The sequence below is a fragment of the Acutalibacter intestini genome, from assembly GCF_034334985.1.
In the GTDB taxonomy this organism is placed as follows: Bacteria; Bacillota; Clostridia; order Oscillospirales; family Acutalibacteraceae; genus Acutalibacter; species Acutalibacter intestini.
Genome location: NZ_JAWXXL010000006.1, coordinates 1 through 112,765 on the forward strand (window position 1 = coordinate 1; position 112,765 = coordinate 112,765).

Annotated in this window: 115 protein-coding genes and 2 pseudogenes (1 of these 117 cut by a window edge); 96 read left to right on the forward strand and 21 right to left on the reverse strand. The window is 55.4% G+C overall.

The genetic code is table 11. The features are described 5' to 3' along the window. The 9 genes from U8U68_RS06470 to U8U68_RS06510 form a co-directional block, all read left to right on the forward strand. Window positions 1–264: glutamate synthase-related protein (locus U8U68_RS06470; RefSeq protein WP_322200020.1), on the forward strand; the 264-nt coding region annotated here is incomplete at its 5' end. Between the two features lies 1 nt (window position 265). Next, window positions 266–979, forward strand: a complete 714-nt coding sequence (locus U8U68_RS06475) for a GltB/FmdC/FwdC-like GXGXG domain-containing protein (protein ID WP_322200021.1) — start codon at window positions 266–268, stop codon at window positions 977–979. A 14-nt stretch (window positions 980–993) separates the two neighbouring features. Further along, a complete protein-coding gene (locus U8U68_RS06480) occupies window positions 994–1,470 on the forward strand; it encodes a glutamine synthetase beta-grasp domain-containing protein (protein ID WP_367575799.1) in 477 nt (158 codons plus the stop codon). Beyond that, window positions 1,461–1,883: an ANTAR domain-containing response regulator gene (locus U8U68_RS06485; RefSeq protein ID WP_322200022.1), complete on the forward strand. Its 423-nt coding sequence runs from the start codon at window positions 1,461–1,463 to the stop codon at window positions 1,881–1,883. The genes U8U68_RS06480 and U8U68_RS06485 overlap by 10 nt, the downstream gene beginning before the upstream one ends. 291 nt (window positions 1,884–2,174) lie before the next feature. Further along, window positions 2,175–2,837 carry a TetR/AcrR family transcriptional regulator gene (locus U8U68_RS06490; protein WP_322200023.1) on the forward strand — a complete coding sequence of 221 codons (663 nt, stop codon included), beginning with the start codon at window positions 2,175–2,177 and terminating at the stop codon, window positions 2,835–2,837. A 643-nt stretch (window positions 2,838–3,480) separates the two neighbouring features. Then, the gene (locus tag U8U68_RS06495) at window positions 3,481–4,401 is read left to right on the forward strand and encodes a diguanylate cyclase (RefSeq protein WP_322200024.1); all 921 of its coding nucleotides are present in this window, start codon (window positions 3,481–3,483) and stop codon (window positions 4,399–4,401) included. Window positions 4,402–4,443: 42 nt separating this feature from the next. Then, a complete protein-coding gene (locus U8U68_RS06500; protein WP_322200025.1) occupies window positions 4,444–5,133 on the forward strand; it encodes a PilZ domain-containing protein in 690 nt (229 codons plus the stop codon). A 1,172-nt stretch (window positions 5,134–6,305) separates the two neighbouring features. Then, on the forward strand, window positions 6,306–7,733 hold the full coding sequence (locus U8U68_RS06505; RefSeq protein WP_322200026.1) for a DNA primase family protein: 1,428 nt from the start codon (window positions 6,306–6,308) through the stop codon (window positions 7,731–7,733). A gap of 265 nt (window positions 7,734–7,998) precedes the next feature. Continuing rightward, window positions 7,999–8,205 carry a hypothetical protein gene (locus tag U8U68_RS06510; RefSeq protein WP_322200027.1) on the forward strand — a complete coding sequence of 69 codons (207 nt, stop codon included), beginning with the start codon at window positions 7,999–8,001 and terminating at the stop codon, window positions 8,203–8,205. Between the two features lie 258 nt (window positions 8,206–8,463). Here U8U68_RS06510 and U8U68_RS06515 read toward each other — a convergent pair whose 3' ends face one another. From U8U68_RS06515 to U8U68_RS06535, 5 genes and pseudogenes are all read right to left on the reverse strand, one after another. After that, window positions 8,464–8,613 carry a hypothetical protein gene (locus tag U8U68_RS06515; protein WP_322200028.1) on the reverse strand — a complete coding sequence of 50 codons (150 nt, stop codon included), beginning with the start codon at window positions 8,611–8,613 and terminating at the stop codon, window positions 8,464–8,466. A 592-nt stretch (window positions 8,614–9,205) separates the two neighbouring features. Continuing rightward, window positions 9,206–10,489: an ABC transporter permease gene (locus U8U68_RS06520; protein ID WP_322200029.1), complete on the reverse strand. Its 1,284-nt coding sequence runs from the start codon at window positions 10,487–10,489 to the stop codon at window positions 9,206–9,208. Continuing rightward, window positions 10,482–12,773, reverse strand: coding sequence for an efflux RND transporter periplasmic adaptor subunit (locus U8U68_RS06525; RefSeq protein ID WP_322200030.1), 2,292 nt, complete (start codon window positions 12,771–12,773; stop codon window positions 10,482–10,484). Before U8U68_RS06525 ends, U8U68_RS06520 begins: the two co-directional genes overlap by 8 nt. Before the next feature lie 703 nt (window positions 12,774–13,476). Continuing rightward, window positions 13,477–14,133: pseudogene (locus tag U8U68_RS22615) on the reverse strand (ABC transporter ATP-binding protein); the annotation flags it as partial. Beyond that, window positions 14,133–15,545 carry an efflux RND transporter periplasmic adaptor subunit gene (locus U8U68_RS06535; RefSeq protein WP_322200031.1) on the reverse strand — a complete coding sequence of 471 codons (1,413 nt, stop codon included), beginning with the start codon at window positions 15,543–15,545 and terminating at the stop codon, window positions 14,133–14,135. The gene U8U68_RS06535 and the pseudogene U8U68_RS22615, both read right to left, overlap by 1 nt. Window positions 15,546–15,974: 429 nt before the next feature. Here U8U68_RS06535 and U8U68_RS06540 point away from each other — a divergent pair, with 429 nt between their 5' ends. Further along, the gene (locus U8U68_RS06540) at window positions 15,975–16,613 is read left to right on the forward strand and encodes a ribonuclease H1 domain-containing protein (protein WP_322200032.1); all 639 of its coding nucleotides are present in this window, start codon (window positions 15,975–15,977) and stop codon (window positions 16,611–16,613) included. A gap of 18 nt (window positions 16,614–16,631) precedes the next feature. Here U8U68_RS06540 and U8U68_RS06545 read toward each other — a convergent pair whose 3' ends face one another. From U8U68_RS06545 to U8U68_RS06555, 3 genes are all read right to left on the reverse strand, one after another. After that, window positions 16,632–17,810 (reverse strand): MalY/PatB family protein, encoded by a 1,179-nt coding sequence (locus tag U8U68_RS06545; protein ID WP_322200033.1) that lies wholly within the window; start codon window positions 17,808–17,810, stop codon window positions 16,632–16,634. A gap of 743 nt (window positions 17,811–18,553) precedes the next feature. Beyond that, window positions 18,554–19,183 (reverse strand): endonuclease III, encoded by a 630-nt coding sequence (nth, locus tag U8U68_RS06550; protein WP_322200034.1) that lies wholly within the window; start codon window positions 19,181–19,183, stop codon window positions 18,554–18,556. A gap of 528 nt (window positions 19,184–19,711) precedes the next feature. Next, the gene (locus U8U68_RS06555) at window positions 19,712–21,280 is read right to left on the reverse strand and encodes a carboxylesterase/lipase family protein (RefSeq protein WP_322200035.1); all 1,569 of its coding nucleotides are present in this window, start codon (window positions 21,278–21,280) and stop codon (window positions 19,712–19,714) included. Between the two features lie 309 nt (window positions 21,281–21,589). Here U8U68_RS06555 and U8U68_RS06560 point away from each other — a divergent pair, with 309 nt between their 5' ends. The 6 genes from U8U68_RS06560 to U8U68_RS06585 all read left to right on the forward strand — a co-directional run bounded on the left by U8U68_RS06560 (window position 21,590) and on the right by U8U68_RS06585 (window position 28,360). Further along, the gene (locus tag U8U68_RS06560) at window positions 21,590–22,978 is read left to right on the forward strand and encodes an MATE family efflux transporter (RefSeq protein ID WP_322200036.1); all 1,389 of its coding nucleotides are present in this window, start codon (window positions 21,590–21,592) and stop codon (window positions 22,976–22,978) included. Window positions 22,979–23,273: 295 nt separating this feature from the next. Further along, window positions 23,274–23,513, forward strand: a complete 240-nt coding sequence (locus U8U68_RS06565) for a (2Fe-2S) ferredoxin domain-containing protein (protein ID WP_322200037.1) — start codon at window positions 23,274–23,276, stop codon at window positions 23,511–23,513. Between the two features lie 43 nt (window positions 23,514–23,556). Beyond that, entirely contained in the window at window positions 23,557–25,227 is a 1,671-nt protein-coding gene (locus tag U8U68_RS06570; RefSeq protein ID WP_322200038.1) for a [Fe-Fe] hydrogenase large subunit C-terminal domain-containing protein, read from the forward strand. Further along, the gene (locus U8U68_RS06575; RefSeq protein ID WP_322200039.1) at window positions 25,220–26,392 is read left to right on the forward strand and encodes a SpoIIE family protein phosphatase; all 1,173 of its coding nucleotides are present in this window, start codon (window positions 25,220–25,222) and stop codon (window positions 26,390–26,392) included. Before U8U68_RS06570 ends, U8U68_RS06575 begins: the two co-directional genes overlap by 8 nt. Window positions 26,393–26,535: 143 nt before the next feature. Further along, window positions 26,536–27,960: a 4Fe-4S dicluster domain-containing protein gene (locus U8U68_RS06580; protein ID WP_322200201.1), complete on the forward strand. Its 1,425-nt coding sequence runs from the start codon at window positions 26,536–26,538 to the stop codon at window positions 27,958–27,960. Window positions 27,961–28,099: 139 nt separating this feature from the next. Then, on the forward strand, window positions 28,100–28,360 hold the full coding sequence (locus U8U68_RS06585; RefSeq protein ID WP_322200040.1) for an AraC family transcriptional regulator: 261 nt from the start codon (window positions 28,100–28,102) through the stop codon (window positions 28,358–28,360). Here U8U68_RS06585 and U8U68_RS06590 read toward each other — a convergent pair. Next, window positions 28,294–29,070: a Cof-type HAD-IIB family hydrolase gene (locus U8U68_RS06590; RefSeq protein ID WP_322200041.1), complete on the reverse strand. Its 777-nt coding sequence runs from the start codon at window positions 29,068–29,070 to the stop codon at window positions 28,294–28,296. The genes U8U68_RS06585 and U8U68_RS06590 overlap by 67 nt on opposite strands. A 56-nt stretch (window positions 29,071–29,126) precedes the next feature. Continuing rightward, window positions 29,127–30,509: a UDP-N-acetylmuramate--L-alanine ligase gene (gene murC / locus U8U68_RS06595; protein ID WP_322200042.1), complete on the reverse strand. Its 1,383-nt coding sequence runs from the start codon at window positions 30,507–30,509 to the stop codon at window positions 29,127–29,129. Between the two features lie 263 nt (window positions 30,510–30,772). On the opposite strand from murC, the gene U8U68_RS06600 reads away from it, so the two are divergent. The 9 genes from U8U68_RS06600 to U8U68_RS06640 all read left to right on the forward strand — a co-directional run bounded on the left by U8U68_RS06600 (window position 30,773) and on the right by U8U68_RS06640 (window position 40,942). Further along, entirely contained in the window at window positions 30,773–31,411 is a 639-nt protein-coding gene (locus U8U68_RS06600; RefSeq protein ID WP_322200043.1) for a redox-sensing transcriptional repressor Rex, read from the forward strand. 22 nt (window positions 31,412–31,433) lie between these two features. Next, entirely contained in the window at window positions 31,434–34,034 is a 2,601-nt protein-coding gene (gene adhE / locus U8U68_RS06605; protein WP_322200044.1) for a bifunctional acetaldehyde-CoA/alcohol dehydrogenase, read from the forward strand. A gap of 20 nt (window positions 34,035–34,054) precedes the next feature. Beyond that, the gene (locus U8U68_RS06610; RefSeq protein WP_322200045.1) at window positions 34,055–34,810 is read left to right on the forward strand and encodes a phosphotransferase family protein; all 756 of its coding nucleotides are present in this window, start codon (window positions 34,055–34,057) and stop codon (window positions 34,808–34,810) included. 346 nt (window positions 34,811–35,156) lie between these two features. After that, window positions 35,157–36,176: a zinc-dependent alcohol dehydrogenase family protein gene (locus U8U68_RS06615; protein ID WP_322200046.1), complete on the forward strand. Its 1,020-nt coding sequence runs from the start codon at window positions 35,157–35,159 to the stop codon at window positions 36,174–36,176. A gap of 404 nt (window positions 36,177–36,580) precedes the next feature. Beyond that, entirely contained in the window at window positions 36,581–37,417 is an 837-nt protein-coding gene (locus tag U8U68_RS06620; protein WP_322200047.1) for a DegV family protein, read from the forward strand. Then, on the forward strand, window positions 37,414–37,800 hold the full coding sequence (locus tag U8U68_RS06625) for a DUF2752 domain-containing protein (protein WP_322200048.1): 387 nt from the start codon (window positions 37,414–37,416) through the stop codon (window positions 37,798–37,800). Before U8U68_RS06620 ends, U8U68_RS06625 begins: the two co-directional genes overlap by 4 nt. A gap of 399 nt (window positions 37,801–38,199) precedes the next feature. Continuing rightward, the gene (murQ, locus tag U8U68_RS06630) at window positions 38,200–39,144 is read left to right on the forward strand and encodes an N-acetylmuramic acid 6-phosphate etherase (protein ID WP_322200049.1); all 945 of its coding nucleotides are present in this window, start codon (window positions 38,200–38,202) and stop codon (window positions 39,142–39,144) included. A 7-nt stretch (window positions 39,145–39,151) separates the two neighbouring features. Further along, complete coding sequence (locus U8U68_RS06635) at window positions 39,152–40,084, forward strand: BadF/BadG/BcrA/BcrD ATPase family protein (RefSeq protein WP_322200050.1); 933 nt, start codon at window positions 39,152–39,154, stop codon at window positions 40,082–40,084. Between the two features lie 24 nt (window positions 40,085–40,108). Beyond that, window positions 40,109–40,942, forward strand: coding sequence for a MurR/RpiR family transcriptional regulator (locus tag U8U68_RS06640; protein WP_322200051.1), 834 nt, complete (start codon window positions 40,109–40,111; stop codon window positions 40,940–40,942). A 97-nt stretch (window positions 40,943–41,039) separates the two neighbouring features. Here the strand turns inward: U8U68_RS06640 and U8U68_RS06645 are convergent, their stop codons facing one another. Then, entirely contained in the window at window positions 41,040–42,416 is a 1,377-nt protein-coding gene (locus U8U68_RS06645; protein ID WP_322200052.1) for a Sapep family Mn(2+)-dependent dipeptidase, read from the reverse strand. Between the two features lie 142 nt (window positions 42,417–42,558). Here U8U68_RS06645 and U8U68_RS06650 point away from each other — a divergent pair, with 142 nt between their 5' ends. The 13 genes from U8U68_RS06650 (at window position 42,559) to U8U68_RS06710 (ending at window position 52,571) form a co-directional block, all read left to right on the forward strand. Beyond that, complete coding sequence (locus U8U68_RS06650; protein WP_322200053.1) at window positions 42,559–43,158, forward strand: nucleoside recognition domain-containing protein; 600 nt, start codon at window positions 42,559–42,561, stop codon at window positions 43,156–43,158. Beyond that, on the forward strand, window positions 43,146–43,670 hold the full coding sequence (locus tag U8U68_RS06655) for a spore maturation protein (RefSeq protein ID WP_322200054.1): 525 nt from the start codon (window positions 43,146–43,148) through the stop codon (window positions 43,668–43,670). The genes U8U68_RS06650 and U8U68_RS06655 overlap by 13 nt, the downstream gene beginning before the upstream one ends. A 52-nt stretch (window positions 43,671–43,722) precedes the next feature. Then, window positions 43,723–44,235 (forward strand): SLOG family protein, encoded by a 513-nt coding sequence (locus U8U68_RS06660; protein WP_322200055.1) that lies wholly within the window; start codon window positions 43,723–43,725, stop codon window positions 44,233–44,235. Window positions 44,236–44,482: 247 nt separating this feature from the next. Then, entirely contained in the window at window positions 44,483–44,740 is a 258-nt protein-coding gene (locus U8U68_RS06665) for a TM1266 family iron-only hydrogenase system putative regulator (RefSeq protein WP_322200056.1), read from the forward strand. Next, complete coding sequence (gene hydE, locus U8U68_RS06670; RefSeq protein ID WP_322200057.1) at window positions 44,733–45,794, forward strand: [FeFe] hydrogenase H-cluster radical SAM maturase HydE; 1,062 nt, start codon at window positions 44,733–44,735, stop codon at window positions 45,792–45,794. Before U8U68_RS06665 ends, hydE begins: the two co-directional genes overlap by 8 nt. Next, entirely contained in the window at window positions 45,791–46,330 is a 540-nt protein-coding gene (locus tag U8U68_RS06675) for a hypothetical protein (RefSeq protein ID WP_322200058.1), read from the forward strand. The genes hydE and U8U68_RS06675 overlap by 4 nt, the downstream gene beginning before the upstream one ends. Before the next feature lie 106 nt (window positions 46,331–46,436). Next, window positions 46,437–47,885, forward strand: coding sequence for a [FeFe] hydrogenase H-cluster radical SAM maturase HydG (gene hydG / locus U8U68_RS06680; RefSeq protein WP_322200059.1), 1,449 nt, complete (start codon window positions 46,437–46,439; stop codon window positions 47,883–47,885). A 34-nt stretch (window positions 47,886–47,919) separates the two neighbouring features. After that, a complete protein-coding gene (locus U8U68_RS06685) occupies window positions 47,920–48,333 on the forward strand; it encodes an EamA family transporter (protein WP_322200202.1) in 414 nt (137 codons plus the stop codon). A 17-nt stretch (window positions 48,334–48,350) separates the two neighbouring features. Beyond that, complete coding sequence (locus U8U68_RS06690; protein ID WP_322200060.1) at window positions 48,351–48,548, forward strand: hypothetical protein; 198 nt, start codon at window positions 48,351–48,353, stop codon at window positions 48,546–48,548. Window positions 48,549–48,572: 24 nt separating this feature from the next. After that, entirely contained in the window at window positions 48,573–49,058 is a 486-nt protein-coding gene (locus U8U68_RS06695) for an NUDIX hydrolase (protein WP_322200061.1), read from the forward strand. A gap of 19 nt (window positions 49,059–49,077) precedes the next feature. After that, entirely contained in the window at window positions 49,078–50,283 is a 1,206-nt protein-coding gene (hydF, locus tag U8U68_RS06700) for a [FeFe] hydrogenase H-cluster maturation GTPase HydF (protein ID WP_322200062.1), read from the forward strand. A 230-nt stretch (window positions 50,284–50,513) separates the two neighbouring features. Further along, complete coding sequence (locus tag U8U68_RS06705) at window positions 50,514–51,512, forward strand: DnaD domain protein (protein ID WP_322200063.1); 999 nt, start codon at window positions 50,514–50,516, stop codon at window positions 51,510–51,512. 78 nt (window positions 51,513–51,590) lie between these two features. Beyond that, window positions 51,591–52,571, forward strand: a complete 981-nt coding sequence (locus U8U68_RS06710; RefSeq protein ID WP_322200064.1) for an ATP-binding protein — start codon at window positions 51,591–51,593, stop codon at window positions 52,569–52,571. A 12-nt stretch (window positions 52,572–52,583) separates the two neighbouring features. Here the strand turns inward: U8U68_RS06710 and U8U68_RS06715 are convergent, their stop codons facing one another. After that, a complete protein-coding gene (locus U8U68_RS06715; RefSeq protein WP_322200065.1) occupies window positions 52,584–52,997 on the reverse strand; it encodes an ASCH domain-containing protein in 414 nt (137 codons plus the stop codon). A gap of 166 nt (window positions 52,998–53,163) precedes the next feature. Here U8U68_RS06715 and ylxM point away from each other — a divergent pair, with 166 nt between their 5' ends. The 14 genes from ylxM (at window position 53,164) to mraZ (ending at window position 63,231) form a co-directional block, all read left to right on the forward strand. Further along, window positions 53,164–53,538 carry a YlxM family DNA-binding protein gene (gene ylxM / locus U8U68_RS06720; RefSeq protein WP_322200066.1) on the forward strand — a complete coding sequence of 125 codons (375 nt, stop codon included), beginning with the start codon at window positions 53,164–53,166 and terminating at the stop codon, window positions 53,536–53,538. Between the two features lie 134 nt (window positions 53,539–53,672). After that, window positions 53,673–55,007 carry a signal recognition particle protein gene (gene ffh / locus U8U68_RS06725; protein WP_322200067.1) on the forward strand — a complete coding sequence of 445 codons (1,335 nt, stop codon included), beginning with the start codon at window positions 53,673–53,675 and terminating at the stop codon, window positions 55,005–55,007. Window positions 55,008–55,016: 9 nt separating this feature from the next. Continuing rightward, on the forward strand, window positions 55,017–55,361 hold the full coding sequence (locus tag U8U68_RS06730; protein WP_322200068.1) for a VOC family protein: 345 nt from the start codon (window positions 55,017–55,019) through the stop codon (window positions 55,359–55,361). Between the two features lie 75 nt (window positions 55,362–55,436). Further along, window positions 55,437–55,679 carry a 30S ribosomal protein S16 gene (gene rpsP / locus U8U68_RS06735; RefSeq protein ID WP_322200069.1) on the forward strand — a complete coding sequence of 81 codons (243 nt, stop codon included), beginning with the start codon at window positions 55,437–55,439 and terminating at the stop codon, window positions 55,677–55,679. A 36-nt stretch (window positions 55,680–55,715) separates the two neighbouring features. Then, window positions 55,716–55,946 (forward strand): KH domain-containing protein, encoded by a 231-nt coding sequence (locus U8U68_RS06740; RefSeq protein WP_322200070.1) that lies wholly within the window; start codon window positions 55,716–55,718, stop codon window positions 55,944–55,946. Window positions 55,947–56,181: 235 nt separating this feature from the next. After that, entirely contained in the window at window positions 56,182–56,706 is a 525-nt protein-coding gene (gene rimM, locus U8U68_RS06745) for a ribosome maturation factor RimM (RefSeq protein WP_322200071.1), read from the forward strand. After that, a complete protein-coding gene (trmD, locus tag U8U68_RS06750; protein WP_322200072.1) occupies window positions 56,706–57,407 on the forward strand; it encodes a tRNA (guanosine(37)-N1)-methyltransferase TrmD in 702 nt (233 codons plus the stop codon). The genes rimM and trmD overlap by 1 nt, the downstream gene beginning before the upstream one ends. A 325-nt stretch (window positions 57,408–57,732) precedes the next feature. Next, window positions 57,733–57,996, forward strand: a complete 264-nt coding sequence (locus U8U68_RS06755) for an HPr family phosphocarrier protein (RefSeq protein WP_120425953.1) — start codon at window positions 57,733–57,735, stop codon at window positions 57,994–57,996. Between the two features lie 242 nt (window positions 57,997–58,238). Beyond that, window positions 58,239–60,128 carry an excinuclease ABC subunit UvrC gene (gene uvrC / locus U8U68_RS06760; RefSeq protein ID WP_322200073.1) on the forward strand — a complete coding sequence of 630 codons (1,890 nt, stop codon included), beginning with the start codon at window positions 58,239–58,241 and terminating at the stop codon, window positions 60,126–60,128. A 112-nt stretch (window positions 60,129–60,240) separates the two neighbouring features. Beyond that, entirely contained in the window at window positions 60,241–60,792 is a 552-nt protein-coding gene (rsmD, locus tag U8U68_RS06765; protein ID WP_322200074.1) for a 16S rRNA (guanine(966)-N(2))-methyltransferase RsmD, read from the forward strand. Then, window positions 60,789–61,451 (forward strand): class I SAM-dependent methyltransferase, encoded by a 663-nt coding sequence (locus U8U68_RS06770; protein WP_322200075.1) that lies wholly within the window; start codon window positions 60,789–60,791, stop codon window positions 61,449–61,451. Before rsmD ends, U8U68_RS06770 begins: the two co-directional genes overlap by 4 nt. A 47-nt stretch (window positions 61,452–61,498) precedes the next feature. Then, a complete protein-coding gene (gene coaD / locus U8U68_RS06775) occupies window positions 61,499–61,993 on the forward strand; it encodes a pantetheine-phosphate adenylyltransferase (protein WP_322200203.1) in 495 nt (164 codons plus the stop codon). Between the two features lie 31 nt (window positions 61,994–62,024). Beyond that, complete coding sequence (locus tag U8U68_RS06780; RefSeq protein ID WP_322200076.1) at window positions 62,025–62,504, forward strand: ATP synthase subunit B family protein; 480 nt, start codon at window positions 62,025–62,027, stop codon at window positions 62,502–62,504. Window positions 62,505–62,811: 307 nt separating this feature from the next. Next, window positions 62,812–63,231, forward strand: a complete 420-nt coding sequence (mraZ, locus tag U8U68_RS06785; protein WP_322200077.1) for a division/cell wall cluster transcriptional repressor MraZ — start codon at window positions 62,812–62,814, stop codon at window positions 63,229–63,231. Here mraZ and U8U68_RS06790 read toward each other — a convergent pair. After that, the gene (locus U8U68_RS06790; RefSeq protein WP_322200078.1) at window positions 63,228–63,512 is read right to left on the reverse strand and encodes a hypothetical protein; all 285 of its coding nucleotides are present in this window, start codon (window positions 63,510–63,512) and stop codon (window positions 63,228–63,230) included. The genes mraZ and U8U68_RS06790 overlap by 4 nt on opposite strands. A gap of 54 nt (window positions 63,513–63,566) precedes the next feature. Here U8U68_RS06790 and rsmH point away from each other — a divergent pair, with 54 nt between their 5' ends. From rsmH to U8U68_RS06870, 16 genes and pseudogenes are all read left to right on the forward strand, one after another. Further along, entirely contained in the window at window positions 63,567–64,493 is a 927-nt protein-coding gene (gene rsmH, locus U8U68_RS06795; RefSeq protein ID WP_322200079.1) for a 16S rRNA (cytosine(1402)-N(4))-methyltransferase RsmH, read from the forward strand. Between the two features lie 95 nt (window positions 64,494–64,588). Next, the gene (locus U8U68_RS06800; RefSeq protein WP_322200080.1) at window positions 64,589–65,113 is read left to right on the forward strand and encodes a hypothetical protein; all 525 of its coding nucleotides are present in this window, start codon (window positions 64,589–64,591) and stop codon (window positions 65,111–65,113) included. Between the two features lie 122 nt (window positions 65,114–65,235). Continuing rightward, the gene (locus U8U68_RS06805) at window positions 65,236–67,536 is read left to right on the forward strand and encodes a penicillin-binding transpeptidase domain-containing protein (protein ID WP_322200081.1); all 2,301 of its coding nucleotides are present in this window, start codon (window positions 65,236–65,238) and stop codon (window positions 67,534–67,536) included. Between the two features lie 92 nt (window positions 67,537–67,628). Continuing rightward, window positions 67,629–68,633 (forward strand): phospho-N-acetylmuramoyl-pentapeptide-transferase, encoded by a 1,005-nt coding sequence (gene mraY, locus U8U68_RS06810; protein ID WP_322200082.1) that lies wholly within the window; start codon window positions 67,629–67,631, stop codon window positions 68,631–68,633. Between the two features lie 95 nt (window positions 68,634–68,728). Then, on the forward strand, window positions 68,729–70,000 hold the full coding sequence (locus tag U8U68_RS06815) for an FtsW/RodA/SpoVE family cell cycle protein (RefSeq protein ID WP_322200083.1): 1,272 nt from the start codon (window positions 68,729–68,731) through the stop codon (window positions 69,998–70,000). 377 nt (window positions 70,001–70,377) lie between these two features. Continuing rightward, window positions 70,378–71,502, forward strand: coding sequence for an undecaprenyldiphospho-muramoylpentapeptide beta-N-acetylglucosaminyltransferase (murG, locus tag U8U68_RS06820; protein ID WP_322200084.1), 1,125 nt, complete (start codon window positions 70,378–70,380; stop codon window positions 71,500–71,502). Window positions 71,503–71,505: 3 nt separating this feature from the next. Further along, on the forward strand, window positions 71,506–72,354 hold the full coding sequence (locus U8U68_RS06825) for a GNAT family N-acetyltransferase (protein WP_322200085.1): 849 nt from the start codon (window positions 71,506–71,508) through the stop codon (window positions 72,352–72,354). 154 nt (window positions 72,355–72,508) lie between these two features. Further along, entirely contained in the window at window positions 72,509–73,771 is a 1,263-nt protein-coding gene (murA, locus tag U8U68_RS06830) for a UDP-N-acetylglucosamine 1-carboxyvinyltransferase (RefSeq protein WP_322200086.1), read from the forward strand. A 558-nt stretch (window positions 73,772–74,329) separates the two neighbouring features. Further along, window positions 74,330–75,184: a cell division protein FtsQ/DivIB gene (locus tag U8U68_RS06835; protein WP_322200087.1), complete on the forward strand. Its 855-nt coding sequence runs from the start codon at window positions 74,330–74,332 to the stop codon at window positions 75,182–75,184. Between the two features lie 475 nt (window positions 75,185–75,659). Next, window positions 75,660–76,856 (forward strand): cell division protein FtsZ, encoded by a 1,197-nt coding sequence (gene ftsZ, locus U8U68_RS06840; protein ID WP_322200088.1) that lies wholly within the window; start codon window positions 75,660–75,662, stop codon window positions 76,854–76,856. A gap of 26 nt (window positions 76,857–76,882) precedes the next feature. After that, window positions 76,883–77,275 carry a VOC family protein gene (locus tag U8U68_RS06845; RefSeq protein WP_322200089.1) on the forward strand — a complete coding sequence of 131 codons (393 nt, stop codon included), beginning with the start codon at window positions 76,883–76,885 and terminating at the stop codon, window positions 77,273–77,275. Window positions 77,276–77,450: 175 nt separating this feature from the next. Next, window positions 77,451–78,038, forward strand: coding sequence for a class I SAM-dependent methyltransferase (locus tag U8U68_RS06850; protein ID WP_322200090.1), 588 nt, complete (start codon window positions 77,451–77,453; stop codon window positions 78,036–78,038). 83 nt (window positions 78,039–78,121) lie between these two features. Continuing rightward, window positions 78,122–78,397 carry a TfoX/Sxy family DNA transformation protein gene (locus tag U8U68_RS06855; protein ID WP_322200091.1) on the forward strand — a complete coding sequence of 92 codons (276 nt, stop codon included), beginning with the start codon at window positions 78,122–78,124 and terminating at the stop codon, window positions 78,395–78,397. A 170-nt stretch (window positions 78,398–78,567) separates the two neighbouring features. After that, window positions 78,568–78,843, forward strand: a pseudogene (locus U8U68_RS06860) (GNAT family N-acetyltransferase); the annotation flags it as partial. After that, window positions 78,841–79,431, forward strand: a complete 591-nt coding sequence (locus tag U8U68_RS06865) for a FumA C-terminus/TtdB family hydratase beta subunit (protein WP_322200204.1) — start codon at window positions 78,841–78,843, stop codon at window positions 79,429–79,431. The pseudogene U8U68_RS06860 and the gene U8U68_RS06865, both read left to right, overlap by 3 nt. 86 nt (window positions 79,432–79,517) lie before the next feature. Further along, on the forward strand, window positions 79,518–80,945 hold the full coding sequence (locus U8U68_RS06870; protein ID WP_322200092.1) for a cation diffusion facilitator family transporter: 1,428 nt from the start codon (window positions 79,518–79,520) through the stop codon (window positions 80,943–80,945). A 67-nt stretch (window positions 80,946–81,012) separates the two neighbouring features. Here the strand turns inward: U8U68_RS06870 and U8U68_RS06875 are convergent, their stop codons facing one another. Continuing rightward, window positions 81,013–82,116 carry a SpoIID/LytB domain-containing protein gene (locus tag U8U68_RS06875; RefSeq protein WP_322200093.1) on the reverse strand — a complete coding sequence of 368 codons (1,104 nt, stop codon included), beginning with the start codon at window positions 82,114–82,116 and terminating at the stop codon, window positions 81,013–81,015. Window positions 82,117–82,337: 221 nt separating this feature from the next. Here U8U68_RS06875 and U8U68_RS06880 point away from each other — a divergent pair, with 221 nt between their 5' ends. From U8U68_RS06880 to U8U68_RS06960, 17 genes are all read left to right on the forward strand, one after another. Next, on the forward strand, window positions 82,338–83,705 hold the full coding sequence (locus U8U68_RS06880) for a citrate/2-methylcitrate synthase (protein WP_322200094.1): 1,368 nt from the start codon (window positions 82,338–82,340) through the stop codon (window positions 83,703–83,705). A gap of 196 nt (window positions 83,706–83,901) precedes the next feature. Then, window positions 83,902–84,822 (forward strand): hypothetical protein, encoded by a 921-nt coding sequence (locus U8U68_RS06885; RefSeq protein WP_322200095.1) that lies wholly within the window; start codon window positions 83,902–83,904, stop codon window positions 84,820–84,822. Continuing rightward, window positions 84,812–85,384 (forward strand): GNAT family N-acetyltransferase, encoded by a 573-nt coding sequence (locus tag U8U68_RS06890; RefSeq protein WP_322200096.1) that lies wholly within the window; start codon window positions 84,812–84,814, stop codon window positions 85,382–85,384. The genes U8U68_RS06885 and U8U68_RS06890 overlap by 11 nt, the downstream gene beginning before the upstream one ends. Window positions 85,385–85,508: 124 nt before the next feature. Further along, on the forward strand, window positions 85,509–86,522 hold the full coding sequence (gene gap, locus U8U68_RS06895; protein WP_322200097.1) for a type I glyceraldehyde-3-phosphate dehydrogenase: 1,014 nt from the start codon (window positions 85,509–85,511) through the stop codon (window positions 86,520–86,522). A 159-nt stretch (window positions 86,523–86,681) separates the two neighbouring features. Next, window positions 86,682–87,047, forward strand: coding sequence for a TIGR04076 family protein (locus tag U8U68_RS06900; RefSeq protein ID WP_322200098.1), 366 nt, complete (start codon window positions 86,682–86,684; stop codon window positions 87,045–87,047). Continuing rightward, on the forward strand, window positions 87,040–87,696 hold the full coding sequence (locus U8U68_RS06905; protein WP_322200099.1) for a nucleotidyltransferase domain-containing protein: 657 nt from the start codon (window positions 87,040–87,042) through the stop codon (window positions 87,694–87,696). Before U8U68_RS06900 ends, U8U68_RS06905 begins: the two co-directional genes overlap by 8 nt. An 83-nt stretch (window positions 87,697–87,779) precedes the next feature. Continuing rightward, window positions 87,780–88,802, forward strand: a complete 1,023-nt coding sequence (locus tag U8U68_RS06910; RefSeq protein WP_322200100.1) for a MerR family transcriptional regulator — start codon at window positions 87,780–87,782, stop codon at window positions 88,800–88,802. Between the two features lie 242 nt (window positions 88,803–89,044). Continuing rightward, window positions 89,045–89,518, forward strand: coding sequence for a pyridoxamine 5'-phosphate oxidase family protein (locus U8U68_RS06915; protein ID WP_322200101.1), 474 nt, complete (start codon window positions 89,045–89,047; stop codon window positions 89,516–89,518). Between the two features lie 368 nt (window positions 89,519–89,886). After that, complete coding sequence (locus tag U8U68_RS06920; RefSeq protein ID WP_322200102.1) at window positions 89,887–90,135, forward strand: CPF_0552 family protein; 249 nt, start codon at window positions 89,887–89,889, stop codon at window positions 90,133–90,135. A 151-nt stretch (window positions 90,136–90,286) separates the two neighbouring features. Then, a complete protein-coding gene (locus tag U8U68_RS06925) occupies window positions 90,287–91,342 on the forward strand; it encodes a Gfo/Idh/MocA family protein (protein WP_322200103.1) in 1,056 nt (351 codons plus the stop codon). 5 nt (window positions 91,343–91,347) lie between these two features. Continuing rightward, the gene (locus tag U8U68_RS06930) at window positions 91,348–91,884 is read left to right on the forward strand and encodes a DUF6144 family protein (protein ID WP_322200104.1); all 537 of its coding nucleotides are present in this window, start codon (window positions 91,348–91,350) and stop codon (window positions 91,882–91,884) included. Window positions 91,885–91,901: 17 nt separating this feature from the next. Beyond that, window positions 91,902–92,744, forward strand: a complete 843-nt coding sequence (locus U8U68_RS06935) for a sugar phosphate isomerase/epimerase family protein (RefSeq protein ID WP_322200105.1) — start codon at window positions 91,902–91,904, stop codon at window positions 92,742–92,744. Between the two features lie 209 nt (window positions 92,745–92,953). Continuing rightward, on the forward strand, window positions 92,954–93,850 hold the full coding sequence (locus U8U68_RS06940) for a YitT family protein (RefSeq protein WP_322200106.1): 897 nt from the start codon (window positions 92,954–92,956) through the stop codon (window positions 93,848–93,850). A gap of 33 nt (window positions 93,851–93,883) precedes the next feature. Further along, window positions 93,884–94,474: an HD domain-containing protein gene (locus U8U68_RS06945; RefSeq protein ID WP_322200107.1), complete on the forward strand. Its 591-nt coding sequence runs from the start codon at window positions 93,884–93,886 to the stop codon at window positions 94,472–94,474. Between the two features lie 26 nt (window positions 94,475–94,500). After that, window positions 94,501–95,487 carry an ABC transporter ATP-binding protein gene (locus tag U8U68_RS06950; RefSeq protein WP_322200108.1) on the forward strand — a complete coding sequence of 329 codons (987 nt, stop codon included), beginning with the start codon at window positions 94,501–94,503 and terminating at the stop codon, window positions 95,485–95,487. After that, the gene (locus U8U68_RS06955) at window positions 95,417–96,298 is read left to right on the forward strand and encodes a hypothetical protein (RefSeq protein ID WP_322200109.1); all 882 of its coding nucleotides are present in this window, start codon (window positions 95,417–95,419) and stop codon (window positions 96,296–96,298) included. Before U8U68_RS06950 ends, U8U68_RS06955 begins: the two co-directional genes overlap by 71 nt. 71 nt (window positions 96,299–96,369) lie before the next feature. Next, window positions 96,370–96,627: a TIGR03905 family TSCPD domain-containing protein gene (locus tag U8U68_RS06960; RefSeq protein WP_322200110.1), complete on the forward strand. Its 258-nt coding sequence runs from the start codon at window positions 96,370–96,372 to the stop codon at window positions 96,625–96,627. A gap of 52 nt (window positions 96,628–96,679) precedes the next feature. Here U8U68_RS06960 and U8U68_RS06965 read toward each other — a convergent pair whose 3' ends face one another. Next, the gene (locus U8U68_RS06965; protein ID WP_322200111.1) at window positions 96,680–96,814 is read right to left on the reverse strand and encodes a hypothetical protein; all 135 of its coding nucleotides are present in this window, start codon (window positions 96,812–96,814) and stop codon (window positions 96,680–96,682) included. 237 nt (window positions 96,815–97,051) lie between these two features. Between U8U68_RS06965 and U8U68_RS06970 the strand changes: the two genes are divergently transcribed. The 6 genes from U8U68_RS06970 to U8U68_RS06995 all read left to right on the forward strand — a co-directional run bounded on the left by U8U68_RS06970 (window position 97,052) and on the right by U8U68_RS06995 (window position 102,704). Next, a complete protein-coding gene (locus U8U68_RS06970; RefSeq protein ID WP_322200112.1) occupies window positions 97,052–97,504 on the forward strand; it encodes a CtsR family transcriptional regulator in 453 nt (150 codons plus the stop codon). A 9-nt stretch (window positions 97,505–97,513) separates the two neighbouring features. Beyond that, a complete protein-coding gene (locus tag U8U68_RS06975; protein ID WP_322200113.1) occupies window positions 97,514–98,200 on the forward strand; it encodes a hypothetical protein in 687 nt (228 codons plus the stop codon). A 12-nt stretch (window positions 98,201–98,212) separates the two neighbouring features. Further along, window positions 98,213–98,722 (forward strand): UvrB/UvrC motif-containing protein, encoded by a 510-nt coding sequence (locus U8U68_RS06980; RefSeq protein WP_322200114.1) that lies wholly within the window; start codon window positions 98,213–98,215, stop codon window positions 98,720–98,722. Next, on the forward strand, window positions 98,715–99,761 hold the full coding sequence (locus U8U68_RS06985) for a protein arginine kinase (RefSeq protein WP_322200115.1): 1,047 nt from the start codon (window positions 98,715–98,717) through the stop codon (window positions 99,759–99,761). Before U8U68_RS06980 ends, U8U68_RS06985 begins: the two co-directional genes overlap by 8 nt. A gap of 229 nt (window positions 99,762–99,990) precedes the next feature. Next, window positions 99,991–100,230: a hypothetical protein gene (locus tag U8U68_RS06990; protein ID WP_322200116.1), complete on the forward strand. Its 240-nt coding sequence runs from the start codon at window positions 99,991–99,993 to the stop codon at window positions 100,228–100,230. Window positions 100,231–100,274: 44 nt separating this feature from the next. Continuing rightward, a complete protein-coding gene (locus tag U8U68_RS06995) occupies window positions 100,275–102,704 on the forward strand; it encodes an ATP-dependent Clp protease ATP-binding subunit (protein ID WP_322200117.1) in 2,430 nt (809 codons plus the stop codon). A 50-nt stretch (window positions 102,705–102,754) separates the two neighbouring features. On the opposite strand, the gene U8U68_RS07000 is transcribed toward U8U68_RS06995, so the two are convergent. Beyond that, window positions 102,755–103,678 (reverse strand): S1 RNA-binding domain-containing protein, encoded by a 924-nt coding sequence (locus tag U8U68_RS07000; RefSeq protein ID WP_322200118.1) that lies wholly within the window; start codon window positions 103,676–103,678, stop codon window positions 102,755–102,757. A 196-nt stretch (window positions 103,679–103,874) separates the two neighbouring features. Between U8U68_RS07000 and U8U68_RS07005 the strand changes: the two genes are divergently transcribed. Further along, complete coding sequence (locus tag U8U68_RS07005; RefSeq protein WP_322200119.1) at window positions 103,875–104,738, forward strand: peptidylprolyl isomerase; 864 nt, start codon at window positions 103,875–103,877, stop codon at window positions 104,736–104,738. Between the two features lie 84 nt (window positions 104,739–104,822). On the opposite strand, the gene U8U68_RS07010 is transcribed toward U8U68_RS07005, so the two are convergent. The 5 genes from U8U68_RS07010 to U8U68_RS07025 form a co-directional block, all read right to left on the reverse strand. Continuing rightward, entirely contained in the window at window positions 104,823–106,046 is a 1,224-nt protein-coding gene (locus tag U8U68_RS07010; protein ID WP_322200120.1) for an NADP-dependent isocitrate dehydrogenase, read from the reverse strand. Between the two features lie 62 nt (window positions 106,047–106,108). After that, window positions 106,109–108,043 (reverse strand): aconitate hydratase, encoded by a 1,935-nt coding sequence (locus tag U8U68_RS07015; protein WP_322200121.1) that lies wholly within the window; start codon window positions 108,041–108,043, stop codon window positions 106,109–106,111. A gap of 37 nt (window positions 108,044–108,080) precedes the next feature. After that, window positions 108,081–108,200 carry a DUF5655 domain-containing protein gene (locus U8U68_RS22215; RefSeq protein ID WP_331679109.1) on the reverse strand — a complete coding sequence of 40 codons (120 nt, stop codon included), beginning with the start codon at window positions 108,198–108,200 and terminating at the stop codon, window positions 108,081–108,083. Further along, window positions 108,161–108,559: a GNAT family N-acetyltransferase gene (locus U8U68_RS07020; RefSeq protein WP_322200122.1), complete on the reverse strand. Its 399-nt coding sequence runs from the start codon at window positions 108,557–108,559 to the stop codon at window positions 108,161–108,163. Before U8U68_RS07020 ends, U8U68_RS22215 begins: the two co-directional genes overlap by 40 nt. A 124-nt stretch (window positions 108,560–108,683) precedes the next feature. Then, the gene (locus U8U68_RS07025; RefSeq protein WP_322200123.1) at window positions 108,684–109,622 is read right to left on the reverse strand and encodes an AEC family transporter; all 939 of its coding nucleotides are present in this window, start codon (window positions 109,620–109,622) and stop codon (window positions 108,684–108,686) included. Window positions 109,623–109,760: 138 nt separating this feature from the next. On the opposite strand from U8U68_RS07025, the gene larB reads away from it, so the two are divergent. From larB to U8U68_RS07045, 4 genes are all read left to right on the forward strand, one after another. Continuing rightward, on the forward strand, window positions 109,761–110,510 hold the full coding sequence (larB, locus tag U8U68_RS07030; protein ID WP_322200124.1) for a nickel pincer cofactor biosynthesis protein LarB: 750 nt from the start codon (window positions 109,761–109,763) through the stop codon (window positions 110,508–110,510). Window positions 110,511–110,563: 53 nt separating this feature from the next. Next, a complete protein-coding gene (locus U8U68_RS07035) occupies window positions 110,564–111,118 on the forward strand; it encodes a GNAT family N-acetyltransferase (protein WP_322200125.1) in 555 nt (184 codons plus the stop codon). A gap of 15 nt (window positions 111,119–111,133) precedes the next feature. After that, a complete protein-coding gene (gene larC / locus U8U68_RS07040; protein ID WP_322200126.1) occupies window positions 111,134–112,399 on the forward strand; it encodes a nickel pincer cofactor biosynthesis protein LarC in 1,266 nt (421 codons plus the stop codon). 153 nt (window positions 112,400–112,552) lie between these two features. Further along, window positions 112,553–112,765, forward strand: partial view of a hypothetical protein gene (locus U8U68_RS07045; RefSeq protein WP_322200127.1) — the 5' end (the start) only. The gene runs 222 nt beyond the window's last position; the window shows 213 of its 435 coding nt (coding positions 1–213); it begins with the start codon at window positions 112,553–112,555; its stop codon lies off the right edge, out of view.

Below are 112,765 nucleotides of genomic sequence, written 5' to 3' on the forward strand. Positions count from 1 at the left end.
CTTTGCCGCACCTGTCAAACCGGGCGCTGCGCCTGGGGCATTGCCACCCAAGAGCCGGAGCTGGTGAAACGGCTGGACCCGGACGCCGCCGCCAACAGACTGGTGAACCTGATGACAGCCTGGAGGCATGAGATAAAGGAGCTTATGGGGGGAATGGGGATCAACTCCATCGAGGCCCTTAAAGGCAACCGGCTCATGCTTCGGGGCATAGGGCTCACCCAAAAGGAACTGGATATCTTAGGCATCAAACACGCGGGGGAATAATATGGAAACAATCAACATACAGGGCCTTGGTTCCCGTGAGATCAACCAGCGCCTGCAAAAAACCGCCGCCTGTAGGCTTACCGGCTGCTGCGGGGAAAGGTTTCTTGGCGCCGGCATGGACGCCGGCGAACTGACGGTAGAGGGCGTGGCCGGAAACGCCCTGGGGGCTTATCTCAACGGCGGAAGCATCACCGTATATGGGAACGCCCAAGACGCGGCGGGCGATACCATGAACGCCGGCGAGATCATCGTGCACGGCAGCATTGGGGACGCGGCGGGGTATGCCATGCGGGGCGGGCGCATATTGGTGAAGGGAGACGCCGGGTACCGGGCCGGCATCCACATGAAAGCGTATAAGGACAAGGTCCCCGTGATGATAATAGGCGGCAGAGCCGGAAGCTTTTTGGGAGAATACCAGGCCGGGGGGATTATGATTGTGCTGGCGCTCAACGGCGGCAGGCCGGTGGGCAACTTCCCCTGCACCGGGATGCACGGAGGAAAATTGTTGCTGCGGGGCTGCTGGGAAGGGCTCCCCTTTCCCGCGCAGGTCACCGCGCGGCCAGCGGCCCAGGAGGAGCTGGAGAACGCGCGCGGGCAGCTGGAGGCGTTTTGCGGCGCCTTTGGATATGATATTTCCCAGGTGATGAACAGCCCCTTTACCGCTGTAACCCCGGACAGCGGGAACCCCTACCGGCAGATGTATGTGATGAACTGAAAGGAGCGGCGACCATGAAATATACGCAGAGCGAGGTCCTACAGTATGTAAAGGAAGAGGATATTAAGTTTATCCGGCTGGCTTTTTGCGACGTATTTGGCCGGCAGAAGAATCTTTCCATCCTGCCGGGGGAGCTGCCCAGGGCCTTTGCCCAGGGAATTCCCTTTGACGGTTCCTCCATTGCGGGCTTTGGGGACCAGGCCGGTTCAGACCTGCTGCTGCACCCAGACCCCGATACCCTGGCGGTGCTGCCCTGGCGGCCAGAGCACGGCAGGGTGGTGCGCATGTTCAGCGGCATAAGCCTGCCCGACGGAACAGACTTCCCCGGCGATACCCGGCGGCTTCTGCAAAGGGCGGTGGAAGCGGCGGAAAAACTGGGGCGCGGCTGGGGGTTTTACCCGGCGTATTCCGGGCCCACACCTGCTTTGCCAAAAGCATCAGCCAGGGGCGGGGGCTGCTTGCGGACAGGGCCTTTGATTTTGTGCTGGTGAACTCGCCCCTTCCAGACGGCGCCGGGCTGGGGTTTGCCGTGGATATTAGCGGGTCCCGGGAAAGGGTGGTGGTACTGATGGTCCGGGCGGAGCTTTGGGGCGAGGCCTACGCCAGAACCGCGATACACGGGGTGTTCACCCTGGGAAAACCCCTGTCCAGGCCCGGCATGGACCAGGCCCTTCGATGGATGGTGAGCGCCCGGGAAAAGCTGCGGCAGGTGGAAAAGAGGACCCTTTCCCTGGAGGAGAAGATGGCGGAAATACGCCTGGTAAACCGGGCCAAGTGGATTCTGATCGAATCCTGCGGCATGGATGAACCCCAGGCCCACCGGCATATTGAGAAACTGGCCATGAACCACGGCGTTACAAAAGGACAGGCGGCTCAAAAGATTCTGGAAGGGGAGATTCTGTAAAGGCGGCCAGCCTGGGGGGAAACCATCGAATCCGCCGGGCAGAGGGGGGGGGCTGCGGCCTTTGGGGGGTCCAGCGGAAATTCCACCGTGGGGCCAGGGGGCTGTTTGAAAGAAAAAGAACCGGGCAGGGGTTTTTTGTCGCAAGCCCTTTCCCGGTTTTGCTGCAAAGAAGCTTCTGGGCCATTTGGCCACATTGCTGAATCGTGGCGGTATGGGAAGGAATCCACGAAAAAGTATTGCCAAAAGGAGCAAAATAGGATATAATTTCTTTGTAAGCAGGCGACAGGAAACATGGTACTTGTGTATGGGAGGGAAGGGATTACTCTGGAAAACACCAAAACACGAATTATTCTTGCGACCCTGCGGGCCGTGCGGCGTTATGGCCTGGAAGGGGTGCGGATTCAGAACGTTAGCGAGCTGGCGGGCGTTTCATCTGGGGCCATTTACCGTCACTTTGATGGCAAGGAACACCTGCTGATAGAGTGCTTTAAGCATGTGGACCAGCAGGTGGCGGCGCTTTTTGAACATTTAAAGTTCCACCCTCTGGGTGGGCATACAGACCTTCTGGGCGCCATCAAAAAACTGTGGCTGCCCTATTTCCGGTTTTGGACGTCCCACCCGGACGAAACGATTTTTTATCACCGCTTCCGGGATAGCGCGTTTTTCTCCAAGTATGTCAAAAGCCGGGACGCGGATCATTTCAAGTCCTTTCTGGGAACCGTCCACGTGTTCAAAAAGGCGTTTTCAGGCCTGGACCGGCTCCATCAGGATTTGTTGTGGTTTCATGTCCTCACGACAACCGTTCTGTACGCAAAATATGTGATCGAGGGAACCTTGCCCAACCAGCAGGAGACCGAGGACGCCGTCTTTCAGCTGTTGGCCACGGGGCTTAGCGGCTATTTGCAGCCGGACCAACTTTCCCCCCTGGAGGAGAAACGAGAAACGTACCGCTGAAAAATGGTTTGGCGCTTATCCGCGTTATCATAGTAATAAACGTTCACTACTTCCCGGGGTCAAAGACCGCGCCTGGGGGAGCGCGGGGGGTGAAAAGGCCGGACGGTTCTTCCAATATCGCGCGGCTGGTACACAGGTGGTTACATGGCTGGCTACGCGGCTAGATTATGCGGGGGGCCACCCGGCTGGTTAGCGGCTGGCTACGTGGCTAGTATGCGGCTGGCTACGTGGCTAGATTACGCGGGGGCCACCCGGCTGGTTAGCGGCTGGCTACGCGGCTAGATTATGCGGGGGGCCACCCGGCTGGTTAGCGGCTGGGCGCGCGGCTAGTATGCGGCTGGCTACGCGGCTAGATTATGCGGGGGGCTACCCGGCTGGTTAGTGGCTGGGCGCGCGGCTAGTATGCGGCTGGCTACGCGGCTAGATTATGCGGGGGGCTACCCGGCTGGTTAGTGGCTGGGCGCGTGGCTAGTATGCGGCTGGCTACGCGGCTAGATTATGCGGGGGCTACCCGGCTGGTTAGCGGCTGGGCGCGCGGCTAGATTATGCGGGGGGCTACCCGGCTGGATAAGCGGCCCAAACAGCAGGGCAAAAAGAAAGTGGTCAGGGGGCGGTTTCAGTAAATAGAGTGAGGAACACGCGTATGGAAAAAATTTTGATTGTAGACGATAGTGTTGTGCAGGCGGCCCGGCTAAAAGCAATTTTGGAGGACGAGTACGACATTACCGTGGCGCAAAAAGCGGAAGATGGGCTGCGCTGGGCCAGTGATGAAAACTTTTCGCTGATTTTGCTGGATGTGGTGATGCCGGGCATGGACGGCTTTACCCTTTTAAAAAAGCTCCAGGAGGAAATTATTACGCAAAGCGTCCCGGTGATATTGATTACCAGCTTGTCTGGCGTGGCAGACGAGCGGCGGGGGCTTGTTTTGGGGGCGGTGGACTATATTACAAAGCCCTTCGACCCCCTGATCGTGCAGGCAAGGGTGAATACCCACGTGAAGCTGTACCGCTACCGCAGGCAGATCGAGCGGCAGTCCCTGACCGACCAGCTTACAGGGGTCGCCAACCGGCGCGGGTATGAACAGCGCAGCGCCGTTATGTGGAGCGAGGCAATCCGGCTGGGCGTTCCCATCTCCATCTGTATGTTTGACATCGACCGCTTCAAGGTGTATAACGATACCTTTGGCCATCCCGCCGGGGATAAAGTGATTGCCGCCGTGGCGCAAACGGCCGCTTCTTACTTACAGCGCAGCACAGACTTTTTGGCCCGGTACGGCGGCGAAGAGTTTGTGGCCCTGGTAATGGGCGGCTCTTCCCAGAAAATTTTTGGGTATTTGCAAAAAATTCGTCTCCAGGTAGAAAACCTGCGCATTTCCCACAACCCTTCGGTGGCCCAGTGGGTCACCGTCAGCATCGGGGGGGTCACGGTAATCCCCGAGCGGGGGAACGACTACGACTTTTACGTTAAAATTGCGGACACCATGCTGTATGACGCCAAAAAAAGCGGCCGGAACCGGGTTGTTTGGGCCGATGAAACGCTGAAACAGCTGCGGGAGGAGCGATAAATTAGGCGCTGGAAAAAAACCAGAACAGCGGGGAGGAATATCGTGGGGTTACTGGACCTTTTCAAAAAGAAAGAGAAAGCGCAGCCGCCGCAAGAAAGCGAAGCGGCGCAGGAGAAGCTTTCGGTTTATTCCGGGATGCGGGTGGAAGTGACAACGGACCCGGGGCAGTTCCTTTTTGTGGCAAAGCTGCTTAACCCGCAGGGAGATCAAGCAGAGCTGCACCAGTATTCTGAATCCGAAATTCGGGAAGAGGCGGAGTCCATCCGCGCCAAGATTCGGGGATACAGCGATTATGAGAGAAAAGCGGTCAGCATGGAGGGCATCATCACCCCCGGCCCCCAGCATATATGGCGGGCAGAAGAGCTGACCGTGGTCCACGTGGGCAACGACCGGGCCTTTTTCCGCCTGGAAATCAACCGCGAGGCCACAATGGCAACCTTCAGCGGCCTGGAGACGGGGGAAAAGCCCTGCAAGCTGCTGAATATCAGCGTGGGCGGGGCCAGGGTCAGCGCGGGGGAGCGGTACCACGAGGGCGATAAGTTCCTGCTAAAGGTCAGGCTGCTGGAGGACAGGCCAGAGTCGGCGCTTTTTGCGCAGGTTGTCCGCGTCATCGAGAAAGACCCTGGCAAATTTGAATACGGGTGCCGGTTCATCGGAATGACCGAGGCGGACCAGGAGCAGATTACAAAGAATATTTTTGCGGCCCAGCGCCAAAAAAAGGGGCGGGCCTAACCGCCGGAGAATCTGCCCCCCTGACGAAACCATGGAAGGGGGGGAATCTATGGCGCACTCTTGTGCATCCTGCGCAAAATTTTTGTGCGGTGCTGCCAAAACACCAACCCCAAAGCGCGGCTTGCCGCGCTTTTTTTATTGTATTTTTATAGAAAAGGGCTTTCTCCCGCGCTGGCGGGGGCAGGGTATGTTCCAGGCGGTGGGGGGGCGCGGCCAGCGCGGGTTCCAAGCCCAGGCGAGGCGCAAAAAAAGTTTCCTGCCAGGGAGAAATTTCGCAAACCCCCTTGACAAAACGTTTGTTCTAGTATATGATGAATAGTAGGGGATAGTAAGAAAACCTATATTATACCCCCAGCGCAAGCGCTGGACCATTAGTCGCGGGGGCGTTCGCTCCGGCTCACTCGCCGGTGGTAACCGCCAGCCGAGCCAGCGCGTTCCTCTGGACGCTTCCGGCAACGTGACGTTGCATCCAATGTCGCGGGGGTCTCGTCTGCCGACTCGGTCGGGTCAGAACGGTCGCCACTGGCGACCTTCCCCGGGCAAAGCTGCGCCCTCGCCGGTGGTAACCGCCAGCCGAGCCAGCGCGGCAACGCAAGCGTTGCATCATTAGTCGCGGAGTTGGGCAAAGCTGCGCCCTCGCCGGTGGTAACCGCCAGCATAGCCAGCGCGTTCTTCTGGGGGCTTCCGGCGCAACTCGTTCTTTTTTTGCTTGAGCTAATACGGGCCCCGTCCCCTTCGGCGGTGTGTGACCTCTGTCCGCGCTGGCTGGGCTAGAAGTTATCGGCGGCGAGTGAGCCGAAGCGAACGCCCCCGCGACTAAGGATGCAACGCTTGCGTTGCCCGCGACTAAGGGTGCAGCGCTTGCGCTGCCGCTGGGAGGAAAGAAGAACGAGCCCCCGGAGAGGGGGCCCGTATTGGTTAAAGAGAATTATAAAGGAGAGAGGGGGTCGGGGAACGCCGGAAGCGTCCAGAGGAACGCGCTGGCTATGCTGGCGGTTCGCACTGGCGAGTGAGCCGGAAGCGAACGACTCCGCGACTAATGGTCCAGCGCTTGCGCTGGTATAACAAAAAAATGCCCTCTCCCGGGGGAAATAACCCACCGGAAAAGGGCACAAAGTCACTAGGCAATTGCATTATAGCATGCCAGTGGAAGTTTGTCAAGGGGGGAAGCCATGAATTTTAAAGAAAATTATCCAGTAGATTTCGCCCGGCTGGCTTTGGCCGTGCCGGAAATGAACCCCCGCTACCCATGCACAGACCTGGGTGGCGGAAACCTTTTCGCGGACTTTTTCCAGGCAGTGGCCCGGTACCTGCCCCAGCGGGGGCAGTGGTTTGTGTACAGCGGCAAGCTGTGGCAGCCAGACCCCGGCGGCCTGGAGGTGATGCAGCTGTGCAAGCAGCTGGCAGACGCCCTTTTGGGCTATGCAGGGACCCTGCTGGACCACCGGGAGCGGGAGGAGTACCGGCGGTTCGCGGAGAAGTGGCAGAACCGCCGCTACCGGGAAACGGTGCTGAAAGACGCGGCAGGGGTGTACCCTGCGCGGCTCTCTGACTTTGACCAGGACCCCTGGCTGCTGAACTGCCAGAACGGCACCCTGGACCTGCGCACCCGGGACTTTCGGCCCCACAACCCGGGGGATATGCTGGCCACCCTGGCCGGGGTGAACTATGACCCAGAGGCCGCCAGCCCCCTGTGGGAGGAGACCGTATTGGCGGCCATGAACGGGGACCGGGAGCTGGCCGGGTACCTGCAAAAGGCCCTGGGCTATGGCCTGACCGGGGACACCCGGGAAGAGTGCTTTTTCCTGCTGTACGGCCCCACCACCCGCAACGGCAAGGGCACGCTGATGGAGACCTACATGAGCCTTTTGGGGGGATATGGCAAGGTTGCCCGGCCCGAGACCATTGCCCTGCGGCAGGGGATAAGCAGCGCGGGCCCCAGCGAGGACATTGCAAAGCTGTGCGGGGCCCGGGCCGTGAATATTAGTGAGCCGGACAAGCAGATGGTGCTTTCTTCCGCCCTGGTCAAGACCCTGACGGGCAACGACACCCTGACCGCCCGCTACCTGCACGAGAACAGCTTCGAGTTTCGGCCCAGGTTCAAACTGTTCATCAACACCAACCACCTGCCCCGCACAGACGATGTAACGGTGTTCCGGTCTGGGCGGGTACACGTGCTGCCCTTTGAGCGGCACTTTTCCCCAGAGGAGCAGGACCACGGCCTAAAGGCGCGGCTGCGGGGGGAGCTTTCTGGGGTGCTGAACTGGTGCCTAGAGGGCGTTATGTCTTGGGCCAAGACGGGCTTTGCCCCCCCGCCAGCGGTGCGGGCCGCCACAGAGCAGTACCGCCAAGACAGCGACAAGCTGGCCCGGTTTGCCGGGGACTGCCTGACCCCCGACCCAGAAGGGGAGGAGCGGGTGATGGCGGTGTATGAGGCGTATAAGAGGTGGTGCGCAGAAAACGGCCACCGGGCAGAAAGCCTGCCCCTGTTCCGGCGGGGGCTGTGGCAGCTGGGGCAGCTGAAAAGAAAGCGGCCCAAAGGAAGCCCCCGGGAGGGGACGGTGGCGTCTATGCTTCTAGGCTTCCGTTTTTCCAGATAGAATGTGTTACGTGTTGTGTTGTGTTACGGTGTTTTATAAAGTCGTGTACAAAGTGTATATTGTTATAACTATAGGTAGAAGCCGTAACACACCGCAACGCAAGCGTTGCATCATTAGTCGCGGAGTCGTTCGCTCCGGCTCACTCGCCGCCGCAAACCGTGGGCGTAGCCAGCGCGGGCAGGGTTAGCAGGAGCCGAAAGGGCGGGGCCCGTATTGGCTAGAGAGAAACATAAAGAAGAACGGGCCCCCTCTCCGGGGGCCCGTATTGGTTAAAGAGAATTATAAAGGAGAGAGAGGGTCGGGGAACGTCGGAAGCGTCCAGAGGAACGCGCTGGCTGGGCTGGCCGTTAGCACTGGCGAGGGCGCAGCTTTGCCCGCCTCCGCGATTAATGGTCCAGCGCTGGCGCTGGGGAACGCCGGAAGCGGGCAGAGGAACGTGTTGACTCGGCTGGCGGTTACCACCGGCGAGTGAGCCGGAGCGAACGCCTCCGCGACTAATGGTCCAGCGCTTGCGCTGGCGCTGGCGCTGGTGCGCGGACAGGGGGCGAGGGGTGGGGCCCGTATTGGTTAAAGAGAATTATAAAGGAGAGAGGGGGTCGGGGAACGCCGGAAGCCCCCAGAGGAACGTGCTGGCTCGGCTGGCGGTTACCACCGGCGAGTGAGCCGGAGCGAACGCCTCCGCGACTAATGGTCCAGCGCTTGCGCTGGCGCTGGCGCTGGCATGTTACGCTTATTCTTGGTCTTTGGCGTCCGCGATAGTGTCTAGCCAGTCGCAGAGTTCCTCCACAGTAAAGGAGTCTTTTCCGGACTTTTTGAGAAGTCTGCGGATGTCATAAATCGTGGCCTTTTGAATGATTTTGGTCTCATTTTCTGTAGGCATAACATTTAGCCTCCTTTTGTTATATATATTTAGGCAACGCCAGCGGCAACGCAAGCGTTGCATCATTAGTCGCGGAGGCGTTCGCTCCGGCTCACTTGCCGCCGATAACTTCTAGCCCAGCCAGCGCGGACAGAGGTCACACACCGCCGAAGGGGACGGGGCCCGTATTGGCTCAAGCAAAAAAAGAACGAGTTGCGCCGGAAGCCCCCAGAAGAACGTGCTGGCTGGGCTGGCGGTTCGCACTGGCGAGTGAGCCGGAAGCGAACGACTCCGCGACTAAGGGTGCAGCGCTGGCGCTGCTGCGCGGACAGGGGGCGAGGGGTGGGGCCCGTATTGGCTAGAGAGAAACTTATAAGGGAGAGAGAGGGCAGCTGCGGAACGCCGGAAGCGGGCAGAGGAACGCGCTGGCTGGGCTGGCGGTTCGCACTGGCGAGTGAGCCGGAAGCGAACGACTCCGCGACTAATGGTCCAGCGCTTGCGCTGGGGAACGCCGGAAGCGGGCAGAGGAACGCGCTGGCTATGCTGGCGGTTCGCACTGGCGAGTGAGCCGGAAGCGAACGACTCCGCGACTAAAGGTGCAGCGCTGGCGCTGCTATTCGTGGCGGAGGGCGTCGATGGGGTTTAGGTTGGAGGCTTTTACGGAGGGCAAAAGGCCAAAGATGATGCCAATGACCATGGAAAACAGCACCCCCAGCACAATGGCGGAACCGCTGATAGCCACCGGGGTTTGGGCCAGGTGGGAGATGAGCTCTGCCATGCCAATGCCCGCCCCCACGCCCAGCAGGCCCCCTAGGCTGGTAAGCACGGCGGCCTCGGTGAGAAACTGCCACAGGATGCGCCCCTTTTTGGCCCCAATGGCCTTTTTTAGGCCAATCTCTCGGGTGCGCTCTGTGACGGACACCAGCATGATGTTCATGACCCCAATGCCCCCTACCAGCAGGGAAATGCTGGCTATCCAGATCAGCTGCTGGTTGGTGGCGTTGCTTAGGTCTTGCAGGTCTTTGGCCTGCTGTAGGGTGTCCTCCGCCTTATATTGCAGCTGGTTTTCGGTGCTGGTGGGGGTAATGGTGGCGTTCAGCAGGTCCGCCACCTCTTTGCCCACGGTGGACATGGCCTCTGTATAGCTTACCTGCACCGCCACCTGCTGGGGCTCGTCATAGGCGTACAGGGCGGGCCACACGGCGTTGGGAATATAAATTCCCCCGGCGCTGGTGTTGCCCACGTAGTTATCGTAGTCCTCGATGCTGTTGATGACGGGCTCGAACTTCACGTCCTTTTCCACCACGCCCACAATGGTGAGGGCGACGCCGTCGTACTCGATCACCTGGCCCACGGCCTCCACGCCCTCAAAGAGCATCCGGGCGGTGTCCGTATCCACAATGGCCACCAGCCGGAACTGGCTGAAGTCGTTGGGCACAAAGAGCCGCCCCTCCTTGAGAGAGTAGCCGCAGGTGGTGAAGTAGGCGTTGTCAACGCCATAGGTGGCGCAGCCCGAGACCGCCTTTGACCCATAATAAAAGTTGCCGCCGTAGCCCCCGCTGCTTTGGCGGCAGGTGTATACCGAGGCGGAGACCACGTTTTTCATGGCCAGAATCTGCTGGTATATCTCGTCGCTGACCTGGGGGATGCCCAGGGGCATGGCGGAGTAGGGTTCGGGCACATAGGGGTTGTTCCAGTCGGAATAATACAGCTGCACCCGGGTAACATTGTTGCCCGCGCCAATGAGGTTGTTCTTAATCTGCTCGTTGGTGCCCTTGATGGTGGACACAATGGAGATAATGGAAGCAATGCCGATAATGATGCCCAGCATGGTGAGAAACGAGCGCATTTTGTGGGCCCAAATGCCCTGAAAGGACAGGCGGATATTCTCAATCAAGGATGATGCCACCTCCGTTCTCGGTTTTAAAATAGGTGCCGTTTTCGTCTTGCCCGGTAATCACGGCCCCTTCCGGCACCCCGTCCCGGGGCTGAACCCCTGGGGCTGTGCCGCCCGTCTCATCGCCGGGGGCTTCCGTTTCGCCGCCAGGGGCTTCCGTTTCGCCGCCAGGGGCTTCCGTTTCGCCGCCGGGGGCTTCCGTTTCGCCGCCGGGGGCCGCCTCTTGGCCCAGGGAATAGGCCGCGTAGCCGCCGCTTTGCAGCTGGTCCAGGAAGTTTTGGTCAATGGGGGCCCCGTCCTCGGGCCAGGGGGGCTCGCCGGTTTCCTCCAGCACCACCCGGACCCCTTCTTTCACGTCCGGGCCATAGGGGAAAGCCAGGAAGTCGTCCAGGGTAAAGCCGGACTTGAGGGCATAGCGTCTGGTGTCCCAGGGGGAGGGGCCGCCGATTTCAATATACTGCTTTTTCAGCCGGTTGTCCCGGCCCGCCATCATCACATAGTAGCCCGCGTCGTCCTCCCGGAAATAGGCCCGGTCCATATATATGGTCTCCCCGTCCCCGGCGTTGTTTACGTTCAGGGTCACGTCCACCGGGTAGCCCACCTGGATGTTCTCCACCGGGTCCATAATCATGGCCGTGAACTCATAGCTGGAGCTGTTTGGGTTGCCCTCGCCCCAGTAGCCGTTGCTGTTGAAGGTTTGGGCCGGGTAGTCGGAGATGGACACAATTTGGGCTGTGAAGCTCATGCCGTCCCAATAGCTCATTACATTGACCATGTCGCCCACGTTGATTTTGCCCAAAAGGTCCTCGCTAAGCAGGCCGGAGATATAGTATTGCTGGGAGCCGGAAACCACCAGGAAGGGGCGGTTTTCCATCTGGGCGGTCTCGAGGTCCAAAAGGCTGCGGACCTGGCCGTCAATGGTGGCCAGCACCGTGGCGTTTTCCAGGGTGCGCTTGGCTTTGTCCAGCTCCAGCTGGGCCACCTTTTTGTTGTGCTGTAGGCCGGTAATCTCCTGCTTCTTCTCCTTGATGAGCTGGTTCAGCTGGGCGGAGGTGTAGTTCATATCATTATAATTATTACTGGGGGTGGGGCTGGGCGTGGCCGCAAACTGCATGGGGGCCAGCTGCTGGGCCTGGTTTACCGCCGTTTGCCCGGCGGCAGCGCCCCCCATCAGCCCGGGCAGGCTGAAAGCGGCGGAAAACTGGTGGCCGTCCAGGGTGAAGGAGGAGAGGAGCTGGCCGTAGTTGGAGTTATGCTGGCGTACCTCGAAAGTGGCGGCAAAGGGAGACCCCAGGCTGGAGATAGGCTCTCCGGGGCCGGGCGGGGGGTCCTGGTCCTCTCCGTCTCCGCCGTCCTCCTCCTCTTGGCTGGCAAGGTCCAAAACCTCTGGGGAACCCTCCCAGAAAAGGGCCTGGGGGGCTGGCTGGGGCTCTTCGGGACCAGACTCTTCGGGGGCGGAGCTGCCAGGGCCTGGGTCGGGCTCGCCGGAGCTGTCCGGGCCCACGGAGCTGGGCTCGCTGGGGTCGCTGGGCTCGCTGGGGTCCCCGGGGGTGGGGGTAGGCTCCTGGGTGGGAACCGGGGTGGGGGTGGCGGAAAGGCCCAAAAGCTGCCGGAGGAACTCTGGGGACATGGTCCAGCCCTCCTTGCACAAAAACACATAGGGGTCCTCGGAAGTACCCGTGCCCTTATAGGGGATGGAGTCCAGGTCCAGCTTTTGGTACACATTCACGTCCGGGGTGGGGAAGGGCGTGGGGCTGGGGGTGGCCGTGGGTTTTTGGGTGGGCCGGGCGGTAGGCCGGGCCGTGGGCCGGGCGGTGGGCCGGGCGGTGGGCCGCACCGTGGGCCGGGTGGTGGGCCTGGGGGTGGAGTAGGGCTTGGTGTTTTGCAGCTTTTTCAGCTGGCGGTTGGCCTCGTCTATTTTCACGTCCACCTGGGCCACGGCGATCTCTTTGGCGCGCACGTCCAGCTCCAGGGGGGTCTTGTCATATTGCAGCAGGGGGGTGCCCACCGTGACCTCCTGGCCCTCTGTGACAAGGATTTCGCTGATGGTCTTGCTGCCGTCCGCGTAAAGCTCTTGGACAAAGTCAGAGACCACGGTGCCCTGGGTGTTGGTCTCTCCAGAATATTCGGGGTAGGCCACATGCATGGCGGGCTGCACGGTTACGGTTTTCTGGTCGTTCTGGTACTGAATAAACAGGGACGCCCCCAGAACCACCGCCGCCGTAACAGCCAGCGCCACGGCCAGGATGATCAGCCGCCGCCGAAGATTTTTTTTATTGCTCATCAGACGTTTCCTCCCCCTTTACGGCGCTGTTTTGTTCCCGCTGCTGGCGTTCCAGGGCGGCGATAATGGTTTTCCCGCTAATGGGCTGGAAAGCGGGGCTTTCAGAATTCCCAAAGCCCTGTGGACTTTGGGAATTCTTTGGTTCCGGGGTGATTGAGGGGGCCGCTGCCTCTCCGGCGGGCTGGGGTGCGGCTGGCTCCCCGGTGCTTTGGGGGGCTGCTGCTTCTCCGGCAGGCTGGGGGGCGGCTGGCTCCCCGGTGCTTTGGGGGGCCGCTGCTTCTCCGGCAGGCTGGGGGGCGGCAGGGGCCTTTGGCTCCTGGGGCTTGATTCGCCCCCAGAGCTTCTTCCAGACCTCTTTAGGGGCCAGGGATTCCCCGGCGGGCTGGGGGGCCGCTGCCTCTCCGGCGGGCTGGGGGGCTGCTGGCTCCCCGGTGCTTTGGGAAGCCGCTGCTTCCCCGGCAGGCTGGGGTGCGGCAGGGGCCTTTGGCTCCTGGGGCTTGATTCGCCCCCAGAGCTTCTTCCAGACCTCTTTAGGGGCCAAGGATTCCCCGGCGGGCTGGGGGGCTGCTGGCTCCCCGGTGCTTTGGGGGGCTGCTGCTTCTCCGGCGGGCTGGGGGGCGGCAGGGGCCTTTGGCTCCTGGGGCGCTGGTTTTGGGGGCTTTGGGCCCGCTGCCTGGCTTTGGGTGGGGCGGCCCGCCCGGTCCACCAAAAGCCCGTCCCGAATGTGCAGGGTGCGCTTGGCGTGGGCCGCGATTTCCGGCTCGTGGGTAATCATCACAATGGTGACCCCCTCCTGGTTCAGGCGCTGGAAAATCTCCATAATCTGTTCGCCAGACTGGGTGTCCAGGGCCCCGGTGGGCTCGTCGGCCAAAAGAATTTTCGGGTTGTTGACAATCGAGCGGGCGATGGCCACCCGCTGGCACTGGCCGCCAGAGAGCTGGGTGGGCTTAAAGCCGGTGCGGTCCCCCAGGCCCACCCGCTCCAGGGCCCGGCGGGCAATCTCCAGCCGTTCCCGGCGGCGCACCCCGGCATACAGCAGGGGCAGGGCCACGTTATCCAGGGCGGACTGCCGGGAGAGCAGGTAAAAGCTTTGGAACACAAAGCCAATGCTGCGCAGGCGCACCTGGGACATAGCTTTTTCGCCGATTTGGGCAATGTCCTGGCCCTCCAGAATGTACTCCCCAGAGGAGGGGCTGTCCAGGCAGCCGATAATATTCATCAGGGTGGTTTTGCCCGAGCCCGAGGGGCCCATAATGGCCAGGTACTCGCCCTCTTCCACAGAAAGGGAGATCCCCTTGAGCACCGGAACCTCCAGCTTGCCCTGGAGGTAGGTTTTTTCAATGTTCCGCAGTTCAAGCATCATCTTGCCAAGCCCTCCGCGCCGTCCTCCAGCAGGGAGGAGCCCTCTGTGTTTTCATCGCCCTGGGGGTCTGCGCCCTCCTCTGTCTTCACCGTGTTGTTTTCGGGCGCGTTAAAGCCAGCGTCTGGGGCCGCGTCCGTGTCTGGGTTCACCCCCAGGCCGGGGTCCAGCGTTTCGCCGCCCAGGTCCTCGTCGGTTTGGGCGCTGGCGTCCGTGGTGGTGGGGCCGCCTGCCACCAGGCCCTCTTTGGGCATGGCGATGTAGTCGGCGGGGGCCAGGCCGTCCTTAATCTCATACAGGGCTTCCCCCTGGTCATACTCGCCCAGCAGCACGGCCCGGCGCTCCAGGTTGTCGTTTTCGTCCGCCGCCCACACAAAGCTGCCGCCCCCCTCGCTGACCACATAGGCGGCGGGCAGCCACAGCCCGGTGCGCTGGGAGCTGACCCCGTAGTCGGGCTCGATGTACACGTGCTGGCCCAGGATTAGGCCCTCCAGGCTGTTCAGGGCCACGTAGAAGTTATACTTCGTGCTCTTTTCCGCGCCGCTATCTCCCCAGCCCATGCTGGCCTGGGTGTTGTCCTGGATATTTTCCGAGTAGTTGATGGGCTGGACCACGCCCTGCCAATAGGTTTCTGGGTCCAGCCGGGACCGGACGATGACGGACTGGCCCTCGTAGATAGCGTTGGGGTTCAGCTCGGTAACCGTGCCCTTTACTAGGTACCCCCCGGAAGAGAGGATGCTGATAAAGGGCAGGGGGTTGCCGTTGGCGTCTGTTTTAGGGGTGGCGTTCACCTCTCGCACGGTGCCCTCCACCTCGGAAAAAACCTCCGCGTTGTCCAGGGAGTCCCGCAGCTTTTCCAGCTCGCTCTGCTTTACGCTGCGGTTATACTCCGCCACGGTTACCTGGTACTCCGTGTCCTGAATCTCCACGGTATATTTGTACTGGTCGTCCTTGCTGGCCTTTTTCTTTTCCGCCTCCAGGGTTTTAATCTGGTCCTTGAGGGTGCTGATCTGGTTAGCGATGCCCTCCAGTTCCAGCTCCGCCTGGCGGATGGAGAGCTGCATCTCCTCGGTGTCGTAGATAAAGAGCACGTCGCCCACCCGCACGGGGTCCCCCTCTTTCACCATAATATCCGCCACGGTGCGGGAGTCGTCTTTGCTCACCTTTGTCAGCTGCTGGGGCTCCACCAGGCCGGCGAACACCGGGTTCGCGCTGGCGCTGGAGCCGGTGATGGAGGCCACGGAGCGAACGTACACGGGGTCGGCGCCGCTGGCCGCCAGGTAGCCCCGAAGCCAGAAAAACCACACGCACAGGCCGATGACAGCCACAGCCGCCGCGCAGGCCAGCACCATGAGGGCAATCTGTTTTTTATCCCGGGGACCGGGGGTTTTGTTAATCGTTGTATTTTCCATAAACCAATGCGCTCCTTGTTATTTGGGCAGCAGTTACCCATCATCTACCATATATTATACATCAACCGCGAAGACATATCAACAGGTTTTTTGTGGTCCACCTCCTAGGGGCTGTTTTTAAGGCAACACCGCACAATTCGCGGCTGGCGCCTTTTCAGGCTTTTTTTAGGCCGAAGCCGCCATGTTTGGGCAAAACAGACCGTGTTTTGGCGTTGCCAAATAGGCTCTACCAGTTAAGAAGCGGGGGTTTGGGGAAAAGGTTGCGGTTGCTTTTTATTTTTTTGGAGGATATAATAGGGGGCAGGCCAACAAGGAAAGAGCAAACAGGCGGCAAAGGCCAAAGGGCGGGGGCCCGTATTGGCAAAAGAGAAAACGGGCGGGGCCCCATTGGCCAAAAATACAGGGATAAAATACCAACGGGAGGCACCAATGGCAAAGAAATATTACGCCGTGCGCAGCGGCAAAGGCGGCAAGGGAATCTACTTTACATGGGAGGAGTGCAGGCGCCAGGTCCACGGCGTGGCCGGGGCTGTGTATAAAAGCTTCCCCACCCTACAGGAGGCCCAGGCGTTCCTGAAAGGCGGGGAAGATATAAAGGGCGCTGGCTTTACCGACAGAGAGGAGGCCCCAAAAGCCGCTGGCCCTGGAGGCCAGGGCAGGGCCGTGGCCTATGTGGACGGCAGCTATGACCAGCGCACCGGGGACTTTGCCTGCGGGGCGGTGCTGTTCTTTGGGCAGGAGCGGCGGGAGTTTTCCCAAAGGTTCACAGACCCCCAGCTGGCCCAAATGCGCAACGTGGCCGGGGAGATTATGGGCGTGCTGACCGTGCTGCGCTACTGCCAGGAGCAGGGCGTTCCGGCGGTGGAGATTTACCACGACTACGAGGGCCTGGCCCGCTGGGCCGACGGCAGCTGGAAGGCCAACAAGCCCGGCACCCAGAGCTATGCCGCCGCCTGCCGGGAGGCGGCAAAGACCATGGAGATTCGCTTCGTCAAGGTCAAGGGGCACTCGGGCGACAAGTACAACGATCGGGCCGACCAGCTGGCCCGGCGGGCGCTGGGGCTGTAGGGCGGCTTGCGCGCTGCCTTAATTTCCCCGCACGGCCTTTTCCAGCCGCTCCAGGGCGGCCTGAATGACCCGGCGGGGCGCGGCCAGGTTCACCCGCTCGAAGCCCGCGCCCTCTGGGCCGAACACATAGCCCTCGTCCAGGAACAGCTGGGCCTTTTGCACCATCAGCTCTTCCAGCTCCTCCTGGGTTTTGCAAAGGGCGGTGCAGTCCAGCCACAGCAGGTAAGTGCCCTGTAGCTCTACAGGCTTGATCTCCGGCAGCCGCTGGTTGATAAAGTCCACGGCCAGCTGGCGGTTGGCGTCAATCACCTGTAGCATCTCCTCCATCCAGGCCTCGCACTGGGTATAGGCCACGCGGCAGGCCTCCAGCCCCAGGGCGGCGGGGCCGTGGTCGCAGAACTTCTGCTGCACGGCCTGGAACCGCTCCCGGTGGTTGGCGTTGGGGATGATGATATTGGAGGTCTGCATGGCCGCCAGGTTAAAGGTTTTGCTGGGGGCCGTGCACACAATGATGTCGTCCCCGGGCTGGGCGGCGTTGGAGATTACCGTGTGGCTGTGGCCGGGCAGGATGATGTCAAAGTGAATCTCGTCGCTAAGGATGCGCACCTGGTTCTCCCGGCAAATGTCGCAGACCCGGGCCAGCTCTTCCGGGGTCCACACCCGGCCCACGGGGTTGTGGGGGCTGCACAGAATCAGCATTTTATTTTTGGGGTCCTGGGCCAGGGCTTCCAGCAGGGCGAAGTCTATGGAATAGGCGTGGTCCTGGTAGACCAGGGGGCAGCGGGCCGCCTGGCAGCCGTTGGACTCAATGGCCATGTAAAAGGGGTAGTACACAGGGGTCATGATAATCACCCCGTCCCCGGGCTGGGTATAGGCGGCCACAGCCATGACCAGGGCCGCCACCACCCCGTGGGTGCAGCAGATCCACTCTGGCTCAATATGCCAGTGGTGGCGCTTTTCCATCCACTGGCACACAGCGGCCCGGTACTCGTCCGTGGGGCCGGTATAGCCCAGAATATGGGTGTCCATGTACTCCTTTAGGCCAGCGGCAATCTCCGGCGCGTTTTTAAACTCCATGTCCGCCACCGAGAGGGGCACCACGTCCGGCCCCACCTGGGGGTTCTTTTTTTTCATCTCGTCCCATTTTCCGCTGCCGCAGTGGGAGCGGTCGAGAAGGGTTTCAAAATCGTATTTCATGGGTTGCTCCTCCTTTTGCTTTTAAGGCAACCCCGCACAAAGATTGCGCGTGAGTCGCGCAGTCAATTTTTTCGTCAGAGTGTACAGCTTGGGTGCGGCCAATCAGACCATTTATGGTAGAGCACGAAGTGCTCTTTAGCACGAAGTGCTCTTTAGCACGAAGTGCTCTTTAGCACGAAGTGCTCTTTGCGATATTCTGGCAAGCGAAAGCTGTGCGCAATAGTATGGTTGTACTATGACGGAAAAAGTGCAGGCAAATCGTGTGCAAAGCCCACGAGCAAACTTGCTCGTGCGGTCTTTGTGCGGTGTTGCCTTAAGTCGATTGTTTTTTGCTGTTTTATATCTTTCTTTTTATCTTTCTTTTATCTTTCTTTTATCTTTCTTTTATCTTTCTTTTATCTTTCTTTTATCTTTCTTTTTATCTTTCTTTTATCTTTCTTTATATCCTTTTTGTTGAGACGGCCCCCTTCTTGGGGGACTGGGTGGGAGCCGTCCGCTGTTGTAAAAATCTCGCTTCGCGGATTTTTACAAGGCGCTGTGTTATGGCGGCGCGGCCTTTGTGCACCTTTTTTTGCCTGTCGTTCAGAGAAAACTGGGCCCCTTTTTCCTCGTTCCGCGCCGCCTAAAGGGCAAGGTCGCCTCCGGCGGCAAGGGGCTTTGCCCCCTTGACCCCTACAAGGGGCCTGACGCCCCTTGACCGCGCAATGTGTCCCACAGATGAGGGATTTCCGCTTTTTTTTGGGCTACACCCCCGCCTTTGGGCAGAATTCCTGCATACAGCACTGGCCGCATTTGGCGGACCGGGCCGTGCACACCGCCCGGCCATGCAGCACCAGCCGGTGGCAGAAGTTATTGGATTCCTCCGGGGGCAGCAGCTCCCGCAGGTCCCGCTCTACCTTTTCGGGGACCTTGGTGGCCGTCAGCCCCAGCCGCCCCGCAATGCGGATGCAGTGGGTGTCGGTGACCACGGCGGGCTTGTGGAAGATGTCGCCCAGGATCAGGTTGGCGGTTTTGCGGCCCACCCCGGGCAGGCTTAATAGGTCCTCCATGTTGTCTGGCACCTGGCCGCCGAAGTCGTCCCGGATCTTCCGGCAGGCCGCCAGAATATCCCGGGCCTTGGCCCGGAAAAAGCCGCAGGAGTGGATGAGCCCGCCAATCTCTTCCTCGGTGCCCTCACAAAAGTCCTCCAGGGTGGGGAACCGGGCGAACAGCGCCGGGGTGACCTGGTTGACCCGGGCGTCTGTGCACTGGGCGGCCAGCCGGGTGGAGATCAGCAGCTGCAAGGGGTCCTGGTAGTCCAAAGAGCACAAGGCGTCGGGATACTCCGCCTTTAGGGCGTCCACGGCCTTTTGGGCCACTTCTTGTTTGGTCATAGGCTTCAGTCCTTTTGAGGTTTTTCTACATGATACACCAAAAACCCGCGCTTGGCAAGGCCGGGAAACAGAGGGGAGTGTCCAAACGCATTGATAAACGAACGAGGCTCCGGCAACGGAACAGTAAAAGTTTCGTCAACCTTTACAAAGGTTGCGGGGTTTTTGGGGGCAGAGCCCCTAAACCGCCGGAGGCCAAAATATCGTCATAAAAAATACTCCTTTTGGGCTCTCCCAAATAGAATTCGGGCTAAAGAGCCGGCGTAAAGCTCTTTAGCCCGTTTTTGGCGGTAAACTAGGCCCGCAGACCTTCCACCACTCAAAGCTTTATGGCTGGAGAAGTCGGCATTTTCTGCGAAAATACCGAAAAGGGCGGAAACATGTTTTGCCTCCGGCGGCTTAGGGGCGTCGGTCTCGGCTGGTCTCGTCTGCCGGCTCGGTCGGGTCAAAACGGTCTCCAGTGGAGACCTTCCCCGCACCTGGACCGCGTCTTTTTTCCATCCCTTTTTGTTTGGGGGGGAATAAGCCCCCTTAGTGCAGGAACAGCGCCTCGTCCTCCTCTTCCTTGCGGGGGGCGAAGGGGTTGGGGGCATGGGGCAGGTAGGCCTTGTACAGGGCGTCGTCGTGGTTATGGCGCACCGCGCACTCCCGGTCGAAGATCATGGTGGCCACGTCGTCTGGGGCGCAGGGGGTCCACTCTGGCAAAGAGGGGCAGCTGGGCGCCCCGTAGCGGGCAAAGTTTACAAAGCTGCCCGCCATGCGGTCCTCCAAAAGGTCCGAGACCCCGGGAATATCGCAGACAAACACCTTGTCCGTGTTGTGGAAGAAGAAGGGGATGTCCGCGCAGTGCCAGGCGCAGTGGCCGTCGTCCAGGGGCATGTCCAGGTTAAACAGGTAGCAGTAGGTGGGGGCCTGGGGATGGGCGGCTTTTTTGCGGGCGAAGTCCTTGCTGGGTTCGCGGCAGACCCCGTCTAGGCTAAGCAGGTCCACCAGGCACTTTTCCGGGTAGCACTGGCGGAAGGCCTGGGCCAGTTCTTCGGCGTGGCTGCCCAGCTTTTTGCGCAGGATTTCCAGCTGCTCTTCTTGGGTCAGGTTGTATTTGTTGGCAATGCCGGGGCCGAAGTCGAACTCGCCGAACACAGAGCCCACAATGACCGGGATGGTCTTGGCGTGGTCGGTAAAGCCCACGTCCCGGGGGTCACCCACATAGAAGTCGTTTTCAATGGGGCAGTTGCCCACATAGTGGCCCTGTTTTTCAATCTCCGGGGCCACGGCCTTGTAGGCCTCGGCCAGGCGCTCATAGGGCAGGGTTTCCAGCTCTTCCACCTGGGCCTCGGTCAGGCCCAGGTAGTTCAGCATAGCCCCGATCAGGGGCCGGCTGTCGTGGCTTTTGGGCTTCATCATGCCGTCAAACACGCCGCTCATGATAATGCCCTTGTGGAACAGCCCGTCCGCCTTTGGGATCTGCATCAGGTTAAACACCTTGGCCCCGCCGCCGGACTGGCCGAAAATGGTGACGTTGTCCGGGTCGCCGCCAAAATTGGCGATGTTGTCCCGCACCCACTGAAGGGCGGCCACCAGGTCGGCGTTGCCCGCGTTGCCGGAGTTCGCGTATTTCTCGCCGTAGGGGGAGAGGTCCAGGTAGCCCAGGATGTTCAGCCGGTGGTTTAGGGTGACGACCACCACGTCGCCGTACTTGGAGAGATTTTCGCCGTCGTAGCCGATATGTTCAATGGAGGAGCCCGCCGAGAACCCGCCGCCGTGCAGCCAGACCATGACGGGCTTTTTGGCGCTGGGGTCAATGGACTGGGTCCACAGGTTCAGGTACTGGCAGTGCTCGTCCTTGGGCCAGTAGCGGTGGGGCACCATAATTTCTCCTTGGCAGCCCTCCCGGTCCAGCATGGGGGACACGTAGCCATAGGAAAAGGCGTCTTTCACGCCCTCCCAGGGGGCGGGGGGCTGGGGCGCCTGGAAGCGCTGGGCGTCCGCGTACTTAATGCCGTGGAAGGTATAGGTGCCGTCGATGATGAACCCCCGCAGCTTGCCCGCCTGGGTCTGTACCACAGGCTCGGTTTTGGTGCATACAAATTGTTTTGCCATGGAAACACGTTCCTTTCTTTAGAAAAATCTCATCCATATTATAGCTTAAATTTCCGCTCGTTGCAAGGGGTTTCTTGTGGATTGTGGACATTTTGCCTTTTGGGGCGGGGGGCCTGCCGGGCTGCCCCTGGCAGGCCGGTTTTGGGCGGGAGATCCTGGGAATAGGGGCTTTATGGGCGGTCCTTTTGGCCTGTGGCTGCGCGGCCCCTGGGGGAAGCGTCTGGGCGAAACAAGGGGCCCTTGCAATTTCCGGTAAGGGGCGCTATAATAATTGCATAAACAACTATTTTTGCAGAGGAGTGGAAGAGCGTGCGGTTTGTAAACCCTCAAAAGGTTTGCCGGGGCATGGAGCTGGGGGAGGTGCCCCCCAGCGGGCAGATTGTGAAAGACGCCCTAAACGTGGCCTGGCCCTCGGTGCTGGAATCCTTTTTCGTGTGCCTGGCCGGCCTGGTAGATACCATCATGGTGGGGTCCCTGGGCTCTTACGCCATTGCCGCGGTGGGGCTGACCACCCAGCCAAAGTTTTTGGGCCTGGCCGTTTTTCTCTCGCTGAACGTGGCGGTCTCCGCCATTGTGGCCCGGCGCAGGGGGGCCGGGGACCGGGAAAGCGCCAACCGGGTGCTGCGCACCGCGCTGCTGGCCACCGTGGCCCTTACCCTGGTGGTCAGCCTGGTTTTTGTGGCCTTTGCGGGGCCCATTATCCGCATGGTGGGCTCAAAGCCGGACACCCACCCGTACGCGGTGGAGTATTTGCAGATTATTATGGGCGGCCTGGGCTTTTCCACGGTTTCCCTGGCCCTGAACGCGGCCCAGCGGGGGGCCGGGAACACCCGCATTGCCATGGTTACCAATATCATCTCCAATGGGGTGAACGTGGTTTTCAACTACCTGCTGATTGGGGGAAACTTCGGCTTTCCCGCCCTGGGGGTGCGGGGCGCGGCCCTGGCCACGGTGATTGGCACAGTGTGCGCCTGCGCCCTTAGCCTGGCCTCTGTACTTAAGAAAGACGGCTTTTTGAACCTGCGGTCCGTAAAGGGGTGGCTGGCGGACCGGGCCAGCCTAAAGTCTTTGGCCAACGTGGGCTCCAGCGCCTTTGTGGAGCAGCTGTGCCTGCGGGTGGGCTTTCTGCTGTTTGCCATGACGGTGGCCCACCTGGGCACCACCGAGCTGGCCGCCCACCAGATTGGCATGAACATGATGAGCATGTCCTTCTCCTTTGGAGACGGGCTCTCGGTGGCCGCGGTGACCCTTATTGGCCAAAGCCTGGGCCGCAAGCGGCCGGACATGGCCAAGCTGTATGGCAATGTCTGCCAGAAGATTGGGCTCATCTGCGCCTTTGGGGTGGCTGTGGTGTACTTCCTCTTTGGAAAAGAGATTTTTATGCTCTTTTCCCATGAACAGGTGATTTTGGACTATGGCGTGACCATTATGCGCATTCTTAGCATTACGCTGTTCTTCCAGATTGAGCAGGTGACGGTGTTCGGCTGCCTGCGGGGGGCGGGGGACACCAAGTTTACCGCGCTGGTTTCCCTGATTAGCGTTACCCTGGTTCGCCCGGGGCTTAGCTGGCTGCTGTGCTACCCTCTGGGCGTTGGGCTCATCGGGGCCTGGCTGGGCACCTTTTGCGACCAGGTGCTGCGCTTTATCCTGACGTTCCTGCGCTTCCGCCAGGGCGGGTGGATGAAGATTCGGCTGTAAAAAAAGCGTCCAAGGGTCAAAAGCGCCGGCATGTCCCCGGCGCTTTTCGCGTATGATGGAAGGGACGGCCCCGCCAGAGCCCGCCCGATGCCAAACAAACCCGGAAAACAAAAGGGATTTTTTTACTTTTTTTCCACCGGTTTTTTGGATAAGGCTTAATTGACAGGTGAAATATCGATAAAAAATTATCGATATAGGCCCTCAAGATTAAGAAAATTTCTGATTGCAAAAATTCCACGAAAATGCTAAAATAATGTCAGACAGCCCCACAATATTTTCTTAGGAGGTCAATTTCATGAAAGTAACAGTGTGTATCGGCAGTTCCTGCCACATAAAAGGGTCCCGCCAGGTGGTGGAGCAGCTTCAGCAGCTCATCGCGGACAACGGACTGAAAGACAAGGTGGACCTGGGCGGCACTTTCTGCATGGGCAAGTGCCAGCAGGGTGTGTGCGTTACGGTAGACGAGCAGTTCCATTCTGTTTCTCCCGAAACGGTGGAAGAGTTTTTTGAGACCAACATTAAGGCCAAGGTTTAAAAAAAGCCGGCTTTCAGTTTTATAGCGAAAGGAGACTGCCCCAATGCCGGAATCTCTGCGGCTGAAGAAATCGAACTGTAAAAACTGCTATAAATGTATCCGCCATTGTCCTGTAAAGGCCATCCGCTTTTCAGGCAGTCAGGCCCATATCATTCACGACGAGTGTATTTTGTGCGGCCAGTGCTTTGTGGTCTGTCCCCAAAACGCCAAGGAGATTGTGGACGAGACCGAAAAGGCCAAGGTGCTGCTGCAAAGCGGCGCGCCGGTCATTGTCAGCCTGGCGCCCTCTTTTGTGGCAAACTACCCCGGGGTGGGCATTGGCTCCATGAAAAAGGCCTTAAAGCAGCTGGGCTTTATGGACGTGGAAGAGACCGCCCTGGGCGCCACCATGGTGAAGAGCGAGTATGAACGCATGCTGAAGGAGGACGGCCGGGACGTGGTGATTAGCTCCTGCTGCCACTCTGTCAACCTGCTGATTCAAAAGCACTTCCCCGCCGCCCTGGAATTTTTGGCGGACATTGATTCCCCCATGATGGCCCACTGCAAAGACATTAAGCGCCGGGTGCCCGGGGCAAAGACCGTATTCGTTGGCCCCTGCGTGGCCAAAAAGGACGAGGCCGGCCGCTACGAGGGCGTGGTGGACTGCGTGCTCACCTTTGAGGAGCTGACCCAATGGCTGGAGGCCGCGGGGGTGAAGCTGGAGAAAGAGCTGGACCACGAAGAGTGCAGCCGGGCCCGGTTTTTCCCCACCACGGGGGGCATCCTTAAGACCATGTCTCTGGACGCCCCGGGCTATGCTTATCTGGCCCTGGACGGCGCGGAAAACTGCATGGGAGCCCTGCGGGACATTATTGACGGGAAGATTCACAAGTGCTTTATCGAAATGTCCATCTGCGCCGGCAGCTGCGTAGGCGGGCCGGTGATGGAGGACCGCTCGCCGGTGCGGGACTATGTGGCTGTGTCCAACTACGCGGGGGAGAGGGACTTCGAGGTGCGCCAGCCCGAGGCCCGGTCCATGAAGAAGAGCTTCCCCTACCTGGAGATGCAGAGCCAGCAGCCCACCGAGGCGGAGATTAACACCGTGCTGCGCCAGATGGGCAAGTTCAAGCCCTCGCAAGAGCTAAACTGCGGCTCTTGCGGGTACAATACCTGCCGGGAAAAGGCCGTGGCCGTGTGCCAGGGCAAGGCAGAGATCAGCATGTGCCTGCCCTTCCTAAAGGACAAGGCCGAGAGCTTCTCCGACGCCATTGTGAACAATACCCCCAACGGCCTGATTGTGCTCAACGAGGACCTGGAGGTACAGCAGATCAACTCCGCCGCCCGGAAGATTATGAACATCCGCTCCGCCTCCGACGTGCTGGGCGAGCCGGTGGTGCGCATTTTGGACCCCACGGTGTTCCTCAACGTACTGAACACCAAGCGGGACGTGCGGGACCAGCGGGTGTACCTGGCGGAATATAAATGTTATGTAGAGCAGAGCGTGGTCTATGACCGGGACCTGCACATTCTCATCGGCCTGCTGCGGGACATCACGGACGAAGAGCAGGCCCGGGTGAAAAAGGAGGACATCAGCCGCCAGACCGTAGAGGTGGCCGATAAGGTGGTGGAAAGGCAGATGCGCATTGTGCAGGACATTGCCTCTTTGCTGGGCGAGACCGCCGCCGAGACTAAGATCGCCCTGACAAAGCTGAAGGAGTCGATCACCGATGAATGACCTGTGCGCCGATATCGGCTATAAGAGCATCAACCATTTTGGCGAGCAGCTCTGCGGCGACCATGTGGACGTCATTGAGCAGAGCGACGATTCCACCGTGGTGGTTTTGGCCGACGGCCTGGGCAGCGGGGTGAAGGCCAGCATTCTTTCCACCCTGACCTCGAAGATTATCTCCACCATGATGGCCGCGGGCCTGCCCCTGGAGGAGTGCGTCTCCGCGGTGGCGGCCACCCTGCCGGTAAGCTCCGAGCACGGGGTAGCCTACTCCACCTTTACCATCATCCACCTGCTGAACAACCAGACCGCCGAGCTGATTCAGTACGACAACCCCCATGTGATTCTTCTGCGGGACGGGGTGAACTATGACTATCCCAAGACCGAGATGAACATTGGGGGCAAGCAGATTTTTAAGTCCACCATCCCCCTGCGGGAGAACGACGCCTTTATTGCCATGAGCGACGGCTGCCCCCACGCGGGCATTGGCATTGAGTACAATTTCGGCTGGTCCATGGAGGACATCACCAGCTTTATGGAGACCATCATTCTGGCGGGCTATACGGCCAAGACCCTTTCTACCATGCTGGTGGACGAGTGCTACAAGCTGTACGGCGGCCAGCCCAAGGACGACGTGACCTCCTGCGTGGTGCGCATCCGCAAGAGGGAGCCCATGAACATGCTGTTTGGCCCCCCTTCCAACCGAGACGACTGCGACCGGATGATGAGCCTGTTCTTCTCCAAAGAGGGCAAGCACATTATCTGCGGGGGCACCACCTCTACCATTGCCTCCAAGTTCCTGCGAAAGCCCCTGAAGCCCAGCCTGAACTTTGAGGGCTCGGACCTGCCGCCCACCGCCGAGATAGAGGGCGTGGACCTGGTGACCGAGGGCGTGATTACCGTGGCCCGGGTGCTGGAATACGCCAAGGACTACCTAAAGGACAACGACCGGTATGAGGACTGGGGCATGAAGCGGGACGGCGCGGCCATGATTAGCCGCCTGCTGTTTGAGGAGGCCACGGACATCAACTTCTTTGTGGGCCGGGCCATTAACCCCGCCCACCAGAACCCGGACCTGCCCATTACCTTCAGCATCAAAATGAGCTTGGCCGACGAGCTGGTCAGCTGCTTAAAGCAGATGGGCAAGCGGGTGAAGGTCAGCTACTTTTAATGAAAAAACTTGTTCCCGATGAAATACGCGGGGGCTTTTGGCAGACGGGCGCAAGTTTGATTTTTTCCCCCTGAAAGGAGACAGCCAAAGTGAGCCAATCGATTTCACCGGATCAGCTGCATGAGATGCACCAGAAACACCAGATGAGACGTTTTGACACCAAGGTACAGTACTTAAAATATAAGGTTCTTCGGGAGACCGCCCGGCTTGCCTGGGAGGATAAGATCCTGGAGAATATGATGGATATTCCCAAGACCATCGTCCCCGGCAAAGAGCCCACCATGCGCTGCTGCGTATACAAAGAGAGGGCCATTTTGGCCGAGCGGGTGAAAATGGCCATGGGCGGCCACGCGGACAACCCCAACATCATTGAGGTCATTGACATTGCCTGCGACGAGTGCCCCGCCGCCGGGTACGAGGTCACCGACTCCTGCCGGGGGTGCCTGGCCCACCGCTGCGAGGACGTGTGCAAGCGGGGCGCCATCTCCTTTGACCACAACCATGTGGCCCACATTGACAAGACCAAGTGTGTGGAGTGCGGCCAGTGCGCAAAGGTCTGCCCTTACTCCGCCATTGTGGACCGCAAGCGCCCCTGCCAGGTGGCCTGCAAGGTGAAGGCCATTACCATCAACGAGGACAACGCGGCGGCTATAGACGACAGCAAGTGCATCCAGTGCGGGGCCTGCGTGTATATGTGCCCCTTTGGCGCGGTAACCGATAAGTCCTTTATGCTCAACGTCATTGATATGCTGAAAAAGAGCGAGAACAACACCCAGTACAAGGTGTACGCGGTGGTGGCTCCCTCCATTTCCAGCCAGTTTACCTACGCCAGCCTGGGCCAGGTGATTACCGGCCTGAAGGAGCTGGGCTTCTTCACTGTCATCGAGGCGGCCCTGGGCGCGGACATGGTGGCCATGGAGGAGTCCCGGGAGCTGGCGGAAAAGGGCTTTTTGACCAGTTCCTGCTGCCCGGGCTTTGTGGCATACATCAAGTCCGCTTTCCCCGAGCTGCAAGAGCATATCTCCCACAACCTGTCGCCCATGGCCCGGCTGGCCAAGTACCTGAAGGAGACCGACCCCACCGCCAAGGTGGTGTTTATCGGCCCCTGCACCGCCAAAAAGGCCGAGGCCCGCCAGGAGCGGGTGCGCCCGCTGATTGACACGGTGCTGACCTTTGAGGAGCTTCAGGCCCTGTTTGACAGCCGGGACCTGGATATTACCAGCCTGCCCGAGGACGTGCTGGACAACGCCTCGTACTATGGGCGCATTTTCGCCCGGTCCGGGGGCGTGTCCGACGCGGTGGCCCAGGCTATGAAGGAACAGGGCATTGCGTTCGACCTAAAGGCCGTGCCCTGCGACGGCATAGAGGCCTGCCGCCTGGCCCTGCTGAAAAAGAGCAAGAACGCCCTGGCCGGAAACTTTATTGAGGGCATGGCCTGTGTGGGGGGCTGCATAGGCGGCGCGGGCTGCCTGACCCACGGCGAGAAGAACAAGGCCGAGGTGGATAAGTACGGCCGGGAGGCCATGGAAAAAACCATTGGAGACGCGGTGTCCATCTACAACATCTAAACAAAAACGCGGCGCAACAAAAGGGCGGGGGCAAAAACCCTCCGCCCTTTTCAGCTTTGCAAGTGAGGTCAAGATTTTTGGGCCCTGGACGCGGTAAGATAAATGCGAAAGATCCCTTTGGGCAGTGGAGGTAAAGCCAATGGTGGAGTGGAACCAGACGGTGCAGAAGATGATCGACTGGCTGGAGGCGCATTTGACCAGCGAGTCCCTGCTGGGGGAGATGTCCCGGCAGGTGGGGTACTCGCCCTATTATTGCTCCACGCTGTTCCACCGGGTGGTGGGGACCACCATCAAGAGCTACGTGGCTGGCCGCAGGCTGGCCCGGGCCGCATATTATATTAGTCCGAAATGCTCCAGGGCTTTCTCAATGCCGTCCTGGTCCACCGGGGCGGTTATGTAGTCCGCGGCGGCTTTGGCCGCCGGGGTGCCGTTGCCCATGGCCACGCCGGCGCCCGCCCAGCGGAGCATGGTCTGGTCGTTGTCTCCGTCGCCGAACACCATGACCTCTTCCCGGCTTATGCCAAAGTACTTGGCCGCGGCCCCAATACCGACCTCTTTGCCGCCGGTTTTGGGAATTACATCATAGACATTCCCGCCTGCGCTGGTGGGGTAAATATGCCGCAAGGGGGCCAGGTGGGCCAAATCCTCGGGGGCATAGATGAGAAATTGCAGTACTGGGTGCTCCTGTAGCCGGGCTGTGTCATAGGCGGCCTGGGGAACAGGCAGCCCCCCGAACAGAAAGTGCGCGTCAATGGCGGGAGAGGGGAGGGTGTAGAAATACTCCGTTTCTTCAATAATCAGGCTGGGAAACCCCTCCCGGCGGGAGATATCCACCAGCTGGCGGATATCCCCCGGATCATGGGCCAGCCGGTGGATCACCGTTCCGTCCCGCAGAAAGACCAGCTGGCCGTTCATGGTAACAAAGCCGTCAAAGGGGAAGTGCTCCTCCATAAAAGTGACCATGGCTGGGAAACGCCCGGTTGCTACCAATAATTTCACGCCCTTTTCCCGCAGCCGGAAAAGGCTCTGCTGGGTGGAGGCAGGCATTACGCCGCCGTGGCCGTGGTCCAGCAGGGTGCCGTCGATATCGAAAAAAACCGCTTTTATCACAAAATCATTCCCTTTTTTACGTTGCCGCCCTACCTGAAAGGCGGTTTTTCCAGTTTTTAACTGCGTTTGCGATACCGCTCCACCATCAGGTTAGCGCATTTATAGATGTCGCCCCCGCCCAGTGTCAAGATCAGGTCCCCGGGCTGGGCGTGGTCCATTACATAGTCGGCAATTTCGTCGAAGCTCTGGAACCAGCGGCTGCCGGGCACTTTTGCCGCCAGGTCGCTGGTGTGGATGTTGTAGGTGTTTTCCTCCCGCACCGCCAAAATCTCGGTCATCACCAAATGGTCGGGGATGGACAGGGCCTGGGCGAAGCCGTCCAAAAAGGTGTAGGTGCGGGAAAAGGTGTGGGGCTGGAACACGGCCCAGACCTGCCGGTAGCCCATTTTCATGGCAGAGGAGAGCACGGCCCTCAGCTCGGTAGGGTGGTGGGCGAAGTCGTCGGCCACGGTAACGCCGCCGAACTTGCCCAGCATTTCAAAGCGCCTGTGCACGCCGGTAAAAGCCTGAAGAGAGCGGCAAATGCTCTCTGGGCTGATCCCCAGAGAATGGGCGGCGGCGGCGGCGGCCAGGGCGTTTAGCAGGTTGTGCTTGCCGGGCACCGAAAGGTTTACCCGGCCCAGGGGGGCTCCCTGGTGCGTTAAGGTGAAGTCCTCGCAGGCGGTGGGCTCTTCGTTGAGCTGGGTGGGGTAATAATCACAGGAGGGGTCCATGCCAAAGGTGACAACCTCCTTGTCCCTCTGCCCGGACACCGCCGCCATGGCCCGGGGGTCTCCGCCGTTGACCACCAGCCGCCCGCTGGTCTGGCTGGCAAACTGGGTAAAGGACTTGACAATATTATCAATGTTTTTAAAATAGTCCAGGTGGTCGGCCTCAATATTTAAAATAAGGGATACGGCGGGGTGCAGCAGTAAAAAGGTGTCCACATACTCGCAGGCTTCGCAGACCATGGTGCCGCTGTGTCCAGCCCGGCCGTTGCTGCCGATGAGAGGAAGTTTTCCGCCGATAATGGCGCTGGGGTCCGCGCCGGCCTCCACCAGAATTTGGGTGAGCATGGCGGTAGTGGTGGTTTTGCCGTGGGTGCCGGAAACAGCCACCAGCTGGGGGTATTGGTCCGTGAGCATTCCTAAAACAGCGGCGCGCTCTAAAGTGGGAACGCCCTTTTCCCGGGCGGCTGCCAGCTCGGGATTGTCGGGCTTACAGGCAGCGGTGTAAACCACGGCCTGGGCGTCGCCGATATTTTCTGGGCGGTGGCCCATATACACCGGGATGCCATAGCTTTTTATGCGGTCCAGGGTGTCGGACTCGTTTTGGTCCGAGCCAGTAATGGCGTAGCCCTTGTGCAGCAGAATTTCTGCCATAGGGCACATGCCCGAGCCGCCAATGCCTACAAAGTGAAGGCGGTGGACAGTATCTAAAAAATTCGGATTGCTTTGCATAGCGAACTCCCTTTCAAAAGACAGTAATACCTATATTATATTGCATAACAGGCGCAAAATAAAGGGCTTTCTGAAAAAACTTTGGAGAGAGGCCTGACACGGCAAAGTTCCCGTTGTCAGGTTTTGGGCGGTATCCCGTAAATATGCACAAATTATAATCGGTATTTTAATATCGATATACATTTTTGCCTCTTCCCTTTTCCGCTGAAATGTGCTATATTATATGTAGTAAGAGGATAAGGCCAGAAAAGAGGTGATAAAAAATGCCAGACCGGTGTGTTTCCAAACAGACCCTGCAAAGGCTGCCGGCATACCTGAATTTTCTCAAAGGGGCCTCCAAGACCCTGGGCAAGCATGTGTCCGCCACAAACATTGCCGAGGCTTTGGGCATCAACGACGTGGTGGTGCGCAAGGACCTGGCGGCGGTAAGCAGCCTGGGCAGGCCAAAGGTGGGCTATGTCCGCGCGGAGCTGATTGGCGAGCTGGAACGCTTTTTGGGCTATGACAATACCCAAGACGCCATTTTGGTGGGCGCGGGAAAGCTGGGCCAGGCGCTGCTCTCATACAGCGGCTTCCCCCAGTACGGGCTGAACATTCTGGCGGGTTTTGACGCGGACCCCAGGCTTGCGGACACAGAGGTGGCCGGGAAAAAGATTTTGCCAATGGAACGAATGCCCGGCCTCTGCCACAGGGTGGGGGTGCACATCGGTATTATCACGGTGCCGGGGGAGCACGCCCAGCAGGTGTGCGACCAGCTGATAGAAAGCGGCATTTTGGCGGTGTGGAATTTCGCCAACGCCCACCTGAACGTGCCGGAAGGCATACTGGTGCAAAACGAGAATATGGCGGTATCGCTGGCGCTCCTTTCCAACCACCTGAGAGAACGATTCAGCACAAAATAAACAGCAAAGGATGGGCAATTTCATGGAAACAAATTATGAGATCGTGGAAAACGTGGAAACCTTTGAAAAAATGCTGGCCCGTGTGCGCGAGGCGCAGAAAGTTTACGCCACCTACACCCAGCAGCAGGTGGACGAGATTTTCCGCGCGGCGGCAATGGCCGCGAACTTGCAGCGTATTCCCCTGGCCAGACAGGCCGTGGAAGAGACCGGCATGGGCGTTGTGGAGGACAAGGTTATTAAGAACCACTATGCCGCCGAGTATATCTATAACACCTATAAGAATACCAAAACCTGCGGGGTGATTGAAGAGGACGCGGCCTTTGGCATTCGGAAAATTGCCGAGCCTATCGGCGTAATCGCCGCCGTTATCCCCACCACAAACCCCACCTCTACCGCTATCTTTAAGACCCTGCTGGCCCTAAAGACCCGCAACGGCATTATTATCAGTCCTCATCCCCGGGCAAAGAAGTGCACCATTGCCGCGGCCAAGGTTGTGCTGGACGCCGCCGTAAAGGCCGGCGCGCCCGCGGGCCTGTTTGGCTGGATCGACGCCCCCTCTTTGGAGCTGACCAACCTGGTTATGGCCGAGGCGGACATCATCCTGGCCACCGGCGGCCCCGGCATGGTAAAGTCCGCTTATTCTTCCGGCACCCCGGCTTTGGGCGTGGGCGCAGGCAACGTGCCCGCTATTATTGACGAGACCGCGGACCCCATTCTGGCCGTGAACTCCATTATCCACTCCAAGACCTTTGACAACGGCATGATCTGCGCCTCCGAGCAGTCCGTTATTACCCTAGATCCCCTGTACGACGCGGTAAAGGCCGAGTTTGTCAAGCGCGGCTGCCATATTCTCTCTAAGTCCGAGCTGAACAAGGTGCGCAAGACCATTATTATTAACGGCGCTTTGAACGCCAAGATTGTGGGCCAGTCCGCCTTTAAGATTGCCCAGCTGGCCGGGGTTACGGTGCCCGAGACCACCAAGATCCTCATCGGCGAGGTAGAGAGCGTGGAGCTTTCCGAAGAGTTTGCCCACGAGAAGCTGTCTCCTGTGCTGGCCATGTACCGTGCCAAGAACTTTGAGGACGCTATCCAGAAAGCGGAGCGCCTCATTGAGGACGGCGGCTACGGCCACACCGCTTCTTTGTATATCCATCCGGCCCAGAAGGAAAAGCTCTTGCAGCATCAGCTGGCCATGAAAACCTGCCGCATCCTGGTAAACACCCCCTCCTCTTTCGGCGGCATTGGCGACCTGTACAACTTCAAGCTGGCCCCCTCGCTGACCCTGGGCTGCGGCTCTTGGGGTGGAAACTCCGTTTCCGAGAACGTGGGCGTCAAGCATCTTATCAATATAAAGACCGTGGCCGAGAGGAGAGAAAACATGCTGTGGTTCCGTGTGCCTGAGAAGGTATATTTCAAAAAGGGCTGCATGCCCGTGGCCCTGGAAGAGCTGAAAACCGAGTACAATAAGAAGAAGGCCTTTATTGTTACCGACTCCTTCCTATACAAAAACGGCTACACCAAGCCCCTTACCGATAAACTGGATGAGCTGGGCATTCAGTACGCGATTTTCGGCGACGTGGCCCCCGACCCCACCCTGGCCTGCGCCCATGAAGGCGTGAAGCAGCTGCGCAGCTTTGAGCCCGACGTGATCATTGCCCTGGGCGGCGGTTCTCCCATGGACGCGGCCAAGATCATGTGGGTGCTGTACGAGCATCCGGACGCGGACTTCCAGTCCATGAGCATGGACTTTATGGACATCCGCAAGCGTATTTACAAGTTCCCCAAGATGGGCCAGAAGGCCATGATGGTGGCCATTCCCACCTCTTCCGGCACGGGTTCCGAGGTGACCCCCTTCGCCATTATCACCGACGAAAAGACCGGCACCAAGTGGCCTCTGGCGGACTACGAGCTGCTGCCCACCATGGCCATTGTGGACGTGGACAACATGATGAGCCAGCCCAAGGGCCTGACCAGCGCCTCTGGTATTGACGCCATGACCCACGCTATTGAGGCCTACGTGTCCATTATGGCCTCCCAGTTTACCGACGGTCTGGCCCTACAGGCTATCAAGGCGGTGTTCCAGTACCTGCCCTCCGCTTATGAGAACGGGGCCAACGACCCCATTGCCCGTGAGAAGATGGGCGAGGCCAGCTGCATTGCCGGTATGGCTTTTGCCAACGCTTTCCTGGGCTTGAACCACTCTATGGCCCACAAGCTGGGCGCCTACCACCACCTGCCCCACGGCGTGGCCAACGCGGTAATTTTGACCGACGTCATCCGCTATAACGCCGCCGAGGTCCCCACCAAGATGGGCACCTTCTCCCAGTACCAGTATCCCCATGCCAAGGCCCGCTACGCGGAGATTGCCCGGGCCTGCGGCCTGCCCGGCAATAACGACGACGAGCTGCTGGAGAGCCTGATTGCCGCCCTGGAGGAGCTGAAGGAGAAGATTGGCATTAAAAAGACCATCAAAGATTACGGCGTAGATGAGAAGTACTTCCTGGATACCCTGGACGAGATGGTGGAAAACGCCTTTAACGACCAGTGCACAGGCGCCAACCCCCGTTATCCGCTGATGAGCGAGATCAAAGAGATTTATCTGAAGTGCTATTACGGCAAATAATTTAGGAAGGGGCATTCACAATGACTTTGGAAAATGCAAGAATTATAGCGGCACGTACCTCCAAAACCGTTTATCGGGAAGACGACAAGGTAATCAAGGTTTTTGACGAGGGTTATTCGAAGGCTGATATTTTGAACGAGGCCCTAAACATTGCCCGCGTGGAAGAGACCGGCATCTCTATGCCCCATGTGCAGGCCGTAGAGATGGTAGACGGCAAGTGGGCCATTGTCACAGACTATATTGAGGGCAAAACCCTGGACCAGCTGATGAAGGAAAACCCGGAGAAGAAGCAGGAGTACCTGGAGCGCCTGGTGGAGATCCAGATTGAGCTGCACACCAAGACCGCCCCCATGCTGAACCTGCATTATGACAAGATGCGCCGGAAGATTGCCCAGACCGGCCTGGACGCCACCACCCGGTATGAGCTGGACGCCCGGCTGGACAGCCTGCCCAAGCACCGCAAGCTGTGCCACGGCGACTTTAACCCCAGCAACGTGATTATTAAGCCTGACGGCGGCTACGCGGTTCTGGACTGGGCCCATGCTACCCAGGGCAACGCCAGCGCGGACGTGGCCCGCACCTATCTGCTGTTCTGGCTCAACGGAGACATGGACGGCGCGGAGAAGTACCTGGAGCTCTTCTGCAAAAAGACCGATACCGCCAAGCAGTATGTGCAGAAGTGGCTGCCCATTGTAGCGGCTTCCCAGTCTGTAAAGGGCAAGCCCGAGGAGAAAGAGTTCCTCATGGGCTGGGTCAACGTGGTAGAATACGAATAACCAGCGCAAGCGCTGGACCATTCGTCGCGGGGGCAACGCAAGCGTTGCATCATTAGTCGCGGGGGCGTTCGCTCCGGCTCACTTGCCGGTGGAAACCGTAAGTTGAGCCAGCGCGGCAGCGTGGACGCCGCGTCCTTTTCGCGGGGGCGCGCAAAGCTACGCGCTGTGGGAGTGGAAACCCTTCGGTGAGCTAACGCGTTTTTGGGGTGCTTCCGTGGGAGTGCGATGCGCGGTTCTTTATCGAAAAGATTGCGATTTGGTGAATATTCATTTTGGAAAGGGGGAGGTCCGTTTGTGGGCTTCCCCTTCTTTCCGATATACATAGAATTGGAATGGATGTGATTTTATGAAAGCCAATTATTTCTTGGGAAATGGCCAGTTTGAATTGCGTGAGGGAGAGCTGCCCCATCCCGGCCCCGGTGAGGTGCTGGTGAGAAATATGTTCTGCGGCATTTGCGGCACCGACGTGCACATCTCCCGTGGAGAGCCGGGGTCTGCCGACGTGACCCCGCCGGTGGTGCTGGGCCATGAGTATTCCGGCGTGGTAGAAGAGCTGGGACCCGGGGTAGAGGCCTTGGCAGTGGGGGACCACGTAACCATTGACCCAAACATCTACTGCGGTCAGTGCGAGTACTGCCGCGGCGGCAAAAAGCAGCTATGTCCCTCCATGCAGGCGGTAGGCGTTACCCGGGACGGCGGCTTTGCCCAGTACAGCCTGGCGCCAGCGGCCCAGGCCTTCCGGCTGAATCCGGCGGTGGACTTTAAGGCCGGCGCTATGGCCGAGCCCCTGGCCTGCTGCCTCCACGGCATGGATCTGGCGGCCATCCAGCCGGGACAGACGGTGTGCGTTGTGGGGGGCGGGGCCATTGGTCTGATGATGCTCCAGCTGGCCAAGCTTTCCGGCGCGGCCAAGCTGATTCTTAGCGAGCCGAATCAGGCTCGCCGTCAAGTGGCTCTGGAGCTGGGCGCGGACCTGGCCATTGACCCCACCCAGGAAGAGCAGCGCCGCAAGGCGGAGGGTACCGCCGACGTGGTCATTGAGTGCGTGGGCAACAACCCGGCGGTGGCCAGCGCCTTTGCCTATGCCAATAAGGGCGCGACCATTGTGTTGTTCAGCGTGCCCAAGCCAGAGGCCGAGTTTCCGGTAAAGCTCTTTGACGTCTATAAGAAGGAGCTGACCATTAAGGGTTCCTTCGTGAATCCAGATACCCATGCCCGGGCCGTGGCACTGATCAACAGCGGCAAGGTGCGCTTTGACTCCATCATCACCCATACCTATTCCTTGGACCAGCTGCCCCAGGCCATTGCCCAGCAGACCTCGGCGGACTCCATCAAGGTGGTAGTCAGTTGTCAGGAAGCCGGGTAGTAAAAAAGGCGAATGTAGCCCACATGGCCAACCGTTTTCAGGACAATTTCTGGAGGCTGCCCTTTGTGTGGCGGAGTAAAAGGTTTGCCGCCTCCGCTGGTCTCCTCCGCCGATGAAATCGGCTGGGCTCGGTCGGGGCAGAAAGTGCGCCCACTAGGGAGCTTTCCCGCCTCGGCTAAGCGAACCAACGCGTTACGGGGCTACGCTTCGTAACCGGCCCACCCTGTCTTTTTCAAAAGCGGCAGGGAACAAGAAGCAGAGTTCAAGAGCTGCCAAAGGGAACGCCGCGCCGCCAGAGGCTGGGCGTAATATGTGTAACCCCAAATCCCGTCGGGAGGTTGACCCCGGCGGGATTTTCGTGTATAATACAGCGTATAGAAACCAGGTGGAAAGGAAAGTAGACTATGGTAAAGATTCTGACAGACAGTTCCTGCGACCTTAGCCCCGCCCGCTGTGAAGAGCTGGGGGTGGAAATGCTGCCCATTACAGTGAACTTCGGGGAAGAGAGCTACCGCGCTCATGTGGACATATCCAATGAGGAGTTTTACGAAAAGCTGGCGGCGGCCTCTGAACTGCCCAAAACCGCCCAGATTACCCCGGCGTTTTTCGAGAAGAAGTTCCAGGAATATAAGGATAGCGGCGACCAGGTGGTCTGCCTGTTTATTTCCTCCCGCATGAGCGGCACCCTACAGTCCGCCCGCATTGCCAAGGAGCTGGTGGGGGCAGAAAACATCTATCTGCCCGATACCCTAAACGTAACCTTTGCCCTGGGTCTACTGGTAGAAGAGGCCGCGAAAATGCGGGCCCGGGGGCTTTCTGCCGGGGAAATAGCCGAAGAGGTCCTGGGCCTGGTGCCCCGGGTGCGGCTTTGGGCCCTGATTGATGACCTGAAGTACCTAAAGATGGGTGGTCGGCTTTCCGCTACCAGCGCCCTGGTGGCCAGTATTTTGGGTATTTGCCCTATTATTACCTTGCAGGACGGCCTGGTGGAGGTAGTGGGCAAGGCCAGAGGCAAGAAGGCGGCGTTTAAGTTTATGAAGGATATGGTGGAGAAGGAGCCCATTTCTTCCGACTTCTCGGTAACCATAGGCCATGCGGCGGTACCAAAGACCCGGGATGACTTTATAGAGTACATGAGCGCCGAGCTGAAAAAGCGGGAAATCCACAAGCTGGACATTGGCAGTATTGTGGGGACCCATACTGGCCCAGGAGCCTGTGGGCTGGCGTACATTCGTAAATGACCCGCCGTGTTTTTAAAGCGGCAGGGGGGCTGCTGGTTTTGGGGCTGGCTCTGGGGGCCGTTCTGCTGCTGCGGCCTGGCTGCGTAATTTTTGAGGCCACGGGTTTCTACTGTGCTGGCTGCGGCACCCAGCGGATGCTTTTGGCCCTGCTGGGGGGGAAAGTGGCCCTGGCGGCAAGGAATAATATTTTTATGCTGATTTTTCTGCCGGCCACAGCTCTCTACCTTCTTGTAGAGGCGGTTCGCTATGTAAAAGAGAAACCCCCGCTGTGCCGGAGCCGCTGGTTTTGGTCCGTACTATGTGGCGTACTGGTTTTGGCAGGAGTCTTTACCTTGCTGCGGAACCTGCCGGGATTCGGCTGGCTGGCGCCCTTGCCAGCGTAGAGTGGAAACCGCTGGTATATGTGTTCTAAAAATTGAATTTATTCATAAGATATTGCAGCCATCGCATTTAGAAAAAATTATGCGGTGGCTGCTCATTATGAATCTAAATGAAAAATAATTTCAAGTAATATTTGATATATAGAAAAATATTTTTAAAAAATACCTTGCATTCTGCTCCAAGAGGTGCTATGATAAGCTTAAGTTAAGATTTTAGCCAATCGCAAAATAAAAATAAATAGATTGCATGAACAAAAACCGACGGTTAACGGTATGATTCTCTAAAAAACTATTGACGCTGAAGCCCAATAATTCTATAATAGAAAATGTTTGCGACACCATCCGAAAGAACTTTGAAACTACTCCGCCGCGCTTTCACTTTTTGAAGGAAGGGAAGTGAACATGAAGATGGATTATACTCAGTTGGTAACCGAGGGGATCAACCCAAAAACAAGAGAGATCGACCTTTGCGGCACGGAAGAGATTTTGTGGATGATACATTCTGAGGACTGCAAGATAGCGCCTGCCGTGGGGCAGGAACTGCCCAAGATTGCCCAGGCGGTGGAAATGATCGTTGAGGGAATGCAGGAAGGCGGCCGGCTGATCTATGCCGGGGCAGGCACCAGCGGCCGGCTGGGGGTGCTAGACGCCTCCGAGTGCCCGCCCACCTTTGGCACAGACCCAGAAATGGTGGTAGGCATTATTGCCGGGGGAGACAGGGCCCTGCGTATCCCTATTGAAGGGGCGGAGGACAGCGAGGACCTGGGAGCACAGGACGTCGACCGGCTAAACGTGGGCCAAAATGATACGGTAGTGGGCATTACAGCCAGCGGCAACGCCCCATATGTATTGGGAGCGGTGCGGCGGGCCCGGCAGCGGGGGGCAGCCACTGTTGCTTTATGCAACGCCCGCCCAGGAACAGTGATTGACGCGGCAGAGGTGGCCATTGTGCCCGTAGTGGGGCCAGAGGTCATTATGGGCAGTACCCGTATGAAAGCCGGCACGGCGGACAAAATGGTGCTGAATATGATTTCCACTGCTGTAATGGTCCGTCTGGGAAAAACCTATCAAAATTTGATGGTAGATCTTTCAGCCAGTAACAAAAAGCTTCGGGATCGGTCTGTACGTATTATTATGCAGGCGGTGGGAGTTAGCCGCTGGGAAGCAGAAGAGGCTTTGCGGGCTTCTGGCGGCGGGCTAAAGTCCGCGCTGCTAATGCTCTTATGCGGATGCAGCATTGACACCGCCGTTTCCCTGCTGGAACAGGAGCCGAATGTCCGCAAGGCGCACTGGATCTGCTCTAGAGCGGAGGAGCTTCTGCGGCGGGAACTGCCAGGAATGATGTGAGGAAAACATGGAGTATGTGATTGGGATCGACGGCGGCGGTACCAAGACACGGCTGATAGCGGCGGGACGCGGAATGGAACTGCTGTATGAAGCTTTTGGCGGGGGCACGGGCCTTTCTTCTCTACCAGAGGATGTAGTGCGGCACAACCTATTGGTACTGATAGAAAATTTTTTTGCCAAGTCCGGCTTGCCCAGGTCTGGGTGCCGGGGCGTATGCGTGGGTTCCGCCGGGGCGGGACGCCGGAATGCCCAGAAAAAGCTGGAGGAGATATTAAACGGGGTATTGCCCGGTTTTCCGCTGCTGGTGACTACCGACGCCCGGGGGGCATTGCGGGGCGGCGCGGATTCTGGTGTGGGCTTACTATTGATGGCTGGCACAGGCTCTATTTGTTATGGAAGGAATGAGGCGGGCGAGACCTGGCGCGCCGGGGGCTGGGGCCATATTATGGGAGACGAGGGCAGCGGCTATGATATGTCCCGAAAAATTTTACAGGCCGTAGCCTGTCAAGCAGATGGCAGAGGCAAGCCTACCGCGCTGACAGAACTGGTGCTGGAACACTGGAAACTTTCTGGGGTGGATGAACTGGTAGAGGCGCTTTATTACGGAAAAAAGCAAAAAAGTGATGTAGCTGGTCTAGCTTTTTTGTGCGATATAGCTTATAATAAAGGGGACAGGACAGCGCTTCGCATTATGCGTGAGGTGGCGGCGTCTTTAAGAAAGCTGGCCATAGTGGCGGCTGAAAAGCTGTGGGAGCCCGAGAGCCCGGTGCGCTGCGTGTGCGCAGGAGGGCTTTTGGAAAATTCGCCGAACCTAAAAGCGCATGTGCGGGAGGAGTTGGAACGTAAACGGCCCAACATAACCGTGACCTCTCCCCAGTATTGCGCGGCCTGGGGTTGTGCCGCGCTGGCGTGGGAGCAAAATTTCATAGGCAGGTGTTGATGTGTGGCAGGAGTAGTATTGAAAATGAACCAAGTTTTAGAAGACCTTCCGGTCTCTGAACGGAAGGTAGCTAAGTATGTTTTGGAAAACTTAGACAGCATGGTGGGGATTTCGGTGGAGGAACTGGCGGGGAGAAGCGGTTCTAGCCAAGCAGCGGTCGTGCGGTTTTGCAAAAAGCTGGGCTGCAAGGGGTACCGGGATTTTTCCATCCAATTGGTTACCGAGCTGGCCATTGCCCAAAACGCCAATGTGGAAAAGAGCCGCTATACGGATATACGGGAGGGAGACCGGGCGGAGAACGTTATTAAGAAGGTATGCCACCATAATATTCAGGCCATAGAAGAAACTTTGTCCCTGATGGAGCCGGATCTGGTGGAAATGACGGCGGACAAGCTGTTCCACGCCCAGCGGGTAGATCTGTACGCCATCGCGGCCTCTAACCTGGTAGCCCAGGACGCCCAACAGAAGTTTATGCGCATTAATAAGCGGGTAACGGCTTATTCAGACCCCCATTTGCAGCTTTCTTCCGCGGCCTCCCTGACTCCGGCGGATGTGGCTGTTGCCTTATCCTGGTCGGGGGAGACCCGGGAGGTGCTGCAAGCCGCCCAGCTGGCCAAGCGGAATGGGGCGTTTCTCATTGCCATTACCCGCTATGGCCGGGTGAGCCTGGCAGAATACGCGGACGTGCACTTTGGGCTTAGCGCCCCAGAAATGGCCATCCGCAGCGGAGCCATGAGCTCTCGGATTGCCCAAATGACCATGATCGATATTCTTTTTTCCTGTGTGGTCAGCCGCCACTACCAGGAGACCATTCCGTATCTGGAACGCACCCGGCGTGTGGTGCGGGCCGTGCGGTAAAAAAACATAAGAAAAAAGCCCAAGGGAAACCGCTTCCCCTGGGCTTTTTTGCATATACTGTCCGGCGTACAGCATATAAATTGGACACAGCGGTCCCTTACTCTGCCGTAAACATACGATACATGGCCTCCAGGCAAATTTGGGCGTGAAGCTTAAACCGGCGCAGATCCAGCTGCTCGTTTACGTCATGAATATGGCTGGGTTCGTCGTCGGCAAACTCCGGGCCAAAGGCCACGCCCCGGCCATGCATTTCTCGGGCGTAGGTGCCGCCGCCCATGGAGAAGATACTACATTCTTCCCCGGCAATGTCCCGGTAGGCCCCAGACAACAGGGTAATCAGGGGGCTCTCTTTTGGCAGATACAAAGGCTTCGCGTCAGAGAGCAGGGTATAGCTTAGTCCAGCCTGCTGGGCGGCTTTTTCGATTGTCCCAGAGATCTGGCCGCCGTCTTTGGTGGCGGGATAACGGATGTCCACAGTTAGGCTGCACTGGTCTTTGCCGGCGCTAAGCAACCCGAGATTAAAGGTCAGCGGGCCGCTGGGCTCGTCCCGAAGGGCAACCCCTATCTTGCTTCCGTCTGAACAGAGGCCGATCTTTTCCTGCACAAACCGGAAGAAGCCACCCAAGCGCTCCACACCGAAAGCTTTTGCCAGCAGGTCCACTAAACAGGAGGCGGCGTTTAAGCCGGCGGCGGGGGTAGAGGCATGGGCGGCCCGCCCTTTGGCCAGAATAGAGGCCCCGTCCGCCGTGCGGGTGAACTCAAATAGAGCCTCATGGTCTGCGGCAGCGTTTTTCAGCCCGGTCAGTTCTTCCTCTGTGCAGACAATTTGGCACTGGGCTTTGGCGGGTACGGCGTTGGCCACGGTTCCAGCGGAAAAGGACTTAATCAGCGGGGAGTCGTTGGCGCCTTCTACGCGCAGGTTGATAATTCCCTTTTCGCAGTGGCAGATGCCGTAGGAGGAGTCCGGCGTAAAGCCCATATCGGGCAGCTGCTCCTTCGAAAAATAGTGGCCCATGTCCGCCATGCCCACCTCTTCGCCTGAGCCAAAAATCACCCGCAGCTTGCGGTTGCCCTTTACTCCAGCGTCTTTTAGGGCCCGCAGACAGTGCAGCGCCACAATGGCCGCGCCTTTGTTGTCGGTTACGCCGCGGCCATAGGCTTTTCCATCCTTGATCACCATGGTAAAGGGGTCGGTGCTCCAGCCTTCTCCGGCAGGCACCACGTCCAGGTGGGCCATCACCACGGCATTGCCCTGGCCCTGGCCGTACTCGGCGTGAGCAGCGTAGTAATCCACATTTTTCGCGGTAAGCCCATAGCCTCTGGCCATTTCCACCACAGTATCAAGGGCCTTGGCGCAGGGCTCGCCAAAGGGCAGGCCGGTTTTCGAGGGCACGGCTACGGAAGGAATGGCCACCATTTTTCCCAGGTCGTTGAGAATGTCGTCCCAATAATTCAGAATTTTTTCTCCAAACATATACGTTGTCCTTTCTTCTTTATGATGTACATGGAATACCATAAGCTTTTTTTGCCGCAAAGTCAATAGGAATTTTGGCGGAGTACTTTCTAGTTTCACGGATTTGGGTAGCAGACGCCCCTGGCCCTTTAAGGAGGTTCCCATGATCAATTCTATCTGGTTCGGCATGATCGCGCTTAGTGTGGTGTGCGCGGCGGTAAATGGAAGGCTGGGGGAGCTCTCCTCTGCTGTTATGGAAGGAGCTTCCGACGCGGTGGAGCTCTCCATCTTTCTGCTGGGCAGCCTGTGTGCCTGGCTGGGCTTTTTGCGCATTGCGGAGGAAAGCGGCCTAACCCAACTGCTGGCAAAAGGTTTTTCCCCGATCATTGACCGGTTGTTTCCCGATTATAAGGATGACCCGGAGCTAAAGGGAAAGATCTGCATGAACCTTTCGGCCAACCTACTGGGCCTGGGCAATGCCGCCACGCCCTTGGGGCTTTCGGCGATGAAGGCAATGGCGGAGCGGAGCCCGGATGCGCTGCCCACCCGGGGGATGATCCTCTTTGTAGTGATCAACACAGCTTCCCTGCAAATTCTGCCCATCAATATGGCGGCTATGCGGGCCTCCTGCGGCAGTGCCGCGCCCTTTGGCATTTTGCCGGAAATATGGGTCACGTCCTTGGCTTCTCTGGGGGCGGCGGTAGCGTTCTGCAAAATAGCGGAGGCCCGGTGGGGAAAGGAGGTGGGCGGATGGAAGCGATAGGCGCGGCGGCGCTGCCGGTAATTTTGGGAATTATTTTGATGTTCGGCTTTTTCCGGGGGGTGGAGGTGTTCGACGCCTTTTTGACCGGCGCAAAAGAGGGAATCGGCACCTCGCTGCGTATTTTGCCCACCTTGATCGGCTTAATTGTGGCCGTAAATATGGTGCGGGCCTCTGGCCTGCTGGATCTGCTTTGTGGTGTGGCGGAACCTTTGGCAAAAGCGGCGGGTATCTCTCCGGAGATTGCGCCGCTGGCGGTTTTGCGGCCTGTTTCCGGCAGCGGGGCCTCGGCCTATACCCTTTCCCTTCTCCAACGGTTTGGCCCAGACAGCCAGACGGGGCGCGTTGCCTCTGTGCTGGCCTCCTCCACCGAGACGACCTTTTATGCTATTACAGTATATTTTGGAGCCTGCCAGTGCAAAAAGCTGCGTTATACAGTACCGGCCGCTTTATTGGGGGATATGGTGGCTGTGGTGCTCTCGGTTTTGACCGTGAATTTTTTTGGCGCATTTTGACATTCCTTCCGTTTTGTGTTATGATTCCCCTGGATAGAATGGGGGGGAGAACATGAAACTGATTCGAGAGAAGTGCTGCTGCTTTACCGGCCACAGGCGGGTTCCGGAGTTGGAGGGGCTTTGGATTCGCCGCCAGCTGCGGGAAAGGATGACAGAGCTGTATCAAGAGGGGGTTGATACGTTCATTGCGGGGGGAGCCCTGGGATTTGATACCATGGCGGCACAGGAGGTAGTGCGTATGCGGGATAAGGGCGCGTACCCTTTCCGGCTGGTGCTGGCTTTGCCCTATCCGGGGCAGGAGGCCGGCTGGCCGCCGCAGAATATATCCACCTATCAGGGGCTGCTGCGTACCGCGGACGAGGCAATTTATTTAAGTGATTTTTATGAGGAAGATTGCCTGCTGCGGCGGAACCGGTATATGGTGGATAACAGTAGCCGCTGTATATGTTACCTGACCACTAAGAGGGGCCGGGGCGGCACGGTATATACCGTGAAATACGCGATGAAAGCGGGGGTGCGGCTGATTTATCTGGTAAATCAAAGTGGGGCGGAGGAAATGCGGTAGCAGCCATACGGGGGGGCTGTGCCCAACAGTGTAGGAAAAATTCCTTAGTCGGGCGTTTTCGATGTTTCAAACAAGTTCTAGCAAAAGTCTTGACAATATCCCTTCTAGAGGGTATAATTTTTTATAGGTTTTCCATGCCTGACACTAAGGCCAGCGCCTGCGTGAAAGGTACGGCTTTTTGTGGCATTGCTGCGCCGTATCTTTCATTGGGTACGGCGCTTCTAAATTTTTATAGGAGGAATATTTTATGGAGACAAAAGTTGCGGTTATGAGTATTATTGTTGAGGATAGCCAGACGGTAGACAAGCTAAACGCCCTGCTGCACGAGTACGGCGAATATATTATCGGCAGAATGGGGATTCCCTACCGGGCCAGAAATATTAATATTATCAGTATCGCTCTGGACGCCCCCCAAGACACTATTTCTACCATGGCGGGGAAGATTGGAAACCTGCCGGGCATTAGCGTAAAAACCGCCCTTTCGGGGGTGCCTGGTCGTGAGTGAGCCGGCTGCTGCGTTGGTTGACTCCCTGGCCCAGGGGCATCGCCTTTCCTTGGAAGAATACCAGACCCTGGTAGAGTCGCTTTCGCCCTCCATAGCCGCGCTGCTTTCGGAAAAGGCCGTGGCGGTACGGCGGAAGATCTATGGAAGCGCGGTCTACGTGCGTGGGCTGGTGGAGATCAGCAATATCTGTAAAAACAACTGTTTCTACTGTGGCATTCGCCGGGATAACGCTGCCTGTGACCGCTACCGGCTTGGCGCGGAAGAGATTTTTGGTTGTGCGGAGGAGGGCTACCGTCTGGGCTTTCGCACCTTTGTGCTGCAAGGGGGGGAGGACCCGCATTTTACCGATGAGGTGCTGTGTGGCATAATTGGTGGAATCAAGAAGCGCCACCCGGACTGCGCGGTAACCGTCTCTATGGGAGAGCGCAGCCGGGCAAGCTACCAGAGGCTTTTTGATGCCGGGGCCGACCGCTACCTGCTGCGCCATGAGACCGCCGACCGGGGCCACTACGGCCAGCTGCACCCACCGGAGATGTCCTTTGACAACCGGATGCGCTGCCTCCGGGACCTAAGGGAAATCGGCTTTCAGACGGGTTGTGGGCTCATGGTAGGCTCGCCGGGGCAGACTAGCCAGACCCTGGCGCTGGATCTAAAATTCATTGAGGAGTTTAAGCCCGACATGTGTGGCATAGGCCCCTTCATCCCCCATAAAGACACGCCTTTTGGGGACCACCCTGCTGGTACGCTGGAACTAACTTGCTATCTGCTGTCCATCATCCGTTTGATTCATCCTCCGGTACTGCTGCCCGCCACCACGGCCCTGGGCACCATTCATCCGCAGGGCAGGGAAAAGGGGATTTTAGCCGGGGCCAACGTGGTGATGCCCAATCTCTCTCCAGAGAACGTACGGAGCAAGTATGAACTCTACAACAATAAGCTGAACACAGGGGCCGAGGCCGCCCAGGGTCTGGCTATGCTGAAAGAGAGCATGGCACGGATCGGTTATCAGGTGGTGACGGACCGGGGGGACGTGAAAAAGGAGGCAAGCCTGTGACAAGGAAAGAAAAAGCGGAGCGTATCCTGGGAGGCTCTGGTCTGCTAAAGCATCTAGAAGCTTATGGAACTCCGTGCGTCATTGGCAGCTGCCGCATGGACATGATGGCCTGGAATGATATTGACATTGATGTTGAAAATAACGGCATGTCCCTGGAAAAGCTTTACCAGCTGACCGCCTATATTCTGGAAACCTTTCATCCCCTCTGGTACGAGGCGAAGGAGGAGGTGAATGATGAGGGGAAAGTCGTGTGGTTCCAGGGTTTTGAGGCTATGATTGACGGGGAGCGCTGGAACTTTGACCTATGGTTCTTTGACCGGGAAACCATCGAAAAGGCAAAGGCCCTCTGCGACGGTATGGCAGCCAGAGCCACAGCGGCCCAAAAGGAGCGGATCGTCCGCCTGAAACAGGAGCTTATCGCCCGGGAGCTGTATGCTGTGGATCAGTTCCATTCAATGGACGTGTACAGGGCGGTACTGGAGGACGGTATAGGAGATATTTCTGGCTTTTTAGAGAAATATGGACACAGCGCGTAGAAAAACGTCTGGTTTATATATGCCGGTTTCTATATTTACAAACTGCGTCATAGCAAAAAAATCTGAGGCAAAGAGAAATCTGCCCCAAAGAAAGGAAGAATTTATCATGGCAAAGTATGACCCGAAATCCCTGCACGCGGAGGAATTTATCAATGACGAGGAGATCCGCGAGACTTTAGCCTATGCTGAGCAGAACAAGAACAACGTGGAGCTTATTGACCAGATCTTGGAAAAGGCCCGGCCCCAAAAGACAGCCGCCGGCTGCGTGTGCTCTGGTCTGACCCACCGGGAGGCCTCGGTACTGTTGGCCTGCGAGATTCCGGAAAAGGTGGAGCGGATGTATGAGATTGCCGAGGAGATCAAACTGGCTTTCTATGGCAACCGCATTGTAATCTTTGCGCCGCTGTATCTTTCCAACTATTGCGTAAACGGCTGCACCTACTGCCCGTATCATGCTGTTAACAAACATATTCCCCGGAAAAAGCTGAGCCAGGAAGAAGTGAAAGCCGAGGTCATCGCTTTACAGGACATGGGCCACAAGCGGCTGGCCATAGAGGCAGGCGAGGACCCGGTGAATAATCCCATTGAGTATATTCTTGAGTCCATTAAGACCATCTACAGCGTCCACCACAAGAACGGCGACATCCGCCGGGTGAACGTGAACATTGCGGCCACTACAGTGGAAAACTACCGCAAGCTGAAAGACGCGGGTATTGGCACCTATATACTCTTCCAGGAGACCTACCACAAAAAGAGCTACGAGCAGCTGCATCCCACCGGACCCAAACACAACTATGACTACCACACCGAGGCGATGGACCGGGCTATGGAGGGCGGCATTGACGACGTGGGCCTGGGGGTGCTCTTTGGCCTGGAGCTGTATAAATATGAGTTTGCCGGGCTGATTATGCACGCCGAGCATTTAGAAGCGGTCCACGGTGTGGGCCCCCACACGATTAGTGTGCCACGGCTGAAGAAGGCGGACGACATAGACCCCACTCAGTTCGATAATGGAATAGACGATGAGACCTTTGCTAAGATCACCGCCTGTATCCGTCTGGCGGTGCCCTATACCGGCATGATTATTTCTACCCGGGAGACCGAGGCTGTGCGCAGCAAGCTGCTGCGGCTGGGCATCTCTCAGGTCAGCGGCGGGTCCCGCACCTCGGTGGGGGGCTATACCCAGGAGGAGCGCCCCCATGACACCGAGCAGTTTGACGTCTCTGACCAGCGTACTTTGGACCAGGTGGTGTGCTGGCTCATGGAGAATGGCCATATCCCCTCCTTCTGCACGGCCTGTTACCGGGAGGGCCGCACCGGCGACCGCTTTATGAGCCTTTGCAAAAACGGGCAGATCCTTAACTGCTGCCACCCCAACGCCCTGATGACCCTTAGTGAGTATTTGGAGGACTACGCCAGCCCCCAGACCAAAGAGGTGGGCTACAAGATGGTGGAAGAGGAGCTCAAGCGCATTCCCAAGGACAAGGTACGGCAGATCGCGGAGGAGCATATCCAGGATATTAAGAACTCCAACCGCCGGGACTTCCGGTTCTAAAACGAGAAAAGAGGATGAAATGAGGGGAAAGAATATGTGGCTGCTGCTTGCTGTGCTCTCCTCTGTGTTCGCGGCGCTGACCTCTATTTTGGCAAAGATGGGCATCCAGGGAGTGAACGCCAATCTGGCCACAGCCATCCGCACAGTGGTCGTGCTGGCCATGGCCTGGGGCATGGTGTTCCTCACCAACGCCCAGGGCGGGGTTTCCGCCATTACGCCCAAGAGCTGGGCGTTTCTGATTCTCTCAGGTCTTGCCACCGGGGCCTCCTGGCTGTGCTACTACTACGCGCTACAGGTAGGGGAGGCCTCGAAGGTAGTGCCTATTGATAAAATGAGTGTGGTCATTACTTTGCTGCTGGCCTTTGTGTTCTTGCATGAAAAGGTTACCCTCAAGTCTGCCATAGGTTGTGTCCTTATAGGGGCAGGAACGCTATTGATGGTGCTGTGAATAGGGGAGGTGGAATCATGAGGAAGTGCCCGCGCTGTGATGTGGAGATGACAGAAGGCTATGCGCTATATGGGTCTGACAGCCACTGGCGGGTGATGCTGGCCGAGGACAAGAAGTGGTTTCCGAAAGAAATAGGCCGGCTTTCCTGCGCGGTCTGCCCGGAGTGCGGTTATGTGGAACTGTTTGTAGAGGGCGGTAAGAAAGAACTGGGATAGCTCCTAAAAAGGAGGAGAAAAGCCATGCTAGTACAAACCGAGAACGGCAGCCAGCTGCTGGAAATGATTTCGGTGGAGGAAGAGAAAGCCTCCGCGCTGTATAGCCCGATTAACTGTTCGCTGGGCGTGGTGAAGCTGGGCGGCGACTATCTGCTGGGCTGGAACAAGTGGCGGCAGGATTGGGAGATTTTTGGCGGCTGCCGGGAAGAAGGGGAGACTCCGCGCCAGTGCATGGACCGTGAAGGAGAGGAAGAACTGGGCCTCTCCGGCCTGGAATGGACCTTTTTGGGGCTGATGCACTGTAAAATGGCGCCTGACTTTTTTGACTGCAATTGGCATGAGGAATACGGCGCGATCTACGGGGTTACGCTGCCGCCAGAGTACCTGGCGGTGATTGAAAAGCGCCGTGTGGACCGGGAAGAGATCGAAAGACTGGCCTTTTACCAGCAGGTGAAGGGGAAAGAGAGAATTGCCCTTATTGACGAAAAACTCTTGGAATATTGGACGTAGAAGGAGCGTGGTTATTGCGATGAGCCTAAATGAGACGGTTTCTGCCCAGCGCCCCCATATCGCTTTTTTCGGGATGCGGAACGCGGGAAAGTCCAGCGTGGTCAACGCCATTACCGGCCAGGCCCTGGCGGTGGTCTCCCCAGTAAAGGGCACCACAACGGACCCGGTGCAGAAGGCTATGGAGCTGCTGCCCCTGGGACCGGTCGTGATGATTGACACCCCAGGTCTGGACGATGAGGGAGAGCTGGGGGCGCTGCGAGTAGAAAAGACCCGGCAGGTACTGGCAAAAACAGACATTGCCGTGCTGGTGGTGGACGCGGCCCAGGGCATAAGCTCTCAGGACCGGGAACTGCTGGACCTGTTTGTCCAAAAGGAGCTGCCCTTCTTGGTAGCATATAATAAGGCGGACCTGTTGGGGGAAAGGCCTGCTTTAGCCGACGGGGAATTGTACGTCAGCGCCCGGACCGGGGAAAATATTGAGGCGCTGAAGGACCGGCTAGGGGCGTTTACCGCCAAAGCCAATGTGTCCCGGCCTATTGTGGCGGATCTTATAGCCCCTGGAGACCTGACGGTGCTGGTCACGCCCATTGACGCCGCGGCCCCCAAGGGACGGATGATTCTGCCTCAGCAGCAGACCATGCGGGACATTTTGGACGCCCATTGCGCTTTTGTCACCTGCCAGCCGGAGGAGCTGGCGGGAACCCTAAAAGCCTTGGCTGCAAAGCCAAAGCTGGTGATAACAGATTCGCAGGCCTTTGGCCGGGTGGCGGGAGATGTGCCAGGAGATGTACTGCTTACTTCCTTTTCCATTCTGTTCGCCCGGTATAAGGGAAGTTTGGCCACGCTGGTAGAGGGCGCCGCCCGGCTAAGCAAACTGAAAGATGGCGACCGGGTGCTAATATCCGAAGGCTGCACCCATCACCGGCAGTGCGGGGACATTGGCACTGTGAAGCTTCCAAAATGGATTGAGGACTACAACGGAGCAAAGCCTAGCTATTGCTTTACTTCAGGGGGCGAGTTCCCAGAGGACCTGGCCGGCTTTGCCCTGGTGGTGCACTGCGGCGGCTGTATGCTCAATGAGAAGGAGATGCAGGGCCGGGTGAAGCGGGCCAAAGCGACGGGGGTGCCCATTGTCAACTATGGGGTGGCCATTGCCCAGATGCATGGGATCCTTCGCCGAAGCCTGGAGGCTTTCCCGGAAATTTTAGCAAAGCTGGAAGAATAAAACGACAAAACTCCCTGCGCTGGCGGCAGGGAGTTCTTGCTTATGGCAGAAAACAGCACTTTCCGCTTTTGGGTATTTATTTGCCGGAGGCGATGTGCTATAATGTCCGAAGAAGATTTTAGGACGGGCAAAGTTTGATGAGGCCAGGGGGAAGCATTGACAAAGGAATTTGACAAAGCGCCTGGCGTGTAGATGATTGGGGACTTTGTAAAGGGAAAGGAATTGACAACATGGAATACCGTCTTGATATGGGAATGTGGAACCAAGTGTTCGCGGTTCCCTGCGCTTTAGCCGACCGGCATTTAAAACTGGCCGGAAAAGAACAGCTGCAAGTAATCCTTTGGGTGCTGCGCCATGCGGGCAGTAGCTTTTCACCAGAGGCTATGGCCCAGGCTTTGGGTATGTCGGCAGACTCCGCCCTGGACGCTCTGGACTATTGGGCCGACCGGGGCCTGCTGGCTCAGTCAGGAGGCGAGCTGCGCCCGGTCCCCCAGCCAGAGCCTGCCCCGTCCGCTCCGGCTCGGACAGAACCAGTGATTCCGGACAAAGAACCTCCACAGAAAACGGCCCTTCCCCCCAAAAAGCGCCTTCTGCGTCCAGACAGCGCCCACCTGGCTGCGCGGATGGAGGAGTCGGAGCAGATACGCTTTTTGATGCAGGAGACAGAGGCTGTGCTGGGCAAGACCCTCTCTCCCGCTATGAGCGCGCTGCTGCTGACCATTTCCGACGATTACGGCCTACCCGTGGAGGTGACGGTCATGCTCATCAATTATGCCCGGGAGGTGGGCAAGACGGGTACCAGTTACATTGACTCGGTAGCAAGAGATTGGGCAGAAAGTAATATCTTTACCGTGGCTGCCGCAGAAGAAAAGTTACAGGAGCTTAGCCGCCGCCGGCTGGCCTGGGGGCAGGTGTCTGCCGCTGCGGGCCTGCCCAAGCGCTCCCCCAGCAAAAAGGAGGAGGACGCGGCTTGCCGCTGGGTATATGAGTGGGGGTTTTCCCGAGAAATGCTTTCCGCTGCCTACGAAAGCTGCGTGGACCACACAGGAAAGTTCAGCGCCGCTTATATGAACAAGGTGTTAGAGGGCTGGCAGAGCAGGAATATTAAGAACATAGAGCAGCTGAAGGACCAGGAGAAAAAATCCGAAGAAGCGAAAGGTCAGGCCAAGAGCTATGATATTGACGAGCTGGAGAGCATGAGCTTTTTTGATTTGCCGGAGGAGCTTTAAAGACATGGGAAATAAAGGACGGCGTCCAAAAAGCGTAGCGAAATGGGCGTATGATCAAAAACAAAAGGGAGCGTAATTATGGGATATGACAGAACCATTGGCGGGGCGGCGGCAGGCGAGCTGGAACGTAGGCGAAAAACTGCGGAGGCCACGGCGGCCCGCCGCCTGGAGGAATTTTACCGCCAGTGCCCAAAGGCCCAGGAGATTAAATCGCAGATGGCTTCTAACGCCGCAAAGGCCGGCCGGGCTGTGGTGGCTGGGGGCAATGTGCGGGCTGAACTGGAAAAGCTAAGGGACACAGGCTTGGCCCTAACCCAGGAATACCAGGAACTGCTGGCCGCGCATGGCCTTACGGCAGAGGACGTTACTCCCCGGTATACCTGTCCCCACTGTAAGGACACCGGTTTTGTGGATGGGCGCATGTGCGGCTGTTTGCGGCAGTTGAGAAAAAACGCCGCCTATCAGCAGCTAAGCTCTGGCCTGCCGCTGGAAAAATGTACCTTCCAAAACTTCTCCCTGGAGTTTTACCAGGAGAATGACCGGACCAGCCATCAGATGGAGAGCGTGCTGCGGGCCTGCAAAAGCTATGCCCAGCGTCTGCGGGAGAACTCGCCCAGCCTGCTGTTCAAAGGCGGCACGGGCCTTGGCAAGACCCATTTGTCCTTAGCTATTGCCAACTGCGCCATTGAGAAGGGCTTGGGGGTAATTTACGGCTCGGCCCAGACCTTTGCCACCGCCCTGGAAAAGGAGCGCTTCGACCGGGAGGGCCAGGGGGTTGCCGAAAAGCTGGTGGACTGCGACCTGCTGATTTTAGACGACCTGGGGGCCGAGTTTCCCTCGGCCTATGTGAACGCGGCTCTATACGACACGGTGAACCGCCGGATGCTGGCGGACCAGCCCACCATTATCAGTACGAACCTCTCCATGAAGGAGCTGGAAGAGCGCTACGGCGAACGCTTTGCCTCCCGCATTGCCGGGTACTACGGCAAGCTGGAATTTGTCGGCTCCGACGTGCGGGTACAGCAGCAGAGGAACCGGACCCGGCGCAGCCAAAATTGACAAATGCCGGGGTCACGGCTCCAGCCGCCACAGGCCCAGCTTTCCCTTGGCCGGGAAGGGGCGGGCCAGGGGCTCTATGTCCTCCAGCAGCCAGGCGAAGCGGCCTGGGGCATACTGGCCGCAGAGGCGCTCGGTGGAGGAGAGGGGGTATTCGTCGAAGAAGCGCTGGTCCATGGGCAGGCAGTCCGCCAGGACGCAGCGGCATACCACCAGGCCGTAGGCCATCTCCCGGTTGGGAATCAGCTGTAGCAGCTCTTGCACATGGGCGTCTGCGGGGCAAATTTTTAACGCCCCCGCATGGATGTACAGCGGCCCCCGGTAGCGGGTGGACCAGCTCCGGGTCTCGATCCGCTTTAGCCCCGCGCAAATCAAGCTAGCCCAGGGCTCCCGCAGGGTCAGGGCCCGGGGCTCGTCGTTGGTGTTCATAGGCAAAAACCTCCCGAATATTTTGCAGATACTGTCTATCATTATACAAGATGGGCTATGTAAAGTAAACTCCCGTATTTTTCTGTTGACAAAAGAGCTGTGTTCGTGTATAATTCATTTGGTGTAAAGATGATACCTTTACAGAAAGTGTGGAGGAGGGCTGGACATGGGCGCTGCAAAGGACCTGAAGATTTCTTATCTACTAGATTTTTATGGTGAAATGCTGACAGAGACCCAGCGGGAGGCAGTGGACGCCTATTATAACCAAGACATGTCCCTTTCCGAAATAGCGGACGACCGGGCCATTAGCCGGCAGGGGGCGCGGGACGCCATTAAACGGGCGGAACAGCAGCTGCTGGAAATGGAAGAACGGCTGGGGCTGGCAAAGCGCTTTCGGGAGATGCAAAAGACCCTGGCGGTGGTATGCGACTGCGCCCTGAATATCCAAGAGCTGAATGCCCAGAACGGCGCGGTGGAAGAGATTGATAAAAACGCGGGAGTAATTTTGTCCTGCGCCCAGGAGATTGCGGATAAAAATTGATCGCAATCTCGTTAGGGCCAAGAACCGGCACCCGGATTGCTGCAAAGACCAGCAGATGCCTGCGCGAAGTTTTGCGGTATAAAATTTCTTGGGCCGCCGGAGGCGAGTTATTACACAAAAAGAGGTGAGGGGCATTGGCGTTTGAAGGATTGGCGGAAAAGCTGAGCAATTCTTTTAAAAAGCTACGGGGCAAGGGCAAGCTAAATGAAGGTGATGTAAAAGAGGCTATGCGAGAGGTGCGCCTGGCACTTTTGGAGGCGGACGTTAACTACAAAGTGGCCAAAGAGCTAACCGGAAAAATCACCGAACGTGCCATTGGTTCTGAGGTGATGGAGAGCCTGACTCCTGCCCAAATGGTGATAAAAATTGTCAACGAGGAGCTGACCGCCTTGATGGGGGGCAGCGAGGAGCGGCTGAAAAGCCCGCCCCACCCGCCGGCCGTTATTATGATGTGCGGCCTACAAGGCGCGGGCAAAACCACCCATGCCGCCAAGCTGGCCTATATGCTTAAGGGCCAGGGCCATAGGCCCCTGCTGGTGGCTGGAGACGTGTACCGTCCGGCAGCTATTAAGCAGTTACAGGTGATGGGCCAGCGGGCCGGGGCTCCGGTGTTTGAAAAAGGAAATCAAGACCCCGTGGAGACCGCCAAGGAGGCGGTGCGCCATGCCAAAGACTATGGCCACGACTATGTGATTATCGATACGGCTGGCCGGCTGCAAATTGATGAACCGCTGATGGACGAGCTGCGGCGCATGAAAGAAACGGTGGCCCCCACCGACGTACTGCTGGTGGTAGACGCTATGATTGGCCAGGAATCGGTAAACGTGGCAAAGACCTTTGATGAGCTGCTGGACATTACCGGCGTTATTTTGACGAAGCTGGACGGCGACACCCGGGGTGGAGCGGCACTTTCCATCAAGGCGGTAACCGGTAAGCCCATCAAGTTTGCGGGTACTGGTGAAAAGCTGGACGGCCTGGAGGTGTTCCATCCAGACCGTATGGCAGGACGGATTCTGGGCATGGGCGACGTGCTGTCGCTGATTGAGGACGCTCAGGCCCGGTTGGACGAGAAGGCCGCGGCAAAAACCGCCGAGCGGCTGCTTCACAATAAAATGGATCTGAACGATATGCTGGAGCAGTTCGAGCAAGTAAAAAAGATGGGCCCCATCAAGGGAATTCTCTCCAAACTGCCGGGGATTGGCAATAAGCTGGACGAAGTGGACATCGATGACCGCGTGATGGACCGCACCGCAGCCATTATCCTGTCCATGACGCCTTATGAACGCTCTCATCCGGATGCACTCAACGCCTCCCGCAAAAAGCGTATTGCCGCTGGCTGTGGCCAGAAGGTAGAGGATGTGAATCGACTGCTGAACCAGTTTAAGCAGACGCAGAAGTTGATGAAGCAGTTCGGCGGTAAAGGAAAAATGGGCAAACGAATGCGGGGCATGCCCAACTTGCCTTTTTAAGGAGGGGCCATGAAACTAGGCGAAGTGTGTTTGTTAACCACCGATGTGGTACGGTTGGCGAACTTTTATAAACGGCTGCTTGATATTGATAATGGCAGTCAGGACCCCGTGCATCAGTTTCTCATTCAAGAAGAGACCAGCTTGGCCGTATTGCAAGATGACGGGCCTAGAACTGGGCAGAGCGTGGTCTTAGCTTTTACCGTGGAGGATATAGAGGCTGTCTGCCAAAAACTACTGGATATGGGTGTGCAGGTGGTGGAAGGTCCTACGCCCCGACCCTGGGGCGCGGTGAACATGAGCTGCCGGGACCCAGATGGAAATTTGGTATATTTTAGAGCTTTTCCCAATGGTTGACCAGGGCGGCCCCAAAGAGGCCGAAGCCCTTATCATAAACAAAAAATATATTTCATGATTTTGGAGGAAAAAATTATGGCTGTTAAGATCAGACTGCGCCGCATGGGCGCCAAGAAAAACCCCTTCTACCGCATTGTGGTGGCGGATTCTCGTTTTCCCCGTGACGGCCGCTTCATTGAAGAAATTGGGTACTATAACCCCATGGAAGAGCCCAGTGTGGTAAAGCTGGACCCTGAGAAGGCCAAGAAATGGATTGAGAACGGCGCCCAGCCCACAGATACCGTGCGGGAGCTGTTTAAAAAACACGGCATTATCTAAGATGGACTTTACGATATAAAGAAGGAGAGGATAACAATGCAGGATCTACTCAAGGCCATCGCGTCCGGGCTGGTTGAAAAGCCGGAAGAGGTTTCGGTATCCAGCGAAGAGGACGAAAACGGCGTGACCGTGTATCACCTTCATGTGGCGGAGGAGGATATGGGCCGGGTAATTGGGAAACAGGGACGTATTGCAAAGGCTATTCGCGTGGTGATGCGGGCCGCTGCCACCCGAAATGATCAGAAGATCATGGTAGAGATTGATTGACCGGCGTTGAAGAATACCTTGAGCGTTGGCTAAAAAGGGGCCAGTTCCTGACGGTTTTGAGGAGTTGCTTAGGAATAGGAAATGGCGGTTTTGACTCTAAATATATTTATTTGGGGAATGGCCGGAAAATTCTTGGTAGAAAGGATGACGTTTCCAGTTCTTTAATCGACCCGAAGTTTATAACCGCCGGGGGCTGGTCTTTGCATATGGCAAGGGACCAAAAAGGAGGCGTGTTATGAAAAAGCAGTTTTTGGAGGCCGGGCGTATTGTGCGCACCCATGGTGTGCGGGGGGAACTCTGCCTGGAGCCCTGGGCCGATTCGGCGGAGTTTTTGGCCCAGGTGGAAGAATTCTTTTTCGATTCCCAGGGGGCTCGGGCGGTGGGCCTCAGCGCCTCGCGGGTGCATAAGGGACGTTTGCTTATTAAATTGCAAGGCGTGGATACGGTAGAACAGGGCGATGCCCTGCGGGGCCGGGTGCTATACTTAAATCGGGACCAGGTGAGTTTGGCGGAAGGCCAGTATTTTTTACAGGACTTGGAAGGTCTGCGGGCAGTAGACGCCAATACGGGCCGGGAATACGGCACTTTGAAAGAGGTACTGCAAACCCCTGCCAACGATGTGTACCGTATTGTCAGCGGGGAAAGGGAATACCTGTTCCCTGCGGTGGCCCATATGGTAGAGAAGGTAGACCTGGAGGCAGGAGAGGTCCGGCTGCTGCCTATTCCCGGCATCTTTGATGAAGATGGGGAGGAAGCCTGATGCGTGTAGATATTTTTACGCTCTTCCCCGAGATGTTCCCCCCTGTCATGGGAAATAGTATTGTGGGCAGAGCCCGCCGGAAGGGGTTTCTACAGTTGTGCTGCCACCAGCTGCGGGACTTTTCCCCTGACCGCCGGGGACGGGTAGACGATATGGTGTTTGGCGGGGGAAAGGGCATGCTGCTGGCCGCCGAGCCCTTTGCCCGGGGGCTAGATGCTTTGAGGGAACATTTGGGTTTTTTGCCGCATATCATCTATATGTCCCCTCGGGGCCGGGTGCTGGACCAACAAATGGCCAAAGAACTGGCTAAAGAACCGGCTCTGGTGTTGCTTTGCGGCCATTATGAAGGAGTGGACCAGCGCCTTTTAGACGAGTACCATGTCCAGGAACTATCTATCGGGGATTATGTGCTGACTGGAGGCGAGCTACCAGCCATGATCTTGGCAGATGCGGTAAGCCGCATGCTTCCGGGGGTGCTCTCAGACCAGGTGTGTTTTACGGAAGAAAGCCATTTTTCCGGTTTGTTGGAATATCCCCAGTACACAAGACCTGAGGTCTGGCGGGGACGGGCGGTGCCGGCAGTGCTGCTTAGTGGTCACCATGGCAAGATCGCGGCCTGGCGGAGGGAAGAGGCATTGTCTATAACATCTAAAAATCGCCCAGACCTTTTGGGAGAAGTAACGAAACAAAACGAGCAATAATTACTATAAATGGCTCGTGCTTTAATAAATAGCACTAAATAGAGGTTTTTTTCAGAATGACCCCCATATAGGTTGTTGAAAACTTTTAATATTCATATGCAACGTGCACAACGGAAGGGGCAAAATAAAAAAAAGGTCTGGTCATGAAAACAAAAATGACTGAATCGTGTTGACGAAGCCATGAAATATGGTATAATGACAACAACGCCAAAGAATGGCTGGCTTGTCTGTAGGCGATAAAAGTTTTACAGCGGCGTGGCCGGCTTTAGGCGAGACGGGAACCTTATTACCTCTATTTCAAAATTCTGTAGGAGAGTGAATGTACATGTGCGCAAAGGAAGTTTTGGTCCAAAATCAGGTAGGCTTGCATGCCCGCCCGGCCACATTCTTCATCCAGAAGGCAAATGAGTTCAAGTCCTCTATTTGGGTGGAGAAGGAGGAGAGGAGAGTAAATGCCAAAAGCTTGCTGGGTGTTCTGAGCCTGGGCATTGTGGGCGGTGTTACCATCCGGATTATTGCCGATGGTTCTGACGAACAGGAGGCTGTAGACGCTCTGGTAGCTCTGGTGAATTCCGGGTTTGCAGAGTAATTTGGGAAAGCTTGTAGCGTTTGGAACCCGCGTTTGACAATAGAGCGGCTTTGGGCAGAGAATAGCCACAGAAAGCTCTATGGTCAAATACGGGTTCTTATGTAACATGGCTACAGCACAAGCTGTTTAGCACCGCGAAAAAAGCGGTGCTTTTTTCTTAAAAATTCTACCAGTATACTGGGGATATATCCTGCCACATGGCTGTGGGTTGGTGAGCGGATAATGAAAGCGGGTGATAAGCCGTGGAGGAAAACGGTGAAAAAAGGAAAGAGCTGCGGGCCAAAGCCATGCAGCTGCCCCTGACCCCTGGGGTATACATTATGCATGACAAAACCGGGGAGATCATCTATATTGGCAAAGCGAAGGCGCTAAAAAACCGAGTGAGCCAGTATTTTGGCTCGGAGAAGAATCATGACGCCAAGGTACGCCAGATGGTCTCAAATGTAGACTGGTTCGAGTATATTTTGACTGATAGCGAGTTTGAGGCCCTGGTGCTGGAAAGCAGCCTGATCAAGCAGCACCAGCCTAAGTACAATATTCTCTTAAAAGATGATAAGGGGTACTGTTATATTCGCATTAGCAAAGGCCAGTGGCCAAAGCTTTCAGCGGTTTTACAGGTGGAGGACGATGGTGCGAAATATGTGGGGCCTTACCTTAGTTTCTGGTCTATCCGCCAGACTGTGGATGCGGCCCGGAAGATCTTCCGCCTGCCAGACTGTACCCGGCGCTTTCCTCAAGATTTTGGTAAAGGCAGGCCCTGTCTAAACTTTTATATTGATCAGTGCTGCGCCCCCTGCCGGGGGAAGATCAGCGAAAAGGACTACAACGAGGCCTTTCAGCAAGCCCTGGATTTTATTAAAGGGGGCAGCGGTACCTCGGTAAAAACTCTCACAGAAAAGATGAATCAGGCCGCCGAGAATTTGGACTTTGAGCTGGCCGCCCGGCTACGGGACCGGATCAATGCCATTAATAAGCTGAAAGACCGACAAAAAGTGGTAGCCAGCCCTGTGGAAGAGCAGGATGTGTTCGCCCTGACCCAAGGAGAGACCCAGACCGCCTTTGAAGTGTTTCGGTTTCAGGGGGGGAAGCTCTGCGACAGAGAGAGCTTCCTTACCCAGGGCTGCCAGCCGGACCCAGAGGCCCGGTCGGAATTCTTGCGTCAGTACTATACCATCCGGGACCGGGTGCCGCCTGTTATTGCGCTGGACGGCCCGGTGGAGGACCAAGAGCTAGTGGCTCGTTGGTTAACTGAAAAACGGGGCCGGGTGGTACACGTCACGGTGCCGCAGCGGGGGAGCCAGCGGCAGCTGGTGGAGATGTGTAAGAGCAACGCCGCTGAAAATTTAGCCCAAAGCAGCGGCCTTAGCGGCCGGGATGCCTCGGCCTTAGATGAACTGCGGCGGCTGCTGGGCCTGGAAAAGGCTCCGGCCTATATTGAGTCCTATGACATTTCTAACCTACAGGGGGGCGAAAACGTGGCGGGCATGGTGGTGTTTGAGAACGGCAAACCCCTGAAAGCCGCCTACCGGCGGTTCAAAATCCAGACTGTGGAGGGTCAAGACGACTATGGTTCTATGCGGGAGGTGATCCGCCGGCGCTTTCAAGAGTATAAAGTCCACCAAGCCCAAGGAGACAGCACTGGCTTTGGCCGGCTGCCGGACCTGATTCTTCTGGACGGAGGCAAGGGCCACGTGGCGGCGGTGCAGCCTGTTTTGGAGGAGATGAACCTTAGCGTGCCCCTCTTTGGTATGGTGAAGGATGACAAGCACCGCACCCGAGCTATTGCCCTTACCGGCGGAGAGATTGCGATTACATCCACCCGCCGTGCATTCACACTGGTCTCCACCATCCAGGATGAGGTGCACCGGTTCGCTATTGGCTACCACCGCCAGCAGCGGAAGAAATCGGCCATTTCCAGTACCTTGTTGTCTATTGAGGGCGTGGGCCCGGCTCGGGCGAAGGCCCTACTAAAGCACTTTCGTACAGTGGGGGCTGTAGGCGAAGCCACTTTGGAAGAGCTAGAGGCCGCTCCAGGCATGACAAAACCCGCTGCCAAGCAGGTCTATGGTTTTTTTCATGAGAAAAGAGGGGAAAACCCGGAAAATGCGGGCGAAATTTCCCCGAAAGGTTGACATCCGCAGGGAAAAATGTAATAATAACTAGATGGCAGGAGGAAAATGCCTTAAAAGGACTGGCTGTTTCCAGCGGACCCAGTTCAACCAATATACTCGAAAAGGAGAGCCCATGCGCATTATCACAGGCGTCCGGCGGGGAAAGAAGCTTTTGACCCTAGAGGGGGAACAGGTGCGGCCCACCACCAATATGGTGAAGGAGTCGCTGTTCAATATTTTGCAGTTTGGCATTGAGGGGCGCCGGTTTCTAGACCTCTTTGCTGGCTCTGGGCAGATTGGCCTGGAAGCCTTGAGCCGGGGAGCTAGAGAGGCTGTGTTTGTAGACAGTGCCCGAGAGTCGGTGCGTGTCATTGAAAAGAATGTGTCTGCCACGGGCTTTACCGCCCAGGCCAAGGTGGTGTGTGGAGACTTTGAGGGTTTCTTCCGGGGCGAACGGGGGCGCTTTGATATTGCCTTTATCGACCCGCCCTATCATGCCGGCCTGATGGATCGAGCCCTGGCCCTAACTGCCGAAGTTATGGCGCCAGGCGGGGTGATCGTGTGTGAGCATGGAGATAGAGAGGCGCTGCCGGAGCGGGCCGGGGCTTTTGTAAAGCAAAAGATTTACCGCTATGGCAAGACTTCCCTGACGGTCTACCGGGCAAGAGAGGAGGCGGGCGCTTGAGCTTAGAAGAAATGAGCGCGTTTTTCGCCAAGCGCTTGGAAGGCTATGACGCCCATATGCTGGGAAATATTGCTGGGGCAAGGGAGTTTTATCCCTTTACTGCCAGCCAGCTGCCCAGAGAGCCTGGGTGCAGGGTGCTGGACTTGGGCTGTGGCACCGGCCTGGAGCTGGAATATTATTTTCAAAAGAATCCTGCCGCCCGGGTGACAGGAATTGATCTGTCTTGGGCGATGCTGGACAGGCTGCGGCATAAGTTTCCGGATAAGGATCTGGAACTGATCTGCGGCTCCTATTTTGATGTCCCTTTGGGCACAGAAAGCTTTGATGGAGCGGTATCGGTAGAGTCCCTGCATCACTTTACCGCCGCTGAAAAGGAGACGCTGTATAGCGGCATATGCCAGGCCCTTAGGCCAGGCGGGAGCTTCCTGCTGACAGATTATTTTGCCCAGACCCAGGAAGAAGAGGAGGAACTTTTTGGCCGGCTGGCTGCTTTAAAAGCGGAACAGGGGGCTGCCAAAGGGGTTCTTTATCATTTTGACACCCCGCTGACGGTTGCGCATGAAAAAGAGGCTCTGCTGGCGGCGGGTTTTTCTTGTGTGGAAGAACTGGGCAGTTGGCAGGCCACCCATACGCTGCGGGCGTGGAAAGAACTCATATAACAGAAATTTTATCTCATAATAAAGGAGTGCCGCCCATGGGAGAGCACATGAAAACCGCCATTTGCCCGGGGAGTTTTGACCCAGTGACCCTTGGACACCTGGATATTATCAGCCGGGCAGCAAAGATTTTTGACCGAATTATTGTGGCGGTGCCGGTGAATCCGGACAAACGCTACTCATTTTCAGTGGAAGAGCGTATTGAAATGCTCCAAAAGGTCTGTGCCCAGCAGGGCCTGCGCAATGTGGAGGCCGACCGGGTAGAAGGGCTTTTAGCCGACTATGCCCGCCAAAAGGGAGCCGTAGTGGTGGTAAAGGGCCTACGGGCGTTGACAGATTTTGAGTATGAGTTTCAGCAGGCCTTGACCAATAAAAAGCTAAATCCCCAGCTGGAGACCATGTTCCTCTCTACCAGTGCGGAGTATATGTTTTTAAGCTCCAGCATGGTAAAGCAGGTGGCAGGCTTTGGGGGAGACATCTCCCATTTTGTGCCAGAGTGCATTTTAGGGACAATTCGGGGCCGGCTGTGCCAGCGGGGAGAATAAGCTTCAAGCAAGCGGAAAGGAACGGGTTATTATGAGCAATAATCAAGCGACGATTGAGGACCTTATTGACGAAATGTATGACGTGCTGGATAAGGGGTGGAAAATGCCTCTTTCCTCTGGGAAAGTACTGGTGGATAGTGAAGAGATTCGGGCAATTCTGGATGATATTCGAGATGTGTTTCCCCAGGAGATAGGCCAAGCTAAGGCCATTGTGGCGGACCATGGACAGATTCTTGCCGAGGCCCACCGAGAGGCGGACTCTATCGTGCGCGCGGCGGAGGAACGGGCCAAGTCTCTGGTGATGCAGGAGGAGATTGTGCGTCTGGCCCAGGCAAAGGCCAACGAAATGCTGGGCCAGGCCCAGGCGAAGTTTAAAGAGATGCGCAAGGCCAGCAACGAATATGTGGACGACCTAATGCGCCGTACCGATGAGTCTCTTTCGGAAAGCTTGAACGAATTGCGCAAGACCCGGCAAAATATTAAGGCTTCACAGCGAAATGCACAAATGTAAGACCTGTAACTTGTTTTAAACCCACAATTCTATACTGAAACGTTTTTTCCCTTCGCAAGATATAGCGAAGGGAATTTTTGTTCTCTCCAGATAGGGTCGAACATGCCTTCGGCCCTGGAAAAGAGCGGCTTTACGCAAGATTTAGCGGTTGCTTTTAGATGGGGAATAAGCTATAATAGTGGTACCAAGTGGGGTGAAGTGGGTAAAAGTGCCACGTTGGGGCACTCAGTATCAACCGGGCGGCAAAGTGCGGAAGATAGGCTGTGCCGGACTAAGGGCGCATGGCGCCGGAAAGGAAACAGGCGCTATGCTGACAGGTGAGCATCGGCACAATATGGACCCCAAAGGCCGGGTGACGGTGCCCTCTAAGTTCCGTGAGGATTTGGGGGATAAGTTTTATGTCTGCAAGGGCTTGGATGGCTGCCTGTTTGTTCTTTCCAATGCTCAGTGGGACAAGCTGATGGAAAAGGTGGCGGCCATGCCTTTGGCACAGGGCAAAGGCATTCAACGCTATTTTTTTTCCGGCGCGGCAGAGGTGGAGCCGGATAAACAGGGACGTATTTTGATTCCACCAAGCTTACGGGCCCATGCGGGGCTGGAAAAGGATGTAACCGTCATTGGCGCGGCAGTGCGGGCCGAGATATGGGATACTGCCCGCTGGGAGGCTTATTGCGCACAGCAGACTGACGCGGACATTGAAGAGAGCATGAATTTGCTGGGCTTTTAGAAACTTCTAAAAAGCGAACCGGCGTTTGAAATAATCAGGAAACTTCCCTGAAAGAAAAAGGTTCTGCCCGCTTCTTTCAAGGTGGTAAAGACTTTAGGGGGGGAAATTGCCAGTGGGGAAAGGCAAAGCATTACGTTTTCCGCTGCCGCCCAAGGGCGGCAGCCAAGAAGGAAGGCCAAAAGCCCTTGATTCGGAAGGGAATCTTGTGTTTCTATATTGTACAGGAGCAATGGTTTTATGTCAACTACCGTAACCAACAACATTTGAAGTTGGCCAATCATTTCCCACAACTGGGAAGGAAAGGAAGAGCCTCGTCTTGGGGGCGGGTGGCGTTTATGGGATTTGAACACATCCCGGTATTGTTTTGCGAGACCATTCAGGCCCTAAATATCCGCCCGGATGGCTTTTATATTGATGGAACCGCCGGCGGTGGGGGACACTCCCAAGCTATTTTGGAACAGTTGGTCACTGGCCAGCTGTTGTCCATTGACCAGGATCCAGACGCGGTAGAGGCCGCAGGCCAACGGCTGAAGGCTTTTCCCAACAGCAGGGTGGTTCGAGGAAACTTTAGCGACATGGCCCAATTGGCAAAGGAAAACGGCATGAGCGCTGTGGACGGGGTGTTGTTAGATATTGGCGTTTCCTCCCACCAGCTGGACGCGGTGGAGCGGGGGTTTTCCTACCACCATGACGCGCCGCTGGATATGCGGATGTCCCAGGAGGGGCAAACGGCGGCGCAGCTGGTGAATACGCTGCCCCAGGAGGCGCTGGCGGATATTATTTTTCGCTATGGCGAGGACAAAAGTGCTGGGCGCATTGCGGCGGGCATTTGTCGGGCCAGGGAAGAGACGCCTATTATCAGCACGGCCCAGCTGGCGGAAATTGTAAAGAGCTCTGTTCCGGCTGCGGTGCGGCGGGCCGAGGGACATCCGGCCAGAAAGACCTTTCAGGCCCTGCGCATCGCAGTGAACGGCGAACTGGAGCGGCTTCAGGAGGGGTTGGAAGCGGCCTTTAGGCTGTTAAAGCCCGGGGGAAGGCTAGCGGTGATTACCTTCCATTCTCTGGAGGACCGGATCGTTAAGCGGCAGATGGCCGCCTGGTGCCAGGGGTGTGTATGTCCAAAGGACTTTCCAGTGTGCGTCTGTGGGCGTAAACCAGAGGGAAAGCTGGTCTATAAAAAGGGCGTGGCCCCTTCAAAAGAAGAGGTGGCAGAAAACCCGCGTTCTCGAAGCGCGCGGTTAAGAGTGTTTGAAAAGAACTAACGGGTATTTGGGGCGAGTGAACGGCGGGGCGGCTTTGTAAGCCGTAGGATGCGGAAAAGCGCCGGTCAATGGGACCGGCAGGGGGAGGCAGACTGATGGCACGCCAGACGGAAGCATATGATTTTTCTCTTTTTGAGGAGAGAATGGGGAGCGTAGCACCCATTTTAGAGCCTAAAATACAGGAACAACCGGAACAACGTCCTGATAATGTGGTGGAGCTGCCAGAACAACCGCAGCAAAGTCCAAAGCATCAGCGCGGCTTTCTTCGTATGGCAGCGGCCGCTATTTGCTTTGCGGTCATTTTTGCCACGGCAATCAGTGCTGTGTATAGCGAGGTGCAGCTAACCGAGTTGACCGAACAGATCAATAACACAAAAAACTCTTTAGCCGAGGCAGAAAGCCTGGAGATTCAGCTGAACATGCAGGCGGCGCAAAAAATGACCGAGGCGCAGGTGGAAGAGTACGCCATGCAGCAGTTGGGCATGAGTAAAATGACCGGCGCACAGGTTACATACCTACACGTGGCATCTCAGGATAAAGGCACTGTAGTGCAGGACATAGAGGGGGGGTCTCCCATTGACCAATTTTTTGCGATGATAAGGTCTTGGCTGGCCGGGTAATAAGCGGCGCTAGCCAGGAATAAAATAGAATGGAGGAAATAGAGAGGGCCAAGGCGGGTTTTTGGCCCTCATTTTGTTCAATACATAATGGGGACTACCCATGATGGAAAGGAGTTTGTCCGATGGCAAAGGGGACTACGGAAAAAATTAGAAGAAAAGCGCTGGGAATTACAGCGGCTTTGATAATTCTGGGGTTTGGGGCGGCAGCGGCCAGCCTGTTTAACTGGCAGATTCTCCGGGGGGAGGAAATGCGCGCCAAGGCATTGGAACAAAGCTTAATGAACACCACCTTGCCCGCCATGCGGGGCTCTATCTATGATGCTACCGGAAAAGTGCTGGCACAGAGCGCCAGTGTGTGGACCGTGGTGCTGGAGCCCGCCTATTTGGCGGGGGATGAAGCCTTACGGCATACGGTGGCCTCGGGGCTAGCCTCTATTCTGGAGTTGGATGAGGCCGAACTGTACGAGAAAACCGGCGATAAGAGCTCCTATTATACGGTGATCAAGCGGAAAGTCGAGACAGACATACGGGATAAGATCAATGACTTTAAGCGGAAGAATAAGATTGACAACGGCGTCCGGCTTATCGATGACTATAAACGGTACTATCCATACGGTACGGTGGCCTCTAATGTGCTGGGTTTTACCGGTTCTGACAACCAGGGTCTGGGCGGCCTGGAAAGCGAGTATGAAGCCGAGCTTAGCGGCAGCGCCGGACGACTGATTGCCGCGAAAAATGGGTGGGGCACTGATATGCCCTTTGAGTATGAGCAGGTGGTGGAGGCAGAAAACGGACATGACCTGGTGCTTACTATAGATGAGACGGTACAGAGCATTCTGGAAAAGTACCTGGCCCAAGGCATTGAGCGAAACAATGTGGCGGCCGGCGCGGTAGCCATTATGATGGATGTAAACACCGGAGGGATCATTGGCCTGGCTACCAACCCCAGCTTTGACCCAAATGATCCCTTTACCATCCAGGACCAAAAGCTGCTGACAGAGATTGCCGCCATGCCCGACGGAGATGAGAAGGATAAAGCGGAGTCTAACGCCCTGAACCTGCAATGGCGGAACAAAGCGGTGTCCGATACCTACTACCCGGGCAGTGTGTTCAAAATGTGCACCGGCTCCATGGCGCTGGAAGAGGGAGAGATCACTGAAAACAGCCAGTATACCTGTACCGGCGGCGAGAAGCTGGAGGGAGTTAAGGATCCGATCCACTGCTGGCAGCGGTCCGGCCACGGCACTACAACATTCCGGGAGGGCGTATGTAACTCCTGCAACCCTTGGTTCATGCATATTGGTGATTTGCTGGGGGTGGATAGGTTTTGCAAATACCGGGAGGCATTTGGGTTTACAGACGAAACCGGTATTGATTTGCCCGGCGAAGCGGATAGCCTGTACCATCCAGCGGATACCATGCTGCCGATTGAGTTGGCCACAGAATGCTTTGGACAGAACTTTAGTATTACGCCAATCCAGATGATCAGCGCCTGCGCGGCGGTGGCTAACGGGGGCAACCTGGTGCGGCCCCATGTAGTGGACAGAATTGTAGACGGCAATGGGAACATTGTGAAAACAGCGGACACCAGTTACCGCCGCCAGGTAATCTCTGAGGAGACCTCTCAGACTATGATCAGCATTTTGCAGCAGAACGCGGCCTCGGGCACGGCTAAGGGCGGATATGTGTCTGGTTACCGCATTTGTGGAAAGACCGGAACTTCAGAAAAAGTGGCTAAATTCTATGAGGATAAAGCAAAGCACGCGGACGACCCGGAATATGTGGCGGAAATGGAGTACATAGCCTCCTACTGCGGCTTTGCCCCAGCGGAAAACCCTCAATATGCGCTGCTGGTTTTCTTTGACGAGCCGGACCATACAAAGTCCTATGGTGGAAACGCGGTGGCGGGCCCCATCTTCTCCGCCATTATGCAGGAAGCGCTGCCCTATCTGGGAATCGAAGTGAAATATACAGAGGATGAATACGACCGGCTGGATATGGTCACACCCTCTGTGGTGGGCCTTACCATTGCCGAAGCCCAGAAGAAGCTGGAGGAGCAGGGGCTTGGCTATGACATTGTGGGCAATGGAGAGGACTGGGAAAACAAAGTGGTAGAGCAGATTCCGGAAAGCGGATCTACCGTGCCGAAAGACGGTATGGTGGTGCTGTACACCCAGGGCTATGGTATGGATGAGGCCCTGGTAGAGGTCCCGGACTTCTTGGGCTATGATTTTGTAAACGCCAGTTATCTTGCACACGTACAGGGCCTGCAAATCAGCGTAAACGGTGTGACAGAGGATGGCGCGGTGGTTTCTTTGCAGGGGGTGGAGCCTGGTGAAAAGGTGAAGCAGGGAACCGTTATTTCCCTAACCTTTGCGGCGGAGTTGAACACCGAGACCTATGTAACGGATCTGCCGGACTAGTAAGGCGGCAGCCAAAAGCCGGGCCAAATTTTTTAGAACTGAAATGTAAAAGCGCAAAAGGAATCGTTCAACAGGAAAAGAGAGGGTTGCAAATGAACAACAGTTTCTTATACTTTTTGGCCGCGCTGGTGGCCTTTGCGGTCACGGCTGTGCTGGGCTGGTGGCTTATCCCTTTTTTACACAAGCTGAAGTTTGGCCAGACCATTCGAGAGATCGGACCTAGCTGGCACAAAAAAAAGCAGGGAACCCCCACCATGGGCGGAATCATGTTTATTTTGGGTATTGCGGCGGCGGTGTGTTCCTGCATTCCGGTGTACTATGGCTGCACAAAGGGCGAGGGCGGGCTAATGAGCGCCAAGGTCTTTGCGGGCTTGGGTATGGCCCTGGGCTATGGGGCCATTGGCTTTATGGACGACTATATCGGTATTACCAAAAAACGCAACCTAGGGCTGACAGAAAAGCAAAAATTGGTCTTGCAGTTTTTAGTGGCAGGAGCCTATCTGCTGGCTATTTACCTGGCTGGGGGCGGAACCACTACCATTCTGCCCTTTATTGGGCAGATCGACTTAGGGTTGGCCTATTATCCTTTGGCGGCTATTCTCATTGTGGGCCTGACTAACGCGGTGAATTTTACAGACGGCGTGGATGGTCTGAACACTAGCGTCAGCCTGGTGGTGTTCATTGCCCTGGCTATGTGCGCGGGGATTCTGTCCATGACAGGGCTTTCGGTAATGGGTGTGGCCGCGGCTGCGGCATGCATCGGCTTTCTCATCTGGAACTTCCACCCAGCCAAGGTCTTTATGGGTGATACGGGCTCCCTGTTTTTGGGCGGCATGGTGGGGGCCCTGGCCTTTGGCATTGACATGCCGGTGCTTCTGCTGCCTTTGGGGCTGATTTACTGGGCGGAAATTTTGTCGGTTGTGTTGCAGGTAAGTTATTTTAAGGCCACCCACGGCAAGCGCTTGTTTAAGATGTCGCCAATCCACCACCACTTTGAGATGTGCGGGTGGAGCGAGGTAAAGATTTGTGGTGTGTTCTGCCTGGTTACCCTGCTGGGTGGAGCCGTAGCCGTGGCCTGCGTACTGTTCGGGGTGTAGGGAACCATGTTATAAAACAGGAAAATACTGGAGTTTGGAGGAATTTCAAACTGCTTGCACAGAATATCCATAGTATTGAAAGGAGTTGATTGCCTATGCCAGCAGTAGGCCGGACTGCCCGGGGGCTGGACCAGCCGCCCCGGCGGGCCCCCAGGACCCCTGCCGCTCAGCCGGAAAAAAGAAAGCGGCGCCGCCGAAAGATGAAGTATGCCCTGTTCAGCTTAGGCAATGGGCTGGATATGCCCCTTTTTGTGTTTGTTATGGTTCTGCTGGCCGTGGGACTGGTGATGCTCTTCTCCGCCAGCTACGCGGTCAGCTACTACAGCCAGGGCGACAGTTACTTCTATATCTCCCGCCAGGGGGCTTTCGCGGCCTTTGGGGTGGTAGCTATGCTGTTGATTTCTCTTTTCGACTACCACCGCTTTCATAAGCTGGCCCTGCCCGTAGCGGGTGTTACGGTGGTACTGCTGGTTATGGTATTGGTATTTGGCCCGCTGTTGCATGTTAAGCAAATCGCCCCGCCAGAGGGCGTGGCCTACCGCTGGCTGAACCTGGGGGTACAGTTTCAGCCCTCGGAGATTGCCAAATTCGCGCTGATTCTGCTCTTTGCCCACATGATCTCCATCTACGCCGAAAAGATGGGCACTTTCCGTTACGGGGTGCTGCCTTTTGTGGGGGTGTTGGGGCTGTTTGCCGCTTTAATCTTTTTGGAGAACCATATGTCCGGCACCTTGATCGTACTGGCGCTGGGGGCCATTATGATGTTCATTGGCGGCACCAAGCCCCGGTGGTTTATCATTGGCGGCGCGGTGCTGGTCCTTCTGCTGCTAGCCTACCTGAGCTTTGGCGGCAAGGACGAGAGCGGTGAGGGCGGCGTGTACCAGATGAACCGCATTGCTGTATGGCTGAATCCCTTTGAAGGCGACCCCGATGACACCTGGCAGACCCGCCAGTCCCTGTACGCCATTGGTTCAGGAGGGCTGCTGGGGGTAGGGCTGGGACAGTCCCGCCAAAAGTACTTGTACCTGCCCATGCCCTACAATGACTTTATTTTCGCTGTGGTTTGCGAAGAACTGGGCCTGGTGGGGGCGCTGGTAATTATGTTACTATTTGCCCTTTTGGTGTGGCGGGGGGTGTATATCTCGCTGAACGCTAAGGACCGCTTCGGTACCATGCTGGGGCTGGGGATCACCTTTCAGGTGGGCTTGCAGGCGGTGCTGAATATCTGCGTAGTCACCAATACCATCCCTAATACAGGCATCAGTCTGCCCTTTTTCAGCTCGGGAGGCACGTCGTTGATGATGCTCTTGGGGCAAATGGGCATTCTGCTGAATATCTCCCGGAGCTCCAATGTAGAAAAGACCTAGAGGATAAGCACCCAGCTACTAAAGAGAAACAGGAAAATTTTTGAGAAAGTTAAGGAGCTTTTTAAAAAGTTCCTTAAGGCAACATCGCACAAAGGCTTTGCACACGAATTGCTGGCACGTTTTCCATCATAAGTACAACCGGTCTACTGTGCGCGGCTTTCGCTTGTCAGAATCGCAAAACCATACATGGTCTGATGATCAGCGTTCTCTGGAGTTGGCTTCGTCAACGCTTGTACACCGCTGACGAAAAATGGACCGCGCAACTCGCGCACAGTCTTTGTACGGTACTGCCTTAAACGCGGGTGTTGGGGCTAAGGCCCTAACATCGCGGACATAGAGCAAAACGGTTCGCAAGCGATTTAGGAGAGGATAAGTCGATGAGAGTTCTATTTACTGGCGGCGGTACCGCCGGACACATCAACCCCGCCCTGGCTGTGGCGGGGTATCTGCAAAAAAAGGAGGCTGATGTAGAGATTCTCTATGTGGGCAACCGGGGCGGCATGGAGGAGCGCCTGGTGAAAAAGGCTGGGTATGACATGGCCTTTATCACCATTTCTGGCTTTCAGCGCAAGTTAACCCCCAAAAATATTGTCCGTAATTTTCAGACGGTGGGGCGCATCTTTACTGCCACGGCTGAAACAAAAAAGATCATCCAGCAGTTCGCCCCCGATGTTTGTGTGGGAACAGGAGGGTATGTCAGTGGCCCGGTGATCCGAGAGGCGGCAAAGATGGGGATACCCTGTGTTATCCATGAGTCCAACGCCTACCCGGGGATAACCACCAAGATGCTCTCAAAGCTGGTCAAGACCGTGATGCTGGCTGTGCCCGATGCCAAACAGTACCTAGACCCTTCGGTAAATTGTACGGTTACCGGCAACCCGGTGCGGGGCGAGGTACTGGCTGCCCAGCGGGAAGCTTCCCGTAACGCTTTGGGGCTAGACAGCCGCCCGCTGGTGCTCAGCTTTGGGGGCAGTCTGGGGGCCAGCGCCCTAAACCGAGCCGCCGCTTACATGCTGGCTCAGAGTGCCAAGGAGAAGAAGTACCAGCATATCCACGGCTATGGCCAGCACGATGAGAACTTTTTGACAGAAGTTCGAGAATTTGGCCTGGCAGCGGAAGAGAACCCTCAGATCCGCCTGTTGGAGTACATTGACAATATGCCCCAATGCCTTTCCGCCGCGGATTTGGTGATCGGTCGGGCCGGGGCTATGACCTTGACGGAGATTGAGGCAAAGGCCAAGGCGTCCATCCTAATCCCCTCGCCTAACGTGGCGGAGAACCACCAGTTTCACAATGCTATGGCGTTGGTACGCCGGGGAGCGGCGGAGATTATTGAAGAGAAGGACCTGACCGGCGAGGCCTTATGGAAAAAGGTGGAAAAAATCCTTTCCGACCGGGACCGACTGCGGTCTTTAGGAGAGAACGCGGGAAAAATGGAGATCATTGATGCCAGCGAACGCATCTACCGGGTGATTAAGGCCGCTGTAAAGCAGAAGGAGTAACCAATGAAGTACAGTTTGGTAAAAATTAAGGAGCATCCTGAGCTGGTCCACCAGGCCGCCTTTTGGTTTCAGCATTGCTTTGGCATTCCAGAGGAAAGCTACCGGCAGAGTATGGAGAGGATGCTGGCGGGTTCCGGCCCGGTGCCCGGATGGTATGTGGCTATGGATGGAGACCGGATTGTGGGCGGCCTGGGCGTTATTGAAAACGATTTTCATGACCGGCCGGATTTGACCCCTAACGTGTGCGCCGTATATGTGGACGAGTCCTACCGCTGCCGGGGAATTGCCGGGGCACTACTACACTTTGTTTGTCAGGACATGGCCCAGGCAGGAGTGAGAACTCTTTACCTGGTCACAGACCATACGTCCTTTTATGAGCGCTACGGCTGGGAATTCTTCTGTACGGTCCATGACAAGGAGGGCCCGGCCCGGCTCTATAGGCATGATATACCGCGCGTCGCGCCAGAACAGAAAATTTCCCTGTGTGGCGATAACTGTGCGGTCTGTCCCCGGTATCAAGCCCACAGCCAGGAGGAACTGCATGCTGTAGCGAAGCTCTGGCATAAGATTGGATGGCGGGATCGGGTACTGCCACCTGAGGAGATACAGTGCAAGGGCTGCGCGGCTCAAAAAGAATGTACTTACAATTTAAAGGGCTGCACCGCCGCTCAAGGAGTGGAGTACTGTGCCGCCTGCCGGGATTTTCCATGCAACAGGCTGGAAGCTGTGCTGGAGAAGTCTCGAGAGGGAGAAAATTTGTGTAAAGCGCGTTGTACGCCAGAAGAGTACACTGCCCTAGAGCAGGCTTTCTTCCACAAAGAAGAGAACTTAGAGCTTTTACGGAACCAGTGAAGCCATAGAGAGCGGATAGAGCCGCCTAAAAGAGAAACTAGCCTGGGCAGGTGGACCAGAAGCCCCTGGCCACCGCCTAATTAGAGATGACGGAATGCACACAAATAAAAACACTTCATAAAATGGCATAGCTGATTTTAAATGGGGTGTTCTTATGATCATAATTGACGGCCCTGCTGAGCTCAGCGGGGAGATCACCATTCAAGGGGCGAAAAACAGCACTTTGCCGCTTCTTGCGGCAGCCCTGCTTTGCAAGGGCCAGACAGTGCTGCACAATTGCCCCGACCTTTCGGACGTAGACACCGCCGTTCGAATTTTAGAGCACGCCGGGTGCCGCTGTACCCGGGACGGTCCCGACCTGGTGGTGGACAACGCTGTAACCCGCTGCGAAATCCCCGAGGAACTCATGCGCGGTATGCGGTCTTCCATTGTGTTCCTGGGGGCTATGGTAGCTCGCTGCGGCCAGGCCAGACTTTGTTCGCCAGGAGGCTGCGAACTGGGGCCACGGCCTATTGATTTGCACCTGTCGTCCCTCCGGCGGCTGGGGGTGGAGATTGAGGAGAGCGGCGGCTGGCTGAATTGCCGGGCCCCTAAAGGGGTGCAGGGATCTTATGTGTCCCTGGCTTTCCCCAGTGTGGGGGCTACTGAAAACTTAATCCTAGCGGCTGTATGCGGCCAGGGCACCACGATTATTGCCAACGCGGCCCGGGAGCCGGAGATTATGGACTTGGCCGAGTACCTAAACCGCTGTGGAGGCCGGGTGTACGGAGCAGGGGAGAGCTGTGTGATTATTGATGGAGTAAAGGAGCTCTTCGGCAGTGAACACCGGGTGATGCCAGACCGCATTGCCACAGTGACGTACATGGCGGCCGCGGCAGTGACCGGCAGCAGTGTGACCTTGCGGGATGTGGACAATACCCACATCCTTCCCATGCTAAGCCCTTTTGAAGAGTCTGGCTGTGTGGTTCGTCAGCTTAGCGGCTGCCTAAACATTATGGCGCCCCGGCGGCTAAACCCGGTAAAACATATCCGCACCATGCCCTACCCGGGTTTTCCCACCGACGCCCAGCCAGCGGTGATGAGTATGGCCGCAGTGGGCCGGGGCACCAGCGTATTTGTAGAAAACATATTCGAGAACCGTTACCGCCATGCCGACGGCCTGCAACGGATGGGCGCGAAGATCAAGGTGGAGGGAAAAGTGGCGGTGGTAGAGGGAGTTGAAAGGCTAACAGGCGCCTCGGTAGAGGCAGCGGACCTGCGGGGCGGGGCGGCGCTCGTGGTTGCCGGCCTTGCGGCCCAGGGGCGGACCCAGGTCAGTGGGGAAGCGTTTATTCGCCGAGGCTATGAGAACCTGGTGGGGTGTCTGGCAGACCTGGGAGCACGCGTTAGAAATGAGGGAGAGGAAACAGGACAATAAGTAAGATACGCTAACAATATGGCACTGTAAAAAAGCTTATTGAAGTGGAAGATTCGTCACTTGTGGAAAACTCGGGAAATAAAAAGGGGTGAGAGTATGGCAAGGCAAGGCCGTTCCCGAAAGGGTGTGTGGGATGAAAACGACTTTATCGATATTCATTCTCATTCCAGCGGCGAACCACCGCAGTATGATTGGTTCGTAAATAGACAGAAAAACCGTGGCCCTATGGAGCAGCCGGAAAGCCGCCGCGTCCGCCCGCCAGCTGGACCAGCCGGCAGCCGCCGGGAACCCCGCCGGCCAGCAAACTTGAGTAGCCGAGAGACAGGCCGCGCACCATCTGGCAACAAAAAAAGACCGCCGGCGAGCCGGGGGGCTCCATCACAGAGAAAAGCCCCGCCAGAACCGGCTTCTCGAAAGCGTACCTCGAATTCCCGAAGAGCATCGCGGGGGGAACCAGAGAGAACATCGCGTCCTTCCCGTAATGAAATTCCCCGTAAACGCCGGAAACCTATGGGAAAGGCCAAACGTCGGATACTGATGATACTGGGGCTTTTCGTTATGCTGACCGGCACAGGCTTTTTAGCCGAGTCGCTGTTGTTCCGGGTCACAGGCGTACGGGTAACTGGAGACCCTGTGTATCCGGAAGAACAGATTAAGACCATTTGCAATTTTAAAGCAGGAGATAACCTCTTATTCATCCCTACCGGTGAAAAGGAACGGGCCTTGCAAGAGCAGTTGCCCTATATTGGCAAGGCCAAAATCAGCCGGCGAATTCCCGGGACTGTGGTGATTGAGGTCGCGGCGGCCCAACCGGCCTGCTGTATACAGGTGGGGGGCAGCTGGCTGGTAGTGGACGGAGGAGGCAAGGTGCTGGAAAACCGCGCCGACCCCATACAGGGGATTTTACAGGTTTCAGGCCTTGCGCCCTCTGCCGCTCAGCCGGGAAAAACAATTGTTTTGGAAGATGAGGCGGCAGCTGCCGCGTTTACAGAGATTGTGGAGAAGGTCAGCCAGCTGGAGGCCGCCAATGATTTTACCCGATTGAATATGGCGAATATGGAAGACATCCGTCTGTGGTATCAGGACCGTGTGGAATGCAAGCTGGGTGGAACCGCGCAGCTGGATTACAAGATACAGACCGGCTACAACTTATTCCACAATGAAGGAGAGCGGGGCATTGGCCAAAACGAGAAGGGGGTGCTGGACCTATCCTACTCGGACACCAAGACTTTTTATTTTTCTCCGGGAGAGGTGGATCCCAGCACTGCGGTGCAGGCAGCTCCGCCCACGGAATCTGGCGAGCAGGAACCTGGCGGGGAGCATCCTCAAAATTCCGAGCCAAGCTCTGAAGAGCCCACCGCTAGCCCAGAGGGAAGGGGGGCGGGCATTCCAGATCAGCCCTTTACCGGCTAACGCCATATCTTGTGGCCAGTAGTAACAGAGGACCGATTCGCGGGAAGAAAGAAAGAAAAACAATTTTTTTCAGCCCTTTTTTTGAGAATTTCCTTGAAATTTTCCCGAAAAAGTGATAGATTATACCATGTAACGGTTTAGTTAACGTAAGTCGGCCTGTGCAGTATTCGGGCCGCGGCGTGTTTAAAAAGAGAAAGGCTGGAAAAACAGGCGTTTCCAGCTTTTAGGGCTAGGGAGGCCCGACCCGAAACCTGGGTAGACAAAACTCTGGAATCCGCGCCGCAGGGGGACTTTTCTCAAAATGTCCGCTCCAAACATGGAACGGAAGATCAAAAAACGGGGCGCGGGCCCCAAACTAGCGAAAACGGTAGGCGAGGCCGCAAGGGCTTTGAAAAGATATTGTGGCGGGAAAAAAGTAGCCTGACCGGCCGCAGATGTAGCCTAATGTCTCGTCGGGAAAGGAAGATGGTAAAAAATGCCTTTTGAAGTTGATAATCTGTTGGATGAAACTCCCCAGACCATAAAGGTAGTGGGGGTAGGCGGCGGCGGCGGAAACGCCGTAAACCGCATAGCCAGCGCAGGAGTACGCAGCGTAGAATTAGTTTGTATGAATACGGACAAGCAGGCCTTACAGCGCAGCCAGGCCTCTATAAAGGTACAGCTGGGCGAAAAGCTGACCAGTGGCCGGGGGGCTGGCTCCAAGCCTGAAGTGGGCGAGAAGGCGGCTGAAGAAAGCCGGGAGGTTATCTCTCAGACCCTGAAGGATGCAGACATGGTGTTTATCACTGCGGGTATGGGAGGCGGTACCGGCACGGGCGCGGCTCCTGCTGTAGCAAAGATTGCCCGGGAGCAAGGGGCTCTTACGGTGGGAATCGTCACAAAGCCGTTTGCTTTTGAGGGCCGCCGCCGTATGGAACAGGCTGAAAAGGGCATTGCGGCCCTGCGGGAGCACGTGGACTCTTTGGTGGTCATTCCTAATGAGCGCCTTAAACTGGTAAGCGACGAGCGTATTACCCTGGCCAATGCTTTTTTGGTGGCAGACGACGTGCTGCGCCAGGGTGTGCAAAGTATTTCCGATTTGATTCAGCTGCCCGGTATCGTTAACCTGGACTTTGAGGACGTGAAGTCTGTAATGCAGGACGCCGGCTATGCCCATATGGGCGTGGGCCATGGCACTGGCAAAGACAAGGCGGAGCAGGCGGCTATGGCGGCAATTTCCAGTCCCTTACTGGAAACCAAAATTGCCGGGGCTCGAGGTGTGATCATCAATATTACATCCAGCCCGGATATTGCCTTGGATGAGATTGATACCGCGTCACAGATTGTTACCGAGCGGGCACACCCTGATGCCAACATTATTTGGGGCGCCACGTTTGATGAGTCCATGGAGGATTCCATGAATGTGACTGTGATTGCTACGGGCTTTGAGGGCATGAATGGAGAGAAGAGCAAGCCTGCCCTGGATCTGGACTTGGATGAGGACTTTCTAAGCTCTTCACCCGCGGCGGATCCATCGCCAGTGGTCTCCAGCCGCAGCAGTTCATCAATGCGGAGCGGTTCTTCTGTGCGGAGCAGCCAGAGTATTCGCGGTACCGAGCCTCGGGTAGATCCGGCCGTGATAGATGATGATGATACGTTTACAGACATTATGTCTATCTTTAATCGCAAATAATCAACATAATTTTGGTGGAGTTAGTTATGGGAAATTTAATTCAAGGAGTACATCATATTGCTGTTAAGCCCACGGCAGAGCAGTATCAGGAGACAGTGGAATTTTACACCAAGCTCTTGGGGATGGAAGTGGTGAAAAGTTGGGGCGATCCCCAGCGGCCTTGTCTGATGGTCTCCTGCGGAGACAACAGCTGTATGGAAATCCTTAGCGGTGAAAGTGAAATTCCCGCCGGGGGTCCTTTGGCGCATGTGGCCTTTGCCACAGATAAGGTGGACGAGATTATTGAAAAGGTCCGCGAAGCTGGCTATGAGGTGACCAATGAGCCTGCCGACGCGAATATTGGGGGCAATATGCCTATCCGTATTGCCTTTTTCTATGGGCCTACCCACGAGCATATTGAGTTGTTCTGGGAAAAATAGTATTTTGCCGAAGTGTCTGACGGCTCTTGGCCCAGGTGCCGGGAGCCGCCTTTTTATATCATGCGGACTGTTTGAACCATCAAAGACCCATATGCTGGGGCTGGCGTATTTGCTTCCCTGCGCGGTCGGCGTCTAGCTGATTTTTGACCACATGATACAAGCAAGGAGGGAGTGAATGGACAAAGACTTTTTACTGAAGGTCTATGGCGGTTTATATGGCTCTGAAGCTGGACCATGGAATCTTTCAGCAGAGCAGAAGTATCTGGAGTATCGAATCACTGCCTTTTTTGAGGAGAACTTTTTAGTAGAAGAAGGTGCGGAGCTCTGCAATGTGGGCATTGGCGCGGGCTATTGGGACCGATATCTCAGTTATCAGCTGAAGGGCGGCAAATTGACCAGTATCGACATCAATGAAGAGATATGCCGCGCCTTGGAGGCTTGCTTGAAAAATGAGGGCAACCCAAACCCTGTAACAGTCATCCATAAAGATGTGATGGACTGTGGGGAGCTGGAGGAGCGTTTTGACATTGTAACCATGGTGGGATCAGCCCGAATGGAGAGTGGACTGTTCCAGACCATTCTGGTACAACTATTCCGTTTTTTAAAACCAGGCGGCAGCTTGTACTACCAATCGCTAGATCCGAAAGAGGATCGCGGAGCGGTGGAGGCTTTGTGCATAGAGCGGGGCTTCCAAGTGGAACGGTACCTGCTGGATGAAGCATATGGACGAAAAGCCCAGTATTGGAAAATTACCAGAGTGTGAAACCAGAAAATGTGAGAGGGAGCGGAAGCGGCGCCAAGCCTGTGTGCTGGGCCGCTTCTTCATTACCGTAAGGAGGAAGGGATATGCCGCGGCTGACTGAAATGAAAAATATTGGGGCTGAGATGGCCAGCAAGCTGGAAGCGATTGGAATAGATTGTCCTGAGAAATTGTTAGAAATAGGGGCAAAGGAGGCATTCCGGCGGCTAAAAGAGACTTTTCCCAATGTCTGTCTAGTGCATCTGTACTCTTTGGAGGGCGCGGTGACAAACACGGAGTTTAACGCCCTTTCAGAGAAAAAGAAGAGGGAGCTGAAGGTGCTTAGCGATTCACTAAAGGAAGGGGAACGATTATGCCGTTGAAAAATATCCAGCAGCCAGAGGTCATTCTGCTGACAGAGACCTTGCGTCTCAAGCGTTATAATGGCCATTATGAGCTGGCCCTGGCCGGTTACCAGGACCCCTATGTGTACCAGAACTCTGAGGGAATTTTTGACCAAACCAAAATCCCAGATCTAAACTATGTAAAGGGAATGTGTGAGTACCTAGACAAAAACGGAGAACTCTACTTTATAGAGGTGCTAGAGGATGAGCGGTACACTGCTGTGGGAGATGTGACAATGAAGGCGGAAAATCCGCCTATTGCCATTTGGTATGAGAAGTACCGGGGGAAAGGTCTGGGGAGCCTAGTGATGGGGGCGGTCATTAACCGCATGCGGGCCTTGGGCTATAAGAAAATACGGAATTCCACTGTATACAAGTGGAACGAGGCCTCTTTTCGGCTGCACCAGAAGCTGGGCTTTCAGGTGGTTCGGGAGACAGATCAGGAGTATTATCTGGATTTGGAGCTAATGCGGGAGGAAAATATGATGGAAGAAATCAGACTGAACACCAGCGAACTGAAAGAAAAGGCGGCCCAGCTGCGGGCGGGCCAGCGGGTGCTGCTTAGCGGCACGGTTTATACCAGCCGGGATGCCGCCCACAAGCGCATGACAGAGATCCTGGACAGGGGCGAGGAGCCGCCCTATCCTTTGGCGGGCGCAGCCATTTACTATGCTGGACCTACCCCGGCGCCAGCGGGGCTGGCCATTGGCTCCTGCGGACCCACCACCAGCACCCGAATGGACCCCTATACCCCCCGATTTCTTGATCTGGGCCTAAAATGCATGATTGGCAAGGGAAAGCGTAGTCAAGAGGTGGTACAGGCCATGCGGCGCAATGGTGCGGTATATCTGTGCGCCATCGGCGGGGCAGGGGCCTTGGCGGCAAAATGTATTGTGGGCTGCGAAGTCATTGCTTTTGAGGATCTGGGGTGTGAGTCGGTGAAGCGTCTGGAACTGCGGGATTTTCCACTGATTGTAGGAATCGATAGCTTGGGCGGGAGCATATTAGTCTAAAAGCGAGGACCAAAATGTTATTGAGAAGTGATTTTTACTTAATCGGGGCCTTGCTCTTGGGTGTGGGATGTACCGGAGCTTTTATTATGAGGGTGAGAATTCACAGAATCTTTTTTTCGGGGCTGGCCGCCGCTTATATTATAATTGTGCTGGGCCTGACGCTGTTTCCCATCCCGTACCAGGAAGCAGGGCGTTTTGCGCCGGCTCCTCATAATTTAATTCCCTTCCGCACTATACCGGCCAGGGCAAAAAGACGGCACTTTCTCTATTTTCAAACCAGCCCTAATAAAATTTATCTGGAGAAAATATTTAAGGCAAAAGGAGAGAATGATGTGTTTGACGGACTGATGCGCCTGCTAGTGAGGAACTATGGCAGCACTGATCCCGCTGTGCGGGAAAAGAGCGGCCAGGTGGCTGGGGGAGTGGGCATTGCCACAAACTTGCTGCTGTTTGCCATCAAGCTGGCTGCGGGGCTTCTCTCTCACAGTGTAGCCATTATGGCGGACGCTATCAATAATTTAACGGACTCGGGCTCATCCATTATTATGTTGGTGGGCTTCAAGTTGGCCGGAAAGCCTGCCGACCAGGAGCATCCCTTTGGCCATGCCCGTATCGAATATCTCTGTGGAGTGATCGTATCCTTTATTGTGCTGTTCTTGGGCCTGGAGCTGGGCAAGAGCTCGGTGGAGAAAATTTTTTCGCCAGAAACGGCGGCTTTTGGTCCCGTGACTTTGAGCATTTTGGTGGTTTCTGTAGCAATGAAGTTATGGCAGTGCCTCTTTTACCGCAGCGTAGGGAAAAAGATCGGCAGCCAAGCCCTGGTAGCTACTGCCAGTGATAGCCGGAATGACGTGGTTGCCACTCTTGTAGTGCTTTTGGGCGCAGTGGTTACGGCAGCCAGCGGCTGGCACCTGGATGGCTGGTTGGGGCTGGCGGTGGCTGCGTTCATAGTGGTGTCTGGGGTTAAGTTGGTGATAGAGACCGCCAACCCTCTTTTGGGTGCGGCCCCGGACCAGGAGCTGGTGGGCCGGGTGTATGAGAAGATCCGCTCCTACCCAGGGATTATTGGAATCCACGACTTGACGGTCCACAGCTATGGAGAGGGCCGCTGCTTTGCCAGCGTCCACTGCGAGGTGCCGGCAGAGGAGGACATCCTGGTCAGCCACGACCTAATCGACAATATTGAACGGGACTTTCTTAGTGATGAGGGAATCCATCTGGTCATCCATCTGGATCCCATTGTCACCGGTGACCTCAGGACGCAGCAGCTGCGGGAACAAGTTCTGGAGTGTGTGAAGGACGTCTATCCTCAGGCGGCCATTCACGATTTTCGGGTGGTATGGGGGGTGACCCACTCTAACATTGTATTTGACGCGGCAGTGCCCTTTACGTTGAAGGATAGCGATGAGCGGGTAAGGAGCAATATTACCCACAGAATAGAAGAGCTGGACCCCGCGTACCGAGTGGTGCTAACCGTGGACCGGGAGGGCGTGGTCCATGAAATGGAACGCTAAAGGTTGTGTGGGGGCTCATAATTAAGTGGTAGGATTTTATGCTTAATGGCAACCGACAGCAAAGCTATCAGGTGTCAGAAGGGGGAATTTCCAATGTGGCGCCAGTGTAGTAGTGGTTCAGGATCTCTTGGTAGGTAGCGCCGTTTTTGGCCATAAACACGGCTCCTGCCTGGCTCATGCCCACCCCGTGGCCCCAGCCTCGGACCGTGAAGTGGAAGCTTCCCTCTGCATATTCCCAGGAGAAGCACGCGCTTCTCAGCCCAAAGGCGGCTCGCAGCTGGGCACCAGTAACCTTTTTGCCGCCCAGCAGCGCGGATTTCACGAGCCGGGAGGGGGTGTACTCTACATTAGAAAGCCATTCCTCCGCAGGACCAGAGAGATCTGGTGGGTCCTCCGTGAAGTATTCCGCAGCGGCGGATTTCAGAGCTTCTTCCGTAAGATCAATGCGGCTTAGATAGCCGTCGCTAAAAGCGTCCCCGGGGCTAGCCACTGCTTGCAGATAGGGGTGTTCCAGCCCTGCCGAAGGGGACCAAACATTTTCCACGGCCTCTGTGCTGCCTGGGGAGATAGCAAAGTAACAGCACAGTGCGGACTGGCCCCCGTAAGTAAGCTGCTGGCCATAGACCGCATCTACCACTTTCGTCAGTAAACTGTGGTACTGGTCAAAGTCTTCCCCCCAGCGCTCCCGCATGGCGCTTTCAGGCACATAGACCAGCCAGCGGCTGGGGTCGTAGGTAATCACCTGTCCTTCGGCCCGCAGGCGGCTGTAGTAGCTGTAAGAAGCTACAGCCTGGGCCTTTAGTGCTTCTTCGGGGGAGGAAAGGTCCATCTCGCAGGCTAGACAAGCGGCTAAAAACTCTTTGCCCTCTACGGTGACGGTCTCTCCTGTACTATTTTCTGTTAAAGTGAAGGTGTCGGGCTCTTGGGCGGTATTCCCAGGCAGCCGCTGGCCCTGTAAAAAGTCCGGAGCAGGTCCCAAAGCGGAGGATGTAGAGCCGGCGGTAGATGGAGCGGACTCTTGCTCCACCGGAGTTTGGGGAGAATCGCTGGGGGAAAGAGCGTCCACATGGCCCGCGCCGTAAATGGCGGCCGGTGCTAAGGTGAGAATGAGATAAAGCGCTAAAAAGGCCAGCAGCAGCCGTTTGCCGCCAGAGGAGCCGGTGTTTTTCATAGGGAAGCCACGTCCTTTCCTCTAATTTTTTGACACTCCAAAAGTTTGCTGTTTTTAAATTTCTTGTGGGATAATATTTCAAAAATACCCTTCTTACCCATAGATTATTTGGAGGTTTTCATTAAATTTTGCATTTTTATAGATGGCCTATTGCAAAATCTCTTGACTTGTTCGGGAGGAATGTATAAAATAGTAGAATCACGCAAAAGGAGGACCATACCATGCAGCGCCTAAACAACGAGAGTCCGCAGAGTACCACCATCCAGGAGCTTTGCGCCGAATATTGCGCGAATAACACAATTTCAAGAGAACAATACGAGCATTATGATGTAAAACGCGGCTTACGGAATGCCGATGGCACTGGTGTGATGGCCGGTCTGACCCATGTGTGCAATGTGCATGGCTACCTTATTGCCGACGGAGACAAAATTCCTGACAAAGGACGGCTTACCTATCGGGGCATCAGTATCGAGGACATTGTAGCGGGATGTCAGGCCGAGGGACGGTTTGGTTTTGAAGAGATCGTTTGGCTGTTAATTTTCGGTAAACTGCCTAACCGCAGGCAGTTTAACCGTATGTGTAATCTACTATATGATAACCGGGAGCTGCCCGAGTATTTCCCAGAGGACATGATTATCAAAGCGCCCTCCAAAAATGTTATGAATAAGCTGGCCCGGTCGGTGATGGCTCTGTATTCTTATGATGACGACCCAGAGGACAGTTCGCTGGAGAACAACATGCGCCAAAGTATCTCTCTTATTGCCCGGATGCCCTCTATTATGGCCTATGCCTACCAGGTAAAGCGCCGGCATTTTGATAAAAAGAGCATGTTCTTCCACCCCTACGAGCCCAGCCACTGTACTGCCGAGGCCATTCTGAACGCTCTGCGTCCAGACAGGCAGTTTACCCGGAAAGAGGCTGAGATGCTGGACCTATGCATGGTGCTGCATGCAGAGCATGGCGGCGGAAATAACTCTACCTTTACCACTCGGGTGCTCACCTCGGCGGGCACAGATATTTATTCGGCCATTGGCGCGGCGGTTGGCTCTTTGAAGGGCTACCGTCATGGTGGAGCGAACCACCGGGTGCGACGGATGATGGATGAAATCATGGAAAACGTGAAAGACTGGCAGGACGAGGACGAGGTGTGCACCTACCTGGAGAAGATTCTGCGGGGTGAGGCGGGCGACGGCAGTGGGCTGATCTATGGGGTGGGCCATGCCATCTATACTTTGTCCGATCCACGGGCGGTGATTTTAAAAACCCAGGCCCGCAGCTTAGCGGTCGAAAAAGGTTACGACAAAAAGCTGGCCCTATATGAGCTGGTAGAACGGCTTGCACCAGGCGCTTTCTTTAAGGTGACCGGGAATGAGAAGGTCATTAGTGCCAATGTGGATTTCTATTCGGGCCTGGTATATGAAATGCTGGGAATTCCAGAGGATTTGTTCACCCCCATGTTTGCTGTGTCCAGAATTGCCGGCTGGTGCGCCCACCGCATTGAAGAGCTGACTACAGGAGGCCGCATTATGCGTCCGGCCTACCGGGCGCTTCCGGTGAAGCAGGCCTATGTGCCGCTGGATCAGCGGTAACACAGGGCAATGGACATCCTTCCCTACAAGCCTATTAGAAACAGCCGGCAGATATGCCTAGACACAAAAAATTGTGAGGAAAGGGACCCTGTAGGGTCCTTTTTTTCCGCGGGGAACAGTAGGGGCAAAAAACTATTGGAAAATAGGCGGGATTGTGGTACAATAGAATCTAAGATGCTTCGGGAGATGAAACGATATGAATCACATCAAAGGAAAGGCCATGGCCATGGGGCTGGCTGCTGTGCTGGCGGGAGCCGTTTTGGGGATCGTTCTAAGGCTGGTTCTGATGCAGAACTTTTTCGATTATGACACGGGATTCTACACGGATAACGGTCTGATGGCCTGGCTTAGCCTAGGGGGGCCTGTACTGGGGGCGGCGCTGGCGGGGTTCTTCTGTTACCGGGGCAGGGAGCTGTTTGGCGGTTATGAGTGGAAAAGAGCCACAGGCACTGGCGTGCTTGCATGCCTGTCTGGAGTCTTTTTGCTGCGGCTGGGGGTCATAATGGCCCAGGATTACCACAATTTCTTAAACTCCGGTCTGTCCCAATACGACTCGGTGAAGCAAGGCGTCTTGCATGTGTTGTTTATTGTGGCCAGTCTGATATTTGGTTTGGTGCAGGTGGCCACTTCTATAGGCTTTATTCTAGGAAAAAATATTTTCAAAAAACTGCCCCTGCTTTACCTGGCTGGTCCATTTTGGGGGATTTCTTATCTGATTTTGGTGTATCTGTTTTACGCCAAATCCTCTTCGGTGGTGGAAAATATTTTTGCCGTGATAGGCGCTGCGGCGCTGCTGCTAAGCCTATTCTACATATGCCGGATTTTTGCTGGAGTAGAGGTGTCTGGCGCGGCCAGACGGCTGTTTGCTGCTGGTGGGGTGGCGGTTACAATGGTAGTGAGTTATGTGGTGGGGAATATAGCATTGTTTTTTCAGGGGAAAACCTATGCGGGCGAAATGCCTGTGGAGTGCCAGATGGGCGGTCTGCTGACAGCTCTGTTTGTACTGTCATTTATGTGTCATTACAATCAACATAGAATTTCAGATCCTAAGAAGATTCTGGCAGTCGAGTCTGTAACAGCCAGTGGTCCGGGAGAGGAAGATGGCGATGGAGCATAAGGGTACGCAGCGGCTGGATACGCCGCGCCTGGTATTGCGGCGATTCGTCCCGGAGGACCTGGAGTCTTTTTATCAGCACTGTTTAAGTGACAGCCAGGTTTGGCGCTGGACCAGTTATCCCCAGATGGAAGGGATTTGGGAGGCGCAGAGCAAAGCGGGGCTGTTTACCCCTAACTGGTTTGCCGCCTATGAGCGTCCAGACCGCTACAGCTGGGCCATTGCGGAAAAGCCGGAGGGGCCGGCCATTGGCAGAGTATTTGGAATGCATCCGAACGACAGGACCCAGGAGGTGGAACTGGCCTATGAGCTGGGGCAGGCGTTTTGGGGACAGGGCTATATGACCGAGGCTGTGCGGGCTGTGCTGCGGTTCTTTTTTGAGGATGTGGGCTTTTTCCGGGTTCATGCTTACCACGCGGACCAGAACCCCGCCTCTGGCCGGGTAATGCAAAAATGCGGGATGCGCTATGAGGGGATCATGCGCAAGGCCTGCGTGTGTAACGGCGGACGGTTCGACCAGGTAAACTATGCCCTGCTGAGGGAGGAGTATAGGAAGGAAAGCTGATGGGAACCGGGGGGTGAAAGAATATTTCAGGCTGATTATTCTTGGTAAAGGCTTGTATTTTTGGAAGAAATGTATTAAAATAAGAGTAGTTCGGCACCCCATCAAATTACAGGAGGTCATTCCAATGTCTGTAAAAGTTGCTATCAATGGTTTCGGCCGTATTGGCCGTCTGGCTTTCCGCCAGATGTTCGGCGCTGAGGGCTACGAGGTTGTGGCCATTAACGATCTGACCAGCCCCAAGATGCTGGCTCATCTGTTGAAGTACGACTCCGCCCAGGGCCGCTACGCTCTGTGCGACAAGGTGGAGGCCGGTGAGGACTCCATTACTGTAGACGGCAAGACCATCAAGATCTATGCCGAGAAGAACGCCGCCGACCTGCCCTGGGGCGAGATCGGTGTGGATGTTGTGCTGGAGTGCACTGGCTTCTACTGCTCTAAGGAAAAGAGCCAGGCCCATATCGACGCGGGCGCTAAGAAGGTTGTTATCTCCGCCCCCGCCGGCAAGGACCTGAAGACCATCGTGTTCAGCGTGAATGAGCAGACCCTGACCGCTGAGGATACCATCATCAGCGCGGCTTCCTGCACTACCAACTGCCTGGCCCCCATGGCCAACACCCTGAACAAATACGCTCCCATCCAGAGCGGTATTATGACCACGGTGCATGCTTTCACCGGTGACCAGATGGTTCTGGACGGCCCTCATCGTAAGGGTGACCTCCGCCGCGCTCGTGCCGCCGCTGTGAACATCGTTCCCAACAGCACCGGCGCTGCCAAGGCCATTGGTCTGGTTATTCCCGAGCTGAATGGCAAGCTCATTGGCTCTGCCCAGCGTGTTCCCGTGCCCACTGGCTCCACCACTATCCTGGTGGCTGTTGTGAAGGGCGAGAACGTTACCGCTGAGGGGATCAATGCCGCGATGAAAGCCGCTGCCTCTGACTCCTTTGGCTACACCGAAGAGCCCCTGGTTTCCTCCGATATTATCGGCATTACCTATGGTTCTCTGTTTGATGCTACCCAGACCATGGTTACCGAGATCGGCGACGGCTTGTATCAGGTGCAAGTAGTTTCCTGGTATGACAATGAGAACAGCTACACCAGCCAGATGGTGCGCACGATTAAGTACTTTGCTTCCATCTAAAAACAGAAGAATTGCGTAAAAAAGAGTTCGACAGCGAAAAAGCCCCGGAAAAATTGGGGCTTTTTCTATTTTGTTTTGTGGCTATTTTGTTTACTAAGCTGGGAAAAGTCAGTGGTTTGGGAATAAATTATCCGTTCCTGTTATAAGGGAGTCTTGGCTGTGAAAAAGTGGTGCGAGGAAGCGTTTGAAGGGAAGATGGAGGTGACGGGTTATCTTTATGGGGGAAAGACGGAGGGATACTGCCGCAACGGCGAGGAAGTTGGCAACCTTTACACCTGTACCTATGGCTGTCCAGTGAACCGGCAGGACCATGATATTTCCCCTAATACCATGATAATTCTATTCCCTATTATGGAGGCGGTGCGCAGCGGCGGCAATCTGCAAAATCTAGGCGGCAGCGGGAAATACTGTAAGGATGTGGTGTGCCCGGACGGCTGCGTAAAGTTTCGCGTGACAGCGAAGAAGCGGGAAGAGCAGAACTTTTTTAAAGGAAATCTCCCGACGGAGGATTTGTATCATGATTGAAATTATATCTTGGACAAAAGAGTTGGCGGGGCAGCTGCGCCAGGTCTTTGGAGAACGGCTGTGGTTTGTGGGGTACCAGGGCAGTTATGGCAGGGGAGAGGCTGCGGAGAATAGCGATATTGATATAGTCACAGTGTTGGATACTGTAACGACAGCGGATTTAAGCAGATACCGGGAGACGGTACGAACCATGCCCCAGAGTGAGCTGGCCTGTGGGTTTATCTGCGGAGCGGCGGAGCTGCGGGCTTGGCCCCGGTTCGACTTGCTGGGCCTGGTGCTTGACACCAAGCCGGTGCTAGGCAGTTTGCAGGAGATGACGCCGGAATTTACGCAGGCGGATCTACGGCAAGCCATAGCTGCCGGTTCCTCGGCAATTTACCACGGTCTCTGTCATAGCTATCTGTATGATAAAGACCCCCGGGCTGTGTTGCCCGCACTGTGTAAATCCGCATTTTTCTGCCTGCGGCTTTTGGCTTTGGAGCGCACAAAGGTCTACTATGCGTCCAAAAGAGAACTGCTGCCTGCGCTGGAAGGGCAGGAGAGGGAGATCCTGGAGTGGTCCATTACGCCGGAGGTTCTGGCGCAACAGAATACAGAACGTGTTTATGCACAACTGATGGAATGGAGCCGCCGCGCTATGGGGGCGTAGCGGTGTACAAAAAAAGTTCGAAAAATTCTTGACTCGAACACCGTGTCGTACTCTATACTGGGAACCAGGAAGGAGCGAGGGCCATGGAACAGGATCAGAGCGTGGAACAGAGGTTGGCTACAGTGACGGAGGTTTCCCAGTCTTTAGGACTTTCCACCAGGATGCTTCGCCACTATGAGGAGCTGGGGCTGGTGAAAAGCCGCCGCCGGGAGGGCTATGCCTATCGCCTGTACGATGAGGAAGCAGTACGGCGTTTACGTCAACTCATTGTTCTGCGTAAGCTGCGTATTCCCCTAAAGCAGGTGAAATGTGTTCTGGACGATCCCACTGCTCTAGAGGCCATCCGGGTCTTTCAGGAAAAACTGGAGGAACTGGACCAGGAGCTGGACGCCCTGGGCACCATTCGCGGCATTCTGGGCGATTTGCTTTCTACGCTGAAGCGCCGCTGCTGGCTGTCCGCCGGCGCGGCTATGCTAGACGATTCCCAGCTGATGGGGCTGGTTTCATCCCTGCCTTCTCCGAATTTGCATATAGATGAGGAGCGTACAAAAAAAATGGAAGATTTAAACCGTGCGGAGGAAAACGCCGCCAAGCTGAAGGATGTACGTATTGTGCACCTGCCCGCCTCGACGGTGGCCGCTGCCCGTTATTTTGGGCCGGACCCCGAAGACCACGCGGGGAAAATGATCGCGGACTTTGTCCGAGAGAACAGGCTGTGGGAGATTGGGGATGTGCGGGAGTATGGCTTTAATTCCCCCAATCCGCCCCCAGAGGGCGGAACCTATGGCTACGAGTTCTGGGTCACCATTCCCGAGGATTTGGAGGTACCCGCGCCGCTGGAGAAAAAACATTTCCCTGGAGGCACCTATGCGGCGCACTGTATCCAGATGGGCAATTTCCACGAGTGGGGATGGCTGTTCCAGTGGGCTTATGAGAGCAAAGAGTACGAGATCAACGGCTCAGACACGCCTGAGAATATGTATGGTTGTCTTGAAGAGCACCTAAATTACCATACGCATATTCAAGAGACTACGGAGGGTGAGCCTTGGATAGCGCAGCTGGATCTGCTAATTCCAGTGAAGCGGAAAACAACGTCTAAGGGATAGAAAAAGGGGGCCGGGAGACCGGCCCCTTCTGGTTGACAGAGGGGAAAAATGAAAATATAATATAATTGGCGAAAGCAGAGTGCATCCAAGACGAAGGGTTCATCTGGCGACCCCCTGGTATGGTTCAAAGGGGGGAGAATGTGGAGATTTGGCAAAGCCAGCTCTCTGCCGGAGGCCATAGCATTGTCCCTGGGAGCTACTTTTGGGCACTTCCCTAAAAAACAGGAAAGAAGGAGAAAACCATGCGAAGAAAGGACCGGGAAATTACAGATAAAAATGAGATTATGAAGATTCTCTCCCAGTGTCAGGTGTGCCACCTGGGAATGTGCCGGGATGGTCAGCCCTATGTAGTTCCATTAAATTTTGGGATGGAGGCGGAAAACGGGGAGCTTACGCTGTATTTTCATGGGGCGAAGGAGGGGCAAAAGCTGGACTTTATCCGGGAAAATCCCCAGGTTTGCGTACAGTTCGACTGTGGTCACCGTCTTTTAGAGGGAGATATTGCCTGTGCACATACGTTTGCGTATGAAAGCGTCATTGGCTTTGGCCGAGCGGAGATTTTGGAGGAGCATGAGCAAAAGGCCCAGGGCCTGACGGCTATCCACCGCCATATTACTGGCAAGGAATTTACCTTTACCCCTCAGCAGACGGAAACCGTTGCTGTGCTGAGGGTGGTAGTAGATATGGTATCCGGAAAGCGGCGTCCCGCCGTGTAGAGAGGACGATAGAAAAATATATGGCAACCCCGCACAATTCTAAGCACCGTCTTGCTTGTACATTTTCCGTGATAGCGCACAGCGTTCGCTTGTCAATGGTGAGATGGACGGCGCTCAATCTGTACCCTCTGACGAAAAATCTGACTGCACAATACGGTACTTAGAATTGTGCGGTATTGCCATATGGCTGTCAGCGTTTTGGGACCTAAGTTTTTATCGGAATTTTCAATGCGGGAAGCCTTGAGCCGCCGGAGAAGCTCTTGTGATTTTTTAGACATCTCCGGTAGGGGAGATCGGTGTTTATAACTTGCATAACCGCCAGGAAAACCGGCCATATTATACGCAAAAGCTGAAAGGAGACTTTGCGTATGAACTGTCACATTATGGGCCTGCGGGTGGATCACCGCCGTACCAATGCCCCAAAACTGCAAAAAACTCTGACTCATTATGGATGTAATATCAAAATGCGGGTGGGCCTGCACCAGGCCGGAGAGCTGGGATGTTCGGACGACGGACTCATCGTTCTGCAGGTTTGCGGCAAGCCCGGCGAGGCGGGCCAGATGCTGGAAGAGCTGAATGGAATGGATGGCGTGACCGCAAAACTGATGGAGATTTGATGGGCAAAAGGATCAAGAAGGGCCGGGTAAAAACTGAGGCTGGACAGATTGAAAAATTTTTTTAAAAAACGTTTGCTTTTTCTGCTTCTTTGGGGTATAATCACCATAATAAGAGGGGGACGCCCCCCTATTTCAAAGGAGTGTTCTTACCATGAAAGTAGCTGTTATAGGCTGCGGTACTATTGCCAATGCGGCCCATATTCCGTCCTATATGAATAACTCTGAGGCAGAAATTAAGTATTTCTGCGACATTATTCCCGAACGAGCCCAGGCTGCTGTAGAAAAGTACGGCTGCGGTACTCCTGTAGAGGATTATCATGATGTGCTGGCCGATCCCGAGATAGAGGCTGTTTCTGTCTGTACCCCCAATAATGTCCATGCGCAGATCGCGATGGATGCTTTGCGCGCGGGTAAGAATGTGCTGTGCGAAAAACCCGCCGCCCGTACCTATGCCGAGGCGCAGGAGATGCAGAAGGTACAGCACGAGACTGGAAAAGTACTGAATATCGGCGTGGTAAACCGTTTTAACGATGGTGTGAACCGCATTAAAGAGTATATTGATTCCGGTAAGCTGGGCAATATCCACCATGTGTATGTAAGCTTCCGGGCCCATCGCTCCATCCCCGGCTTGGGCGGTGCATTTACCACCAAGGCCATTGCAGGTGGCGGAGCCCTTATTGACTGGGGCGTGCATTACCTGGACATTGTTATGTATTGCTGTGGAGACCCCACGGTTAAGACTGTTTCCGGCGAGACCTTCTGCAAGCTGGGCAAGGATATGAAGAACTATGTGTATACCGACATGTGGGCCGGCCCGCCCAAGTACGACGGCACCTATGACGTGGACGACTCGGTTACTGGTATGATCCGTACCTCGGGCCCCGTCATCACTTTGAACGGCGCCTGGGCCCAGAATATTGGCGAAAGCGAGCAGTACATTGACTTTATGGGCGATAAGGCGGGGATCCGCCTGTATTATGGCTCCAAGTTTGTGCTGTATACCACCGAAAATGGCGCGCTGGTGGAGTACTCTCCCAAGTATAACAGCCGGGATATGTTCCAGACTGAAATCAACTCCTTTATTGAATGCATCAAGACGGGCAAGAAGCTGCCCTCTCATATTGACACAGTCATTATCACGGCTGAGATGATGCAAGCCATCTATGATTCCGCGGAGCAGCACAAAGAGGTTGTGCTGGGTCAGTAAGATAAATGGCTAAAAACGATAATATTCATGCCATACGATTCTACAACAGCCTCTGCCGCTTGAATGAGGAAGCGGCTGCAAAATTTGCCGAAGTCCATCCTCTTTCAAAGTCTGCGGACCATAGAAAGAAATTCTGCTGGGCCCAGGAACAGTGCGAGTTTTTAGAAGAAAACTTCTCTCCTGAGGAAGTGGAAGAGGTCCGTTCCCGCTGCCACTGTGAGGCCCCCGGCACTTTGGCAAAACGGATGCGTAGGTATCTTCAGGATACGGACAACCTGGAAGAGTTTGCCGCCCAGTTTAATGCGAAAGAGAAGTATGTTACGCTGGAAGCTGCGCCTGACGGGCTTCTGTTATGTTATCCCGAGTGCTACTGTGCCTGTGTAAGGCGGGCGGAGGAGCCAATTTCCCGAACTTGGTGTCTGTGTACCCTGGGCCATGTTAAGAGCCTGTTTTATCAGGTATTGGACCGGGAAGTAGAAGTACGGCTGTTGGAATCTATAAAGACCGGTGGGACACGGTGTGTTGTGCAAGTTAAGATTTGAAGGGAGTAATAAGAGAAATGTATCCGTTTTCTATTGGCGCGATGCTGGAATGCTTCCGGCTGGATACTTTGTCCGCCCTGGACCGGGTGGCACAGCTGGGGGCTAGCGGTGTACAGATTCGAGTGACCCACGGGGAATTGACCCCTGAGAACCTCTCTGCGGAAAAGCGCAAAGAGCTGCTGAAAGCCATCAAAGACCGGGGGTTAACGGTTTCTGCCCTGTGCGGCGATCTGGGTCAGGGATTTGGTAATCCGGAAAAGAACCCGGAGCTGATTGAGCGTTCCAAGCGCATTCTGGACCTGGCTAAGGACCTGGAGACCGATGTGGTGACGACTCATATCGGCGTGGTACCTGGAGAAAAGGCTCATCCCCGTTATGTGGTTATGCAGGATGCCTGCGGCCAGTTGGCTTTGTATGCTGATTCCATGCAGGCCCATTTTGCGATAGAGACTGGCCCCGAAACCGCTATGACTTTGAAGGGATTTTTGGACGGGCTGCATTCCACCGGCGTAGCTGTAAACCTGGACCCCGCCAACTTTGTAATGGTGACGGGTGATGATCCGGTGCAGGCAGTGTACACCCTGAAGGATTACATTGTGCATACCCATGCCAAGGACGGTCGCCGTCTGCGGTATGTGGACCCGGAGATTATCTATGGCCTGGAGGAGGCGGAGATGCTGGGGGACACCTCTTTTATTGAGCTGCCCCTGGGCGAAGGCGATGTGGATTTTAAGAACTACCTAAAAGCCCTAAATGACATTGGTTTTACCGGCTTCCTAACCATCGAACGTGAAGTAGGTGACGATCCGGCCAAGGATATTAGTATGGCAGTGCGGTTCTTAAAGGAACTAATTCAGTAAACAACAAATAGAAAAGCAGCTGCGCCGATAAGTCTGTTTACTACTGGCTTAATGCGCAGCTGTTTTTTTACAAGAAATGGGTTGTAAATTGGCGCAAAGGGTGGTAAAATTCTTATTGTCTAGCGAAGGGATATGGGATTCTTAATTTTCCCCCCAAAATGATAGCAACTGACAGAAGAAGCAATGAGAGAGAAACGGAGGACATAAACATGGAGGGTGAATCACCGAAACATCTCTGGCCATTAAAGGTTGACGCGGCCGGAGTAAAGAAGTTTTTGACGATTAATGCGGGAGTTTTTTTGCTGTCGTTGGGAGTGTACTTTTTTAAATTCCCCAACAACTTCACCACAGGCGGCGTGAGTGGTTTGTCCATTATTTTGGGCAGGTTTATACCAAATCCAATACTCTCCCCAGCAACAATGATGTCTATTATCAATATTTTTTTGCTGGCAGTGGGCTTTATTTTTCTAAGTGCAGATTTTGGTTTTTGGACTGCATATTGTAGTATCATGTTTTCTTTGGAAACTTGGGTGATGGAAAAAATCTTTCCCATGGAGGTTCCTTTTACCGACCAACCTTTGTTAGAGTTATGCTTTGCCATTATGCTGCCTGCGGTAGGATCAGCATTGCTGTTTAATAATAATGCGTCCAGTGGCGGCACGGATATTGTGGCAATGATTTTGAAGAAGTATACTGGGTTGACAGAAATTGGCAAAGCACTTTTTGTCAGCGATGGACTAATTGCCCTTTCCTCCTGTTTTCTTTTTGGTATGCGGACGGGTCTTTTTTCGCTGCTGGGCTTGTTTCTTAAGGCGTTTGTGGTGGATTCTGTAATTGAAAGCATTAACCTGTGCAAATTTTTTGCCATTGTCACATCAAAACCTCAGGAAATTTGCGACTATATTATTAACGACCTGGGCCGTAGTTCTACGGTTATCGACGCAATGGGAGCATATACCCATGCGGGGTGTAAAGTGGTGCTCATTGCATGCCGTCGGGGCGAGGCAGTGCATTTGCGCCAAAAATGTAAGCGGATTGACCCCAACTGCTTTATGTTTATTACCAATACCAGCGAAATTATCGGTAAGGGTTTCCGTTCGGTGTAGAGAAGGGGCCTGGAAAAGAGCAAAAGGAGGACTATGGTGGACAATCAGTATAAAGACGAATTTTTTGAGATATTCCAGCAGCATGTAACCCGTGAAGGGAGTGAAAGGCTATTAAACTGGCTAGCTTGCACCGATTTTTTTACCGCACCAGCCAGCACAAAGTTTCACTGTGCCTGCGAGGGCGGTCTGGCCATGCATAGCCTAAATGTATATCATGTGCTGAGAAATAAATACTTTAATGAGGGAGATAGTGAAGAGAGCTTTGCTCTTTGCGGTCTGCTTCACGATGTGTGTAAGGCCCAGTTCTATAAAATTTCTACCCGCAATGTAAAAAATGATGAGACTGGCCAGTGGGAGAAGCGGCCCTTTTACTCTGTGGAGGACGCCTTTCCCTATGGACATGGAGAAAAATCCGTGTTTCTAATTGAACGCTTTGTTCGTCTGAAGCCTGCCGAGGCTATGGCGATCCGCTGGCACATGGGAGGTTTTGACGAGGCGGCTCGGGGAGGCAGCTTTGGAATAAGCCTGGCATATGATCGGTATCCTCTGGCGGTAAAGCTCCATCTGTCAGACCTGGAAGCCACCTACTTACTGGAGCATGGTACATCGGCGGTGCCCAAGTAGCGGGTTTTGAGAAAGGAAGCGAGGCTATGGACGCGATAGCGGCCTTTGACTTAACAAAACAGTATGATGGGAAACCGGCGCTGCGGGGCATCAACCTGCAAGTGCCGGAAGGCCGGGCCATGGCCTGCGTAGGGAGAGAAAATGCCGGCAAGACTACTTTGGTCCGGCTGTTGGCGGGGTTACGCAGGCCCACCTCCGGCGAGTGCAGCGTGCTGGGGCTGGCGCCTGCCTTTGAGGCAGCTCGACTGCACAGCATGGCAGGCGTGGTGCTGCACACGGCCCGGCTGTATGATACGCTGAGTCTTTCGGAAAACCTACGGTTTTTCGCGGGGATTCATGGCGTTACGAAAAATCAGGCGGTGGAACGCTCCTCTGCTCTGATGCATCGCTTGGATATTTGGGAGGAGAGGGACAAGCGTCCGGTCGATTTGCCAACCGGAGTGCTGCACCGGGCCAGCTTGGCCCGGGCGTTGATGCACCGGCCCCGAGTGGTCATGATCGACGAGCAGGGTGCGGGCATGGACCGGGAAACCACTCAGCGGGTGGGAGAGCTGGTAAAATATAGCGTACAACAAGAGGGCGTTACCGTCTTGATGTGTACGCAGAATATGCAGTATGTGCAGGAAATCTGTGATGGCTTCGCTTTGCTGCATCAGGGGATTTTATTGGCCCGGGGAGACATGGAGACCCTGCGGGTGGGGGGCGGCCTGCGACTGAGGGCTGCGCTGCGTATGGCCCCAGGAGAGGCAGGACCGCAGAATTTCCACTTGGTGGGGGACCAGTGGCAGCGGGAAATACAGTCGGAAAGCGAAATGCCCAAGCTGATTGCCCAGGTAGTGGGCCAAGGGGCTAGCTTGTACGAAGCCCGGGTGGTGCGGCCGGGTTTGGAGGAGATTTATCAGGCCTATTTGGATAGAGGCAAACGAAGGGAGGCAAGCCTACATGCCGAAACAAGCCGAGAATACGCGGCCGGCCCATGCCCAGAGGATGAAGCAGCCGGCACAAAAGCGTAGGTTCATTTCATCGGCGGAGATTTTGCTGGTGCGTAAGGACATGGGGGACATCTGGGCAAAAAACAGCCAGAGAGTTTTGTTAATGTTACTCCCCCTCACCTTGGCGGTGGGGCTGCCGGTAGTATACTTTGCGGCTATTTCTCTACTGCCGGTGGAAGCTGGAGCAAAAATGCCCCAGGCTCTGCTGAATTTGCTGCCCCGCTATGCCGTGGGGCTGGACTACCGCCAGACTTGGTTGGTAGCTTTTACAGATCTTCTGTGTCCGTTGTTGCTGTCCTGTGTACCGATATTAACGGCAGCGGCTTCGGCTAGCTTTGCTTTTGTCACGGAGCGAGAGCGAGGCACCTTGGAGACCCTACTGCTTACCTCTTTGGACGCTAAGTCGGTATTTCATGCCAAGGTGACTGGTTGCACCATTCTTTCGGTATTGATTTCGGCGGCAGCGTTCCTCATGTTTTTCCTTACAGCCTTTATCGCCGATCTATTTATGGGTACTCCTGTGTTTTTTAGCCTGGAATGGCTAGCGCTTCTGGTGTTAATTTTGCCAGTATTGTCGTTCTTCTCTGTGAATTTTGTGGCGCTGATTATTACCCGGGTACACAGCACGGTGGAGTCTTTGCAGACAATGGGCTATTTGATCCTGCCAGTGACGATATTGTACCTGGTCCAGTTTACCGGGATGTTTCGGGTGAACTTTTGGGTGTTGCTTATTTTGGCCTTGGTGCTGGGAACCGCGGATATTGTGCTGTTCAATATGGCGGCCCGAAGTTTTGTCCCAGAGAAGTTATTAGAGGACCGGGTGGAGGAGTAAGAGCTTTCCTCTTGACAGCAAACTATAAATCTGCTAAATTATGAGTAATTATATTTGAAAGGATGATTAATATGGAAATCCATTTTTCTCCCAAGGGCGTTTGCAGTAGGCGTATTGACATTGTTTTGGATGGCGATGTGATCCAGTCGGTGAAGTTTACAGGCGGATGCAACGGTAACACCCAGGGCATTGCGGCATTAGCCCAGGGCATGACTGTGAAGGAGTATATTGACCGCTGCAAAGGAATTAACTGTGGTGGAAAAGGAACTTCTTGTCCCGACCAGCTGGCCATGGCATTAGAAGAGGCTTTGGCTGCGGCGGCAATTTAAGACAAAAAGCAAGAGGGCTGCCTATATTGGGCAGCCCTCTTTTTCTTCCTACTTAGCAGCAGCCATTGTTGCAGCCGTTGTTGCAGCCACAGTCGTTGCCGATGCTGTTAAAGCCGCCGCCGCAGCCACCACAGCACAGCAGGAGAAGAATGATGATGACGATCCAGGAACAACCATTGTTACACATTGAAGAGCGCCTCCTTTCGTTTACATTCCATACTATTCCCAGGGGCAAAAACTGTGACGGACTTTTTAATGGATAAAAACAGTTAAAATATAGAGATATAAAGAGATATAATCAAAAAATTAGAACATAAATTGAAATAAACTGAAATTTTACGAACTATTCTATATTGACAAAAGGAATAAAAATCGATAAACTAAAGTCAAAGAAAGTCAAAGACAAATTGAAAGGGACATTGTTATGAGGATCAGCGATAGCGTGGCCAATTATATCCTAGAGCTGCTGAACCAGGCAGGGGGAATTGCAGAAATCCAGCGTAACGAATTGGCCAATGTGTTGGGGTGTGTGCCTAGCCAAATCAACTATGTACTTACATCCCGGTTCACGCCGGAGCAGGGATTTTTGGTGGAAAGCCGCCGGGGGGGTGGGGGATATATCCGCATTACCCGGCTCCAGCTTTCCACAGCAGATATGATAATGCATATGATTAACGCGATAGGGGAGGCTCTGGATAGCGCCACAGCCCGAGTGATGTTGCAGAATATGGTGCAAAGCGGGGTGCTAGACCGTTCCTCGGCAGAGCTCATTCAGGCGGCGGTCTCAGAGAAATCCCTGTTGGCAGTGCCAAAAGAGCTGCGGGACACGGTGCGGGCCATGATCTGCAAGAATATGCTGCTGGTTACCCGGACTTAGGAGGCGGGTATGAGAATCAGAAAAAAGTATATCATTTGGGTGATTTTAGCTCTGCCGCTTCTGTTTGCCTCTTGTCGGGGTGGTGGGCTGGTGTTCAAGGGCTTCCATAGGGACCAGGATCAAGCGCTTCTGGAGCGTCTTGCGGAGAAATACCCGAATATGACCTTTTGCTGTACAGGTCAAGTGGAGGGCTCTCGCCACACCATAGAGGCTGGGGATGGCACCACCTTCACGGTCTGGACCGCTCCGGGCAGTAAAGGGAGATTTCAGGTAATAGACCATTATTTAGAGGAGTGGTTGGCTGGCCAGGGCTTCTATAGCGACTTGGAAAATGAATTAAGGGAGATGGGGTTTGAATGGGAATATACTAGCTATAATTATTATGATAGACATTTTGAGTATCAATTTGGGGCGTTAGACGACCCAGAACGCTTACTTCAAGCAGTTGAGGTGCTGGACTATACCAAGGAATGTTTCGACCACTTGTATGAAAAGTTTGTAGAGAGCGCGGGCAGTGGAAAATCCCCATTGTTCTATCTAACGGCAGGGTTTACCGTAAAGGGGAAAGAGCACTTCCTCCACGCCCAGATTGCGCCGCCTACCGGCGTCTGGAGTTTCGAATATGACTATGACGACTATGCCCGGTACTTTGACCGATATTTACAGGAAGATGGAGATTCGACTATTATAGAATAAGGAGGAAATTATATGATTTGTCAAGTTTGTGGACAGCGTACCGCCACCACCCACATCAAGACGCTGGTTAACGGCCAGCTGACCGAGGCCCATCTGTGCGCGGAGTGTGCCCAAAAGAAAGGCTACAGCTCCATGCTTAGTAGTTGGAATGGCTTTGGCAGCTTACTGGGGGGATTATTGGGTGAGGTACAACCCCAAGAAATAAAGCGCTGCCCTGGCTGTGGGGCCAGTTTCCGGGAGATCAGTCAGACAGGAAAGATTGGCTGTGCCCAATGTTACAGCACCTTCCGCTCCCAATTACTGCCGGTGATTCAGCGTATTCACGGGGCGGCTCAGCACAAAGGAAAAATGCCAGGCGGCTCGGCTCTACGGGTAGCTGAACCAAACCATCAGCTGGTAGCAGTGGAGGAATCGCCGATGGAAGAAAAGAAGCGTCTGCTAAAAAGGGCGATAGAGGCCCAGGATTTTGAACAGGCCGCGGTACTGCGGGACCAGATAAAGGAGATGGAAAGGAATGGATGAGTTGAAATGGTATGAAAAATCCGGCGAGAACGCCGACATAGTTTGCAGCACAAGAGTCCGGTTGGCTCGCAACCTAAATCGAGAGCCTTTCCCAGCCCAAGCCAATGTGAAGCAGAAAGAGGAAATCGCTCAAAAGATTAGCGGAGCCCTGCTCAACGGCAACAGCGTCCTCTCCCGAGAATTTCACTTTTTGCCTTTGGAACAGCTGTCCCAGGTTCAGGCGGCAGCTCTTGTAGAGCGGCATATTGTCAGCCCGGAATTTATTACGGATCGTCTGGGCAAGGGTGTGCTGGTGTCAGAGGATGAGAGCGTGTCTATCATGATTAATGAGGAGGACCATCTGCGCATTCAAGTGTTGCGGGAAGGGCTGTGCCTAAAGGAAGCCGCCGAGACCGCCGACCGTATTGATACATTGCTTAGTGAAAGTTTGGACTTTGCTTTTGACAAAGAGTTTGGCTACTTGACCCAGTGTCCTACTAACCTGGGGACAGGTATGCGTGCCTCGCTCATGGTCCATTTGCCTGCCCTTCAAGAGGGGGGGGCCATACCCCGGGTAGCCGCGAATCTCTCCAAGTTGGGCTTGACGCTGCGCGGGGCCTACGGCGAGGGTACCCAGGCAGCAGGGGCCATGTACCAGTTGTCTAATCAGATCACCCTGGGGCTTAGTGAGAATCAGGCCATTGAGAATTTAGCGGCTATTGCTGGACAGCTGATGGGGGAAGAGAAAAAAATTCGTCAGGGAATGTGTGAAAACATTGCCTGGCAGGACAAGATAACCAGAGCGGCGGGCATCTTGAAAACCGCCCGGCTGCTCTCTACAGGAGAGGCCATGGAGCTGCTCTCCACTGTGAGAATGGGGGTGGCCCAGGGTCTGCTGGCCGGGGTGGATATTGGCGGCCTAAACGGCTTGATGGTGAAAATCCAGCCAGCTATGCTAATGGCCGGAGAAGGAAAAGAGTCGGGAGTGGCCAAGCGCGACCAGCTGAGGGCCAGCCTGCTGCGGACGGCACTGGAGGGTTTATGTGTGGCGGGTTGCTGAACAGGCAGGCTTCCTGGCAAAAGCCGCCGCTGCCTGTGAAAAAGAGGCGCACTGGCATTTACCCAAGGAGGTAAGAAGTGTCGAAACAGCCGAACGGCGGAGGCAGTACACCGCCTGCGCCGGACTACTGGATTCCGGCAGATTGCCCCAGCCCAGTTGGAAGCGCTAAAGTGGTTGCAGCCTATGGTGGAGAGCCCGAGCATGGCCCGGCTGATTTGGGACGACGGTGGTGTGGCACTGGATCACGGACGTAATCGCTCTGCCACAGTGCCAAGCCCAGGGCCTGGAGCAGGAAATGGCCACGGAGATACGGGATTTTCTTCGGGACCAGCTGCGGCCCGGGTTTGGTAGCCAGGTGGACGTGCGGTCCGGGGCCAGACAAGAGGCGCTTTACGCCGGGGGGCAGCTTTCTACCCAGGAGCGGCAGGCCTGCCCATGCAGTTGTGCCTTACCGATCAAATTGAGATAACAGATGCCCTGTTCAAACAATGCGAATACAAGGAGTGAATTAGTATGTACCGTTTTACAGGCTTTACCGAAAAGGCAAACAAAGCCCTGAATCTGGCGGTGGAGTCCGCCCAGGAGCTGGGCCATGACTATATTGGTAGCGAACACATCATGCTGGGCCTTTTAAAGGAGGGCAGCGGCGTAGCCTATACCGTACTGAACAAGCTGGGCATAACAGCGGAAGGGTATGAAAAGCTCTTACAGGAGCGCATCGGCTATGGGGCAAAGACCAGCCTGACCCCTGAGCAGTTTACCCCCCGGACTAAGCAGGTCTTGCAGATTGCGGCCATGGCTGGGAAAAGTATGAATAACAAATATGTGGGCACCGAGCACCTGCTGCTGGCTATTCTACAGGACGAGAGTTGCTATGCGGTACGTTTTTTGAAGATCATGGGGGTAGAACCCGACCGAGTGCTGCGGGAGCTAAGCTCTGCGGTAAGCGGCGCGGCCTTTTCTGGAGGAGGAGAGCCCAGCAACAAGAAGAGCAGCGGCGCTTTGGAGCAGTTTGGCCGGGACTTAACTGAGCTGGCAGCCCAAGGGAAGATCGACCCGGTGATTGGCCGGGCGGAGGAGATCCAGCGGGTGATACAGATTCTGTCTCGACGCACCAAGAATAATCCTGTGCTCATTGGAGAGCCCGGTGTGGGCAAAACCGCTGTGGCAGAGGGTTTGGCTCTGAAGATCCGCACGGGTGACGTGCCGGAGACTTTAAAAAATAAGCGCCTAGTGGCCCTGGACCTAACCGGCATGGTAGCCGGAGCCAAGTATCGGGGCGACTTTGAGGAACGCATCAAGGCTGCCATTGATGAGGTGAAAAAAGATGGCAACGTGATTTTGTTTATCGATGAGCTACACACCATCATTGGCGCGGGCTCGGCAGAGGGCTCGGCGGACGCGGCCAATATCCTTAAACCGGCTCTGGCCCGGGGAGATTTTCAGGTCATTGGGGCCACCACCATCAACGAGTACCGCAAGCACATCGAGAAGGACGCCGCCCTGGAGCGCCGCTTTCAGCCGGTGAGCGTGGGGGAACCCACCCAAGAAGAGGCGGTGCAGATTTTACAGGGGTTGAAAGACCGCTATGAAGCCCACCATAAGGTGAAGATTACAGATGAATCTATCGATACGGCCGTGAAGCTTTCCGCCCGGTATATCTCAGACCGATTTTTGCCGGACAAAGCGATTGACCTGGTAGATGAGGCTGCTTCAAGGGTTCGGTTACGCACCTTTACCGCGCCAGGCGGCTTGCAGGAATTGGAACAGAAGATAAAGGACTTGGAAGCCGATAAAGCCGCAGCGGTAAATTCCCAGGATTTTGAGCAGGCCGCGGCCCTGCGGGACCAGCAAAAAGAGCTGCAAGAACAGCTGGAAAAGGCCCGAGATGACTGGGCGGCGAAAAACGAGCGGAGCAATAGTGTAGTTACCCCGGAAGACATAGCGGACATTGTCTCCATGTGGACCGGAGTGCCGGTGGCCCAGCTGACAGAGGAAGAGAGCCAGCGCCTACTGCGCCTGGAGGAAATCCTGCATCACCGGGTAATTGGCCAGGAAGAGGCGGTTACTGCCATTGCTAAAGCCATCCGCCGGGGGCGGGTGGGACTTAAGGATGTGAACCGGCCCATTGGCTCATTCATCTTCCTGGGGCCCACTGGCGTGGGTAAGACCGAGCTATGCAAGGCCCTGGCAGAGGCAATGTTTGGCGACGAAAAGTCTATGGTACGATTTGATATGTCCGAGTATATGGAAAAGCACACGGTATCCCGGCTGGTGGGGTCTCCTCCTGGATATGTGGGATTCGACGAGGGCGGCCAGCTTACTGAAGCGGTGCGGCGCAAACCCTACTCAGTGGTGCTTTTTGACGAGATTGAGAAAGCCCACCCAGACGTGTTTAACATCTTGCTGCAAATTTTGGAGGACGGTCGGGTTACTGATTCTCAGGGTAAGACGGTGGACTTTAAGAACACGGTGATTATCATGACCTCCAATGTAGGGGCCCGGTTGATTACTGAGAAACAGAGCAGTTTGGGATTTTCTCAAGGGTCCAGCCGGGAACGGGACTTTGAGAAGATTAAGGAGCTGGTGATGGGGGAGCTGAAAAACCTGTTCAAGCCGGAGTTTCTCAACCGGGTGGATGACATCATCGTGTTCCAAAAGCTGACCCGAGAAGATACTGGGAAGATTGCCGAAAAGATGTTGGAGGACCTAAAGGCAAAGCTTAGCGGCATGGGGGTGGAAGTGAATTTTACCCCGACGGCAGTAGAGGCTGTAGCGGCCCAGGGGTTTGACGAAGCATATGGCGCGCGTCCCCTAAGGCGGGTTATCCAGAGCAAGATTGAGGACCTAGCTTCAGAGGAGTTATTGGAGGGAAAGCTAGTGGCCGGAAAGGCCTATCGGTGTGATTTTCAAGGGGAACAGTTCATGTTTAGCGCAGTATAATACGAAAAAGGGCCTTTCTTAAAAGGCCCTTTTTCGTATTTGCATATATTCTAGTTGAATTTTGTGCAGATAAGCTTTTCGCTTGGTTCTGGGGAGTAGAGAAACTCATCCATATGGCTGCCATTGAAAAAATATTCTGGCGGAGTGGGACGGACCGGCGCACTGTCAAAAGTTTCTATAATAATCAGTTTGATTTTCATGCGCGAAGGAAGCACGCTTTTGATAAAAACACTGGCTTGCTGGCCGGGAAAAATATTTTCTTTCAGCTCTGCCAGACCGGCTAGATTGGGAGCTAGCTCCACAAATACGCCATAGTTCTCCACACTGCGGATGATGCCCCCCACGGTTTCACCAGCTTGAAACCGGGCGGCATTTTCCTGCCAGGTCCCCAGCAGTTCTTTGTGGGTCAAGGTGATCCGTCCGTTTTCACAGCTTTTCACCAGGGTACGGATGTCCATGCCAGTGGCAAAGCGCTCCCGTGGATGCTCAATGCGGGAAATGGAGATGGAGTCAATGGGCAACAGAGAGGAAATGCCGCAGCCTACATCGGCGAACACACCAAAAGGCTCTAAGTGAGTAACCCGGGCACAGACCACATCACCGGGGGAAAGAGCTTCTATGTATTGATCCCGGCATACTTCTTGTGCGGCACGGCGAGAGAGTAGGGCGGTCATCCGGCCCTCCGCATCACGCTGGAAATCCTGTACCAAAAAACATACCGGCCGGTTCACTCGAGATAAGATGGCAATATCCCGTACCGTGCCCTCACGGATGCCCAGAGCGCCTTCTTCCCGCGGGATAATGCCTTTCATGCATTTTAAATCGACCAGCAGATTGTGGCTGCTGTCGCACATTACAGCTCGCGCCTCTAGAATTTTTCCCTCTCGCATAGCTTCCGCCAGAGTGGCAGGGGACTGGACAGCCGCCTGATTTTCTGGAGTATCAATCAAATGGCCTTCGGGGTAAAACCGCATTTTCCACACTTCCCTTTCTATTAACATATTTCGAAGAACCCATAGCATGGGCCTGAGTTTTCTTAAAGAAATATATGAGCAGCACGTCCGGAAAATGACAGAAGAGGAGAAGCGGCTTTCTCGCGAGAAAAAGCTTGCATATTTTGGGCAGTTGCTATACAATAAAAAGGTATTTGAATTCAAGGAGGAATTTTTGTTGAAGAAAAAAATATTTTTTTTGCTGATTTCTGTCTTATCAGCAGCCCTGGTCTTGTCTGCCTGCGGCGGCCAGGGAGAAACAAAAGCTGCCAAGGTACTGGATACCCAGGAAGATCTGGTAGCCATGGACCAGCTGAAGCCAGTGAAGAACAGCCAGAAAATTGGCTATCAGCTGGAAATGCCCGAAAAGGGGGAAGAAATTGCTGTGATCACCATGAAAACCGGCGAGGTGCTGAAGATTCGCTTTTTCCCGGATCAAGCCCCCAAAGCGGTGTATAACTTCAAGCTTCATGCAATGAACGGATACTATGATGGACTAACGTTCCACCGGGTCATTGAGAATTTTATGCTTCAGGGAGGCAGCCCAGATGGTACTGGTACCGACGGGGAAAGTGTGTGGGGTCAAGACTTTGAGGATGAGTTTGCAGAGAATTTAATGAATTTGGATGGCGCTCTATCCATGGCCAACGCAGGCCCTGCGACCAATGGCAGCCAGTTCTTTATTAATTGTACCAATACCCCAACGGCGGACAGTACTTGGTCCTATTATGAGGACATGTTCCAGCAGTATCAGGACCTTAGCGACGAGGAAAAGGCCACTGTGGATGCCAACCAGAGTATTAAAGTAATAGACATGGACAAGGTAAGCGATGACTATAAGAACCTGTATAACACCCATGGGGGCAATGTGCATTTGGACGGTTCCTATGGCACCAATGGCCGAGGGCACACGGTATTTGGACAGGTGTTTGAGGGAATGGACAATGTGTACAAGCTTTCTCAGGTAGAAACCGACCCCAATAATAATAAGCCGTTGGAAGATATAGTGATCGAAAAGGTGGAAATTGTCGTCTACCAATAATGTGCCAATAGAACCTATATAAAAAGACCCGCCAAAGACGGCGGGTCTTTTTGTTAGTGCGGACAGTTAGATTATAGATGCAAATTATGCTTGCAACAGTGTTTCCAGATTTTCTTTTATAGCCAACAGGAATTCTTCTGTATTCACCCGGCGAATATCTGGTAGGGTAGACATAGAGGCTAGGTCGCCCGTCATAACACCGCTTTCAATGGTATCAATGGTAGCCTTTTCCAGCTTATGGGCAAATTCCACTAGGCGGGCGTTGCCGTCTAGCTGGCCACGCTTAGCCAATGCGCCGGTCCAGGCAAAGAGAGTTGCCACGGAGTTGGTAGAGGTGGGCTCTCCCTTTAGATGCTTATAATAATGGCGGGTTACAGTACCATGGGCGGCCTCATACTCACAGGTGCCATCTGGGGCCACCAGTACCGAAGTCATCATACCCAGGCTGCCAAAGGCTGTTGCCACCATATCGCTCATTACATCGCCGTCATAGTTCTTACAGGCCCAAATAAATCCGCCCTCGCTACGGACTACTCGGGCTACCGCATCATCGATAAGGGTGTAGAAATACTCAATGCCGGCCTGGGCGAACTTATTTGCATATTCTTTGTCATAAATTTCTTGGAAAATATCCTTAAACCGGTGGTCATATTTCTTGGAAATGGTATCCTTAGTGGAAAACCACAGGTCCTGCCGGGTGTCTAAGGCGAAGTTAAAGCAGGAGCGGGCAAAGCTCTCAATACTTTTGTCAACATTGAACTGTCCCTGAAATACCCCGGGCCCGTTGTCGAACTGGTGCACAAGAAGTTTCTGCTGGTTGCCTTCGGCGTCGGTCACCAGCAGCTCGGCCTTGGCCCCTGCGGGCACAGTGGTTTCCGTATTCTTATAAATGTCTCCATAGGCGTGGCGTGCAATGGTAATGGGCTTATGCCAGCTGGGAATATAGGGGGTGATCCCCTTGACCAGGATAGGCGCGCGAAACACAGTACCGTCCAAAATGGCGCGAATGGTGCCATTGGGCGACTTCCACATTTCTTTTAGGTTATACTCTTTCACCCGAGCGGCATTGGGCGTAATGGTAGCGCACTTTACCGCCACACCGTACTTTTTGGTGGCATTGGCCGAGTCTACGGTGACCTGGTCGTTGGTCTTGTCCCGATTAGGCAGGCCCAGGTCATAATATTCCAGATTTAGGTTGATGTAGGGAGCCAGCAATTGATCTTTGATCATCTGCCAGATTACCCGGGTCATCTCGTCGCCATCCATTTCCACCAGAGGTGTTTTCATGGAGATTTTGTCAAAATTCATAAGGCTCTCCTTTTCTATTTGCATATTTTTTGGTGAGTAGGAGCAGAGGGACTATTTGCACATTATTTACTTTCCTGCTTGGTATAGTTTAGTAGGCCGCCTGCTAAGACCATCTCTCGCTGGCGCTGGGTTAGAACAGCTTTCAGTTTGAACTGCAAATTTTTTGTCTCATTGATAAGGGTCACCTGGCCGTCCTGTGCAATTTCCTTTTGCACCTGGGGCAAATTCAGTTGGTCCATCTGGTCAATACGGTCATAGTCCGCTTCGTCGATAAATTGCAGGGGAATGATGCCTGTATTGGCCAAATTAGCTGCATGAATGCGGGCATAGCTTTTGGCGATCACGGCCTTGATCCCCAGATACAGGGGCACCAGCGCCGCATGCTCCCGGGAAGAACCCTGCCCATAGTTGTGTCCGGCAATCACTATGCCGCCGTCCGCTTCTTTGCAGCGGTTGGAAAACTCTTTGTCACACACTGCGAAACAGAACTGTGACAGGTAGGGAATATTGGAGCGGTAGGGCAAAATTTTAGATCCTGCGGGCATAATGTGGTCTGTTGTGATGTTGTCTCCCACTTTTAGCACAGCCTTGCGGGTAAACCCCTCCTCCAGAGGGCCGGCAATGGGCAAAGGCTTGATATTGGGTCCGCGCTGGACCTCCACGGTCTCCATGAGAGCCTCCTCAATGGGGGGAACAATGAGATTATCGTTGATGAGGAAGTGTTCCGGCATCGTGATTTCTACCGGAGCTTCCAGGGTTCTGGGATCAGTAAAGACTCCAGTAATAGCCGAGACAGCGGCCACTTCCGGGCTGACCAGGTATACCTTTGCGTCAGCAGTGCCGGAGCGGCCCTCAAAATTCCGGTTAAAGGTGCGCAGAGAAATGCCCGCGGAGTTGGGAGACTGTCCCATGCCAATGCAGGGCCCGCAGGCGCACTCTAAAATGCGGGCTCCAGCGGAGATCATGTCGGCCAGGGCCCCGTTGGCGGCCAACATATTGTACACTTGTTTACTGCCGCAACCTACAGTTAGGCTTACATCAGGGTGGACCGTTTTGCCTTTAAGAATAGCGGCTACCCGCATCATGTCCAGATAAGAGGAATTGGTACAGGAACCAATGCAGCACTGGTCAATTTTCATACCAGCCAGCTCTCGCACAGGCTTAACGGCATCGGGACTATGGGGGCAGGCGGCCAAAGGCTCTAGGGCAGAGAGATCAAGCTGAATTATCTCGTCATACACTGCATCCGGGTCGCTTTGTAGTTCTACCCATTGATTCCCCCGGTCCTGAGCCTCTAAAAAGCCTTTAGTCACCTGATCTGAGGGGAAAATAGAGGTGGTTGCGCCCAGCTCAGCGCCCATATTGGTGATGGTGGCCCGCTCGGGTACAGAAAGAGTCTCAATACCGGGGCCGCCATACTCGATGATCTTGCCCACGCCGCCCTTAACGCTGAGCTTTTGCAGCACTGCCAAAATCACGTCTTTGGCAGAGACCCAAGGGGAAAGCCTGCCGGTCAGCTCCACTTTGGTCATGGTGGGCATATTGATGTGGTACTCGCCGCCGCCCATAGCCACAGCCACGTCCATGCCGCCTGCGCCAAAGGCCAGCATACCAATGCCGCCACCGGTAGGGGTGTGGCTGTCTGAGCCAATCAAGGTTTTGCCAGGAGCACCAAAACGCTCCAGGTGCAGCTGATGGCAGATGCCGTTGCCAGGGCGGGAGAAGTAGATACCGTGTTTTTTGGCCACTGTCTGAATATAGCGGTGGTCGTCGGCGTTTTCAAAGCCGCTTTGTAGAGTGTTGTGGTCAATGTAAGCCACGCTGCGCTCTGTTTTGACCCGGGGTACGCCCATGGACTCAAACTCCAGATACGCCATGGTGCCCGTAGCGTCCTGAGTCAAGGTTTGGTCAATGTGCAGGCCGATGTCCTGACCGGGCTCCATAATGCCGCTGACTAGATGGCTTTCGATGATTTTTTGCGCGATGGTCTTTCCCATTTGCAGGATCCTTTCTTTTGTGTGAACTGAGATAAATTTATTTATTAAGTGAGAATTGGCTTGCCTCTTCTATCCACCCCAGCAGCTCCTGGTCCACCTCTTCTGGAGAGGCCACCGTCACATGGTGGGTCCAGCGGTTCGGGTAGGGCTCTGCCACCGCATCGACGCGGGGAGAGTATAGCCGGTACCCCAGCCCAAAGCTGACCGTAAGCCAGACCGCCGGCTGCATAGGGCAGTGGCAATTCCTCGGCCTTGATGACCCTTATGTACATACAGTCGGTCCAGATAGCCTGTCTCATCCATATCCCCAAAGCCAATTAGCGCGCCGTCCTCCTCCGCAACCAGGGTGTAGTGGGCCAGGAAGGAACAGTCCCACGCAGCCAAGTCTATAGAGCCATCAGCCCAGGCGTCTAGCTGCTGGGGGGTGTAGTCCCGGGCGTTTACGGTATGTACCGTCTCATAAAAGAGCTGGGCGATAGCTGGGCAGTCTCCAGTGCGGTAAGGATGTATCAGCATGGCTCTCTCCTCCGGAATGGTTTTTTCGAATCTCTATCAGTGCCGGTCAGCCCTCCAAGAAGCCGGGGGCTGCCTTCCGGGCAAATATATCGCCATAATCAAAGAGTGTCATGGACAGTTTTTGTTAGAAAAACGCAAAGTATTTCAACCCCCAAATAAATAAAAACATGGTTCCAATGGATAGCACCGAGCTGAATACCACCAGCTGTCCGGCCAGTTGGTCATCTCCGCCCATTTGCTGAGCCATGGTGAAGGAGGACACGGCCACTGGCGAGCCGAATAAGGCTAGCAACACAGCCAATTCTGCCCCTTGAAAGCCCATGAGTATAGCGGTTCCCAGGGCTGCCGCTGGATATAGCAGCAGCTTGACAGCTAACGTGAGAACTAAAGGCCGGGCACAGCGGCCAGTCTCGCCAAAATTCAGTGACGCGCCCAGCACCACAAAGGCCAGAGGCGTAGCAATACCGGCCAGGCTGGAGGCAGTGGAATAGATAGCCTTTGGCAGCGCCAGCTGAAAATAATTGCAGAGAATACCGGCGGCGGAGGCTAAAATCAGTGGGTTGGTGAGAATTCCTATCAGAACCCGCCAAAGGTTTGGGCGCTGGCCGTTGAACATCTCTAAAGCCAGAACAGCCAGTACATTGAACATGGGAATGATTACGGCAATGAGCAAAGAAGCGATCCCAGCTGCCTGTGAGCCGAACAATACAGTGCTAAGGGGGATACCATAAAGCACGAAATTGCTGCGGAACATACCTTGCAGCATCACGCCCCGACGGGTATTTTCCTGCTCAGTGAGTAAAACTAAAATAAGCGAAATCAGGAATTCCACCAATACACCCGCCGCGGCAAAAATTATCAGATTCCCTCGAAAGCTGCCGACGATGTCGGAATCGTAGATATTAATAAAGACCAGCAAAGGCAAGAATATTTTAAAAATGACTTTATTCACCTGTCGGGCGGAGCCCTCGTTAAGCAGATGGGTCAAACGGGTCACATAACCCACAGCCATCATCAAAAATAATGGAAGAACGGTATCCAGCGCGATAAAAAGACTTTCCATGAAAGGCCCCCCAACAGGCTATTTATAAAGAGTATACCATATTCATGTTTTTTTGGCAAGCTCTAGGCTTGAATCGAGGGGCGAAATGCTATATAATAGATAAATTACCAAAGCTTATTCTTAGGGGGCAAACATACTGTGGACCAACAGCAGATTCGAGAAATATTAGAAAATGTAAAAAACGGCCGGCAGTCTGTAGAACAGGCGGTGTTACAGCTGAAGCTGGAGCCCTTTAAAGACCTGGGATTTGCCAAGATAGACCGCCACCGGGGGCTGCGCCAGGGAGTGGCGGAGGTTATTTACGGCGCGGGCAAGACGCCGGAGCAGATTCGGGATATTGCCGCCTCGATGCGGGCGGATGGAGAGCGCGCGGTGCTGATTACCCGTATGAGCCAGGAGGCGGCCCAGACGGTGGGGGAAGCCCTGCCCCTGCGGTACGAACCCTTGGGTCAGGTGGGGATTGTGGGGGAGATGCCAGAACCTACCGGCGCGGGGGAAATTGTGGTGGCTACCGGAGGTACCAGCGATATGCCGGTGGCAGAGGAAGCTGCCCTGACCGCCCAGGTGCTGGGGAACCGGGTGGTGCGCCTGTATGATGTGGGGGTGGCTGGACTGCACCGAACCCTCTCTCATCTGGAGGAAATCATGAGCGCCCGGGTGATCATTGCCATAGCGGGAATGGAAGGCGCTCTGGCCAGCGTCATTGGGGGCTTGGCGGATTGTCCGGTGATTGCGGTTCCTACCAGTGTGGGATATGGAGCGTCTTTTGGAGGGCTTTCGGCGCTGCTCTCTATGCTGAATTCCTGCGCCAGTGGAGTGAGTGTGGTGAATATTGACAATGGCTTTGGCGCCGGGTACCTGGCCAGTATGATCAATCATATCAGCTGATTTTTAAGCGGATGAATATAAAAATGTGTATCGGGTAGAAAGGGAGTGTAAAGGTGTATTTAGAACGAACAACAGAACGGCTTATCTTACAGCCGTTTAGGGATGTGTTCCTTGAAGCTTATTTTAGGGAATTTACGGAGGAGATCACACGGTATCAATACCCCGATGTTTTTCCCAGCCTGGAAGCCGCGAATGAAGTCCTTTCTGGATTTGTGCAGGAAATGGAACAGGGAAATATGCTGGAGCTGGTGGTCCTTGCCAAAAACGGGGAATTTCTTGGTAGTATGGAAGTATTTGGAATCAGGGAAAAGACCCCGGAAATTGGGCTATGGCTAAAGAGCTCCGCCCAGGGGAAGGGCTATGGGTATGAGGCGCTAAGAGAAATGCTGGACTACCTGGGTCAGACACAAAAGTATGAGTATATTATTTATGAAGCCGACCTGCGCAATACACCCAGTATCCGTTTGGCGGAAAGATTTCATTATGAAAAGGGAGAGAATGAGAGAATAACCACGGATTCTGGAAAAGAACTGACAATGCAGATATACCGTCTTTTTCCTTCACCGGCAGGGAAAAGTGGTATGAAAGAAGAAAATTTTAATGGATAGAAAGGACAAAACACAATGCGAACCCTTTATATTGAATGTAATATGGGTGCGGCCGGGGACATGCTGACCGCCGCCCTTTTAGAACTCCATCCAGATCAGGAGAACTTCCTTCGCCGTTTAAACGCACTGGAACTGCCTGGCGTGCAGGTTAGCGCGGTTCCATCGGTGAAATGTGGGGTGACCGGCACCCATGTTACGGTAACAGTCCACGGGGAGGAGGAACAGAGTCATGATGTGACAAACAATGCGCCTTTTGGTCATAATCATACACATTCCCATGAGCATGCGCATGAACATCATCATAGCCATGATCACCCTCATGAGCATTCCCATAGCCACCATCATTCCGGGATGCATGACATTGAGCATATTGTCTCCCACCTGGATTTGCCGGAAAAGGTCCGGGCGGATGTGTTGGCCGTCTATCAGCTGATCGCCCAGGCGGAAAGCCACGCTCATGGTGCGCCAGTGGAGCAGATTCATTTTCACGAGGTAGGAACGCTGGACGCGGTGGCCGATGTGACGGCAGTCTGTATGCTGATGAACGAGCTGGCTCCCCAGCAGGTGGTGTGCTCGCCCATCCATGTGGGCAGCGGCCAGGTGCGCTGCGCCCATGGCATTCTGCCAGTGCCCGCCCCGGCCACAGCCTATCTTTTGCGGAATGTTCCCACCTATGGCGGCCAGGTGCAGGGAGAACTATGCACACCCACCGGCGCGGCGCTCTTAAAGCATTTTGTTACTCGTTTTGGGCCTGCGCCTGTAATGCGGGTAGAGAAAACCGGCTACGGCATGGGGTCAAAAGACTTTGAGGCAATGAACGCGGTGAGAGCCATGTTGGGGGAAACAGAGGAAGTTTCTGGCCAGGTGGCGGAGCTTAGCTGTAACTTGGACGATATGACCCCCGAGAGCGTGGCGTTTGCCGCCGAAGAGTTGTTGCGGGCAGGAGCCCTGGATGTGTGGACCACATCCATTGGTATGAAAAAAGGCCGTCCCGGCGTAATGCTTACCTGCCTATGCCGCCTGGAAGACCGAGAAAAAATGCTAAGCCTTGTGTTTCTGCACACCAGCACCCTTGGGGTAAGGGAAGCGGTTCGAAATCGCTATACATTAGATCGTGGAGCGAACACCCTCCATACGGAATTTGGAGAGGTGCAGGTCAAAAAATCTAGTGGCTGGGGTGTTTTCCGGGAAAAGATTGAGTACGAGGATCTGGCCCGTATTGCCCGGGAGCGGGGCGTCGCTCTGGAGCAGGCACGCAAAGAAGTGGAGCAAAGGCAATAATTTATCACAATCCGTTGGCCCTTCACGCGCTCATGATCTTGGGATGCAAAAGGCAGCTGGACCTGGACAGAAATTTTTTCCAGCAAGGAGAGAGAATAAAACCGCCGCCGAAGGAAATCCTGGACTGTAAACGCGAAAAGGGAGCTGACGCATATGATAGAGCAGGATACCATCCGGCTGCTGCGGGAATGTGACGCGGGAATTAAGATGGGCGTAACAGCCATTGGTCAGGTGGAGGACTATGTCCATAGTAAAGGACTAGGGCAGTGCCTAAAAGAGAGCAAACAGGCCCACGAAAAGCTGGAGGAAGAGATGGAGAGCCTTTTGAACCAGTATCATGACGAGGGCAAGGAGCCCGGAGCCATG

Excerpts from the sequence above, each read along its gene's own strand:
- rimM (WP_322200071.1), top strand. The coding sequence starts at position 56,182 with ATGAAAAAGCAGTTTTTGGAGGCCGGGCGTATTGTGCGCACCCATGGT.
- U8U68_RS06615 (WP_322200046.1), top strand. The coding sequence starts at position 35,157 with ATGAAAGCCAATTATTTCTTGGGAAATGGCCAGTTTGAATTGCGTGAG.
- U8U68_RS06535 (WP_322200031.1), bottom strand. The coding sequence starts at position 15,545 with ATGGAAAATACAACGATTAACAAAACCCCCGGTCCCCGGGATAAAAAA.
- gap (WP_322200097.1), top strand. The coding sequence starts at position 85,509 with ATGTCTGTAAAAGTTGCTATCAATGGTTTCGGCCGTATTGGCCGTCTG.
- U8U68_RS06645 (WP_322200052.1), bottom strand. The coding sequence starts at position 42,416 with ATGTTTGGAGAAAAAATTCTGAATTATTGGGACGACATTCTCAACGAC.
- U8U68_RS06955 (WP_322200109.1), top strand. The coding sequence starts at position 95,417 with ATGCCGAAACAAGCCGAGAATACGCGGCCGGCCCATGCCCAGAGGATG.
- coaD (WP_322200203.1), top strand. The coding sequence starts at position 61,499 with ATGAAAACCGCCATTTGCCCGGGGAGTTTTGACCCAGTGACCCTTGGA.
- U8U68_RS06930 (WP_322200104.1), top strand. The coding sequence starts at position 91,348 with ATGGCTAAAAACGATAATATTCATGCCATACGATTCTACAACAGCCTC.
- hydF (WP_322200062.1), top strand. The coding sequence starts at position 49,078 with ATGAGCCTAAATGAGACGGTTTCTGCCCAGCGCCCCCATATCGCTTTT.
- U8U68_RS06625 (WP_322200048.1), top strand. The coding sequence starts at position 37,414 with ATGACCCGCCGTGTTTTTAAAGCGGCAGGGGGGCTGCTGGTTTTGGGG.
- U8U68_RS06495 (WP_322200024.1), top strand. The coding sequence starts at position 3,481 with ATGGAAAAAATTTTGATTGTAGACGATAGTGTTGTGCAGGCGGCCCGG.
- U8U68_RS07015 (WP_322200121.1), bottom strand. The coding sequence starts at position 108,043 with ATGGGAAAGACCATCGCGCAAAAAATCATCGAAAGCCATCTAGTCAGC.
- U8U68_RS06960 (WP_322200110.1), top strand. The coding sequence starts at position 96,370 with ATGGAAATCCATTTTTCTCCCAAGGGCGTTTGCAGTAGGCGTATTGAC.
- U8U68_RS06660 (WP_322200055.1), top strand. The coding sequence starts at position 43,723 with ATGAAACTGATTCGAGAGAAGTGCTGCTGCTTTACCGGCCACAGGCGG.
- U8U68_RS06475 (WP_322200021.1), top strand. The coding sequence starts at position 266 with ATGGAAACAATCAACATACAGGGCCTTGGTTCCCGTGAGATCAACCAG.
- U8U68_RS06555 (WP_322200035.1), bottom strand. The coding sequence starts at position 21,280 with ATGGCAAAACAATTTGTATGCACCAAAACCGAGCCTGTGGTACAGACC.
- U8U68_RS06880 (WP_322200094.1), top strand. The coding sequence starts at position 82,338 with ATGCAGCGCCTAAACAACGAGAGTCCGCAGAGTACCACCATCCAGGAG.
- murA (WP_322200086.1), top strand. The coding sequence starts at position 72,509 with ATGATCATAATTGACGGCCCTGCTGAGCTCAGCGGGGAGATCACCATT.
- U8U68_RS06730 (WP_322200068.1), top strand. The coding sequence starts at position 55,017 with ATGAAACTAGGCGAAGTGTGTTTGTTAACCACCGATGTGGTACGGTTG.
- U8U68_RS06805 (WP_322200081.1), top strand. The coding sequence starts at position 65,236 with ATGGCAAAGGGGACTACGGAAAAAATTAGAAGAAAAGCGCTGGGAATT.
- U8U68_RS06695 (WP_322200061.1), top strand. The coding sequence starts at position 48,573 with ATGCTAGTACAAACCGAGAACGGCAGCCAGCTGCTGGAAATGATTTCG.
- U8U68_RS06845 (WP_322200089.1), top strand. The coding sequence starts at position 76,883 with ATGGGAAATTTAATTCAAGGAGTACATCATATTGCTGTTAAGCCCACG.
- U8U68_RS06740 (WP_322200070.1), top strand. The coding sequence starts at position 55,716 with ATGCAGGATCTACTCAAGGCCATCGCGTCCGGGCTGGTTGAAAAGCCG.
- U8U68_RS06640 (WP_322200051.1), top strand. The coding sequence starts at position 40,109 with ATGAACCAAGTTTTAGAAGACCTTCCGGTCTCTGAACGGAAGGTAGCT.
- U8U68_RS06715 (WP_322200065.1), bottom strand. The coding sequence starts at position 52,997 with ATGAACACCAACGACGAGCCCCGGGCCCTGACCCTGCGGGAGCCCTGG.
- U8U68_RS06545 (WP_322200033.1), bottom strand. The coding sequence starts at position 17,810 with ATGAAATACGATTTTGAAACCCTTCTCGACCGCTCCCACTGCGGCAGC.
- U8U68_RS06980 (WP_322200114.1), top strand. The coding sequence starts at position 98,213 with ATGATTTGTCAAGTTTGTGGACAGCGTACCGCCACCACCCACATCAAG.
- U8U68_RS06575 (WP_322200039.1), top strand. The coding sequence starts at position 25,220 with ATGAATGACCTGTGCGCCGATATCGGCTATAAGAGCATCAACCATTTT.
- U8U68_RS06975 (WP_322200113.1), top strand. The coding sequence starts at position 97,514 with ATGAGAATCAGAAAAAAGTATATCATTTGGGTGATTTTAGCTCTGCCG.
- U8U68_RS06985 (WP_322200115.1), top strand. The coding sequence starts at position 98,715 with ATGGATGAGTTGAAATGGTATGAAAAATCCGGCGAGAACGCCGACATA.
- ylxM (WP_322200066.1), top strand. The coding sequence starts at position 53,164 with ATGGGCGCTGCAAAGGACCTGAAGATTTCTTATCTACTAGATTTTTAT.
- U8U68_RS06910 (WP_322200100.1), top strand. The coding sequence starts at position 87,780 with ATGGAACAGGATCAGAGCGTGGAACAGAGGTTGGCTACAGTGACGGAG.
- hydG (WP_322200059.1), top strand. The coding sequence starts at position 46,437 with ATGGCAAAGTATGACCCGAAATCCCTGCACGCGGAGGAATTTATCAAT.
- U8U68_RS06915 (WP_322200101.1), top strand. The coding sequence starts at position 89,045 with ATGCGAAGAAAGGACCGGGAAATTACAGATAAAAATGAGATTATGAAG.
- U8U68_RS06965 (WP_322200111.1), bottom strand. The coding sequence starts at position 96,814 with ATGTGTAACAATGGTTGTTCCTGGATCGTCATCATCATTCTTCTCCTG.
- U8U68_RS06885 (WP_322200095.1), top strand. The coding sequence starts at position 83,902 with ATGAATCACATCAAAGGAAAGGCCATGGCCATGGGGCTGGCTGCTGTG.
- U8U68_RS06585 (WP_322200040.1), top strand. The coding sequence starts at position 28,100 with ATGGTGGAGTGGAACCAGACGGTGCAGAAGATGATCGACTGGCTGGAG.
- U8U68_RS07000 (WP_322200118.1), bottom strand. The coding sequence starts at position 103,678 with ATGCGGTTTTACCCCGAAGGCCATTTGATTGATACTCCAGAAAATCAG.
- U8U68_RS06650 (WP_322200053.1), top strand. The coding sequence starts at position 42,559 with ATGATCAATTCTATCTGGTTCGGCATGATCGCGCTTAGTGTGGTGTGC.
- trmD (WP_322200072.1), top strand. The coding sequence starts at position 56,706 with ATGCGTGTAGATATTTTTACGCTCTTCCCCGAGATGTTCCCCCCTGTC.
- U8U68_RS06635 (WP_322200050.1), top strand. The coding sequence starts at position 39,152 with ATGGAGTATGTGATTGGGATCGACGGCGGCGGTACCAAGACACGGCTG.
- U8U68_RS06855 (WP_322200091.1), top strand. The coding sequence starts at position 78,122 with ATGCCGCGGCTGACTGAAATGAAAAATATTGGGGCTGAGATGGCCAGC.
- U8U68_RS06540 (WP_322200032.1), top strand. The coding sequence starts at position 15,975 with ATGGCAAAGAAATATTACGCCGTGCGCAGCGGCAAAGGCGGCAAGGGA.
- mraY (WP_322200082.1), top strand. The coding sequence starts at position 67,629 with ATGAACAACAGTTTCTTATACTTTTTGGCCGCGCTGGTGGCCTTTGCG.
- U8U68_RS06950 (WP_322200108.1), top strand. The coding sequence starts at position 94,501 with ATGGACGCGATAGCGGCCTTTGACTTAACAAAACAGTATGATGGGAAA.
- U8U68_RS06525 (WP_322200030.1), bottom strand. The coding sequence starts at position 12,773 with ATGAGCAATAAAAAAAATCTTCGGCGGCGGCTGATCATCCTGGCCGTG.
- U8U68_RS06935 (WP_322200105.1), top strand. The coding sequence starts at position 91,902 with ATGTATCCGTTTTCTATTGGCGCGATGCTGGAATGCTTCCGGCTGGAT.
- larC (WP_322200126.1), top strand. The coding sequence starts at position 111,134 with ATGCGAACCCTTTATATTGAATGTAATATGGGTGCGGCCGGGGACATG.
- U8U68_RS06870 (WP_322200092.1), top strand. The coding sequence starts at position 79,518 with ATGAGGGTGAGAATTCACAGAATCTTTTTTTCGGGGCTGGCCGCCGCT.
- U8U68_RS06665 (WP_322200056.1), top strand. The coding sequence starts at position 44,483 with ATGGAGACAAAAGTTGCGGTTATGAGTATTATTGTTGAGGATAGCCAG.
- U8U68_RS06565 (WP_322200037.1), top strand. The coding sequence starts at position 23,274 with ATGAAAGTAACAGTGTGTATCGGCAGTTCCTGCCACATAAAAGGGTCC.
- U8U68_RS06505 (WP_322200026.1), top strand. The coding sequence starts at position 6,306 with ATGAATTTTAAAGAAAATTATCCAGTAGATTTCGCCCGGCTGGCTTTG.
- U8U68_RS06780 (WP_322200076.1), top strand. The coding sequence starts at position 62,025 with ATGAGCAATAATCAAGCGACGATTGAGGACCTTATTGACGAAATGTAT.
- U8U68_RS06790 (WP_322200078.1), bottom strand. The coding sequence starts at position 63,512 with ATGATTGGCCAACTTCAAATGTTGTTGGTTACGGTAGTTGACATAAAA.
- murC (WP_322200042.1), bottom strand. The coding sequence starts at position 30,509 with ATGCAAAGCAATCCGAATTTTTTAGATACTGTCCACCGCCTTCACTTT.
- U8U68_RS06600 (WP_322200043.1), top strand. The coding sequence starts at position 30,773 with ATGCCAGACCGGTGTGTTTCCAAACAGACCCTGCAAAGGCTGCCGGCA.
- U8U68_RS07020 (WP_322200122.1), bottom strand. The coding sequence starts at position 108,559 with ATGCTGATACATCCTTACCGCACTGGAGACTGCCCAGCTATCGCCCAG.
- U8U68_RS06515 (WP_322200028.1), bottom strand. The coding sequence starts at position 8,613 with ATGCCTACAGAAAATGAGACCAAAATCATTCAAAAGGCCACGATTTAT.
- U8U68_RS06890 (WP_322200096.1), top strand. The coding sequence starts at position 84,812 with ATGGAGCATAAGGGTACGCAGCGGCTGGATACGCCGCGCCTGGTATTG.
- U8U68_RS06970 (WP_322200112.1), top strand. The coding sequence starts at position 97,052 with ATGAGGATCAGCGATAGCGTGGCCAATTATATCCTAGAGCTGCTGAAC.
- U8U68_RS06875 (WP_322200093.1), bottom strand. The coding sequence starts at position 82,116 with ATGAAAAACACCGGCTCCTCTGGCGGCAAACGGCTGCTGCTGGCCTTT.
- U8U68_RS06690 (WP_322200060.1), top strand. The coding sequence starts at position 48,351 with ATGAGGAAGTGCCCGCGCTGTGATGTGGAGATGACAGAAGGCTATGCG.
- U8U68_RS06685 (WP_322200202.1), top strand. The coding sequence starts at position 47,920 with ATGTGGCTGCTGCTTGCTGTGCTCTCCTCTGTGTTCGCGGCGCTGACC.
- U8U68_RS06570 (WP_322200038.1), top strand. The coding sequence starts at position 23,557 with ATGCCGGAATCTCTGCGGCTGAAGAAATCGAACTGTAAAAACTGCTAT.
- U8U68_RS06995 (WP_322200117.1), top strand. The coding sequence starts at position 100,275 with ATGTACCGTTTTACAGGCTTTACCGAAAAGGCAAACAAAGCCCTGAAT.
- rpsP (WP_322200069.1), top strand. The coding sequence starts at position 55,437 with ATGGCTGTTAAGATCAGACTGCGCCGCATGGGCGCCAAGAAAAACCCC.
- murQ (WP_322200049.1), top strand. The coding sequence starts at position 38,200 with ATGAAGATGGATTATACTCAGTTGGTAACCGAGGGGATCAACCCAAAA.
- U8U68_RS07025 (WP_322200123.1), bottom strand. The coding sequence starts at position 109,622 with ATGGAAAGTCTTTTTATCGCGCTGGATACCGTTCTTCCATTATTTTTG.
- U8U68_RS06490 (WP_322200023.1), top strand. The coding sequence starts at position 2,175 with ATGGTACTTGTGTATGGGAGGGAAGGGATTACTCTGGAAAACACCAAA.
- U8U68_RS06945 (WP_322200107.1), top strand. The coding sequence starts at position 93,884 with ATGGTGGACAATCAGTATAAAGACGAATTTTTTGAGATATTCCAGCAG.
- mraZ (WP_322200077.1), top strand. The coding sequence starts at position 62,812 with ATGCTGACAGGTGAGCATCGGCACAATATGGACCCCAAAGGCCGGGTG.
- rsmH (WP_322200079.1), top strand. The coding sequence starts at position 63,567 with ATGGGATTTGAACACATCCCGGTATTGTTTTGCGAGACCATTCAGGCC.
- ftsZ (WP_322200088.1), top strand. The coding sequence starts at position 75,660 with ATGCCTTTTGAAGTTGATAATCTGTTGGATGAAACTCCCCAGACCATA.
- U8U68_RS06850 (WP_322200090.1), top strand. The coding sequence starts at position 77,451 with ATGGACAAAGACTTTTTACTGAAGGTCTATGGCGGTTTATATGGCTCT.
- adhE (WP_322200044.1), top strand. The coding sequence starts at position 31,434 with ATGGAAACAAATTATGAGATCGTGGAAAACGTGGAAACCTTTGAAAAA.
- U8U68_RS06620 (WP_322200047.1), top strand. The coding sequence starts at position 36,581 with ATGGTAAAGATTCTGACAGACAGTTCCTGCGACCTTAGCCCCGCCCGC.
- rsmD (WP_322200074.1), top strand. The coding sequence starts at position 60,241 with ATGCGCATTATCACAGGCGTCCGGCGGGGAAAGAAGCTTTTGACCCTA.
- U8U68_RS06710 (WP_322200064.1), top strand. The coding sequence starts at position 51,591 with ATGGGATATGACAGAACCATTGGCGGGGCGGCGGCAGGCGAGCTGGAA.
- nth (WP_322200034.1), bottom strand. The coding sequence starts at position 19,183 with ATGACCAAACAAGAAGTGGCCCAAAAGGCCGTGGACGCCCTAAAGGCG.
- U8U68_RS06655 (WP_322200054.1), top strand. The coding sequence starts at position 43,146 with ATGGAAGCGATAGGCGCGGCGGCGCTGCCGGTAATTTTGGGAATTATT.
- U8U68_RS06705 (WP_322200063.1), top strand. The coding sequence starts at position 50,514 with ATGGAATACCGTCTTGATATGGGAATGTGGAACCAAGTGTTCGCGGTT.
- U8U68_RS06610 (WP_322200045.1), top strand. The coding sequence starts at position 34,055 with ATGACTTTGGAAAATGCAAGAATTATAGCGGCACGTACCTCCAAAACC.
- U8U68_RS06905 (WP_322200099.1), top strand. The coding sequence starts at position 87,040 with ATGATTGAAATTATATCTTGGACAAAAGAGTTGGCGGGGCAGCTGCGC.
- U8U68_RS06835 (WP_322200087.1), top strand. The coding sequence starts at position 74,330 with ATGCTGACCGGCACAGGCTTTTTAGCCGAGTCGCTGTTGTTCCGGGTC.
- U8U68_RS06480 (WP_367575799.1), top strand. The coding sequence starts at position 994 with ATGAAATATACGCAGAGCGAGGTCCTACAGTATGTAAAGGAAGAGGAT.
- U8U68_RS06825 (WP_322200085.1), top strand. The coding sequence starts at position 71,506 with ATGAAGTACAGTTTGGTAAAAATTAAGGAGCATCCTGAGCTGGTCCAC.
- U8U68_RS07010 (WP_322200120.1), bottom strand. The coding sequence starts at position 106,046 with ATGAATTTTGACAAAATCTCCATGAAAACACCTCTGGTGGAAATGGAT.
- U8U68_RS06925 (WP_322200103.1), top strand. The coding sequence starts at position 90,287 with ATGAAAGTAGCTGTTATAGGCTGCGGTACTATTGCCAATGCGGCCCAT.
- U8U68_RS06940 (WP_322200106.1), top strand. The coding sequence starts at position 92,954 with ATGGAGGGTGAATCACCGAAACATCTCTGGCCATTAAAGGTTGACGCG.
- U8U68_RS06815 (WP_322200083.1), top strand. The coding sequence starts at position 68,729 with ATGCCAGCAGTAGGCCGGACTGCCCGGGGGCTGGACCAGCCGCCCCGG.
- U8U68_RS06580 (WP_322200201.1), top strand. The coding sequence starts at position 26,536 with ATGAGACGTTTTGACACCAAGGTACAGTACTTAAAATATAAGGTTCTT.
- U8U68_RS06800 (WP_322200080.1), top strand. The coding sequence starts at position 64,589 with ATGGCACGCCAGACGGAAGCATATGATTTTTCTCTTTTTGAGGAGAGA.
- U8U68_RS06755 (WP_120425953.1), top strand. The coding sequence starts at position 57,733 with ATGTGCGCAAAGGAAGTTTTGGTCCAAAATCAGGTAGGCTTGCATGCC.
- U8U68_RS06920 (WP_322200102.1), top strand. The coding sequence starts at position 89,887 with ATGAACTGTCACATTATGGGCCTGCGGGTGGATCACCGCCGTACCAAT.
- murG (WP_322200084.1), top strand. The coding sequence starts at position 70,378 with ATGAGAGTTCTATTTACTGGCGGCGGTACCGCCGGACACATCAACCCC.